Genomic DNA, 110275 nt, shown 5'->3' with positions numbered 1-110275 from the left:
TTGCCCGACGAGGCGCCGGCGCCGAAGGCCGAGGTGGTCCGGGAGCAGATCGACGCCGAGACTCCCGAGGCCGAGCATGTCGAGAAGGCGATCGAGGAAGCCGGAGAGCTTGAGCCGGCGCCCGCGCCTGCACCCGCCCCGAAACCTGCGCCCGCCCCGAAACCTGCGCCCGTCGCCAAATCGGCGCCGCCTGTTGCCAGCCAATCCAGCGGCAAAGTCCTCGCCAGTCCCGCAGTCCGCGCCCGCGCGAAGGAACTCGGCATCGATCTCGCCGAGGTCCGCGCGGCGGAGGACGGCCGCGTGCGCCACGCGGATCTCGACGCGTTCCTCTCCTACAGCGGTGCCAAGGGCTACGCTCCGGCCGGCAAGGCGATGCGCGACGAGCAGGTCAAGGTCATCGGCCTGCGCCGGCGCATCGCCGAGAACATGGCCGCGTCCAAGCGCCACATCCCGCACTTCTCGTATGTCGAGGAATGCGACGTGACCGATCTCGATAAGCTGCGCGCCGATCTCAACGCCAACCGGGGCGAAAAACCGAAGCTCACCTTGCTGCCGCTGCTGATCACCGCGATCTGCCGCGCGCTGCCCGAGTTCCCGATGATCAACGCGCGCTACGACGACGAGGCGAATGTCGTCAGTCGTTCCGGCTCGGTCCACCTCGGCGTGGCGACGATGACCGATGCCGGCCTGATGGTCCCGGTGATCCGCGACGCGCAAGGCAAGAACCTGTGGCAACTGGCTAGCGAGATCGCCCGGCTTGCCGAAGCCGCTCGGGCCGGCACCGCGAAGTCGGACGAACTCTCCGGCTCGACGCTCACGGTTACCTCGCTCGGCCCGCTCGGCGGCATTGCCTCGACGCCGGTAATCAACCGCCCCGAAGTGGCGATCATCGGACCCAATCGGATCGTGGAGCGGCCGATGTTCGTCCCCGACGGTATGGGCGGCGAGCGGATCGAGAAACGCAAGCTGATGAACCTGTCGATCAGCTGCGACCATCGCGTGGTCGACGGCTACGATGCCGCTGCCTTCGTTCAGGCGGTCAAGAAGCTGCTCGAGACACCGGTACTTTTGCTCGCCGGCTGACGTGGTATAGTCGCCCGATGAGCCGCGATCCGCGCATCGACGCCTACATCGACAAGGCGGGCGACTTCGCCAAGCCGATCCTGCGGCATATTCGCGAGCTGGTTCACCAGACCATTCCCGGCGCCGGCGAGGCGGTCAAATGGGGCATGCCGCACTTCACCCACAAGGGGAAGAACATCGCCGGGATGGCAGCGTTCAAGGCGCATTGCGCGGTGATGGTCCATGGCGACGGGCGGCAGGATCAGCGCGACGGCATGGGCAGCTACGGCAAGCTCAATTCGATGAAGGCCCTGCCCAACGATTCCGAGCTGGCGGCCAAGCTGGTCGAGGCGCGCGAGCGGATCGATACCGAGGGCAGCGCGGTGAAGCGGGTCCGGAAGCCGCAGCCCAAGGCCGAGCTGCCCGTGCCGCAGGATTTCGAGGCGGCGCTGCGCGAGAACCTGAAGGCTGGCGCGACGTTCGAGGGATTTCCGCCTTCGCAGCGCCGCGAATACGTCGAATGGGTCAGCGAGGCCAAGCAGGACGCGACCCGGGCCAAGCGCCTCGCAACGTCGATCGAATGGCTCGCCGAAGGCAAGCGCCGCAACTGGAAATACGAGCGCTGAAAAACACCGCCGCACGGGCGTTGACACCCTGCGGCCCCTGCCTTAGTGGCGCGGCTCCCAAGCGGTGCAACGCGAATACGCGGGTGTAGCTCAGTTGGTTAGAGTGCCGGCCTGTCACGCCGGAGGTCGCGGGTTCAAGTCCCGTCACTCGCGCCACTTGGGACCTTCCAGGACCCTGTTTCCATCCAGATCAGGAAGCGCCTGAGCGGCAGCAGCCAGGCGACGCCGAGCACAACGTAGACGATCGTCTGCGCCCAGATCGGCAGTTGCCCGATCCACTGCGAAGCCCACATCACCGCGCCCGCATATACCCCGAGTCCAGCCAGCAGCGCCAGTATGCCGAGCGGGATCCGTAGTGTCGGCTCAGTCCGCATCAGAACGGACCGAGCAGCCGGGTAGGGGTGATTACACCGGTCAGCGGCATGTCGTGCCACTCGTTGGGCAATTCGGGCACCTCCTGCATGTCCCAGGCGAGGCCGAAGCGGATCGTCTGCGGATGGGCGCCAAGCCACTTGTCGTAGAACCCGCCGCCCTGGCCGAGCCGGTGGCCGTCGGCGGTGAAGGCGACGAGGGGCATGAACAACACGTCGGGCACCACCTCGGGCGCCTCGTCGCTGCCCTGCATCAGGTCGAAGTAACCCTTGGCGAGGTCGCTTTCGGCGTAAGGATCGGTGTGCTGGCGGAAGATCATCGGCGTCTGCAGATCGACCAGCCAGGGCAGGGCGATGGTGTGGCCGCGCTCGAAGAAGAACTTCGCGTAGGAATTGGCCGGAGCCTCGCCCGGATCGGCGCGATAGAGGCCGATCACCGCGTCGTCAGGAATTAGTTCGAGCACGGCCGCCGGCGGACGGTGGAACACGAGCGAGCTGATTTCCGGCGGCAAGCCGGCGGCATATTCGACGCGTGCCTTGCGCAAGCGGTTGCGGATCTCTTTCTTTTGCGCGGCGATATCGGGTTCGGACATGGCGTCCCCATGCCGTCGCGGCGGAACGGAGTCGAGAGTTGACGAACTAGATTGCGGTGGCTGAGCGGAAGCGCGCCGCCACCGCCAGCGCGCTGTGCTCGCCGAGCTTTTCGCGCAGCAGAGCGGCATGCGAGCGGACGGTGTTGCGCGAAACGCCAATCGTCGAAGCAATCTCGCCGATCCGCCAGCCGGCCGCGAGATGCGCGCCGATGGTCGCTTCGCGCGGGGTCAGTCCGAATTGTCGCGCAATGCGGTCGACTCCGTCGCGGAGCGGCCGCTGCGGGTCGTCGAGCGCGACGAGCAGCAAGGCTTTGCCGGCCGGCCACCTCGCTCCCCCCTCGAGCGGCTCGGCCTTGATCGTGGCGGGTCGTCCAGGGGAGGGTAGCGCCAGCGGCGAGACCGGCTTTCCGCGGCTAGCGGCACACAGCATGCGACCGAAGCATGGCGCCGCCTCCGGATCGCAGGGCGCCAGGCGCCCTCCGTACATCCCCAGCAGCCGCCGTTCGTCGAGCGCGCGGTGCATCGCGCGGTTGGCGAACACCACCCGGCCGTCGGCGCGAACGATCGCCACCGCATCCGCTATCAGGTCGAGCGCAGCCGCCAGCATTGGGGCGGAAGGCAGCAGGCCGTCGAGATCGGGCGAGGCGTTCATGTCGCGAGCGGCCTAGGCCGGCGACGGAAGGCGAGTCTTTGCCGAGTTCTGAAAAGTTATGAATTTGCCGCCAGGCCTAGTCCGCGACAGGCGCTTGGCCGAACAGCGGCAGCAGCGCGGCGTAGAGCTCGCCGGGCGTTGCCGCGACGCCCTGGCCGCCGTAGTCGGCGAGCAGCTTGCGCTGCGCGTCCGAGGGATAGACGGTGTAGAGAATGAACGGCCGCCCATCGCCCCGCGCGCGCATTCCTTTGAGCAAGTCGATTCCTGCAAGCGGCCGGTCGCCGCGGCCCATGTCCGAGATCACCGCGCCATAGGCGTACATCTGCAGGAGCGAGAGCGCTTCCTCGGTATTGGCGACGCGGTAGAACGCGATCTTGTGCTGTTCGAGGTAGCGCCGTTCGTCGAGATTGTTGTCGGGATGATCGTCCACCCACAGGACGCGGCCGACGGATTCGGCCGATTCGCCGTTGACCACGTGGCGCGCGCGGCTGCCCTGGAATTCGATCGCGCCCCATGCCGCCACGGCGATGATCGCGGTCAGCACGAGGACCGTCAGGCTGCGGGCCGGCTTGCGCAAGTGCGCCGCATGCTGCGGGGTGGTGGCCGCGCCCGTTTCGACGTTTGCGGCCAAGCGATAGCCGTAGCCGTGGACCGTCTCGAGCGCTTCGCCATCCGCGCCCAAGGCCTGGCGCAGGCGACTTATCGCCTTGGCGAGCGAATTTTCATGCACCAGGCGGCCCGGCCAACCGGCTTCGAGAAGTCGGTCCTTGCCGACTTCCCCGGGAGCCTCGCCGACGAGAATCGAGAGAATGGCGGCCGAAGAACGGTCAAGCTCGACTGGACGGCCCTTGACCGTCAACCGGCGCTGCGCCGGGTCGAATTCGACTACCCCGAACCGCTGCACGTCCATCCGCCCCACTCAAGGCCCCACTTGTAGGGCGAAGGCGCGCGGAGCGTCAATTTTCTAGCTGGTGGAAGTGGCGGAACCACCATGGGTCGGAGCCGGAGAAATCCTCTGACGCCTAACGTCAGGTGGGAACCATATGCACCGGCCCTCAGGACGAACCCGTGGACCGGGCAGGGACAGCTCCCAAGGATTGCTTATAGCCTCAGGGATATTCGATCGGCGCGTGCCGGGCAGTCCCGCCGTCCCCTATTTAGGCGCTTCGACGGCCCTCGGCAAGGTTACCAGCCACCGCCACCCCCGCCGCCGCCGCCGCCGCCCGAGGAGCCACCGCCGCCCGACCCGCTGCTGGAGCCGGGCGCGGTCGATGCCGAGGAGATGCTGCTGGCGAGTGACGAACCGACGGTGCCGGCGAACCGGCCCGGATCGGACCAGACGTTGCCGTGCCCCGAATACCAGCCGAACGTGCTCCCCTGCCGGGTGGGATCCGTCTCGGCCGCGGCGAGCACGGCGGCGAACTTGTCGGCCCAGCGGTTCTCGACTCCCAGCGCGATGGCATGGGGAAGGTAGCGTTCGAACAGTTCGGGCGTCTTCTCCGGCGGATGCATTGCCTCGAGCCGGTCCTCCTCGGTGATCGAGAGGTACTGCTCGAACCCGGCGATGCGGTCCATCAGCGCGCGGCCCTCCTTCGTCGGCGCGCTCATCCAGGCGAAAGCCGACAGGACCAGGGGCAGCATCGCCAGCGGGGCCAGCATGCAGGCCCAGGTCCCGGCGGGCTCGATCTGGGTCAGCCGGACGAAGGCGATGCCGAACAGGACAATTCCGCCAAGCATCAACGCGGCAATCGACAAGCCATTCACCCAGCCCTTGCGATGACGGGAGACGAGCCACGCGGCGGCGAGCATCAGCGCCAGCCCCAGCGCCGGCACGAAACGCTCCGCCGAGGTGCTGTAGAAGTCCGAGAAGGCGATGGCGGCGGCGATCAGCAACATCGCGGTGAACACCAAAGCCACGCCCATCCACGCCCAGCCCTGGTTCCTGACGAAGGTCCTATCCTTGTAGATCTCCTCCAGCCCGTCGCTCAGGGCCTTGCGCGCGAGGGCGAAGCGGGCGTGGTTCTTGTTGTCCATCTCGATTGTGTGGCTGCCGGCGAACAGCGAGCTGAGCATGGCGTGTTCGGGCGGTGGAAGGCCGCCCTGTCCGGTAGTCTTCTCCAGGGTGGTCTTCTTGCTGTGGAAGAATCCCTCGTCGCTTTCCACCAGCTTCAGCTCGCGGTGCACGCCGCTCTCGACGATCGCGGCGGCGAAGCAGCGGTCGTCGAAGCCCATGCGCTTGACGTAGCGGACCGCCGCGGCGGACATGGCGTCGGGCGGGGTGAACAGCGGCACCACCGTGCCCGCGCGCGGACCACGGCCGGCGCGCTTCCAGGCGAAGAAGTAATAAACCAGCAGGCCGAGCAAGGCCGCCAGCGCCCCGGCGCGCGGCGCCTGTTCCTGCAACGTCAGTCGTGCGCCCGACGGCTTGGGCGGTTCGGCGACCACGCCCTTGGGCCAGCGCACCGCCACCGTCAGGCCCTCGTAAGGCCCGAGCGGCTCGGTGGTGCGGAAAACGATCTCGCCAGGCCCCTCGGAAACGACCTTGGCGGCGTATCCGGTCGCGCCTTGCGGACCGGTATAGACTGCGCGCTCGGGACCGAACGGCACAGGTTGCGGCAGGCGGATATGCGCTTCGGCCATGTCGATCGGGAAGGCCCAGCCGTTGCCGGTGACGTTCCAGTAGAGCTCGTCGTAGCCCTCGAAGAAGCCGAGCTGGCGCGTCGTCGTGTAATGGATGGTGTAGGAGTGCTCGCCATAGTCGAGGTATTTGTCGCCCGAGCCGATCTGGACGCGCACGCCGTTGCCGCCGCGCTGTGTGTCGTATGGCTCGGGCTGGCCGTCGCGCTCGACGCTGGCGACGTCGAAGCCGACGCGAACGCGCCGTCCGTCCTTGCCGTAAGTGGTCGGGAAATCGCGGAAGATGCCGTGCTGGATCCGGTTGCCTTCGACGTTGACGCGGATGGTCTCGCTCACATCGAGCGCCCCGTCGGCGCGCACGGCGATGTCGCTGCGCCAGGAAAGGATGCGTTCGTCGGCGAGAGCCGCTCCCGGCAGGAGGAACGCCAGCGCCGCGGCGAGCAGCGCCAGCAGCCGCGTCGCGCGGATCATGCAATCAGGCCTGGGCCGCGTCGAACGAGACTTTCGGCGCCTGCTGGATCGAGGCATCGGCATCGGCGTAGAACTCAGCCTCGCTGAAGCCGAGCGGGCGCGCGAACAGCACGTTCGGGAACGACTGGATGCTGCTGTTGAGGTCGCGGACGGTGGCGTTGTAATAGCGCCGTGCGCCCTGGAGCTGCTCCTCGATCTCGCTGAGTTCGCTCTGCAACTGGCGGAAGTTGTCGTCGGCCTTGAGGTCGGGATAGGCCTCGGCGACGGCCATCAGCCGGCCGAGCATTCCGGTAAAGGCATTGTCCGCCTGCGCCGTGGCGGCCACGCTGCCGGCATTGGCGGCCTCGGCGCGGTGCGCGGTGACCTCGTTGAGCACGCTCTTCTCGTGGGCGGCATAACCTTCGACCGTGCTCACGAGGTTGGGCACAAGGTCGGCGCGGCGGCGGAGTTGGACCGTGATGCCGCTGAAGCCCTCCTTCACCAGCGCGCGCAGGCGCACCAGGCGGTTGTAGATGGCGACTCCCCAGAAGATGAGAATCGCGACGATCGCGATCACGATAATGGTCGGCAACATGCGATGTCCCCCTCGCGCTTGCGGTCAGCCGGCACTTTCCAGCTGCGACGCCAGGCCTTCGAGCCGCTCGGCCAGCGCTTCCAGCCCTTCGGCAACCTCAGGTCTGGCCTCGGCCGGCGTCGCGCCGCCGTTCTTCATCTCGTGGTTCTCGTCGGCGAGGAGGAGGGCTGCAAACAGCAGCGCGCGCGCCTCGGACTGGCTGGAGATGTGCGGCATGTCGGCGAGCTTGGCGTCGATCGTCCGCCCGAGCATCGTGATGTGCGCTTCCTCGCCCTCGGCGCACGCGACGGTGAACTTGCGGCCGGCGATGTCGAGCGTGACGTTGCTCATGGCTCGAGCGCTCCCAGCAGTCGGTCGAGTTCGGCCAGCGCGGCACCTGCTTCGCCGCGCAGCGCCTGATATTTCCGTTCGAGATCAGGGTCCCCGCCGGGCGACGACGTCAGCGGACGCTGCGAGGCCGCGCGCTCGATCCGCGCCGCGGCAGCCTCGATCCGGGCCAGCGCCCGCTGAGTGCGTTCCCCGTCCATCGCGGCAGCTTACGAAAATGCCTCCGCAAGGGCAAAGCCTTGGCCGAGAAAGCTGTGAACAGTTCTCGCGCTGCGATGGGCACCCTCTCGGGCGCCGCGCTTGACGGGGGAAGGGTGGTCCGCAAGAGAGGCGGCGCATCGAATCAGCGCTGCTTTCCCACTCGCAGGAGCCTGCCCGAATGAGCCTCGATCCCGCCCGCCTTGCGCCCATGGCCAATGCCATTCGCGCGTTGGCGATGGACGCGGTGCAGGCCGCCAATTCGGGCCATCCCGGTATGCCGATGGGCATGGCCGACGTCGCCACGGTGCTGTGGTCGAAGTACCTCAAGTTCGACCCGGCCGATCCGAAGTGGCCCGACCGCGACCGCTTCGTGCTCAGCGCCGGACATGGCTCGATGCTGCTCTATTCGGTGCTGCACCTGACCGGCTACGCGCGCCCGACGATCGACGACATCCGCAACTTCCGCCAGCTGGCCAGTCCGTGCGCTGGGCATCCCGAGAACTTCCTGCTCGAAGGCGTCGAGGCGACGACCGGGCCACTGGGCCAGGGCCTGGCCATGGCGGTCGGCATGGCGATCGCCGAACGCCACCTCAACGCCGAGTTCGGCGACGAGCTGGTCGATCACCGCACCTGGGTGATCGCCGGCGACGGCTGCCTGATGGAAGGCGTCAACCACGAGGCGATCGGGCTTGCCGGGCACCTGAAGCTCGGACGGATGATCGTGCTGTGGGACGATAACCACATCACGATCGACGGCTCGACCGACCTTTCGACCAGCGAGGACATCCGCGCGCGCTATGCCGCGACCGGTTGGCACGTGGTCAGCTGCAACGGGCATGACGTGAACGACGTCGCCCGGGCGATCGACGAGGCTTTGGCCGATCAGCGCCCCTCGCTGGTCGCGTGCAAGACCGTCATCGGCAAGGGTGCGCCGAACAAGCAGGGCACCAGCGCCACTCACGGCGCGGCGCTCGGCGAGGCGGAGGTTGCCGCCGCGCGCGAGACCTTGGGCTGGACTTCGGAACCGTTCGAGATTCCGGCCGACATCTACGCCGACTGGAACGCAACCGGCGAGCGCGGCAAGGCTGCGCGCGCGGATTGGGAAGGGCGCCTCAAGGCCAGCTCCCGCGCCGCGGAGTTCACCGCGCGCATGAACGGCGACCTGCCGGGTCTCCACGACTGGGCGGCCTACAAGGCCAAGGTCGCCGCCGAAGGCCCGAAGATGGCCACCCGCAAGTCGAGCGAGGCCGCGCTCGGCGTGCTGACGCAGGACCTGCCGGCGCTGATCGGCGGCTCGGCCGACCTCACCGGATCGAACAACACCAAGACGCCCTCGACCGGTCCGCTCACCGCCGAGAACTACGGCGGTCGCTATATCTATTACGGCATTCGCGAGTTCGGCATGGCCGCGGCGATGAACGGGATGGCGCTGCACGGCGGGGTGATCCCCTACGGCGGCACCTTCCTGGTGTTCACCGATTACTGCCGCCCTGCGATCCGCCTCTCGGCGCTGCAGCACGTCCGCGTGGTCTATGTGATGACGCACGATTCGATCGGACTCGGGGAAGACGGCCCGACCCACCAGCCGGTCGAGCATGTGCAGAGCCTGCGGGCGATCCCGAACCTGCTGGTGATGCGCCCCTCAGACACGCTCGAGACGGCCGAGTGCTGGGAGCTGGCGCTGAACGAGACGGCGCGGCCTTCGGTGCTCGCGCTGACCCGACAGAACCTGCCGGCGGTGCGCCACGACGCCAGCGAGAATTTGTGCGCCAAGGGCGCCTATCGGCTGCGGGCGGCTACGGCGGACCGCCGGGTCGTGCTCATCGCGACCGGTTCCGAAGTGGAATTGGCGCTCAACGTCGCCGCCGCGCTCGAAGGGCAGGGGATCGGCGCCGATGTCGTCTCGATGCCGTGCACCGAACTGTTCGACGAGCAGCCCGAAGGCTATCGCGCCGACGTGCTGCCGGCTGATGTCCTGCGGGTCTCGATCGAAGCCGGAACCACCTTCGGATGGGAACGCTACACCGGCCTGGATGGCCTCCGCATCGGTCTCGACCACTTCGGCGCTTCCGCCCCGGCGGAGGAATTGTTCGCCGAGTTCGGCTTCAGCGTCGAGGCGATCGTTCCAAAAATCCTCGCAAAACTAGGTAATTAACAGGAGTTGTTGAGATGACGACGAAGGTAGCGATCAATGGGTTCGGACGCATCGGGCGGCTCGTCGCCCGGGTGATTCTCGAGCGCAAGGATCACGATTTCGAGCTCGTCGCGATCAACGACCTCGCCGATGCCCGCTCCAACGCGCTGCTCTTCCAGTACGACAGCACCCACGGCCGCTTCCCCGGCGAGGTGATCTGCGACGGCGACTCGATCACGGTCAACGGCCATCGCATCGCCGTGACCAAGGAACGCGACCCCGCCAACCTGCCGCACAAGGCGATGGGCGTTGAGCTGGTGCTCGAATGCACTGGTTTCTTCCAGTCGGACGAAGCGAGCCGGCCGCACATCGCCGCGGGGGCGAAGAAGGTGCTGATCTCGGCGCCGGCTACCGGCGTTTCCAAGACCATCGTCTTCGGCGTGAACCAGGATACGCTGACCGCCGAGGACGACATCGTCTCCAACGCCAGCTGCACCACCAACTGCCTCGCGCCGGTCGCCAAGGTGCTCAATGACGCGATCGGCATCGAGCGCGGGTTCATGACCACGATCCACAGCTACACCAACGACCAGCGGATGCTCGACCAGATCCACCTAGACCTGCGCCGCGCGCGCGCGGGAGCGATGAACATGATCCCGACCACCACCGGCGCCGCCCGCGCGGTCGGGCTCGTGCTGCCCGAGCTGAAGGGCAAGCTCGACGGCTCCTCGGTGCGCGTGCCGACGCCCAACGTATCGCTGATCGACCTCGTGTTCACGCCTTCGCGCGACACCACCAAGGAAGAAATCAACGCCGCGCTCAAGGCCGCGGCGGACGGGCCGATGAAGGGCGTGCTCGCCTACACCGACCAGCCGCTCGTCAGCACCGACTTCAACCACCAGCCGCCGAGCTCGACGGTCGACAGCCTCGAAACCGCCGTGCTCGAAGGCAAGCTCGGCCGCGTGGTCAGCTGGTACGATAACGAGTGGGGCTTCTCGAACCGGATGATCGACACCGCCGGGGTGATGGCGAAGTTCCTCTGAGCGAGGGCAGATGACCGGCAGACTGGCAGGAATCGCGCGACATCACGAGCCCAAGGGCCCGATGGAGACGGTCGACGCCGTTTCCGTAACGGCGGCCGAGGGCGTGCACGGCGATTTCCGCGGCGGGATGGCGTCGACGAAGCCGGGTCGGACCCGTCAGGTCTCTTTGCTCGAACGCGATGGCTGGGAGGCCGCGGCCGCTGAATCGCATTGCCCTCACGAGTGGTGGAATTCACGCCGCAACCTGCTGGTCGAAGGCCTGCGCTTTCCTCGCGAAGCTGGCACGAAGGTCCAGATCGGCGCCACCCTGGTGATCGAGATCACCGATGAGTGCGATCCGTGCGAACGGATGGAAGCGCTCCACCCGGGCCTGCGCGCGGCGCTGACGCCCGACTGGCGCGGCGGCTTCCTCGGACGGGTGATCAAGGACGGCGAGATCGCCGTCGGCGACGAGATAAGGATTCTCTGATGGCGTTCCGCACCCTCGACGATCTCGGCGACGTGCGCGGCAAGGTCGCGCTCGTGCGCGTCGACCTCAACGTGCCGATGCAGGACGGACGGGCGACCGACTTGACGCGCATCGAAGCGGTGGCGCCGACGATCCTCGAGCTGGCCGATGCCGGCGCCAAGGTCCTCTTGCTGGCCCATTTCGGCCGGCCCAAGGGTGAGCGCAGCTCGACGCTGTCGCTCAGCCTGGTCCAGGGCGCGGTCGAGGCCGTGCTCGGGCGCGAGACGATGTACATCTCCGAGCTCGCCGGCCCGATCGTTCAGCAGTCGCTCGGCATCATGCGGCCGGGCGATATCGGCATTCTCGAGAACACCCGCTTCTGGGCCGGCGAGGAGAAGAATGATCCGGAACTCGCCAAGGCGATTGCCGCGAACGGCGACTTCTACGTCAACGACGCCTTCTCCGCGGCTCACCGCGCCCACGCCAGCACTGAGGCCATCGCGCACCTGCTGCCGGCCTATGCCGGGCGGGCGATGGAGAAGGAATTGAAGGCGCTCGACGCCGCTCTCGGCAATCCCGAGAAGCCGGTCGCCGCCGTGGTCGGCGGGGCCAAGGTCTCGACCAAGCTCGCCGTGCTCGAGCATCTCGTCGGCAAAGTCCAGCACCTGATCATCGGCGGCGGCATGGCCAATACCTTCCTTGCCGCGCGCGGGGTCGATGTCGGCAAGAGCCTGTGCGAGCACGACCTCGCCAAGACCGCCGAAGCAATCCTCGACACCGCCGACCAGGCCGGCTGCACGGTGCACTTGCCCTATGACGTCGTGGTGGCGAAGGAGTTTGCCGCCAATCCGCCCAGCTTGCGCACCTGCAACGTCCACGAGGTCGCCGCCGACGAGATGATCCTCGACATCGGCCCGCAAGCGACCGAGGCGCTCGCCGATGTCCTCAAGACCTGCCGCACACTGGTCTGGAACGGACCGCTCGGCGCGTTCGAGACGCCGCCGTTCGACACCGCCACGGTGGCGCTGGCGAGGACCGCGGCCGCGCTGACACGCGAAGGCTCGCTGGTCTCTGTCGCCGGCGGCGGCGACACCGTGGCGGCGCTCCACCACGCGGGAGTGGCCGCCGATTTCAGCTACGTTTCAACCGCCGGCGGCGCTTTTCTGGAATGGATGGAAGGCAAGGAATTGCCCGGCGTGGCCGCACTGACTAGTTAGCCAAGGCGACTTGCGGTTCCTTCGGCGGTGGCTCCTTGAGCAGCGGAATGAGAATCTCGTTCAGCCGGTCGAGATTGAACGCCCCGGCCTTGGCGTATCGAATCTTGCCGGCGCGATCGATCACGAAGTTGGTCGGCACGGCATGGTCGATATAGGCGTAGGGGCCCTTGAGCTTGTGAATCGGCTCGATCGTCATCGCGCTGAACAAATCGTGCAGCTTCTTTTCGGGAACCGAACCCTCGGTCGTAATCGCGAAGACCCGCAAGCCGTGGCTCTTCTGCAGCTTGTAGTAGGCGTCAAGTGCCGGAAGCTCCGCGCGGCACGGCACGCACCAGGTCGCCCAGAAGTTGATCACGACGACCTCCCCGCGCAGATCGGCCAGTGTCACCTTTTGACCATTCACCAGGCTCAGCTCGAAGTTGGGAGCGACTTCGCCGACCTTGGGGGTCCGGGCTTGCGCACCAGCGCCCATCGCCAACAGGGCAAGCGGCAGCATGATCAGGCGTCGCGATTTGGGCATCGAATTCCCCCCTTGAATCAAACCTGGCGAACGCCGGGACGCCGGTCAATTCGTTTCCGCGTCTGACCCGTTGCCGCGCCGCGGCGCGGTGGCTAAGTCCCGCGGCAGAGAGAGCCAAGGAGTACGCGATGCCGATGAATACCGAAGACATGACCGCCAAGATGGCTGCCGGGCAGGGCTTCATCGCCGCGCTCGACCAGAGCGGCGGCTCGACGCCCAAGGCGTTGACCGGCTACGGCATCGAGGAAGGCGCCTGGTCGAGCGAGGACGAGATGTTCGAGCTGATCCACCAGATGCGCAGCCGGATCATCAAGAGCCCGTGCTTCGCCAGCGGCAAGGTGATCGGAGCGATCCTGTTCGAAAAGACGATGGACGGGTCGGTCGACGGCAAGCCGGTGCCGCAGGCGCTGATCGACCTCGGCGTGGTGCCGTTCCTCAAGATCGACAAGGGCCTCGAGGCCGAAGCCGACGGCGTTCAGCTGATGAAGCCCATGCCCGGGCTCGACGCGCTGCTCGAGCGGGCCAAGGCGCTCGGCGTGTTCGGCACCAAGGAGCGTTCGGTGATCAACGCCGCGAACGCCACGGGGATTGCCGCGGCGGTTGCCCAGCAGTTCGAAGTCGGCAAGCAAGTGCTGGCCCACGGGATGATGCCGATCCTCGAGCCCGAGTATTCGATCAAGGCCCCCGACCGGGCCGCGGGCGAGGAAATTCTCAAGGCGGAAATCCTCAAGCAACTCGACGCGCTGGCCGACGGGCAGCAAGTCATGCTCAAGCTGTCGATCCCGGTCGTGGCGAACTTCTACCGCGAGCTGATCGGGCATCCCAAAGTGCTCGCCGTCGTCGCACTTTCGGGCGGCTACAGCACCGACGAGGCCTGCGCCAAGCTGGCCGAGAACCAAGGCATGATCGCCAGCTTCAGCCGGGGGCTGCTGCAGGACTTGCGGGTGCACCAGAGCGACGGGGAATTCGATCGCACGCTCGGTGCGGCGATCGACCAGATACACATGGCGAGCATTCGCTAGGGGTCGTATCCGACTGAGGAATTGCCGTTCGCCCGGCGTCACTCTCACAGACCTGGTGACGAAGGGATGGGAGTGTGGATCGAAAGCTTGGAAACGTGCGCCCGTCGCGCGTCGTGACAGCTTTCCTGCTAGCGCTGACGCCTGGCCTCAGCGCGGGCCCGGCCGCGGGTCAGCCGCCTGGTGGCGGTTCCGATTACGGCTCGACGGCGCTCAGTCGCCACCGCGCGGCGAATTCGCTGACGGTGATGTCGTACAATGTCGAGGGGCTCCCGGCACCGGCGCGTTTTGGCCGCGCCGCCTCGCTCGACCGGATCGCGGCGCATCTGGCCGATTTGCGCCAACAAGGACGTGAGCCCGATGTCGTGATGTTGCAGGAAGCGTTCGCCGGGCCGGGCGCGCGTATCGCCGAGGAAGCGGGCTATCGCTATGTCGTCGCGGGGCCTTCGGCGCACGCCGTCAACACGGCCCCGGCGCCGGCGGCTGCAAACCGCTTCGTCGCGGCGACATCGCATCTCAAGGGCGAAGGCGACGGCAAGTGGCTCGACAGTGGCCTTCGCATCTTGTCGGATTACCCGATCACCAAGGTGGACCGGCTCGCCTTTCCCACCTGGGCCTGCGCGGGTTACGATTGCCTGGCCAACAAGGGCGCGCTTATCGCCTGGGTGCGGATACCCGGCAGCGCGCAGCCGGTTGCGTTCATCGATACCCATCTCAATTCGCGGGCCGCTTCAGGCGTGGCGCAAGATCGCGCCGACACCGCCTATGCGTACCAGACCGTCGCATTGCGACAGTTCATTGCGGAAAGGGTGCCCGCTCACGCGGTCGCGTTCCTCGGCGGCGATTTCAATACGGGCCGCGCGAAAGTCCGTTGGCATGATCTCGGGGCCAACCCCCTGACGCAGTCGCGGAACTCGCTGCTCGACGCGTTCGCCAGCGAGCATACGCTTGCGCAAGACGACAGGCGCAACATGGAGGCGATCCTGCGCCGCGCCAAGGACTGGCTCTTCTATCGCGGCAATATGCGTCTGTCGGTCACGCTGACCGGCTTCGAAGTGCCCTTCGGTGTGAGGGCCGACGGTTCAAGCCTGTCGGACCACCTAGGCTACGAGGCCCACTACCGAGTCTGGGGCGTGTAGCGGAGGGTGAAGCTGTAATGGCTGGGCGGAATTTGTGCCGTCGAGCCGCGTTGTGGGCTGACCTGTTCGAGCAGCAGCGTGCCTCCGTCGACTCCAAGGGGTTGCCCAAGCGTTGCGAACACCGCGTGATCGGCACCGGCGGGCTCGACCAGCACCTTCAGGCGCACCTGTCCGGCCCAGATGCATTGCACGGCCGTGGGGCAGCGGCTGTCTTCCTCGACGCTGATCGGAGTCAGGTTGACCGGTCCGAAATTGCCCGTTTGTCCAAGCGCCAGGGTGTGGACCGAGTTCGCGCCCGAGCCGAAAAGTGTCGCGCAACCGGCAAGGGGCAGGGCGGCCAGGGCGAGGGCGGCGGAAGCCTTGATCATCGGCATGTCTCCGGTCTGTCGATTATGCATCAACGCATCAACGGCCCGCTTGGGGCCCCATCTCGTCGAGCATGTCGCCGAGGCGTTCGAGCCGGGCTTCCCATTCGCGGCGGACCTGCCGGGTCCAGGCTTCGATCGAGTCGAGTCCTTCAGGACGAATCCGGCAATAGCGCGTGCGGCCGCGCTTCTCCGAACAGGCCAGCCCGGCCTGTTCGAGCACGCGCAAGTGCTGGCCGACTGCCGTCACGGTGATCCCAAGCGGGTCAGCGAGCGCGGAAACGCTCGCCGGACCTCGCGCCATCAGCGACACCATCGCCCGTCGCGTGGGATCGCCCATCGCGTCGAACAGCGCGGCGGCCTCGGAAGTCACGATGCCAGCGACCGTTCGAGCACGTCGAGCAGCGTTTCCCACCCGCCGCGGCGCATTTGTGGCCCGTCGGCGTTTTCGTAGAACGCCGCCTGGTGCGTCAACGTGAGTTTGCAGCCGTCGCCATTGTCGCTCAGGTCGTAAGTGATCAGCGCGGTCGAGATGCGGTTGCCGGCGAAGTCGGTGCTGCTGCTGACGACGATGCGTTCGCCTTCGCGAATATCTTCGATGCGGCCTTCGTTGACGATCACGGCGCCGGGAAACGGCGTGTCTTCGCCGAGCGTGTAATGCTGGCGTTCGAGGCCACCGGGACGGAAGTCCATTTCAAACTTCATCACGCCCGTGCGCTCGGCCGAGTACCAACGCGCCTTGAGCTCGGGGTCGGACAGCGCGCGGTAGAGGCGATCGCGGCTGTGCGGGAAATGTCGTTCGATCACGAAAGTGTCGTGGACGGTCATGCGAATCTCCATTGGTGAAGTGATGGCTTCACTAAAAAAGAGCAACAAATAGTCAAGTCACACCTTCACTATTGCGAGCACGCTTGGCGGACGGGGCACGGCGCTCTACGGAACCGCGCGATGCCTGCCGATAACCCCCGCTGCCAGCTGTACCTCATCTCGCCGCTCGACGTCGGCGGCGATTTCCCCGCGCGGCTCGAACGCGCACTGGCGGCGGGGCCGGTAGCGGCGTTCCAGTTCCGCGTGAAGGGCGTAGAGCAGCACGAGGCCGCGCGGCTCGCCGAGCCGCTGCAGGAGATCTGCGCGCGCCACGACGTCGCCTTCATCGTCAACGATTCGATCGCGCTGGCCAAGCGGCTCAAGGCTGACGGCGTCCACCTTGGGCAGGACGACGGCGACGTGCGCGACGCGCGTGAAGAACTGGGCCGCGACGCGCAGATCGGCGTCACTTGCCATGCGAGCGTGCATCTGGCGATGGAGGCGGGCGAGGCGGGGGCCGACTACGTCGCTTTCGGCAGCTTCTTTCCGAGCGAAACCAAGGCCAGCGAGCATCGGCCTGACCTCGAATTGCTTAGCCGGTGGCAGGAAGTCTTCGAGATTCCCTGCGTGGCCATAGGAGGGATTACCCCGCAGAACTGCGGACCGCTGGTGACCGCGGGAGCCGATTTCCTCGCCGTTTGCGGGGCGGTGTGGAAGGGCGATGAGGCCGAGGCCGTGCGCGCATTCCATGAGGCGATTGCCAAAGCCCCGGGTTGACGCAAAGATCGTTTCCCTGCGCGCAATAATCGTGCAGACCTTCGTTGAGCCGAGCTGGGGAGAGCCGCTGAGATGACCACCGCCACGACGCCCGTCCGCGAGCTTACGCTGCGCGCGATTCTGCTGGGCGGATCGCTGACCTTCCTGTTCACCGCGGCCAACGTCTATTTCGGGCTGCGCGTCGGCCTGACGTTCTCGACCGCACTGCCCGCGGCGGTGATCTCGATGGCGCTGCTGCGCAACTTCTCCGACAACAGCCTGGTCGAGAACAACATCACGCAGACGATCTGCAGCGCGGCCGGGGCGGTAGCGACGATCATCTTCATCATTCCCGGGCTGATCATGGTCGGCTGGTGGACGAGCTTCCCCTATTGGACGACCGTTGCCCTGTGCTTCATCGGCGGGACGATGGGCGTGATGATGTCGGTGCCGCTGCGCCGCGCGCTGGTCGTCAATTCGCCCCTGCCGTACCCCGAAGGGATCGCCGGTGCCGAAGTGCTCAGGGTGGGCGGCGCGACCGCAGAAGGCGCGGCGGAGAGCCGCTTTGGCCTCAGGACGATGGTCTTCGGCGGGCTTGTCAGCGTGGTGCTGGCGGTGCTCATCGCGTTCGGGTTGGCCGCGGCCGAGATTTCGCGTTTCTTCCGCGTCGGCGCGGGCGCGACCGGAGTTGCCTCCACCACCTCGCTCGGGCTGCTTGCAATCGGCCACCTGATCGGGCTTTCCGCCGGCATCGCGCTCCTCGTCGGCACGGTGATCTCGTGGGGCATCCTGCTGCCGTGGATGACCGCCGCGGCCGGCGTCACGGGCTCGGTCGAGGACTTCGTCGGCACGATCTTCTCAACCCAGGTGCGCTTCATCGGCGCCGGCGCGATTGCCGTCGCGGCGATCTGGACGATGCTCAAGCTCGTCAAACCGATCGCCGAAGGGCTCGCCGGCATCGCGGCCACATCGCGCGCGCGCAAAGGCGGCGAGGTCATAGACATTACCGAGCGCGACCTTCCGGGCTCCATCGTCTACGGCACCCTGCTCATTGCGCTGCTGCCGATCGCCTGGATGCTGTGGACCTTCGTCCAGGGCGGACCGGTCGCGGCCAACTTCGGCGTGGCGATCACCGCAACTTTGGTCTTCGTGCTTGCGATCGGCGCGGTGGTGGCGGCGGTAACCGGCTATATGGCCGGGCTCGTCGGCACGTCGAACAGCCCGGTTTCGGGCGTCGGCATCCTGTCGATCATCGTCGCCTCGATCATGGTCATGCTGCTGTTCCCCGGGCACCATTCGGACGCCGACACTAAGGCGCTGGTCGCCTTCGCCCTGTTCGCCACCTCCTTCGTGTTCGGCATCGCCCTCGTCGCCAACGACAACCTGCAGGACCTCAAGACCGGCTATCTCGTCGGCTCGACGCCGTGGAAGCAGCAGGTGGCGCTAGTGATCGGCATTGCTTGCGGCAGCCTGGTTATCCCGCCGGTGCTCAACCTGCTCAACACGACGATGGGCTTTGCCGGCGCGCCCAATGCCGGCCCTGGCTCGCTCCCGGCGCCGCAAGCTTCGCTGATCTCTTCGCTGGCGCAGGGCGTGCTCGGCGGAACGCTTCGCTGGGACCTGCTCGGTTACGGGGCGGCGATCATCGGCGTGGTCATCGTCATCGACGAATGGCTCGGCGTGCGCGCGAGGACGAACGGCAAGGGCCTGCGCCTGCCGCCGCTCGGCGTGGCGATGGGCATGTACCTGCCGATCTCGCTGATCCTGATTACCGCGATCGGCGCCTTCGTCGGGCACTTCTGGGACAAGCGCGCCGACCGCACCACGCGGCCGGAGTTCATGAAGCGCAGCGGAGTGCTGCTGGCCACGGGTCTGATCGTCGGCGAGAGCCTTGCCGGCCTCGCGACCACGGGTCTGGTAGGCATTTTCGGCGAAAATCCCCTTATCCTCGTAAATGAGAATTTTGCGCCGGCCGCCCAACTGATCGCGCTCGTGGCTCTCGTCGCGTTCGCGTGGTACGCCTATCGCTGGACCCGTATCGAGGCAGAGAAGGTCGCCTGAGGCGGATATTTTGCCGCGCTAACTCGTTGATCCGGTGAACAGGGGGCGGTTCCGCGCCCCGCCACCGGAGATTTCAGACCCATGCGTACCGTTCTCGCCGCCGTCGCGCTGATGGCGCTGGCCGCATGCGGCTCCAACGACCATGACAAGACCAGGCAGCAACCGACGGCGGCCGCCACGGTGGCCGTGGCGCAAAACGGTGCCGACAGCATGGCCTCGCAAGACCCGGCCGCTGGCGAACAAGCCCGGATCGACATCCCCGATTCCCAGTCGCGGCCGATCATGCAGGCGCAAGTGGTGCTCGACCGCCAGGGCTTCGGCCCCGGGGTGATCGACGGCAAGATGGGCATCTCGACCGAGAACGCGCTCCAGGGCTTCCAGGAGGCTCACGGTCTGCAAGTGACCGGCAAGCTCGATCCGGCGACCCAGCAGGCGCTCGGGCAGTGGAACAACATTCCCGCCACGCGCGTGGTGAAGATCCCGGACGACTGGGGCACTCGGCAGTACCAGAAGGTCCCCAAGGAGCCGGAGGACCAGGCGAAGCTGCAGGAGCTCGGCTACGAGAGCCTCGACGAACGTCTCGCCGAGCGGTTTCACACGACCTCGGAAGTGCTCGACCAGCTTAACCCGAACGGGCAACCGGCGGGCATGGCGAGCCCGACGCTTGCCCAAGGCGGCGCGAACACGGCGCAAGGAAATGCCAAGGCGGCCGCAACCGCTGCCGCCTCTCTCACTCCAGCGGCCTCCTCCTCGAACGGACCGGCACAGCCGGGCTTCCATGCCGGCCAGTTGGTTCGCGTTCCCAACGTCGGTGCCGACCGGATCGACCCGGCGGTGGTGGAGGACAAGACCTGGCAGGCGACGCTCGCCTCGCTGGGCGTCGGCACAGATCAGCCGCACGTCAGCAAGATCGTGGTCGACAAGTCGGGCGGGTGGCTCAAGGGTTACGACGAGGCCGGCAAGCTGGTGGCGACGTTCACCGTCACCACCGGTTCGCAGCATGATCCCCTGCCGCTCGGGACCTGGGGCATCACGACTATCAGCCGCAATCCGCACTTCAATTACAATCCGGACCTGTTCTGGGATGCCGGCGCCAACGACACCAAGCAGCGCTTGCCCCCTGGACCGAACGGGCCGGTTGGCGTGGTATGGATCGATCTTACCAAGGAACATTACGGCATCCACGGCACGCCCGAGCCGCAGACCATCGGCCGGACACAAAGTCACGGCTGTGTGCGGCTGACCAACTGGGACGCCGCGCGCCTGGCGCAGATGATCGATACCAAGACCAAGGTCGTCTTCCAGGCCTGACATGCGCTTCGCCGACCGCCTCTCGACGATCGCCGCGACCGCCACGATCACTTCGGCGGCGTGGATCCTGTTCGGCAGCGCGTGGGTTACCCGCACCGTGCCGTCGGGAGCCCCCGCGGCGCAGCTGGCGGCAACGGGTGCGGGCGGCGAGCCGACGGTTGCGGTGCGGTCACCGACGGCCAATTCGAAAGGCCTGCAAATCCCGGTTGCCGGGGTCAAGCCCGAGCAATTGGTCGACACGTTCGAAGATGTACGGGGCGGAGGATCGCGCTTGCACGAGGCGCTCGATATCGTGGCCCCGCGCGGGACGCCGGTGGTCGCGGCAGCGGCGGGCACGGTGGAGAAGCTGTTCCGCTCGGATGCCGGGGGCAACACCCTCTACGTCCGCTCGCCCGACCGCGCGACGATCTTCTACTACGCCCACCTCGATCGCTACGCCGACGGCCTGCACGAAGGACAAAGAGTTGCCCAGGGCCAGACGCTCGGCGCGGTCGGCTCGACGGGCGACGCCAGTCCGGATGCACCACACCTGCACTTCGAGATCATGCAAACGACGCCGAATGCGAAGTGGTACGAGTCAGCCACCTCGATCAACCCGTACCCGCTGCTGACAGGCAAGCAAGGTTAGCCGAACACCTCGTCGAACAGTTCGAACATCGCCGCCCAGCTCTGCCTGTCGGCGCTGGCGTCATAGCCGACAGCCGGATTGAGTGCTGGCCCTGGGTTCGTGAAGCCGTGCATCACGCCGCTGTACGAATGGAAATGCCAGTTGGCGCCGGCCGCGTCCATTTCCTCCCAGAAACTGACCACCTGGCTGCGCGGCACCAGCGGATCGGCGTCGCCATGGCAGACAAGGATGCGCGCGGTGACCTCGCCCGGTTCGGCCGGTAGGTCGGTGCCGAGCAGGCCGTGGAAGCTCACCACGGCCTCGAGCGGTGCGCCCTCGCGAGCCAGCTCGAGGACCGCACCGCCGCCCATGCAGAAACCGATGGCAGCGAAGGGCAGGGCGTCGGCGCCGCGCAGCGAGGCCAGCGAACGAATGGCCTGGCGGATGCGGCGGCGGAAATCCTCCGGCTGCGGGCGAATTTCGGCAGCAAATTCGCGCGATTGTTCGAAGTTTTCCGGGTTCCGCCCGTAGAAATCGGCCACGAACGTGAGGTAGCCATGCTCGGCCAGCGACTGCGCCTTGTCGAGCACCACGCCCTGCTGGTTCATGATCGTCGGGTAGACCAGCACCGCGGCCCGCGGGCTGCTCGCGGTCCGATAGACCAGCCCGGTAAGGACGGTTTCGCCGTCGTTGTAACTAACGCGCTCGGTTTCCATCACTTGTCGATGCGAAGGTGCTGGCTGCCATCTTCGCTGACATATTCGCGGTTATCCTCGCACACGTATTCCTGCAGCTTGTAGTCCTTCATCCGGCGGAAGGTCCACGCCCAGGTCCACGGGTTGGCGAGGTGATCGTCCTCGACCGTGACTTCGTCCTTGAGGTAGTCGGGCGCCAGAAGGCTGATCCGTTCGGTGATCTTCATCGATTCCGAATGCGGCGCCCAGCGGAAGGTAACGTAGTCCTTCACGCCGGTCGTCTCGACCACCAGCGTGTCGCCTTCCCAGTGGCCGACCGACTGGCCGTAGAAGCTGGGATCGACGGTATCCCACTTCGGCAGCGGCTGGTTCATGTAGATGCGCCGGGTCTGGTTGAAGGCTTCCTGGGTGATGTTGATCTGCTCGGCCCGCTGGAACACTTCCATCGGGAACATGCCCATCATCATCGCCGGCATGCCGTCGGGGATGCAATGGACGTAGTTGTCGCCCGCAGGCTGGCCTTCCTCGATGCGCTGCTGCAGCTTCTTCTGGTCACTGTCCCACTTGACCTTGAACTCGGGCTTGAGCGGCGGATCGGGGATCGGCGTCGGCGCATAGCGCGGATCGGCCTTCTCGTTCGGGGGCGGATAGCGCTCCCACGTGCCGCTGAAATCGGGATGGTCGGCGGCCGACGCCGCGGTGGCAAGGCTCAGCGCCGCGAGAAGGATGGCCTCTCTCATGACGTGATCTTGTAGCGCTGGGCGTTGGGCACGCCGGGCAGCATCTTGGTCCCGTTCGGGAGCGTCAGCTCGAGCAGCAGGCCGCCCGATTGTCCGTCGCGGAGCGGGGACATGACGGCTGTGACGACGTCGCCCGGTTTCACCGTGCGCGAGCTCCAGCCGCCGCGATGGAGCATGTTCGGGCTCGTCATCTCCATCGTGTAGTGCTTGGTCCCACCCTTGCCGTCGTCGGCATCGATATCGAGATACGAATGCGGGTTCGTCCACTGGTACGCGGTGACCTTGCCGTGCAGCGTGACGGAGCGTGTGTTGTCGAACATCGCGAACGAATGGTGCGCGAGTGCCGGCAAGGCAGGAACGCCGACCAACAGGAGCGCAGCGCCGCGGACACCGAATTTGAGATTCATGGATTCCTCTCCCCAACGGGCATCCCGCCGTGGCGAGCACCTGTTTGACAGTGGCAAATCTACCCGAGCCGCCAATCTCCGCAAGGGCTTACTGCGCTATTCGGTGGGCAGGAAATCCGGCACCGAGAGATAACGTTCGCCGGTATCGTAGTTGAAGCCTAAAATACGGGCGCCGGTGTCCACTTCCGCCAGTTTCTGCGAGATAGCCGCCAGCGTGGCGCCGCTCGAAATGCCGACGAGCAGGCCTTCCTCGCGGGCGCACCGGCGGGCCATTTCCTTGGCGTCCTCGGCCTCGACTGCGATGGCGCCGTCGATCGATTGGGTGTGCAGGTTGGTCGGGATGAACCCGCCGCCGATGCCCTGGATCGGATGCGGGCCGGGCTGGCCGCCGCCGATCACCGGCGAAAGCGTTGGCTCGACGGCATAAGCCTTGAGGCCCGGCCAGGACTTCTTGAGCACTTCGGCGCAGCCGGTCAGGTGGCCTCCGGTGCCGACGCCGGTGATCAGATAGTCGAACGGCGCATCGGCGAAGTCCCTGAGGATTTCCTGCGCGGTCGTTTGGGCATGGATCGCCACGTTGGCGGGGTTGTCGAACTGCTGCGGCATCCACGAACCGGGGGTCTGCTCGACCAGTTCGGTCGCGCGGGCGATTGCGCCTTTCATCCCGCCTTCCTTGGGCGTCAGGTCGAAGCTCGCGCCGTAGGACAGCATCAACCGTCGCCGCTCGAGGCTCATCGATTCGGGCATGACCAGCACTAGCTTGTAGCCCTTGACCGCGGCGACCATCGCCAGTCCGATGCCGGTGTTGCCGCTGGTCGGCTCGATGATCGTGCCGCCCGGCTTGAGCGCTCCGCGACGCTCGGCATCCTCGACCATGGCCAGCGCGATGCGGTCCTTGATCGAGCCGCCGGGATTGCTGCGCTCGCTCTTCACCCACACCTCATGGTCGGGGAACATCCGCGACAGGCGAATGTGCGGTGTGTTGCCGATGGTGGCGAGGACGCTGTCTGCCTTCATGACGCTGGCTCCTTCGTTGTTTCTTGCTGCGCTTGACCTTCGTGCAGGAATGTAGGGGCAAAGGTCCTCGCCCGGCGAAGCTCGGGGAATATCCACGCCCATATCGCGGTGACCACTATCGCACCGACCCCGCCGAAGACAACCGCCCCGGTGGCGCCGATCAACCCGGCCACCAAGCCCGATTCGAGCTCGCCGAGCTCGTTCGAGGCGGAGATCGCCAGCCCCGAGATCGACGAGACGCGGCCCCTCTTGTTGTCGGGGGTGTTGAGCTGGACCAGCGAATTGCGCACGAACACCGAGATCATGTCCGCGGCGCCGAGACACGCGAGCGCGCCCAGCGAAAGCAGGAAGCTGCGCGAAAGCGCGAAAACGATCGTGGCCGCGCCGAAGGCTACGACAGCCCACAACATCTTTACGCCGACGTTGCGCTCGAGCGGCTGCCACGAAAGGAGCGCGGCCACGAGCGAGGCGCCGACGGCGGGCGCCCCGCGCATTATCCCGAGGCCTTCGGGGCCGACGGCGAGAATGTCGCGAGCATAGACCGGGAGCATCGCCGTGGCGCCGCCGAGCAGCACGGCGAACAAGTCGAGCGTGATGCAGCCGAGCAGGAACCGTTCGCGGCGGACGAACTGAAAGCCTTCGATCATCTGCCTCAGCGGATGAGCCCGCGGTCCGTCATGCTGCGCGCGAACCGGCCTGATCGAGAGAATCAGCAGGCCCGAGGCGAGCAGCAGCGCGGCCGACAGGAAATAGGGCGACGAAGGGCTCCAGGCGAACAACAAGCCGCCGATCGCCGGGCCGATCACCGTGCCGACCTGCCAGGCGATCGAGCTCAGCGCGATCGCCTTGGGGAGCAATTGTTGTGAGACGAGGTTCGGGGCGATCGCCGAGAGCGCGGGCCCGTTGAACACCCGCGCCGAACCGTGCAGCGCGGCGAGCGAGAACAGCAACGGCAAGCTGAGCGCGTCGCGCCAGGTCGCCAGGGCGAGGGCGACTGCGATCAGCGCATCGACTCCATTGGCGCAAAGCACGACGATCCGGCGGTCGAAACGGTCGGCGGCCACTCCCGCCACCGGCGTGAGCAGCATCAGCGGGACGAACTGGGCCGCGCCGAGCAGGCCGAGCATGAAAGCCGCCTGCGAGCGGTCCATGCCGTAGTCGGCGCGAGCGACGTCGTAGGTCTGGTAGCCGATCAGGACCACCATCGAGAGGGTCGAGAACACCGCAAGGAAGCGCGCCAGCCAGAAGCGCCGGTAATCGGCGATCTGCAGCGGCGAGGTCGGTTCAATCACCCGCGCGGAATGGCAGCCGCGGATTGCGCTGCCAAGCGTTCAGAATCTATCCCGGTGTGGAGACCCGCTTTAGCCGCGGCGGCGCAGGCGAGGATTGGGCTGGAGTGCTTCGATCATCGCTTCGAAATCGTCGAGGCGGATGATTCGCTCGAACTGGAAGCCCGCGCGTTCGTCGGCGGTCCAGATGCAGTAGGCCTCGATGCGACCGATCGACGGCAGGCGGACGATCACACGATCGCCGCGGCCGAGAACCGGCGCGCCGCTGACCATGAAGCCATGGGCGGAGATGTTGCTGATGTGCAACGGAACGTCACCGCGCGTGCGGTGCTCTCCGATGACCGGATGGTCGACCGGATGCCGGGTCGCCCGGCGCTGATCGGTGACCGAAAGCTGTGCTCCGCTCATCTGGTAAAGTTCCTTCGTTCCATCCCTTGAGCCTCCTTTTCGCAACAAATGCTGGAAAAAGGGTAAAGGAGGGCCTCAGGATCAGGCGGAGCGGAGGATTCCGTGGCGCTTGCGGCCGAGGCTGAGCTTGCGTTCCTGTCCCGGCGAAACCTGGACGAGAAAGCCGGGATCGGTCACGGGTCGATCGTCGAGACGCACCGCGCCTTCGGCAATCTTGCGCTTGGCTTCACCGTTCGAGGCGGTGAAGCCCAGATCTGTGCAGGCAGCACCCAGACGGATGCCCTCGGGGGGCACGACCAGCACGGGCAGGTCCTCGCCAAGACCGCCGCCAGCAAAAGTGGCCATGGCGGTGGCTTCCGCGGCCCGTGCCGCCTCATCCCCACGGACGAGCCTGGTGACCTCGCTGGCGAGGACGATCTTGGCCTGGTTGATCTCCGCGCCAGCGAGCGCTTCGAGCCGGACAATCTCTTCGAGCGGCAAGTCGGTGAACAGGCGCAGGAACTTGCCGACGTCGCGGTCGTCGGTGTTGCGCCAATACTGCCAGAAATCGTAGCTCGGCAGCATGTCCTCGTTGAGCCACACCGCCCCGGCGGCGGTCTTGCCCATCTTCGCGCCGTCGGCGGTCGTCAACAGCGGCGTGGTCACGCCGTAAAGCTCGGTGCCGTCCATCCGCCGGGCAAGCTCGATGCCGTTGATGATGTTGCCCCACTGATCGCTGCCGCCGAGTTGCAGCCGGCAGCCGACGCGGAGGGCCAGTTCACGAAAGTCATACGCCTGGAGGATCATGTAGTTGAATTCGAGGAAGGTCAGCGGCTGCTCGCGTTCGAGCCGCAGCCTGACCGAATCGAAGGTCAGCATGCGGTTGATCGTGAAGTGCGGGCCGACCTCGCGCAGCAGCTCGACGTAGCCGAGCTGGTCGAGCCATTCGGCGTTGTCGACCATGACCGCGTCGGTCGGGCCGTCGCCGAACACCAGCAGGCGCTCGAACACCGCGCGGATCGAGGCGATGTTGGCGGCGATCGTCTCGCCGGTGAGCAGCTTGCGACTCTCGTCCTTGCCCGAAGGATCGCCGACCTTGGTCGTGCCGCCGCCCATTACCACGATCGGCTTGTGCCCGGCCTGCTGCAGGCGGCGCAGCAACATGATCTGCACCATGCTGCCGACGTGCAGCGAAGACGCCGTCGCGTCGAAGCCGATGTAGCCCGGCACGACCTGCTTGCTCGCCAGCGCATCGAGCGCCGCGGCGTCGGTCACCTGGTGGATGTAGCCGCGCTCGTCGAGCAGGCGCAGGAGGGAGGAGCTGTAGGTCATGGTTCGCGGCGCGCGCTAGCATGCGCCGCCCGGCCCGCAAAGCCCCGCGGGTGGCCCGTTCAGCCGCCGTGCCAAAGCTTGCGCAAGTTCGCTTCGGACCCGTTGAAGCGGTCGCGGTCGCAATGGCCGATGCCCTTGACCGACTTGGGATCGCCGCCGATCGCACCATCGGTGTACTGCCACATGGTCCAGGTCGGCCAGTTTGCCGGCACAACCGCCGTCGGCCCATATTGCGCGAGCCAGAGCCAGCAGTTGGCGAGGAGCGCATCCTTGTTGCTGCCGAGCAGCTCCTTGATCGTGTGCCCGGAGTAGAGGCCCGGCCAGCGGCCGGTCTGATCGTGGATGTGCGTGACGAAGGCATGCGCCTCGATCAGGTTCATCGACGGTCCGGTCGGGTTGGGCTCGAGATCGAGCACCATCAGCACGTCCTGCGGGTCGCCCACGGCGTCGAGAAAGTTGACCGCTTGCTTCACTCCGTCGCTACCGGTTGCGAAGTGATAGGCGCCCCACAGCAGGCCAGCGTCGTGAACCTTCTTGCGGTTGGCCTTGAACATCGGATCGCGGCCGGTCGTGCCTTGCGAAGCCTTGTGGATCACGCCGAGGATGCCGTCGGCCTTGGCCGACTTGAAATTGAGCGACTTGCCGTTGTGGTGCGAAATGTCGATGACCGCGTTCAGCATGGCTTTTCCCCCGTTGTGGCGAAGCTGATTGTGAAGCCGATAATTGGCCGATTCGATGTAGGAAAATGCTTTATGACGATGGCCATATTTTGATGGAAATCGAACGAAGCCTCTTCCCTCATCCGGCCCATCCTCCGCTGAAGGTTACCGCGGTGGCCGCACGAGTTCTCGGCGCGGACGATTTCTGGCTGCGGCTGCGCTGGCGGATCGACGGCGCCCAGGCGCTGGTGGTGCCGCCGTTCGCCGGCAAGGGCAGGGCGGACGGGCTGTGGCAGACGACCTGCTTCGAGCTGTTCCTGATGCACGATCGCGGCCCAGGCTACTGCGAGTTCAATCTCTCGCCGTCCGAACGCTGGGCCGCCTACGACTTTTCCGGCTATCGCGAGGGGATGGCCGAGCGTCCGGTCGAACGCGAGCCGCAAGGGACGATGCGGCTCGGCAGCAGCTTCGCGATCTTTGACGCCGCGATCCCGCTATCGGCGCTGCCCGAGGACGACTGCCGCATGAACCTGACGGCGGTGATCGAGGAACAGGGCGGGGTAAAGAGCTACTGGGCGCTGGCCCACCAGGCGGAAAAGCCCGACTTCCACGACCCCGCTTGCTTCGCCGCGACGCTTCCGGCACCGAAGCGGCCATGAAATTCGGCATCGACCGGCTGCTCACCGAGCCGGAACTCAGGCGGCAACTCGACGGCAGGCGCGTCGCGCTGGTCGCCCATCCGGCCTCGGTGACCGCCGACCTCACGCACTCGCTCGACGCCCTGATCGCGGCGGGCATCAAGGTCACCAGCGCCTTCGGCCCGCAGCACGGGCTCAAAGGCGACAAGCAGGACAACATGGTCGAAACCGCGGACGAGACCGATCCGCACTACGGCATTCCGATCTTCAGCCTCTACGGCGAGGTGCGGCGCCCCTCGGGGCAGATGATGAGCACCGCCGACGTGTTCCTGTTCGACCTGCAGGACCTCGGCTGCCGCATCTATACCTTCTGCACGACGCTGCTCTACCTCCTCGAGGAGGCGGTCAATCACGGCAAGGCGGTGTGGGTGCTCGACCGGCCCAACCCGGCCGGGCGCCCAGTCGAAGGGACGCTGCTGCAACCCGGACAGGAAAGCTTCGTCGGCGCCGCGCCGATGCCGATGCGCCACGGGCTGACGATGGGCGAGATGGGTGCGTGGTTCGTGCGCCGGTTCAACCTCGACGTCGAATACCGGGTGATCGAGATGCACGATTGGTTGCCCGAGGCCGGACCGGGCTTCGGCTGGCCCGAGAGCCGCATCTGGATCAATCCGAGCCCCAACGCCGCCAATCTCAACATGGCGCGCGCCTATGCCGGCACCGTCATGCTCGAGGGCACGACGCTGAGCGAGGGCAGGGGCACGACCCGCCCGCTGGAGATCCTGTTCGGCGCACCCGATCTCGACGCCAAAGCGGTGCTGGCGGAGATGCATCGCCTCGCGCCGGACTGGCTCGCGGGCTGCGCACTGCGCGAATCATGGTTCACGCCGACCTTCCACAAGCATGCAGGTATGCTCTGCAACGCTCTGATGATTCACGCGAAAGGCCCGTTCTATAACCACGAAGCTTTTCGCCCCTGGCGGCTGCAGGCGCTCGCCTTCAAGGCCATCCGCCGGCTCCATCCGGAATACTCGATCTGGCGCGATTTCGCCTACGAGTACGAGTTCGAACGCCTCGCGATCGACGTGATCAACGGCGGGCCTGGCTTGCGCGAATGGGTCGACGATCCGGCGGCGGAGCCGGCCGATCTCGATGCCCTGGCTTCAACCGATGAAGCCACTTGGCGCGAGGAAGTGGCCGACTTGCTGCTTTACTGACCGGCGAGCGGCTTTAGCTGGGCCGGGCCGTTGCGGTATTCCGGCAAAGGCCGGATGTCGCTCAGGTTGTTGCGCATGACCAGCACCGAGCAGCCGCCGATCCGCTTGTCCACCGCGGCAAGCAGAAGCGGTTCGTCGGGCGCGGCGGTATCTCGCTGCAGTTTGGGCAATCCCCGCGAATCGCGGACCTCTTCGATGCGGTCGTGGCAGACGGGAGTGGCCCCAGGATTGGCCAATTCAACGCGGTCGCGCAAAACCGGCCGCGCAGGAATGGGTGAATCCTTCGAGGGAGCTTCGGCGGAGGCGCTCACACTCAAGAGCAGGGCCGGCAGCAAGATCATGATGCGCATGACTTATCTCCTCGGCGGCCGCGTATATCATCGCGGGGGGCGAAGGCCAATCCGTACGAGGCCGTCCCAGTCGTTGACTTCGTCCGGATTTCGCTTGCCCTCGCGATTGCACTCTCGTTAGGTGTGCCGCGCAGGAGAGATGCCATGCTCAAGCTCTACAGTTTCGGCCCCGGGGCCAACTCGCTGAAGCCACTGCTCGCGCTTTACGAGAAGGGCCTGCAGTTCGAGCACAAGCAACTCAATCCCGCGGAGTTCGAGCATCATTCGGACTGGTACAAGGCCATCAACCCGCGAGGACAGGTCCCAGCGCTCGACGATGGCGGCAAGATCGTCACCGAATCCACGGTGATCTGCGAATACCTCGAGGACGAATACCCGACCGAAGTGCGACTACGCCCTGACAATTCCTTCGACCGGGCGCAGATGCGAATCTGGACCAAGTGGGTCGATGAATACTTCTGCTGGTGCGTCTCCACGGTGGGGTGGCACCGCTATGTCGGCGGCATGGTCAAGAACCTCAATGACGCCGAGTTCGAGGACATGGTCGCCAAGGTCCCGGTGCCCGAACAGCAGGTGAAATGGCGGCGAGCCCGCGAGGGTTTCCCCAGGGATGTGCTCGACGAGGAAATGCGCAAGATCGCCGTCTCGGTGCGCAAGCTGGACGATCACCTGGCTGGCAACGAATGGCTTGCCGGCGGGATCTTTTCGCTGGCCGACATCTGCAACTTCGCCATCGCCAACGGCATGGAAATGGGCTTTGCCGAGATGGTCAACGACAGCGACACGCCGCACCTGCTGCGCTGGATCCGCCAGATCAACGAGCGCCCGGCGGTCAAGGACATGTTCGCCCACGTGCCGCGCGAACGCTTCGAGCCGGCGCGCGTGGATTGATACCGAACCGGCTACGGTGAAACCCTTATCCGTCTGTTAACCAAAGTCTCTTAGTTGTGACCGCCACGTGTCCGTGGGGGAGCGGCAAGAGCAATGAAGCACGAAGCGTTCGGCCGGCCGGAAAGCTCGGCCCTGGAGATCATCCCGCAGAGCTGCGGCGAAGTCGCCGTCGGCTGTTCCGACGTGACCGGCATCCTGCAAAAGGTCATCGAATCCTCAGCAAGGCTGCGCGCCGAGCACGCCGCCCTGCAAGGCTCGGTCGCCGAGATGGAAGCCGATCAGCGAATGGTCAGCGAGGCGAGCGAGGAAGCGCGCATGCTCTCGGCCCAGGCCATCGGCCGGCTCGGCGAAGGCACCTCGATGATCCAGTCGTCGCTCGGCGAGATCGGCAGCCTCGTGTCGCTGGTGGACACCCTGATCGAGCACGTCACCGAATTCGCCGCGGCGATGGAACAGGTCAAGCGCTGCTCGGCCGACATCGAGAGCATCGCCGGTACCACCGACATCCTCGCGCTCAATGCCGCGATCGAGGCGATGCGTGCCGGTGAAGCGGGCCGGACCTTTGCGGTCGTCGCCCACGAAGTGAAGATGCTGGCCAACAACACCAAGGCGGCGACCAGCGAGATTTCGCGCACTATCGATGCGCTGGGCGACCGGGCCAACAAGGTCATCGGCCAGATCGAATCCGGCGCCGAGGCGAGCAACAAGGCCAAGAGTTCGATCGCGCGCATCGACGAGACCATTTCCGGGGTGGGCGAGCTGGTCCGCGAAGTCGACGGTCAGAACGACCAGATCGCTCGTTCGACCGGCACCATCAGCAACCACGTCACGCGCGTCCACACCGTGCTCTCCGAGTTCGAGACCGCCGCCGCGGAGAACGAAGGCAAGCTGGTCGAGGCGCAGGAGCGCATGGGTGAGCTCGAGGAAATGGCCAGCGTGATGTTCGACCGCGTCGTCCGCGCCGGCCTCGCACCGCAGGACAGCCTGATGGTCGAGCGCGCGCGCGAAGGTTCGGAGGAAGTCACCGCGCTGGCGCTCGCCGCGCTCGCCGACGGCAGCCTCGACGAGGGCCGGCTGTTCGACGACAACTACGTCGAGGTGCCGGGCACCAACCCGCAACTCTACCGTAACCGCTTCAGTGACTGGGCCGACGCCAACTGGCGCCCGGTGCTCGACCGGATCAAGGCCTCCGACCCGAACATCGTCGCGACGGTGTGCGACGACCGCAACGGCTTCCTGCCGACCCACCTCAGCGACCGGTCGCGGCCGCCGACCGGCGAATACTCGCACGACCTGCAGTATTGCCGGAACGGGCGGATGATCTTCAACGCGATCGACAAGCGGATCAAGAACAGCGACGAGCCTTACTCGATGGCGGTCTACCGCTACGAAGGCGACGGCAAGCAGTACCGGGTGGTCCGTCTGGCCAGCGTGCCGATCGTGATCAATGGCCGCCGCTGGGGCGATTACGAGATTTCCTACATCGCCTGAGGCCCGCTTAAGAGTTCCCTTACGAAGCGCGGCTATCGGTCCGTCCAGCGAAGTTCCGGTCCGTCAGCGAAAGTCCCCCATGAAGCGTGAATTTTTCGAGGCGGAGGCGTCGGGCATCGACGCCATTCCGCGGTATTGCGGTGAAGTCACAGTCGGCTGCTCGGACGTTGCGGGAATTGTCGAAGGGGTTGCCCGCTCGTCGCAGCGGCTGCGCGAAGAGCACGCCGAGCTGGCCGCCACGATCGCGGCGCTCGAGACCGAGCAGCAGCAGGTCACCGACGCCTCCGACGAAGCCCGCATGCTGTCGCAGAAGGCGGTCGACCGGCTGTTTCGCGGCACCGACCTCATACGCTCGTCGCTCGGCCAGGTCGGCCAGTTGCTGGTCACGGTCGACACCCTGACCCAGCACGTCACCGGCTTCGCCGCGGCTATGGAGCAGGTTCGACGGACGAGCCAGGACATCGGCCGTATCGCCGACACCACCAACATCCTCGCCTTCAATGCGATGATCGAGGCGCGCCGCGCGGGCGACGCGGGCAAGACTTTCGCGGTCGTCGCCGACGAGGTGAAGAGCCTCGCCAACGATACCCGCAAGGCGACCGAGGAAATCTCGCGCACGATCGACACGCTGGGCTCGGAGGCCGAACAGGTCGTCACCCGCATCGCCGCGGGCGCTCAGGCGAGCGACGAAGCCCGCAACTCGATCGCCAGCATCGAGGGGACGCTCGGCGAGGTGATCGGCTTCGTCGAGGAAGTCGATCGCCAGAACGCACTGATCGCGCGCACCACCGGAGGGATCGGCGTCCATGTCGGCGAGGTGCGCAAGATCGTCGCCAGCTTCGACGCTGCGACGCTCGACAACGAAGCCAAGCTCGACACCGCGCATTCGCGGATGGAACAGCTCGAGATGACCGCCAACGTGATGTTCGACAACATCGTCGGCGCCGGCCTCTCGCCGGCCGACAGCCTGATGGTCGAGCGCGCCCAGGCCGCCGCGCGCGAGATCGCCGAGCTGACCGAGGCCGCGCTCGACGCGGGAGAACTCGCCGAAAGCGCGCTGTTCGACCGCGATTACCAGCTCATCCCCGGCAGCGACCCGAAGTGCTTTGCCAACAGGCTGATGCCGTGGGCTCACCGCAGCTGGCGCCCGGTCTACGACCGGATCGTCGCCTCGGACCCGCAGATCATGGCGGTCGCCTGCACCGACATGAACGGACACCTGCCGGCGCACCTCAGCGAATTCTCGCGCGAGCCGACCGGGGACAAGGCGCACGACACCAAGCACTGCCGCAACGGCCGCATCATTCTCGACGCGATCGACCGGAAGGCCAAGGAAAGCCGGGCGCCGTACATGATGGCGGTCTATCGCCAAGAAGGCGACGGGCGCAGCTACAAGGTCGTGCGCAACGTCTGCGTCCCGCTCGAAATCGCCGGCCGCCGCTGGGGCGACCTCGAGCTGGCCTACAGCTTCGGCTGAGGCTCCGCCGGCACTGCCGGTATTCCTCTGTTAGCAATTCATGTTGCAGTGCAGCTAGTGCAGTGCAACAAGGCTTGGGTCGCGCCAGTTTTGCCCGGGGGGTGTATGGGGGGTGACCTGTTGAACATCGAGGCGCTGCTGGCCGATCTTGGCGAGCAATCCGGCGCAATTGCCGTGCAATGCAGCGACACCGGCGGCCAGCTCGATCGCCTCAATCGGCAGATGGCGGCGGAGGCCGAGCGGCTGGTGGAACTGTCGGTGGCGATGGACTCGCTCACCACCGCGCAAGTCGAAAGTCGCGCCGCCACGGGCGAACTGCTGCATTCGGCGGAACTTGCGCAAAGAGTTCTTCATCGCGGCAACCGCGTGGCGCAGCAGTCTCTCGACGAGGTTGGACGGCTGGTCGTTGGCGTCACCGGGCTCGACGACGAGTTGCAGTCGTTCCTCGAGCGGCTGGCGACGATCGGCGGCATCTCGCGGGCGCTCAAGCTCATCGCCGAACAGACCGAGATGCTCAGCTTCAACGCCCGCATCGAGGCGGCCCGGGGCGGGGCCGAGATGAAGCCGTTCCAGGTCCTCGCCGACGAGATCCGCCAACTGGCGAACACGACCTCGCAATCGGCCAGCGAGGTCGGAAGCAACATCGCCGCGCTCGACGAGACCGCCGCACATCTCATTTCCGGCCTCAGCGCCAACATCGCCGTGGGCCGGGAGACGACGTTGCACATCGACAGCTTGCGCGAATCGATGAGCGAGATGGCTGCGTTGGTGCTGCAGTTCCAGGATCGCTCGCAAGCGATCGCCGGCTGCAACGAGCGCGCAGCAGTGGCGGTCGAAACGCTTGGCTTCGGGATGGACGAATTCTATTCCGTCGCCGCCGAAAGCGCCAAGCGCGCGGACGAGGCGCGCATGCGGCTCGATCAGCTCGAAAGCCATGCCAACGACATGCTCAATCGGGTGGCGCACGGTGGCGTGAAGACGCGCAACGATCCGTTGATCGCGATGGGTATCGAAGGCGCCAACGAAGTCACCGCCTTGATCGAGAGCCGCCTCGGCACCCCGGAACTCAACGAGACGGCGCTGTTCGATATCGATTACCGGCCGCGGCCGGGCACCGATCCGGTCCAGTACGACAACGGCTTCGCCGACTTCGCCGACTTGCACATCCGCCCGATCCTCGATCGCTGGACACGCCAGAACAAGGCGGTCGTCGGCTGCTGCCTGGTCGACATGAACGGCTACCTGCCGACCCACATCACCGAACGCAGCCAGGCGCCGATTCCCGGCGAGCGCCTGCGCAACCTCGAAGTCAGCCGCAACCGGCAAATCTTCATGGACAACCAGACGCGCCGCGCGCTCGACGGCGACGACGACTACTTTCTGTTCGCTTACCGGCAGGACCTCGGCGAAGGCCGCTTCCGTGCGTTGCGCAGCGTGTTCGTGCCGCTCTATTTCGGTGGCCGGAAGTGGGGGCTTTACGAGGTCGGTTACCTGATCTGAGGCGATCAACGGCGGCGGTGACAAGCGCTCATCCCTCCGCTACCTTTTGACAAACACAAAGGGAGAGGGATCGCGTGACCACAAGCGAACAGGAAGCCGCCGCCGCATCGCGGCTGATGGAAATGACCATCGACCACTGGCGCGGCGAACTGTTGCTCCAGGCGGCGGAGATGAGCCTCGCCGACAAGTTCGACGGCGACAGCCCACGCACCGCGAAGGACCTCGCTGCCGAATACGGCATGCGTCACCGGGAATTGTACCGTTTCCTGCGAGCGCTGACCGGGATCGGCCTGCTGGCGTTTGCCGGCAAGGACAGCTTCCGGTTGACCGATCTGGGCCAGGCGATGAGGACCGGCGCGCCCGGCGCGGCGCGCTCGGCGGTAATCGCGTTGATCGGCGACATGGTGAAGCCGGCGTGGATCGATTTCGACCACGGCCTCGTCACGGGTGACCCCGGCTTCGAGAAGGCGCACGGCCAGAGCCTGTTCGAGTACCTCCAGAAGAACCCCGGCATGGCGACCTTCTTCAGCGAGACGATGGTCGGCTTCCACGGCCGCGAGCCGCCGGCGGTGGCCGAGGCTTACGATTTCTCGGGCATCGGCTCGCTGGTCGACGTCGGCGGGGCCTCGGGCAACATGCTCGGCCACGTGCTGTCGCGCCACCCGAACGTGAAGGGTGTGCTTTACGACCTTCCGCACGTCGTCGCCGACGCACCGGCGTTGCTTGCCAGCCACGGGGTGGCCGACCGGGTGACCATCGAGAGCGGCAGCTTCTTCGAGAGCGTTCCGAAGGGCCACGACGCCTACCTGCTCAGCCACATCATCCACGACTGGGACGACGGCGAGAACGCCACGATCCTGAAGAACGTGCGCGAGGCGATGAATCCCGACGGCAAGCTGCTGATCGTCGAGATGGTCCTGCCCGAAGGCGACGCCCCGCACATGGGCAAGATGCTCGACATGATGATGATGCTGGTTCCGGGCGGCGAGGAACGCACCGCGGCCGAATACGCCGAACTGCTCGAGCCGAACGGGTTCAGGGTGACGCGGGTGGTGCCGACGGATTCGGCGGTCAGCGTGGTGGAGGCGGTGCGGGCTTAGGCATCGACCTCGTCGCCGATGTTGCCCTTGCGTCGCCGATAGAGGGCGGTCAGTAGAGGGCTCGAAGAGGGGCTATAGGGGGTCGGTGTGGCTAGCCAAACATATCTCGATTTTATCGCTGCGGTCTGTGACTATCTTAAGTCGACTGGCAGCAATGGCCCAACCAATGGGAAGAGCAACAAGCAGATTGTTCAGACATCATCGGCGTTGAGAGAGTTGATCTGTTTGGCGCGGTCGAGATTGATATTGCGTCTTGCGAAATAAAGCTCGGTGAGGAAGGCTGGGAGCAAGTCATTTTTGAAGCGATTTCGCACAAGCGTTTCGCGAACCGGTCTTGGTTTTGCTACCGCACCCCGGCTGAAGGTTGGCCACTTCCGAAAGGCATGGAGTATTACGCCGAGCGTTATCGTGTCGGGCTCGTTCAGATCATCCTCAGTGACCAAGAGGTCATCGAACTTAAGTCGGCAGAAAAAGGGCCGTTGGACTTCATCGAACGTGTCGTGGAACGTGTCCCCGCCCTTTATGATCATGTTCCGTTGAGAGAACAAAAGGATGTGGTCGAACGATCTGGCATTACACTGACCATGACTTTCTGATCCAATAATCGTCCGCCGAGGATTGCCTAGGCGTCGATCATCTCGCGATCGATCTCGCCCGCGCGGTTCTGGATGAAGTTGAAGCGGTGCTCGGGGTTGCGGCCCATCAGCTGGTCAACCAGTTCGGCGATGGCGAAGCGCTGCTCGTGCTCGGGGGGCAGGGTGATGCGGATCAGGCTCCGGCTCTTCGGGTCCATCGTGGTTTCGCGCAATTGCCCCGGGTTCATCTCGCCGAGGCCCTTGAAGCGGCTGACTTCGACTTTCTTGCCCTTGAACACCGTCGCTTCGAGCTCGGCGCGGTCGGCTTCGTCGCGGGCGTAGCGGCTCTCCTTGCCGGCGGTCAGGCGGTAGAGCGGCGGCTGGGCGAGGTAGAGATGCCCCTGGCGGACGATCTCGGCCATCTCCTGGAAGAAGAACGTCATCAGCAGGGTGGCGATGTGCGCGCCGTCGACGTCGGCGTCGGTCATGATGACCACCCGGTCGTAGCGCAAGTTGGCCGGGTCGCAGTCCTTGCGCGTGCCGCAACCGAGCGCGAGGACCAAGTCGGCGATTTCGGTGTTGGCGCGAATCTTGTCGGCGGTGGCTGAGGCGACGTTGAGGATCTTGCCGCGGATCGGCAGGATCGCCTGGGTCTTGCGGTCTCGCGCCTGCTTGGCGCTGCCGCCGGCGCTGTCGCCTTCGACGATGAACAGCTCGGTCTCGCCTTTGCCTTCGCCCGAGCAGTCGGTCAGCTTGCCCGGCAGGCGCAGCTTCTTGCCGCTGGTGGCGGTCTTGCGCTTGATCTCGCGCTCGGCCTTGCGCTTCAGCCGTTCGTCCATCCGCTCCAGCACGCTGCCGAGCAGGGCGCGGCCGCGCTCCATGTTGTCGGACAGGAAGTGATCGAAGTGGTCGCGCACCGCGTTCTCGACCAGGCGCGCCGCCTCGGGCGAGGTCAGGCGGTCCTTGGTCTGGCTCTGGAACTGCGGCTCGCGGATGAACACCGAGAGCATGATTTCGCTGCCGGTGATGACATCGTCGGCACTGATGTCCTTCGCCTTCTTCTGCCCGATCAGCTCGCCGAACGCGCGAATGCCCTTGGTCAGCGCAGCGCGCATGCCTTGTTCGTGGGTGCCGCCGTCGGGCGTTGGCACCGTGTTGCAGTACCAGGAATAGGCGCCGTCGGACCACAGCGGCCAGGCCACCGCCCATTCGACGCGGCCCTGCGCTTCGCCGTTCTGCGCCGGGAAGTCCTGGCTCCCGGTGAAGAACTGGCTGGTGACGCACTCGCGCCCCGCGACTTCCTCGGCGAGATGGTCGGCGAGACCGCCGGGGAACTGGAACACCGCTTCCTCGGGCACTTCCTCCGAGGCGAGCGAGGGGGCGCATTTCCAGCGGATCTCGACCCCGGCGTAGAGGTAGGCTTTCGAGCGAGCGAGCTTGAACAGCCGCAGCGGCTTGAACTCGCGGTCGCCGAAGATCTCCGGATCGGGCGTGAAGCTGACCGTGGTTCCACGGCGGTTCGGCGTGCTGCCGAGGTGTTGCAGCGGACCGGTCGGCGCGCCGCGCGAGAACTCCTGCGCGAAGACTTCCTTGTTGCGCGCGACTTCGACGCGGACATGCTCCGAAAGCGCGTTGACCACGCTGACGCCGACGCCGTGGAGGCCGCCGCTGGTGGCATAGGCCTTGCCGGAGAACTTGCCGCCCGAGTGCAGGGTGGTCAGAATCACCTCGAGCGAGGACTTGCCGGGGAACTTGGGATGCTCGTCGACCGGCATCCCGCGGCCGTTGTCGGTGATCGTCAGGCGATTGCCTTCGTCGAGGACGACCTCGATGCGGTTGGCATGTCCGGCGACCGCCTCGTCCATCGCGTTGTCGAGGACTTCGGCGGCGAGGTGGTGCAGCGCTCGCTCGTCGATTCCGCCGATGTACATGCCGGGGCGCCGGCGGACCGGCTCGAGCCCCTCCAGCACCTCGATCGAGGAAGCGTCGTACTCGCCGTCGCCTTGCGGCAGCTTGTCGAACAGGGAACCTGCGTCTTCTGGGGACATGGATCGGCTATAGGGAGCGCTCTCGCGCGGACTCAAGCGGAAGCGGCGGGGTTATCCGCGCTTCAGAACTGTGTCGGCGCCGGCGAGACCACCGTCACCGTGCCGTTGCCGACCTGGCGCACTTCCATCGCCCGCTCGGCCAGGCCGTTGGGCTGGAAGCGGAACGCGCCGTCGATGCCGAGGAACCCGGCGCTGTCGAACAGGTGCGAGGTCGGAAATTCGCGGCCCGGCGTCCAGTCGCGCGCCACCCGCAGGGTCAGCAGCACGGCGTCGTAGCCGAGCGTGGCGACGCGGTAGGGCTGGGCGCCGAAGCGCGACTTGTAGCTCGAGGCGAAGCGGCCGTAGCGGGCATCCGACACGCTCGAGAACCACGCCCCGCGCAGCGCGGTGGCTTTCGCCACGTCCTCTTCGCCGCTCCACAGTTCGGTCCCGAGCAGGTGCGGCAGCGCCGCGCCGGCGGTCTTGAGCGCACCTGCCGCGATCGCCGAGAGACGCGCGCCGTCGGCGATCAGCACGGTGTCGAAACCGCCCTTCGCGCGAAGGCGCTCGGCGGCGCTGATCACCGAGGTGTTGCCGCGGTCGTAAGTTTCGGTGGCGACGAGCACGCCGCCGCCCGCGGCGACCCGCGCCGCCAGCGCCGCCTGCGCATGGCGGCCGTAATCGCCGTTGGGCACGATCGCGGCGAAGCGCTTGGCCCCCTTCGACATCGCGTAGCCGACCGTGCGGTCGATCGATTCCTCGGGCAGCACCCCGAGGATGAAGACATCGCGCGCGGCAACCGTGCGGTCGTTCGAGAAGCTGATCAGCGGCACGTGCGCCGGGCGCGCCTTGGCGGCGACGACCTTGACGTCGTCGCCCAGCAGCGGGCCGAGGATCAACTTGTTGCCGTCGGCGATCGCCCGCGCCGCGGCGCTGTCGGCGCCGGTAGCGGTATCGTAAGTGGTGATCCGCAGGTTCGAGGCATTGGTGTCGAGCAACGCCATCGTCGTGGCGTTGGCGATCGACTGGCCGACCGCGCCGTTGGCGCCCGACATCGGCACCAGCAAGGCCACCCGGTGGCGGCCTTCGTCCTGCGGCAACTGGCCGGGCGTAGCCGTCGGCACCGGCCGCGGCGTCACGACCGGTCCCTGGCCTTTCGGAACGACCTGGCAGGCGGCGAGCGCCACGCTGAGGGCCACCGCCGCAATCAGGCGTTTCCAGTTACCGAACATGCTTGCCGCTCCCGCTGCTGTTGGTTCACAAGGCGCGCCGTGAGCGATCAGCGCGACCTCGAAGCCAAATCCTTGTCTCCCGGCCTCTATATAGTTGCGACGCCGATTGGCAATCTCGGCGACATTACGCTCCGCGCCGCGGACGTGCTCGCGCGGTGCGACGCGATCGCCTGTGAGGACACGCGCGTCACTCGCAAGCTTATTCAACACCTTGGCCTCGCCAAACCGCTGTGGCGTTACGACGACCATGCGTCCGATTCGGACCGCGAGCGCTTGCTCGACGCAATGCGGGACAAGGCCGTGGCCCTGGTGAGCGATGCGGGCACGCCGCTGGTGTCCGACCCCGGTTACAAGCTGGTGCGCGAGGCGCGCGCGGCGGGGATTCCCGTCACCAGCTTGCCGGGGCCGAGCGCTCCTGTGGTGGCGCTGACGTTGTCGGGGCTGCCCAGCGACCGGTTCCTGTTCACCGGGTTCCTGCCGGCCAAGGACAAGGCGCGGGGCGAGACCCTCGCCGAGCTTGCTGGCGTCAAGGCGACGCTGGTGTTCTTCGAGACCGCGCCGCGCCTGGCGAAATCGCTCGCCGCGATCGGCGAGGCGCTGCCCGGCCGCGAGATCGCCGTCGCCCGCGAGCTCACCAAGCTTTACGAGGAATGCCGCAGCGGATCCGCGGAAGAGCTGATCGCGCATTATGAAGCGCACCCGCCGCGCGGCGAGATCGTGCTGCTGGTCGGCCCGCCGGCCGATCGGCTCGCCGACGCGGGCGACGCCGATCGCCTCCTCCTCGAGGCGCTGGTGACCGAAAAGCCCTCACGCGCCGCCGCGCTCGTTGCGAAGGCGACCGGGCTCGAACGGAAGGCGCTCTACGCCCGCGCGCTCGAACTTCAGGCCTCGTGAACCGGTTCGAGGCCGAACGGCGCGGACGCAAGGGGGAGGGCTTCGCCGCGCTCTGGCTGCGGCTCCACGGCTGGCGCATCGTCGCCCGGCGGGTCAAGACCCCGCGCGGCGAGATCGACCTGGTCGCCCGGCGCGGCCGCACGGTCGCCTTCGTCGAAGTGAAGTGGCGCGCGACCGTTATCGAGCGTGACCGTTCAATCGACGACTATCGCCTGCGCCGCGTCGCTGCCGCAGTGGAAGCGATCGCTCACCGCCACTTGCGCGCGGGCGACAATCCGCGGATCGACGTGCTCCTGCTTGCACCGGGCCGCTGGCCGCGCCACATCGTCAACGCCTGGCAGCCATGAGGGAATTCGAATGAGCCTGCGCGTCGCCGTCCAGATGGACCCGATCGAAAGCGTCAACATCGCCGGCGATTCGAGCTTCGCGCTGATGCTTTCGGCGCAGGCGCGCGGGCATTCGCTGTGGCACTACGACGTCGGCTCGCTGACGCTCGACGAGAACGACCGCCTTAGCGCGCTGGCCAGCCCGGTGCGCGTCCAGCGCGTGGCCGGCAGCCATTTCGAGAGGGACGAGGCGCGCAGGCTCGATCTCGGCCGCGACATCGACGTGGTGCTGATGCGGCAGGATCCGCCGTTCGACATGGGTTACATCACCGCGACGCACTTGCTCGAGCGCATCCAGGGCGAAACGCTGGTGGTCAACGACCCGGCGAGCGTGCGCAACGCACCCGAAAAGGTCTTCGTGCTCGATTTCCGCCGCTTCATGCCGCCGACTCTGGTCACCCGCAGCGTCGCCGAAGTGCGCGAGTTCATGGGCCGCCACGGCGCGGTGGTGGTCAAGCCGATCCACGGCAACGGCGGCAAGGCGATCTTCCGCGTGCCCGAGAGCGGCGAAAACCTCTCGGCGCTGATCGACGTCTTCAACCAGACCTGGCCCGAGCCGCACATGGTGCAGCCGTTCCTCCCCGAAGTCGCCGAGGGCGACAAGCGGATCGTGCTGGTCGACGGCGAATACGCCGGGGCGATCAACCGCAAGCCGGGGCAGGGCGAGTTCCGCTCCAATCTGGCCCAGGGCGGCTACGCCGAGAAGACCGACCTCACCGCGCGCGAGGAGGAAATCTGCGCGGCGATGGGCCCGGAGCTCAAGAAGCGCGGGCTGATCTTCGTGGGCATCGACGTGATCGGCGGGAAGTGGCTGACCGAGATCAACGTGACCAGCCCGACCGGGATCGTCAGCATCGACCAGTTCAACGGCACCGACACGCCCGCGCGCATCTGGGATGCGATCGAGGCACGGCTTGGCGCAAACTAGCGCGGTCCACCCGGACCGTTCGCCGCTCGTGCCCGTTTAGCTCGCCATGCAGGACCTGATCATCGAGGCCATCGCCGCCGGCGGTTACTTCGGCGTGTTCGCGCTGATGGTGCTCGAAAACGTCTTCCCGCCGATCCCGTCGGAAGTGATCATGGGCATCGGCGGCGTGCTCATCGCGCGCGGGGAGATGGATTTCTGGCCGCTGCTCGCCGTTGGGACGCTGGGAACGACGGTGGGCAATTACGTCTGGTACTGGATTGGCGACAGGTGGAGCTACCGCCGGCTCGAGCCGTTCATCGACCGCCACGGCCGCTGGCTGACGCTATGCTTCAGCGACGTCGAGAGGGCCGCCCGGTTCTTCCAGAGCCACGGCCAATGGATCGTCTTCGCGATGCGCTTCTCGCCGTTGCTGCGCACGATGATTTCGCTGCCGGCCGGGCTCTCGCACATGAAGGCCTGGCGCTTCCTGCTGTTCACCACCGCGGGTGCGGCGGTGTGGAACGCGCTGCTGATCGAAGGCGGGCGCCGGCTCGCGCCCTACCTGGCCAAGTACGAACATGCCGCCAGCTGGGCGATGGCCGGGCTGATCGTCGCCATCGTGGTGTTCTACTTCTATCGCGTTGCGACCTGGAAGCCGCGCAAGGAGCCCTAGCGCTCGCGCGGGTGCGCCTTGCGATAGGTCTCGAGCAGCACCGCGGCATCGACCTTGGTGTAGATCTGGGTCGAACCGAGGCTGGCGTGGCCGAGCAGTTCCTGCAGGCTTCTGAGGTCGGCTCCCGCGCTTAGCAAGTGGGTGGCGAAGCTGTGGCGCAGGGCATGCGGCGTGGCGGTCGGCGGCAGGCCGAGCGCTACGCGCGCCCTGGCCATCGCCTTCTGCACCATGCCTTGGCCGAGCGGGCCGCCCTTGGCGCCTTTGAACAGCGGTTCCTTGCCGGCGAGCGGCCACGGGCAACGCTGGGCGTAATCGGCCACCGCCGCGCGAACGACCGGCAGCAGCGGCACCACGCGCTGCTTGCCGCCCTTGCCGGTGACCTGCAGCGTTTCGCCGAGCGGCAAGTCGGCGGCGGTCAGCGAGAGGGCCTCGGCGATGCGCAAGCCGGCCCCGTACATCAATAGCAGCACCGCGCGGTCGCGCGCGCCGATCCAGTGATCGCTGGCGAGCGAGGCGACGCCGTCGGCGAGGTTGGCGGCTTCGTCGGGGGTGACGGGGCGGGGCAAGCCCCTCTTGATCCGCGGGCCGCGCAGGCGGGGCGGGGCGGCGTCGCCATGCCCGACCTGCTCGCGGGCGTAGACGACGAAGCTCTTGATCGCGGAGAGCTCGCGCGCGGCGGAGACGTTGCCGATCCCGTCGGCACGGCGGGCGGCGAGCTGGTTGCGCAAGGCAACGGCGTCGAGATTGGCGACATCGCGCCAGTCTTCGGCGCCGACTCGCTCGGCAAGGCGGTTGGCGGCGGCGAGATAGGCGCGCACCGTGTGCGGCGAGCGGCGGCGCGAGCGGGCGAGGTAGTCGCCCCATTGCTCGAGCAGATCGGCCTTGCTCACGCGGCCACCAGCGCCGCCGGGACCAGCTCGCCGAGCAGCGCGTCGAGCAGGGGCATGCCTTGCGGAGTGACGCCGATCCGCTCGCGCTCGCGCCAGGCGAGGCCGAGGCCTTCGTAAAGCGCCAGCTTGGCGGAATCGATCAGTTCGGGCGTCGGAATGCCGAACCGCTGCGACAGGCCGGCAAGGTCCACGCCCTCGGCCAGCCGCAAGCCCATCAGCAGCGCTTCGCTGGCCTGCTCGCTCGGGCCGAGCGGGCGCTCGTCCTTGAGGCCGTGGCCGTGCTCTGCGACCGCGTCGAGCCAGTTCTCGGGCTTCTTGTGCCGCAGCGTCGCCATTCCACCCCGCCGCCCGTGCGCGCCGGGGCCGATCCCGGCGTAGTCGCGATAGCGCCAGTAGGCGAGGTTGTGGCGGCTCGCCTCGCCCGGTCGCGCGTGATTGCTCACTTCGTAGGCCGGCAGTCCGGCCGCCTCGGTCAACGCGCGGGTGAGCGCGAACAGGTCGGCTGCGGGATCGTCGGCGAGCGGCACGAACGCACGCTGGCGGACATCTGTAGCGAAGCGCGTGCCGGGTTCGATCGTCAGCTGGTAAAGCGACAAGTGCCCGGTGCCGAAACCGAGCGCCGTGCGCAGCTCGGCTTCCCATTGCTCCGGGCCCTGGCCGGGCCGGGCGTAGATCAGGTCGAAGCTGACCCGCCCAAACACCGCTTGCGCGGTATCCAGCGCGGCCAATCCCTCCCGAGCATCGTGCAGCCGCCCGAGAAACCGCAGTGTCTTGTCATCCAGCGCCTGCAGCCCGAGCGACACCCGGTTGACGCCCGCGGCCGCAAGATCGGCGAACTTGCTCGCCTCGACCGACGAGGGATTGGCCTCGAGCGTGATCTCGATGCCCGGCGCGAAGCCCCACAGCCTGTCCGCTTGCTCAAGCAAGGCGCCGACCAGCGCCGGCGGCATCAGCGAAGGCGTGCCACCGCCGAAGAAGATCGATTCGAGCGGCTCGCCCCCCGCCAACGCCGCGTCGTGCCGCATGTCGGCGAGCAGCGCCTCGCGCCAGGCATCGGCATCGACTCGCTCGCGCACGTGCGAGTTGAAATCGCAGTACGGGCACTTCGCCAGGCAGAACGGCCAATGGATGTAGAGCGCTTTCGCCACCGGCTCTTTCAGCCGGTGTTAACCGTCGAAAGTCAATATCGGCGGCATGAGGAAGGGGTCGCTACTTGGCGCGGGCCTGGCCTGCGCGCTCGCCATCGCCGGAACCGCTTGCGCCGAAGCGCCGCCGCCGCAAATGCCCGCGGTGGCGCAGCCGAACGCGTTCGCCTTGCGCCTGCTCGCCGACCACAACGGCGAGCGTACCCACAAGGGCGCGCCGCCGCTCGCCTGGAGCCACCAGCTGGCGCAGGAAGCGCAAAGCTGGGCCGACCGCCTGGCCCGCGACGACCGGATGTACCATTCGGACCGCGAGACCCGCCACGGCGCGGGCGAGAACCTGTGGAGCGGCACCGCGGGCTATTACAGCGCGGACGACATGGTCGGCGGGTTCCTCTCCGAGCGGAAGATGTTCAAGCCCGGCAAGTTCCCGGAGGTTTCGACCACCGGGCGGTGGGAGGATGTCGGGCACTACACCCAGGTGATCTGGCCCGGCACGCAGCAAGTCGGCTGTGCGGTGTCGCACAACCGGTCGCACGACTTCCTCGTCTGCCGCTACTGGCCGGCCGGTAACGTGATGGGCAGCGCGATCAACTGAACTGATCGGCCACCATCTTGGCGAAGGCATCGGCGCGGTGGCTGATGCGGTGCTTCTCTTCGGGATCGAGCTCGGCGAAAGTCTGCTCGCGGCCCCTGGGCACGAACACCGGGTCGTAGCCGAACCCCATCGTCCCCCGCGGCGGCCAGGTCAGGGTGCCGTCGGCGCGGCCTTCGTAGATCGCGTGCTCGCCGTCGGGCCAGGCCAGCGCGAGCACGCAGCTGAACCAGGCCTCGCGGGGCGTATCGGAGCCCTTGGCCTGCAGCATCCCCTCGACCTTGCCCATCGCCATGTACCAGTCGCGCCCCGGCTCGCCTTCGAACCACTGCCGCTCGGCCCAGTCGGCGGTGTAGACCCCGGGCCGCCCGTCGAGCGCCGCCACCGAAAGCCCGCTGTCGTCGGCGAGCGAGACCAGCCCGGAAGCTTCCGCCGACGCCCGCGCCTTGATCAGCGCGTTCTCGACGAAGGTGCGGCCGGTTTCGGGCGGCTCGGGAAGGCCGAGCGAGCCCGCCGAGATGCAATCGACCCCATGCGGGGCCAGCAGCGCGGCGATTTCCTTCAGCTTGCCCGCGTTGTGCGTGGCGATCACCAACTTGCCGGAGCCGAGCTTGCGACTCACTGCACCGCCTCGTCCTGCGCCTTGAAGATCTGCGCGCAGCCGATCTGGGCGAGGCGGAGGAGGCGCAAGAGGCCTTCCTCGTCGTAACAGGCGCCCTCGGCGGTGGCCTGCGCCTCGGCAATCTTGCCGCCTTCGAGGAGCACGAAGTTGGCGTCGGCGTCAGCGCCCGAATCCTCGATGTAGTCGAGATCGAGCACCGGCGTGCCCTGGTAGATGCCGCACGAAATCGCCGCGACCTTGCCTTCGATCGGATCGGCCGCGAGCTTGCCCTCGGCCAGGAGCTTGTTGACCGCCAGACGGAGCGCGACCCAGGCGCCCGAGATCGACGCCGTGCGGGTGCCGCCGTCTGCCTGAATGACGTCGCAATCGAGCACGATCTGCCGTTCACCGAGCTTTTCCAGATCTGTCACTGCGCGCAAGGAGCGTCCGATAAGCCGCTGTATTTCCTGCGTTCGTCCACTCTGCTTGCCCTTCGCCGCCTCGCGCTGGCCGCGCGTGTGGGTGGCCCGCGGGAGCATCGAGTATTCGGCCGTGACCCAGCCCGAGTTCTTGCCCCGCAGCCACGGCGGCACCCGGTCCTCGACGCTCGCGGTGACGAGGACGCGGGTGTCTCCAAAGCTGACCAGGACGGAGCCTTCGGCGTGCTTGGTGAAAGCGGTGAGGATTTCGATGTCGCGCATTTCGTCGGGCGCGCGGCCGGATGGACGCATGAGTGTCTCCTTTTCGTGGGCTCGCCTAGCGCCTAGATGGTCGGCTGTCATGCCCACCACGACTGTCACCGAACTGAGCGACCGTGCTCGCGAGATATTTCGTCTGGTGGTCGAGGGCTATCTGTCGAGCGGTCACCCGGTCGGCTCGAAGACCCTCGCCGGCGATCGCGGACTCAACCTCTCGCCAGCCTCGATTCGCTCGGTGCTCGCCGAGCTCGAATCGCTCGGGCTGCTCGCCGCACCGCACACCAGCGCTGGACGCATGCCGACCGAAAGCGGGCTGCGCCTGTTCGTTGACGGGATGATGCAGGTGGCCGAGCCAAATGCCGAGGAGCGCGCGGCGATCGAACGGAGACTCGGGCAGCCAGGACCGATCGAGCAGGCGCTCGAGACCGTCAGTTCGCTGCTGTCCGACCTCTCCGGTGCGGCGGGCATGGTCATGGTCCCGCGCCGCGAACCGCGCCTGAACCAGTTGAGCCTGGTCCCGCTCAGTCCGGAACGCGCGCTGGCAGTGCTCGTCGGGGAGGATGGGCACGTCGAGAACCGGGTGATCGAGCTTCCTGCGCCGCTGCCGCCCAGCGTGCTCGAGCAGGCGAGCAATTTCATCAACGCCCGGCTCGCCGGCCGCACGCTCGCCGAGGCAGCGCAGGCGATGCGCCAGGAAATCGCCGCCGGTCGCTCTCAACTCGACGAGGCCAGCCGCGACCTGGTCGAACGCGGGCTGGCGCTGTGGAGCGAGGATGCCGCCAAGCGCCCGGTGCTGATCGTCCGTGGACAGGCGAACTTGCTCGACGAAACCGCAATCGGCGACATCGAGCGGGTCCGCTCGCTCCTCGACGACCTCGAGAACAAGCAATCGGTCGCCGAGCTCCTCGATTCGGCGCGGCAGGCCGAAGCGATGCGGATTTTCATCGGCAGCGAGAACCGCCTGTTCGCGCTTTCGGGCTCGTCGGTGATCGCTTCGCCATATCGCGATCGCGAGGGCAAGGTGGTCGGAGTCCTCGGCGTGATTGGGCCAACTCGGTTGAATTACGCGCGAGTCGTTCCCATGGTGGATTTCACCGCCCGTTCGCTGGGCAGAATCATCGGATAAGCAGGGTTTCATGATCGATGACGACAAGCCGCGCGACGACGCGGTCGAAAAGGAATTGGCCGGCGTGCCGGAAGAGCTGCTCGACCGCGGGGCGGGTGCCGACGTGGGCGAAGAGAGCGATCACAAGCTCGAGGATTCGCTCGCCAAGCTGCGCGCCGATTTCGAAGTGGCGCAGCAGGACATGCTCTACGCCAAGGCGGAAGTGCAGAACGTGCGCCGGCGGATGGAGAAGGACGTGCAGGACGCGCGCGCCTATGCCGCGACCGGGTTCGCGCGCGACATCCTGACAGTGGCCGACAACCTTACTCGCGCGATCGAGGCCATTCCCGCCGAGCTGCACGAGGATCCGCGGCTCAAGGCGCTGGTCACCGGCATCGAGGCGACCCAGCGCGAGATGGAGAAGGTCTTCGCGCAGCACGGCATCAGCCGCATCGCTGCGGTCGGCCTGCCGCTCGATCCCAACCAGCACCAGGCGATGCTCGAAGTGCCGACCGCGGAGGCCGAACCGGGCACGGTGGTGCAGGAGATGCAGAGCGGGTGGATGATTCGCGACCGCCTGCTGCGGCCGGCGATGGTCGGGGTGGCGAAGAAGCCGGACTAGGCGGCTTCGGCTTTCTCCACCGCCAGCATGGTTTCGAGCTCGCCTACCGAGCGCAAGTCCGCGAAGACCAGCCCGAGGATGTGCAGCGTGGCGGCGTGCTCCTCGTCGCTGAGCGCGGCGTTGGCGTCGGCGGCCATGATCACCCGGTAGTTGTTCTGCATCGCGTCGCGCGCGGTGCTCTCGCAGCAGCAGTTGGTCAGCGTGCCGCTGATGATCACCGTGTCGATGCCGTCGGCCTTGAGCATGGCCGGGAGGTTGCTTGTGCCGGGGGTGAAAGCGCTGAAGCGATGCTTGTCGAGCACCACGTCGCCTTCGGCGACTTCGATTGCCGGCCAAAGTTGCCAGTGATGCGCGCCGGGCGTGAAGGCGCCCTGGTGAGTCGCCGCGCCTTCGGGGCCAAGCCGCTTCCACATCACCGGCCAGGCCGGCACCTCGCCATGCGGCGTGGTGTAGCGCAGGAAGTAGTTGCGACCGCCCGCCGCGCGCACCGCCGCACTGAGCCGGTTGACCTCGTCGACGATTTCGCGCGCCATCGGCACTTCGACCGGCGCGCCTTCCTCCATGAAGCCGTTCTGCATGTCGACGATCAGGTGCGCGGTCCGCTTCGGATCGAGCGTATCGAACACGTTGCGCGTACCCCCGCGCATGGCGGCGAGGCGGTCGAGGATGGCGGTGTGGTCGACGGCGTGCGGCATGGCGGTTCTCCCTACGCCGGCGATGATTCACCGAACCGACCGCGAAAGCAACGCCCTCACTGCGCTTCGGCGAGGACCTGCCGTTCGGCATGGGCGGCCTGGCGCGATTGCGCCCGTACGAACAGGCGAAATACCTCCGGGAATCGCTTCCTGACCTGCTCTTCCATGCCCTCCGTCGCGCTCTCGACGTCGCTGAGGGCGAGCGCATCGTCGAAATCGAGGCTGAGCATGACGACCACCTGCTGCGGGCCGAGATGCACCGTGATGATTTCATTGACCTTGCAGACTCCCGAAGTCTGGTGGGCCACCGATTGGATCGCTTGCTCGAGGGCGGCGCTGGCGCGTTCGCCGATCAGCAGCTTCTTGCATTCGGTGGCGAGCAGAATCGCCACGCCGGCCAGGATCAGCCCGATCACGATCGATCCGGTCCCGTCCCACAGCGGATTGCCTGTGAAGACGGTCAAGCCGATGAAGATCGCCGCGACCACCAGACCCGCGAGCGCCGCAAGGTCCTCCATCATCACCACGAAGACGCTCGGATCCTTGCTCGTGCGCAGGGCTTCCCACCAGCTTTCGGCGGGATCCTTCTGGCGCCTGAACTCGCGCAAGGCGAAAAACAGCGACCCGCTTTCGAACGCGAAGGCAATCGCGAGCACCGCGAAATTGACGATGGGCTTGTCGAGCATCTGCGGCGCGCGGATGTGCTCGATGCCTTCGTAGATCGAGAACCCCGCGCCGCCCGTGAAGATCAGCAGCGCGACCACGAAGCCCCAGAAATACAGCTCGCGCGCATGGCCGAGCGGGTGCAGCTCGTCAGGCGGCTGGCTGGCACGCTTGCGGCCATAGAGCAGCAGCACCTCGTTGAAGGTGTCGACCGTCGAGTGAATCCCCTCGGTCAGCATCGACGAGCTGCCGGCGATCAGCGCGGCGGCGAATTTGGTCACCGCGATGGCGAGATTGCCGCCGAGCGCGGCGAGAACCACGAGCTTGCCGCCGGACGCCATGAGCGACCAATGATTTGGCCGCCCATAGGGTCCGGGCTCAGATCACTTGCGCGCGGTTCTCGTCGCGGTGCTTCTTGAGGTACTTCATGAACGGCGTGCCGCCAGTGCCGACGTCCGGGTCGTTGCCGGGGTTCGAGGCCATCTGCTTGTTGATGTAGCTCGCCGCGTATTCGAGGTGGCGGGTGCGGAAGCGGGCGACCTGCTCGATGCAGGCGTTGAACGCGTCCTTGAGGTTCTGCGAGGCAGAACCCGCGACGAACTCGCGCAAGGTCGATTTCGCCGCCAGGTCCTCGACGAAGCGGCGGTGCGGCACCGGTCGGTAGTGGTGCAGCTCGTCGAGAAAGCGCTTGAGCGGATCGTCGCTGTGGCCGACGCCGAACAGCGCATCCATCGCCGGGACGATGCTCGATTGCGAGCCGGTCTGTCCGCGATAGGCCTGCGGGCGTGCTTCGAAGCGGTCGACGCCCTCGTAGACCAGCCCTTCGCCGAGAGCGGGATTGTTGGCCCAGCCGTGGATATAGGGGCGCACGCGCTGGAAGTAGATGTACGGGTCGCAGCGCTCGGGCATGCGCGCGAAGTGGGCGTAGACGCGCTCCCACGCAGCGTGCATTTCGACCAGCAGGCGTTCGGCTTCGGCGGCATCGCCGGCGTTTGCTGCGGCGACGAGCTGGACCGCGTTGTCGAGCAGAACCCCGGCCTCCGCCTCGATCGCCACGTGGACCATGACGAACCAGTTCTCGTCGGCCCCGCCGAGGAAGTTCTGCACCATGCGGATGTTTTCGAGGGTAATCGGCCCGGCCTTGTCGAGCCGTGACCAGTTGTCGAGCACGTAGGCGGAGTAGGGCAATAGCGGCGCCTGCCCGAGCCGGTCGGCCAAGGCCACGATGGGGCACGCGAGGTTGGTGGGCAGGTGCTTCGGCGGTTCAGGCTCACCCCAGACGTAGGCTTGCACGAGGAAGCTGTAGTGGACCATCGCGGTGCGCACTTGTTCCTCGGCCGTCTCGCGCGCCCAGTCCTCGAGGCCGGGATCGGCGAGCTGCTCGAGCCAGTGGCGCACGCGCCCGCTGGTCAGCAGATCCGAAAGCTCATCCGACGCCTGCTTCACCCCGGCGAATTGCGAGGGCAGGGCGATCTCGTCGATTTCGTAATGCGAAAGGAAGCCGCGGGTCCGCGACAGGCCGTAATCCGAAAGCTGCATGGGTGGCTCATGGCCCGGGCGCGGGTTGGGCCGCCCGGTTACCGGGCAAGTAGTATCAACTGAAACCGATTAGCTCAAGCCGGGATCGCGGAACATGTCCATCTCGCGCACCCCGCGCGCCTTGCGGGCGGCATCGACGAGCCGGCGCAGCTCCTCTCGCCGCGCCTGCGCCCTGGGAACGTTGCGCAGGATCAGTTCGCCGGTGCGGGTGGTCTCGTCGCTTGATACCATGCAGATCGTGCCGATCCCGGCCCACTGGTTGAGCAGGCTGAAATCCATCCGGATGTCCTTGATGCGGTAGAGTTCGACCTCGTCGATGCTCTTCATGACGATCCCGCGCTTGAGGATCAGCCGCTCGGGGGTGATCTCGTACAGGGAGCTCATCACCTGGAGCCATTTGTAGACCAGGATCGCCAGCGCGAGGGCGGTGAGCAGCAGCGGCCACGCGCCCCAGTCGCCGGCCGCGGCGACGGTCAGGACGATCCCGAGCAGCCCGAGCACCAGCGTGCCGAGGCCCGCGGCGGTGCCCCAGAACCAGCCGCCGAGCGACGAACGGAACGTATCCAGCACCTGGTCCATATGGCTCCCTCCGCTTGCCTCGTTCTATCGCGCGCCGGGGAAATCCACCAGCCGGTCGTAAGCCGCCGGGTCGGCTACTCCCGGCAGCGTCGCGCCCTGGCGCAGCAGGAAGGCGTGGCGGACGATCTCGGCCTGCTGCTCGATCCCGTAGCGCGTCAGCCGCCAGCCGGGCTTGAGGCTGTAGTCGTAGCGGCACAGCGGGTGGCGATGGAGCAGCAGGTACCACTCGCCGCGCCGCTGGGTTTGCCAGACATGGGTCATCTCATGGATGAACAGACCGGCACTCGACAGCCCGACGTTTGAGAAATCATCACAATAAGCATCGCCAAGCGGATGAAAATGCAGATGTCCGCGCGGCGCCATCGTGGTGCCACGAGGTTGGAAAGGGAAGAACTTGCGCCGGCGGATGGTCACCTTGGCATAGTCGATCGCGTCACCGAACACGCCGCGTGCCAGCGACACCTCGCCGTCGGTCAGGCGGCGCTCGCCGCCGATCGGGCAGGCGAGCGGCGCTTGGTTCAGCGCGCGTCACCCGCGGCGAGAACTTCGGCCGGGAAGACGGCCTTCTCGCCGCTGCCGAAGGTCAGCGTGACCTCGGTCGTGCCGCCTTTGGCGAGCGTGTCGTCGAGATCCACCGCCATCACGTGGAACCCGCCCGGGGCGAACGCGAGCGTCCCTCTTGCCGGAACGAGGGCATCCGGCATCTCGTGCATTTCCGACATGCCGCCCACCATGGTCGATTGGTGGATCATCGCCTCTTTCGCGCCTTCTACCTCGGCGCCGGTTACGGTCACGTCCTTCGTGGAATCGTTGTGCACGGTGAAATAGACCGCGCCCGGATTGCCCTTGACCGCCGGCAGCACCAGCCGCGCATCGGTGATCGAAATCGGTTTCGCGGCGTTCGCACTCTCATCGGCGGCGGGCGCCTGCCTGCTCTCGCAACCGGCCAGCATCAGCGTGGCCAGTACGAGCGCCAGAGGCGCTAAAATGACGGATTTCATAACGGCGTGGCGACCTCCTGTTCGGGCGATTTCCTAACCGCGCACCTCTCTTGTGCCAAGACAAACCGCTCCTATATCGCCGACAACACGAACTGCTCAACCGAGCCGCCGACCGGCATTCGCCCTTGGACGGGGAACCGACAGCGCGGCGTCCAAAGTAAAGAGGAACTGGGGAAACCATGGCCAAAGTTATCGGTATCGACCTCGGCACGACCAACAGCTGCGTCGCAGTGATGGAGGGGGGCAAGCCCAAGGTCATCGAAAACTCCGAAGGCGCGCGCACGACGCCTTCGATCGTCGCCTTCACCAAGGACGGCGAACGCCTGATCGGCCAGCCGGCCAAGCGCCAGGCGGTCACCAACGGCGACAACACCATTTTCGCGGTCAAGCGCCTGATCGGCCGCCGCTTCGACGATCCAGTGACCAAGAAGGACACCGAGCTGGTCCCGTATCACATCGTCAAGGGCAAGAACGGCGACGCCTGGGTCAAGGCCGGCGGCGAGGAGTATTCGCCGAGCCAGATCAGCGCCTTCATCCTGCAGAAGATGAAGGAAACCGCCGAGAGCTATCTCGGTGAGACAGTTACCCAGGCGGTGATCACCGTTCCGGCGTACTTCAACGACGCCCAGCGCCAGGCGACCAAGGACGCCGGGCAGATCGCCGGGCTCGAAGTGCTGCGCATCATCAACGAGCCGACCGCGGCGGCGCTCGCCTACGGCCTCGAGAAGGCCGAGGGCAAGACGATCGCGGTCTACGACCTCGGCGGCGGCACCTTCGACGTCTCGATCCTCGAGATCGGCGACGGCGTGTTCGAGGTGAAGAGCACCAACGGCGACACCTTCCTCGGCGGTGAGGACTTCGACAGCGCCGTGGTCGAATACCTTGCCGATGCCTTCAAGAAGAAGGAGAACATGGACCTGCGCAGCGACAAGCTGGCCCTCCAGCGGCTCAAGGAAGCCGCCGAAAAGGCCAAGATCGAGCTGTCGAGCGCGCAGACCACCGAAGTGAACCTGCCGTTCATCACCGCCCGCATGGAAGGCGGCAGCACCACGCCGCTGCACCTGGTCGAGACGATCACCCGCTCGGACCTCGAGAAGATGGTCGCCAAGCTGATCGAGCGGACCAAGGCGCCGATGAAGAAGGCACTCGAGGACGCCGGCCTGAAGGCGGCGGACATTGACGAGGTCGTATTGGTCGGCGGCATGACCCGCATGCCCAAGGTGCGCGAAGCGGTGAAGGAGTTCTTCGGCAAGGAGCCTCACACCGGCGTGAACCCGGACGAAGTCGTCGCCATGGGTGCGGCGATCCAGGCCGGCGTGCTGCAGGGCGACGTCAAGGACGTGCTGCTGCTCGACGTGACTCCGCTGTCGCTCGGCATCGAGACGCTCGGCGGCGTGTTCACCCGCATGATCGACCGCAACACCACGATCCCGACCAAGAAGGCGCAGGTCTATTCGACCGCCGAGGACAACCAGCAGGCGGTGACCATCCGCGTGTTCCAGGGCGAGCGCGAGATGGCCGCGGACAACAAGCTGCTCGGCCAGTTCGACCTCGTCGGCATCCCGCCGGCGCCGCGCGGCGTGCCGCAGGTCGAGGTCACCTTCGACATCGACGCCAACGGCATCGTCAACGTCAGCGCCCGCGACAAGGGCACCGGCAAGGAGCAGCAGATCCGCATCCAGGCCTCGGGCGGCCTTTCCGACGCCGACATCGACCAGATGGTCCAGGACGCGGAGAAGTTCGCCGAAGAGGACAAGAAGCGGCGCGAGGCGGCCGAGGCGAAGAACAACGCCGACAGCCTGGTCCACGCGACCGAGAAGCAGCTCGAAGAGCACGGCGACAAGATCGACGCTTCGCTGAAGTCGGAGATCGAGGCCGCGCTGGCCGAAGCCAAGACCGCGCTGGAAGGCGACGACGTCGAGGCGATCAAGGCCAAGGCTTCAGCGCTGACCGACGCCTCCATGAAGATGGGCCAGGCGATCTACCAGCAGGAGCAGGCGGCCACCGAAGCGGCCGCCGGTCCGGACGCCGGCACCTCCGGCCCGGGGACGGGCGGCAGCGACGAGGAAGTCGTCGACGCCGAGTTCTCCGAAGTCGACGAAGACAACAAGGGCTGATCGCCTGATGAAAACTCTCGCCGCCACCGTCGCCAAGCGCGCCGGTGGCGGTTAGGGTTTGGGCGGGGTCATTTGAATGTCTGCGATGGAAACCGATCTTTACGAGGTGCTGGGGGTCGCCCGCGATGCGGATGGCGCGACCATCAAGGCCGCCTATCGCAAGCTGGCGATGGAGTTTCACCCCGACCGCAACGGCGGGTGCAAGGATAACGAGGACAAGTTCAAGGCCGTTAGCGCGGCCTACGAATGCCTCAAGGACCCGCAGAAGCGCGCGGCCTACGACCGCTTCGGCCACGCCGCGTTCCAGAACGGCGGGATGGGTGGCGGCAACCCGGGTGCCGACTTCGCCGATCTCGGCGACATCTTCGAGACCATCTTCGGCAACGCTTTCGGCGGCGGCAACGCGCGCCAGCGCCCGCGCCGCGGGGCCGACTTGCGCTACGACATGCAGATCGGGCTGGAGGAGGCCTTCCACGGCAAGAGCACGCAGATCGAAGTCGAGGTTTCGGTCGCTTGCGAGCCGTGTGAGGGCAGCGGCGCCGCGCCCGGGACCGGCACGCGCACCTGCAACTTGTGCCACGGCCACGGCAAGATCCGCGCGCAACAGGGCTTCTTCGTCATCGAGAAGCCGTGCCACAACTGCAACGGCCGCGGCGAAGTGCTCGAAAGCCCGTGCCGCGAGTGCCGCGGGGAAGGGCGCGTCGACAAGATGCAGTCGCTCGCGGTCGAAATTCCGCCCGGCGTCGACACCGGCACCCGCATCCGCCTGGCCGGCAAGGGCGAAGCGGGCCCGCACGGTGCGCCTGCGGGCGACCTCTACATCTTCATCCACGTCCGCCCGCACGCGGTGTTCGAGCGCGAGGGGACGACGCTGTTCACCCGCGTGCCGATCACCTTCACCACCGCCGCGCTGGGCGGGACGATCGAGATCCCCGGGCTCGACGGCGAAACCCACGGGATCGATATTCCCGCGGGAATCCAGAACGGCAAGCAGCTGCGCAAGCGCGGCGCCGGCATGCCGGTATTGCAGGGCCGCGGGCGCGGCGACCTCGTCACCGAGATAACCGTTGAGACCCCGACCAGGCTCAGCAAGGAGCAGAAGGCGATCCTCGAGCAGTTCCGCGAGACCGAGACGGGCGACGAATGTCCGGAAAGCCGTGGCTTCTTCGACAAGCTTAAGGGCGCGTTCGGGGCCTAGTACCCTGTCAGGGTTGTCCGGCGTATGTAAACTTCGCGGGTGTGGAGGTCTGGACAAGCGTGTCGGATTTGTCCGGTCGGTGTAAACTTCGCAGGCTTGCGTTCCCTTTTCGTTCCGGTTAACCTGTGCGCATGTCGAAGACCAAGCGCCGTTATGTCTGCCAGGCCTGCGGGGCGGTGTCGCACCGCTGGCAGGGGCAATGCGGCGACTGCGCCGAGTGGAACACGCTGGTCGAGGACACGCCGGCGAGCGTCTTTTCGCTGAAGCACGACCTGTCCAACGGCGGCCGGGCCATCGAATTCGTCAAGCTCGACGCTCCCGGCGAACCGCTCAGGCGGCGCTCGACCGGTCTTGCCGAATTCGACCGCGCTCTCGGCGGCGGGCTGGTGCCCGGCGCGGCGATCCTGATGGGCGGCGATCCCGGCATCGGCAAGTCGACCCTGCTGCTGCAGGCCAGCGCCAGACTGGCTGGCGAGGGCGCGGACGTCGTCTACGTCAGCGGCGAGGAGGCCGCGGGGCAAGTGCGCCTGCGCGCCGCCCGGCTCGGCCATGCGGGCGCCGCGATCCGCTTCGCTTCGGCGACGTCGGTGCGCGATATCCTGACGACGCTGGGGCAGGGCAAGGCGCCCGAGCTGCTGGTGATCGATTCGATCCAGACCATGCACTCCGACACCATCGAAGGCGCGCCCGGCACCGTCAGCCAGGTGCGCGGCTGCGCCTTCGAGCTGATCCGCTATGCCAAGGAGAGCGGCTGCGCGCTGGTGCTGGTCGGTCACGTGACCAAGGACGGCACGATCGCCGGTCCGCGCGTGCTCGAGCACATGGTCGACGTGGTGATGAGCTTCGAGGGCGAGCGCAGCCACCAGTACCGCATCCTCCGCGCGCTCAAGAACCGCTTCGGCGCGGTCGACGAGATCGGCGTGTTCGCGATGGCCGGGCAGGGGCTCGACGAAGTGCCCAACCCCTCGTCGCTGTTCCTCACCGGGCGCGAGGAGCCGGTTGCCGGCAGCGCGGTCTTCCCGGCGCTCGAAGGGACGCGGCCCGTCCTGGTCGAGGTCCAGGCGCTGATCGTGCGGCTGCAATCGGGCGCCACGCCGCGACGCGCGGTGGTCGGCTGGGATGGGGGACGGCTGGCGATGCTGCTGGCGGTGCTCGAATCGCGTTGCGGGCTCAACTTCAGCTCGGCCGAAGTCTATCTCAACGTCTCGGGTGGTTATCGCCTGTCCGATCCCGCCGCCGACGTCGCGGTGGCCGCGGCGCTGATCTCGGCGCTCGCCGACAAGGCCTTGCCGCTGCGCAGCGCCTGGTTCGGCGAGGTCTCGCTCGCCGGCGAAGTCCGTCCGGTCGCGCACGCCGGGCTGCGGCTGCGCGAAGCAGCCAAGCTCGGCTTCGAACTCGCCTGCGGGCCGGAGGATATCGGTGATGTCCCGCAAGGCTTGCGCTACCAGGGCATCGATCGCCTGCCGAAGCTCGTTGACCGGATCATGGCGGGCTAATAGGTTCCACGCCCGATGACGGGTTTCGACATTATCGTTCTGCTGGTCGTCGGCGTCGCGGCCGTCGGCGGCTTCATGCGCGGCTTCGTGCAGGAAGTGCTCTCGCTGGCGGCGTGGATCCTGGCGATCTTCGCGATCCGCTACCTCCACACCGATCTGACCGAAGTCCTTGCGAATTACATCGGCACCCCGACCACCGCGGCGCTGCTCGCCTTCGCGCTGCTGCTGCTGATCCCCTATGCGGCGATGAAGCTGATCGCCGGGCGCCTCGGAAAGGCGTCGCGCAATTCGATCATCGGTCCGTTCGACCGCGTCCTCGGCTTCGGCTTCGGCGCGGTAAAAGGGGTAATCATGGTCATTATCGCCTTCTCCTTGCTGGTGCTCGGCTACGACACCGTGTGGGGCACCGAAGGCCGCCCGGCATGGATCAGGAATGCGCGCAGCTATTCGTTCATCAATGCCGGCTCCGAAGCGATGGTGCAGCTGATCGAGGCGCGTCGCGAGCGGATCAAGCAGGAGGACGCAGTCGTCCGCGCGAGGCGCTGATGGCCGGCGCTGACAAGCTCTACACGCCCGAGCTGCTGGCGCTGGCGGTCGCGCTGGCGGATTACCCGGCGGATCGTTCGCTGCCGCTGCACGGGCAAGCCCGCTCGAAGAGCTGCGGCAGCACTCTCACCGTCGATCTGGCGCTCGATTCCGAAGGCCGGATCGAAGCCATTGGCCTGCAGGTTCGTGCCTGCGCCGTCGGCCAGGCGACGGCGGCGATCTTCGCCCGCGCCGCGCAGGGCCGCAGCCGCGACGACGTCGATGCCGCTTTCACGGCGCTGAGCGCATGGCTTGCGGGAAGCGGCGATCCGCCCGACTGGCCCGGCCTCGCGGCGATCGCGCCGGCGCGCGCATTTCCCGCTCGCCACGGGGCGATCATGCTCCCGTGGACGGCCGCGCGCGACGCCCTTTCCACTGCCGGTGCCGACCGCTAATCGAAGCGGCAAGGGAGCGAGAGGAACAAGATGGCCACCGCAGCGTCGCCGGCAATCCACCACGAGCCCAGCGCGGCCGACATCCGCCTGGTGATCGCCGCCTCCTCGATGGGCACGATCTTCGAGTGGTACGACTTCTTCATCTACGGCACGCTCGCCTCGCTGATCGGCGCGGCGTTCGTGCCCTCGGACAACGAACTTGCCCGGCAGCTGACGGTCTGGGCCGGGTTCGCGGTCGGCTTCGGCTTCCGCCCGCTTGGGGCGATCCTGTTTGGCTATCTCGGCGACAAGCTCGGCCGCAAGTATACCTTCCTGGTCACCGTCACGCTGATGGGTATCGCCACCGCCGGAGTCGGCCTTGTCCCCTCGGTTCACACGCTCGGCCTCGCCGCTCCGGCCATCGTCATCCTGCTGCGGATCATGCAAGGCCTCGCGCTCGGCGGCGAGTACGGCGGCGCGGCGATTTTCGTCTCCGAGCATTGCCCGCCGAACAAGCGCGGCTTCTACACCGGCTTCATCCAGGCGAGTGTGGTCGGCGGGTTCGTGCTCAGTCTGATTGTGGTGTTGGCCTGCAAAGCGTTGCTCGGCCCGGCGGTGTGGGCCGACTGGGGCTGGCGCGTGCCGTTCGTCCTCAGCCTGGCGCTGCTGGCGATCAGCCTGTGGATGCGGCTCAAGCTCTCGGAAAGCCCGGTGTTCCAGGCGATGCGAGCCGAAGGGCGGCAGGCCAAGAACCCGTTCACCGAAAGCTTCACCTATCCGGGCAATCCCAAACGCCTGTTCGTCGCGCTGTTCGGCGTCGCCGCGGGGCTGACGGTGATCTGGTACACGGCGATGTTCCGGGGGCTGTCGTTCCTCACCGGGCCGATGCGGGTCGACGAGACGGCGGCCGAAATCATCGTCGGCATCGCCGCCATGGTCGGCATGGGCTTCTTCGTGTTCTTCGGATCGCTTTCCGACAAGGTCGGCCGCAAGGCGCCGATCGTCTGGGGCTATGCGCTCACGCTGGTGCTGCTGTTCCCGTGCTTCTGGGCGATCGGTTGGGCAATGGAGCCTTCGCTGGCCGTCTCCGGACCGGACGTGAAGATTACGCCAGGCGGTGGGCAGCTCATCGTCATCATGGCCGCGCTGCTCGCGCTCTCGGCGTTGTCGGGCGCGACTTACGGCTCGGTCGCCGCATTGCTGGCAGAGATGTTCCCGCCGCAGATCCGCTACAGCTCGGTCTCGATCCCCTATCACTTCGGCACCGGCTACTTCGGCGGCTTCCTGCCGCTGATCGCCACCTGGATCGTCGCCAAGACGCACAATCCCTATTCGGAACTGTGGTATACTTGGGGCGTGGTGCTGGTGGCCTTGGTCGTGGCCGTGTGGGGCCTGCCCGGCGGACCGCCGAAAGACTTCGAAGACTCATGAGCGAACCCCCTCCGCGCTCGCTGCGCCTGCGGCTCGATCGCGAGGCGCTGGCGGGCAACTGGCGAGCGCTCGATCGGCTGTCCGGCAGCGCCCGGGCCGGCGCGGCGGTCAAGGCCGACGCCTACGGGATCGGCGTCGCCAACGCCGTGCCGGTGTTGCGCGAGGCCGGCTGCGAGACGTTCTATGTCGCCCACTGGAGCGAAGTGACCGACCTGCTCGAATATGCGGCGCCCGAGCAGGTTGTCGTGCTGCACGGCCCGATCGGACCGGACGACGTGGCTTTTGCGCGCGAGACCGGCGTGCGGCCGGTGATCAACAGCCTCTATCAGGCGCGGCTCTGGCTCGACGGCGGCGGAGGGCGGTGCGACATGATGGTCGACACCGGGATCAACCGGTTGGGCCTGCCGCCGGGCGACGTCGGCGACGCGCTTGTCGGCCGGCTCGAGATCGAAACGTTGATGTCGCATCTCGCGTCCGCCGACGAGGACAGCGCGCAGAATGAGGCCCAGCGCCGGCTTTTCGAGGACCTGGCGCAGCAAATGCCGCATCGCCGCCGCAGCCTCGCCAACAGCGCCGGCATCGCGCTGGGACGCGGTTATGCTTTCGACATCACGCGCCCCGGCCTGTCGCTGTACGGCGGCGTGCCGCGCCCGGAACTCGCCGGCGACATCCGCCAGGTCGCCCATCCACAGGCGGCCGTCCTGCAACTGCGCGATCTCTCGCCCGGCGACAGCGTCGGCTACAACGCCACCTACACCGCCGAGAGGAAAATGCGCGCGGCCACCGTATCGCTCGGCTACGCCGACGGCTTCCTTCGCTGCTGGTCGGGCAAAGGCGCGCTGCGTTTCGGCGAGGCCGTGCTGCCGCTGCTCGGGCTCGTGTCGATGGACATGGTGGTGGTCGATTGCCGCGCGGCGCCCGATCTGCGCGAAGGCGACTGGCTCGATATTCCTTACGACTTGCCGCAAGCCGCCGATCGCAGCGGATTGTCGCAGTACGAGCTGCTGACGACCCTCGGCCGACGCTTCCAGCGCTCCGCCTGAGTAACCATGTTGCGCCGCGATTGCTGCAAGTGCTAAGCGGGTTTGCTGCGCAGCATGGAGTGGGCACGATGGCGGACCAAGCTACTGGAAATGCCGACGAAACCGTCATCGTCAAGAAGTACGCCAACCGCCGACTCTACAACACCCGCAGCTCGAGCTACATCACGCTCGACGATCTGGCGCGGATGACCCGCGAGGGGATCGACTTTCAGGTGCTCGACGCCAAGACGGGGAGCGACATCACCCACCAGATCCTCACCCAGATCATCATGGAAGAAGAATCGAGCGGCGGCGAGCAGATGCTGCCCGTCGGCTTCCTGCGCCAGCTGATCTCGATGTACGGCAATTCGATGCAGGCGATGATGCCGCAGTACCTCGAAGCCTCGATGGAAAACTTCCGCGCCAACCAGGCGAAGCTGCAGGACGCGTTCAAGGCAAGCGTGGACCCGCAAGCCTTCGCCCGTCTGGCCGAAACCAATATGGCGATGTTCAAGGCGGCGGCGAGTGCGTTCATGCCCAAGGGCGAGGGCGCGCCGCCACCCGCGCCCAAGCCCGCGAGCGACATCGACGCGCTGCGCGAACAGATGGCCGCGATGCAGCGCAAGCTCGACGAGCTTGGCAAATAGCCCGCGGCGGGGCATCGCCCGCCGCCTTTGACATGACAGATTCGGATTTTTCGCAGTGATCGCCATTCGCCACGCATTGACCATCAAGCGCGAGGACGACTTCGCGCAATGGTACCAGGAAGTGATCTCGTCCGCCGACATGGCCGAGGAATCGGGCGTGCGCGGGTGCATGGTGATCAAGCCGTGGGGCTGGGGCATCTGGGAGCGGATGCAGCACCTGATGGACCGGCGGATAAAGGCCGCCGGTGTGCAGAACGCCTATTTCCCGCTGTTCATCCCGCTGAGCAACTTCGTGCGCGAGGCGGCGCACGTCGAAGGCTTCGCCAAGGAAATGGCGGTGGTCACGCATCACCGGCTGATCTCCGACGGCAAGGGCGGGCTGATTCCCGATCCCGAGGCCAAGCTGGAAGAGCCGCTGATCGTCCGGCCGACCTCGGAAACGATCATCGGCGACGCGATGAGCCGCTGGATCCAGAGCTGGCGCGACTTGCCGCTGCTGCTCAACCAGTGGGCCAACGTGGTGCGCTGGGAAATGCGCACGCGGATGTTCCTGCGCACCAGCGAGTTCCTCTGGCAGGAAGGCCACACCGCGCACGCCAGCGCCGAAGACGCGATGGCGGAGACGCTGCGCGCGCTCGAGATGTACCGCGCCTTCGCCGAGGAAGATGCGGCGATCCCGGTGGTCGTCGGCGAGAAGCCGGCCAACGAGCGCTTCCCCGGCGCCGAAGCGACGTTCTCGATCGAGGCGATGATGCAGGACGGCAAGGCGCTCCAGGCCGGCACCAGCCACTACCTCGGCACCAGCTTCGCCGAGGCGGCGGACATCAGGTTCCAGGACCGTGAAGGCACCCAGCAATTCTGCCACACGACCAGCTGGGGCGTGTCGACCCGCATGGTCGGGGCGATGATCATGGTCCACGGCGACGACGACGGGCTGCGCGTGCCGCCGACGCTGGCGCCGTTCCAGGTGGTGATCCTGCCGATGCTGCGCGAGGACGACGGTGATGCGGCATTGCTGGCCTATTGCGAAGAGTTGCGCGGCGCGTTGCTGCAGCAATCGGCGTTCGGCGAGCCGCTGCGCGTGCTGCTCGACGCCAAACCGGGCAAGGCCGCAGCCAAGCGCTGGGACTGGGTCCGCAAGGGCGCGCCGCTGATCGTCGAGGTCGGCCCGCGCGACATGGCCGACGGCAAGGGTGCGGTGCTGCGCCGCGACCGGTTGTGGAACGACGCGGCGAAACCGGACTTTGCCTTCACGCCGCGCGACGAGATCGCCGCCAAGGCCCCCGCGATGCTCGACGAAATCCAGCGCGCGCTGTTCGAACAGGCGGCCGGACGCCGCGAGGCCAACGTGGCGCGCGACATCGACAGTCTCGATGCGCTGAAGGCGTTCTTCGCCGAGAACCAGCGCTTCCCGGGCTGGGCTGAAGTGCAGTGGTCGCGGCCCGAGGGCGCGGCGCTCGACAAGGTCGTCGAGCAGTTGAAGGCGCTCAAGCTGACCTTCCGCAACGTGCCGGCCAACGCCGCGCCAGCGGACGGCAAGTGCCTGTTCACCGGCGAAGCGGCGGTCGAGCGGATTCTGGTCGCGCGCGCCTATTGAGGTTGTGCCGCGCCTCGGCAGTCGCCACATGGCGGCGATGAAGAAGCAACATGGCCTGCCCTCAGCGGAGCAGGTCCTCGAATTCATCCGCACAGCCGACGGCCCCGCCGGCAAGCGCGAGATCGCGCGCGCCTTCGGGCTCAAGGGGCAGGAGAAGATCGCCCTCAAGAAGCTGCTCGGCGACATGGCCGAGGAAGGGCTGATCGACGGCCGCAAGAGCGCCTATCACCGGATGGGCGGGCTGCCCAAGGTCACGGTGCTGCGCGTGGTCGATACCGAAGAAGGCTATCCGCTCGCCGTGCCCGACGCCTGGCAACCCGATGACGGCATGGCGCCGCCGCGGGTGCGGATTGTCGAGAGCAAGAAGGGCGGGGCGCTGCGCAAGGGCGACCGTGTGCTCGCGCGCACCGAAGAAGCCGGCAAGGGCTGGCGCGCTCATCCGATCAAGAAGCTGCCTGCTACCGCCGAGGCGATGCTGGGGGTGATCGAGCTCGACGGCGCGGGCAAACCCTGGCTCGCCCCCGTAGACAAGCGTGTGCGCAATTCCTTCCCGGTGTCGGACGTCGGCGCCGCGGAGAAGGGCATGCTCGTGCTCGCCGAACCGGTCGGCAAGTCGCAGCGCGGCGGGGTTAGGGTGCTCGAAGTGCTCGGCGACCCGCTTGCCCCGCGTTCGTTCAGCCTCATCGCGATTCACAAATACGGCATCCCCGACGTCTTTGCCGAGGCAACGCTGGCCGAAGCGCAACTCGCAGCGAAACTGCCGCTGAGCGAGGACAAGCGCGAGGACTTGCGGCACCTGCCCATCGTGGCGATCGATCCCGCCGACGCGCGCGACCACGACGACGCCATCTGGGCCGAGCCCGACGGCGAGGGCGGTTTCAAGGCGGTGGTCGCCATCGCCGACGTCAGCTTCTACGTCCGCCCCGGCGGGCAGGTCGACCGTGAGGCGCGCAAGCGCGGCAACTCGGTCTATTTCCCCGACCGCGTCGTGCCGATGCTGCCCGAGGTGCTCAGCGCCGACGTCTGCTCGCTCAAGGTAGGCGCCGACCGCGCGGCGATGGCCTGCCACCTGGCGATCGACGCGCAGGGCCGGATCACCTCCTACCGTTTCGCCCGCGCGCTGGTCCGCATCGCCGAGGTCATCGCCTATGAGGACGCGCAGGCGCGCTTCGACGGCGCGGGCGAAGAACCGCAGCTGCGCAACCTGTGGGCCGCGTGGAAGCTGCTGAACGCCGCCCGCGAGGCGCGCGACCCGCTCGAGCTCGAGCTGCCCGAGCGCCGCGTCGTACTCGACGAGCACGGCAAGATCGCCGAAATCGCGTTGCGTGAGCGGCTCGACGCACACCGCGTGGTCGAGGACTTCATGATCGCCGCCAACGTCGCCGCGGCCAAAGCGCTCGAAAGCAAGGCCCATCCGGTCGTCTACCGCATTCACGAGCCGCCGACGCGCGAGAAGCTGGTCGCGCTCAAGGACTACTTCAAATCCATCGGCAAGAACCTCGCACTCGGCCAGGTGATCACGCCGGGGCTGTTCAACCGCATGATCAAGGACATCGCCGACGACGCCGAAAAGGCGCTGGTCATGGAGGCGGTGCTGCGGAGCCAGACGCAAGCCTATTACGGTCCGCAGAACGCCGGGCACTTCGGCCTCGCGCTGGGCAGTTACGCGCACTTCACCAGCCCGATCCGCCGCTATGCCGACTTGCTGGTCCACCGCGCGCTGGTCGATTCGTTCCATCTCGAGCAGCCCAAGCCCGCGACGGACTTGCCGCCTTTGACCGGCCTCGCCGAACAGGATCGCGTCGACCTCGAAAAGGTCACCGAAGCGATCAGCCGGACCGAGCGGCGAGCGATGGAGGCCGAGCGCGACACCATCGACCGCTACGTCGCCGCCTGGCTCTCGGCCCGTGTCGGCGAGGTGTTCGACACCCGCATCACCGGGGTGCAGAGCTTCGGCTTCTTCGCCACCATCGTCGGTCTTGGCGGCGACGGCCTGGTGCCGGTCTCGACGCTCGGCCAGGACTACTTCCGCTACGACGAAGGCGCCCGGGCGCTGGTCGGCGAGAAGACCGGCGAGCGCTTCGGCCTAGGGGACACGCTCAAGCTGCGCCTCGGCGAAGCCAACCCGCTGACGGGAGCGCTCAAGTTCGAGCCGGTCGAAGGCGGCGGCCAGCGAATCGAAAAGCGCGGCGACCGCGTCGCACCCAAGGAGCGAAGCCGCCCGAAACACGCCCAGGGTCCGCGCGGTCGGCCGGGCAACATCCGCCACCAGGGGCGAGGGCGGCGGAAGTAAATCCTCCCCGGGACGACGGGAAGGATCAGCTCACCGCGTCGATCTGCTCTTCGCTCAATCCGCCCGGAACGATGAACAGCGGGCAGGGCAGGCTTCCGGCGATGGCCGAGAAGTGCGTCACCAACGGCCCCGGGCTGCCCTCGGCCGCGGCGCCAAGAACGAGCGCGGCCACCTCGGGATGCTCGGCGAGGTATTCTTTGATCGTCGTCTGTCCGTCACCGACCTTGACGGTGATCTGCGGCATCGTGCCGCTTTCGGAGAACAGGGCGCCGGCGGCACTGGTCGCCATGACCTCGGCACGGTCGCGCGCTTCCTCTTCCATCGTCGCCTGCACACCGCCGAAGGCGTTGAACGCCTGCCGCTGGACCAGCGCGAGAATATGCACCGAGCCGCCGGTGTCGGCAGCGCGCCGGGCGGCGAAGCGCAGCGCCAGGCTCGCTTCCTCGGTCTCGTCGGTCACCACCAGATAGACGCGCATCGTTCGGGTCCCCCGCCCGATGATATCCGATGAAAGCCTCCGGGGCGCAAGAACCTTGCCCCAAAGGCGCTTATTCGTCAGAGACGCGTGGCACATTTCAACGCCTGACAGGACACGCTCGCGCCCATGTCGATCGCCATCAAGATGCCCGCCCTTTCGCCGACGATGGAGGAGGGCACGCTCGCCAAGTGGCTGGTGAAAGTGGGCGACAAGGTTTCGGCGGGCGACATCATGGCCGAGATCGAGACCGACAAGGCGACGATGGAGTTCGAAGCGGTCGACGAAGGTACCATCGCCGACATTTCGGTCGCCGAGGGCACCGAGGGCGTGAAGGTCGGCACCGTGATCGCCACGCTGGCCGAGGAAGGCGAGGACCCGAAGAGCGTGAAGATGGCTAGTGGCGGTGAAGCACCAGCCCCGGCTCCCGCTCCCGCACCGTCCGCACAGGCGCCCGCGCCGACCCCCGCTCCCGCTGCTGCGCCCGCGCCGGCTCCGGCCCCGGCCCCAAGCGCACCGGCCCCCACGGGGGACCGAGTGATCGCCTCACCGCTGGCCAAGCGCATCGCCGCCGAGAGGGGCATCAGCCTCGCCGGCATGCAGGGTAGCGGGCCGCACGGCCGCATCGTCAAGGCCGACGTCGAGGGCGCCAAGCCCGGTGCTGGTGCCGCTCTGGCCGCAGCTCCCGCGGCCGCGCAGCCCGGCGAAATCCCGCACGAGGTCGAGAAGCTCTCGGGGATGCGCAAGACCATCGCCCGCCGGCTCACCGAGTCGAAGCAGACGATTCCGCACATCTACCTCACGGTCGATATCAACCTCGACAAGCTGCTCAAGCTGCGCGCCGAGATAAACGACGCGCTCGCCAGCCAGGGCGTGAAGGTCTCGGTCAACGATCTGCTGATCAAGGCGCTCGCCAAGGCGCTGCTCGCGGTGCCGGTGTGCAATGTCCAGTTCGCCGGCGACAACCTGCTGAAGTTCAGCCGCGCCGACATCTCGGTCGCGGTGTCGATCCCCGGCGGGCTGATCACGCCGATCGTGGTCGATGCCGGCAACAAGACCGTCTCGCAGATCTCCGCCGAGATGAAGGACCTCGCCGAGCGCGCCCGCGACCACAAGCTGCAGCCGCACGAATACCAGGGCGGCACCGCCAGCCTCTCCAACATGGGCATGTTCGGGATCAAGCAGTTCGAAGCGGTGATCAACCCGCCGCAAGCGATGATCATGGCCATCGGCGCGGGCGAGAAACGGCCCTATGTGGTCGACGGCGCGCTCTCGGTCGCCACGGTGATGAGCGCCACCGGCAGCTTCGACCACCGCGCCATCGACGGCGCCGACGGCGCGCAGCTGATGAAGGTGTTCAAGGAGCTGTGCGAGAAGCCGCTCGGACTGGTGGCTTGAGGCCCGCGGCATGAGCGAACGCCGCGATCCCGCCATTCGCGTCACCGCGATGCCTGCCGACGCCAACGCCTATGGCGATATCTTCGGCGGCTGGCTGATGAGCCTGATGGACTCGGGCGCCGGTCTGGTAGCCGCGCGGCGGACAAAAGGCCGGGCCGTCACGGTGGCAATGGACGGGATGCAATTCCACTACCCAGTATCGGTGGGCGACGAGGTTTCCGTCTACTGCGAAATTCTCACCATCGGGCGCACCAGCATGAAGATCGCCGTCGAAGCCTGGCGACGTCATCGGCACGAGGAAGAGGCGGTCAAGGTGACAGAAGCGGTGTTCACGTTTGTCGCGGTTGATGCCGACAAGCGTCCACGCGTGATCGAGCAGTAGGAGCAATTCGTGGCTGAGCAGTACGACGTCATCGTCCTCGGATCGGGCCCCGGCGGATACGTCGCGGCAATCCGCGCGGCGCAGCTGGGGCTGAAGACGGCGATCGTCGAGCGCGAGTTGCTGGGCGGTATCTGCCTCAACTGGGGCTGCATCCCGACCAAGGCCCTCCTGCGCTCGGCCGAGATCTTCCACTACATGCAGCACGCCAAGGATTATGGCCTGGTTGCCAAGGGGATAGAGGCCGATCTTGAGGCTGTCGTGAAGCGCAGCCGGGGCGTAGCGAAGCAATTGAATGCCGGCGTCACGCACCTGATGAAGAAGAACAAGATCGCCGTTCACATGGGCACCGGCACGCTGACCGGGCCGACCAGCCTGACGGTCAAGGGCGACAAGGGCGAGGAGAAGCTCACCGCCAGGCACGTGATCGTCGCCACCGGCGCGCGGGCGCGCGATCTGCCGTTCGCCCCGGCCGACGGCAAGCGCGTATGGACTTATCGCCACGCGATGACCCCGCCGGAAATGCCGACCAAGCTGCTGGTGATCGGCTCGGGCGCGATCGGGATCGAGTTCGCCAGTTTCTACAGTGACATGGGCGCCGAAGTAACCGTGGTCGAGATGCTCGACCGGGTGGTGCCGGTCGAGGATGCCGACGTCTCGGCGTTCCTCGAGAAGGCGCTGGCCAAGCAGGGCATGACCATCAAGACCGGCGCCGGGGTCGAGGAGCTCAAGGTCGGCGCCAGCGGTGTCAGCGCGAAGATCAAGGCCAAGGACGGCAAGGTCGAAAGCGCCGAGTTCAGCCACGTCATCGTCGCCGTCGGCATCGTCCCTAACACCGAGAACATCGGCCTCGAAAAGCTCGGCGTGAAGCTCGACCGCGGGTTCATCCAGATCGATCCCTACGGGCGCACCGGCGTGAAGGGCCTGTGGGCGATCGGCGATTGCGTTCCCGGCCCCTGGCTGGCGCACAAGGCGAGCCACGAGGGGGTCACCACGGTCGAGGCGATCGCTCAGGAACTCGGCAACAAGGATGTTCACCCGCACCCGCTCGACCGCAACAATATCCCGGGCTGCACGTATTGCCGGCCGCAGATAGCCAGCGTCGGGCTGACCGCGGCCAAGGCCAAGGAAGCGGGCTACACGGTCAAGGCCGGCACCTTCCCGTTCATCGGCAACGGCAAGGCGATCGCGCTCGGCGAGGCGGAAGGGTTCGTGAAGACGGTGTTCGACGCCAAGACCGGGGAATTGCTCGGCGCGCACATGATCGGAGCCGAGGTCACCGAGATGATCCAGGGCTTCGTGGTCGGCAAGACGCTCGAGACCACCGAGGCCGAGTTGATGAACTCGATCTTCCCGCACCCGACGATCTCGGAATCGATGCACGAGTCCGTCCTCGGCGCTTACGGGAGGGCGCTGCACATCTAGCGCCAAACCGTTCGCCGCATTCGCTCCCTGCACGGGGAACCCGCCCCTTCCGGCGCCGTTCCGGGGGTGAGGAGCGAGGCGATGGAATACGAAATCGACGACTGCGATGCGCTGTTCGACAAGAGCACGAACCCCAGCCTCGTCCATCGCCGGCGCACCGCGCCCTCGCGCCATTCCCGGCTGTCGAGCTGGAATCGCACGATGCCGTGCCAGAAGGCCGTCGTCATTCCCGAAGAGGAAGAGCAGCTCTCCTAGGGCCGCGCTTCGAGGATCAGGTCGTCCAGATCGGGGCGGCTTTCGAGATTGCGCAACTCGGCGTGCGCGCTCTCGCCGTGGCGCACCCGCTCGATCCGCCTGAAGCCCGCTTCGGCGAGGACGCCGCGCAGCTCGGGCTCGTCATAGAGAAATACGTGACCCCATTCGCGCATCCCCTCGTTGAGCATCTGGCACAGCGTTTGCGGCTGCCAGCCATCCTCGGGCATGTCGGCCAGTATCCCGGCGCGGTAATCCTCCACGAGGGCGGCGAGATCGGGGGTCGAAATGCGCACGACACCCTCGTCCGTCAGCACCCGCCGCACGTTCGCCAGCAGGCGGACGGCATCCTCGCGGCCGATATGTTCGATAAAATGCTCGCTGTAGACCCGGCTGACGCTCGACACCGGCAGCGGCTTGCGCAGATCCCAAACGATTTGGGCTGCGGGGGAGATATCGACGTTGGCCCATCCCTCCAGGTGGCGCGGGCCGCAGCCGAGATGAAGCTTGTCGTACTGCTGCATCTGCCGCGGAGCCGAAAGCCGGCGGAGCCGCGCCTGGGCGCCGCGAAGCAGGTGCCGCAACTTTCGCCCAATGCGCAAGGCGATGGTCGACGGCGTGCGCATGAAGTTGCCCCGCTTCCTCCAAATTACTGGCGGATGGGGTGGGATTCGAACCCACGGTAGACTTGCACCTACGGCGGTTTTCAAGACCGCTGCCTTAAACCACTCGGCCACCCATCCGCGCCGGATAGATCGGCTAGCGGCGAATCGCTCATTTGTCACTGAAACAGCGCGCGCATTTCGCCGCAGCGGGCGTGACTCCGGCGCTCCGATCATTTAGACAAAATCAAAGAGGCCGCCGGAGGGCGGTGGAGAGGGAATTGGGATGATGCAAGGGATCGTGAAAGGCGGCGCGCTGGGCCTTGCCGGGATCGTGGCGGTTGCGCTGGCCGCTCCGGCTTCGGCGCAGGGGCAATGTTCGCGCGAAACGCTGCAGGACGTCGCCAATCGCTACGTCAAGGCGCAGCATGACGGTTCGGTCTTCGCGCTGCCGGTCGGCGAGTGGGTCGATTATCGCGAGAACTATGGCCTGGTCTCGACGACCACCGGGCTGATCGGCCAGGCGGCCGACTTCGCCTGGCATGTCGACCTGGTCGATCCCGGCGCCTGCCGCGTGTTCGTGCAGGGGGTGATCCTGACACCCAAGCCTTACGTAGTGGGAACCGCGCTGGCGTGGAGTTTCAACGGGCTCGGGCAGATCAACAGCGTGGTCACCCAGGCGGGCGATCCCGGGTTCGATGCCCAGGCGGCGGCCGCCGGCGCGGGCAAGGAAGATTGGGGCACGATCCCGGCCGACAAGCGCGACACGCGCGAGGCCCTGATGGCGGCCGCGAACGCCTATCTCGCCGGGCTTCCCGGCCCCAAACTCGCCGAGCCCGAACTGACTGTCGACGAGACCAAGGGTGCGGTCGCGGTGCGTGGCCATGCGGGAACGGCGGAAGGGCCGGCCGTCGGCCATGTGCTGCGCATCGAAGGCGGCAAGGTTCGTTACGACCATGCGCTGACGCCGAAGGCTCAAGGAGGAGAGTGAAGTGACGAAGAGGCTTTTGGCCGGAATGCTCGGCGGCGCAGTGACGCTGGCGATCTCGAGCCCGGCAGCAGCGCAATTCGGTGGCGGCCCGTGCGATCGCGCGACCCTGCAGTCGCTGGCCGACAAGTACGTCCAGGCGCAGCAGGAAGGCCTGCCGCTGCGTATCCCGATGGGCAACTGGGTGGTCTACAACGAGAATGGCGAACTCTCGACGATGTCGCAGGGCGTCCTCTCGACCGAGCTCAAGATTGCCTGGCATCGCGCGCTGCTCGACGAGAAGCAGTGCAAGGTCTTCCTCGAGATGATCGCCCCCGACGGCGACCATCCCCACGTCATCGCCGTCCAGTTCAATGGGTTCGGGGGCAACGGTTCGAATTTCAACGTGATCGATACCGACAAGGACGATTGGCTGTTCGACGCCGCGTATACGCTCAAGTACGCGCAGCATGAGGACTGGTCGGAGATCCCGGCCGACAAGCGCGCCACGCCCGAGCAGCTCCAGGCCGCGGCGGACGCTTACCTGAACTACTTCAAGGACAAGTCGGTCCAGGTGCCATGGGGCACTCCGTGCGCCCGCCTCGAAGGCAGTGCCTACACCGCCAAGGGCACCCCGCAGGACAGCTGCAACGTCGGCGTTCCCGAAAACATCGATATGGCCGAGCGTTCGTACGTGATCGATCCGACTATCGGCGCGGTCGACGTGTTCCTCAAGATGGGCCCGAACAAGCGCGCCGACAGTCACCTGTTCCGCATCGAGAACGGCAAGATCCGCTTCATCCACACCGTCACCAACTGCGGCAAGGACGAGAACTGCGGCTTCGGTTCGTTCGCCGACATGCTCAAGAAGAACCCCGGAATGCACCCGGATATCAAAGGCTAACCGCGACACGGCATCGGCTCGTCGCAAGGCGGCGGGCCAGGCATTCCCAGGTGCGGCGAAGCGTGCAAGGATGGCGACATGCCATTCCGCCTCCGCCTGATCGCTTTCGCGGTCCTCGCCAGCCTGGCGTTCGCGCCTTCGGCGGTAAGTTCTCAGGACCTCTCATTCGACGCCTACATGCAGCTGGTCGCCGCCAAGGCGCGCGCGCAGGGCGTCAGGGAGCCGGCGATCAATACGGTCCTCGCGGGCTTGCAGCCTAACCAGCGGGTGATCGCGCTCGACCGCGACAACACCACTTCGCCCAACGGAGCCGGATTCCCGCCACTCGCGCCGTATCTCTCGAGCCACAACACCTCGGCGCGCGTGGCCGGGGGGCGACGCGTCTACCAGCAGCTCGGCCCGCTCGCTGTGCAAGTCCAGCAGCGCTACGGCGTCCCGGCGCCAATCGTTCTCGCGATCTGGGGCCACGAGACGAGCTACGGCGCGGTGCAGGGCAACTTCGATCTCGCCCAGGCGCTCGCCACGCTCGCCTGGGAAGGCCGCCGCCGCGCGCTGTTCGAGACTGAGCTGATCGACCTTATGAAGATGGTCCAGCAAGGCGTCCCGCGCTCGCGTCTCGTCGGCAGCTGGGCCGGGGCGTTCGGCAACCCGCAGTTCCTGCCAAGCATCTACTTGCGCCTTGCGGTCGATGCCGACGGCGATGGCCTGCGCAACATCTGGGACAGCCGGGCCGACACACTCTACTCGATCGCCAACTACTTCCGCGACGCGGGATGGCGCCAGGGCCAACCGTGGGGCGTGCGCGCCTCCGTTCCGGCAAGCCTCGACCGGGCCGCGTTGCAGAACCCGTTGCGACCGCCGAATTGCCCGCGGGTCCACGTCCGCCACAGCAAGTGGAAGACGGTGCGCGAATGGCGCGCGCTCGGCGTCATCCCGCAAGCGACGATCGGCGACAGCGTGATGGCCTCGCTGTTCGAGCCTGACGGTCCGTCGGCTCCGGCCTATCTTTTAACGCAGAATTATAGGGTTATCCTCGAATACAACTGCTCGAACTACTACGCGATGAGTGTGGGGTTGCTTGCAGATGAGATCGCCCGTTGAGACATTCGCCCGCCGCTACGCGCCGGGCCTGATCCTCGCTGCCGCGCTGGCGGGATGTGGATCGCATGAGGAATTGGCGTCCGCTTCGGGCGCAGGAACGGCGATCGTCGCCAACGGACCGGCGGCTGATTATCCAATGGTAATCGGCGATCCGTACAGGATTGGGGCAAGCCGCTACGCCCCGGCCGATGTCATGAACTATGACGAGGTCGGCTATGCCGTGGCGGACAGCGGCAGCGGCGTGACCGGTTCGCACCACACGCTACCCTTGCCGAGCTACGTCGAGGTGACCTCGCTCACCAGCGGCAAGACGATCCTCGTCCGGTTGACGCGGCGCGGACCAATGGACGGGGATGCCCTCGTCGCGCTCTCACCTACCGCGTTCGTGCAACTTGGCGTTTCGGCCGGTGAGCCAGTTCGTGTTCGCCGCGTCAATCCGCCCGAGGAGGAACGCGCTGCCCTCCGCGCCGGACGCCTTGCACCTCCGCGAATGGACACGCCCGCATCGCTGGTGGCCGTGCTCAAGCGAAAGCTTTCGGGCGCAAGCTCGGTCGCGCTCACACCGAGGTCAGCAGCCCCGGTCACCGTTGCGGCAACAAGCTTACCTGTCGGCACACCAAGCCAGCAGCCGCACCTCCAGACGATTGCCGCTTCGCCGAAGGTGTCGTCTCCCGGTCACAAGGTCCCACCCAGCGTGCCGCCGCTTCCTCCGCTGGCTGTCCACGGGAAGGAGTTCGGTGTCGCGCCAGTTGCCGCGCCGGTCGTGGTCGCTCGCCTTGAAGAGCCGTCGCGTGCCAGCGTCACTGCGGCGCCGGCGTCCAAAGCGCCACCCGTCACCAGCGCCTACGTGGTCCAGGCCGCAACCATGAGCACGCTCGAGCGTGCTCAAAAAGTCGCCGGTACAATCGGGGGCTCCGTCAGCCAAGCGGGGCGGTATTTCCGCGTCCGCACCGGCCCGTTCGCAAGCCGTGCACAGGCCGAAGCCTCGCTCGCAAAGGTGCGGGCGGCGGGTTATAGCGACGCGCGAATCTCGACCAACGGATAACCCGCGCGGCATCTTGCCGCCTCGGCGGCAGGAGCTGGCTTGAAACCGATCTTGACGATTGTAGCGTGCCTCGCGGTGCTGGCCTCGGTCGGCTCGGCCGCCGCGCCGTCGCCTGTCGAAAGCGACGCCGCGGACAGCTCGCCCGTCGACCCGGAAATCCCGGTTGCACTGCTGGTCGATCTTTCGACCGGGCAGACCCTGTTCGCCCGCGAGCCCGACCGGCGCTTCGTCCCGGCCTCGGTCACCAAGGTTATGAGCGTCTATACCGCGTTCGACTTGATCGATCGCGGCAAGCTCTCGCTCGACCGGGTGGTGACGATCGACAAGGAAGTCGCCGACGAATGGGGCGGCGAAGGCTCGACGCTGTTCCTCAAGGAAGGCGACCAGCTGACCGTCGGCGAGCTGCTGCTCGGAGTGACGACCGTTTCGGCCAATGACGGCGCGGTGGCGCTGGCCAAGGCCGCGGCGGGATCGGTGGACAACTGGATCGCGCTGATGAACCAGAACGCCGCCCGGCTCGGCATGCACGACAGCCACTTCGGCCTGCCCAACGGCTACATGGACGAAGGGCGCACTTACACCAGCGCACGCGACCTGATCCGTTTGGCCGAAGTGCTCACCACCCGTTTCCCCGGTCTCTACAAGCGGTTCATCGGGCATCACGGGATGCGGTATCACGGGATTACCCAGAACAATCACGACCCGATCACCGGCATTGTTCCCGGGGCCGACGGCATCAAGACCGGCTACACCGAGCAGGCGGGCTACAACTTCCTCGGCTCGGCCGAACGCGGCGGACGGCGCCTGGCGATGGTGATCGCCGGTGCGCCCTCGCCGGCGATTCGCAACAAATCTTCGCGACAGCTCATCGAATGGGGTTTTGAGCACTTCGCCAGCCGCGAGCTGCTGCCGAAGGGCACCCTGGTCGGCGAGGCGATGGTCCAGGATGGCTCGGCAACGAGCGTGACGCTGTTCACGGAAGCGCCAGTGTTTGCCAACCTGCCCCTCGGGCAGGACGCCGGCGCCCAGCTGCGCTTGCGCTATCGCGGCCCGATCGAAGCGCCGATTCGCCAGGGCGACGAAGTCGCCACCCTGCGCATCGCCATCGCCGGTCAGGAGCCGCACGACGTGCCGCTGATAGCCGGCGCCAATGTCGGCAAGGCCAACGCCTGGCAGCGGCTGCGCAACGGCGTCGCGAGCCTGTTGCGGTGAGCGTGGGGCGATTTATCGCTTTGGAGGGCGGTGAGGGTGCCGGCAAGTCGACCCAGGCGCGCCTGCTAGCCGAGGCGCTGCGCGAGCGCGGGCTGGAAGTGGTCCTGACGCGCGAGCCCGGCGGTACCGCAGGCGGCGAGGCTATCCGTGAGCTGTTGCTCGATCCCAAGGGACCAGGGTGGGACCCCGAGGCCGAGGCGCTGCTGTTCGCGGCGGCCCGCTCCGACCATGTCGCGCGGCTGATCCGCCCCGCGCTCGACCGCGGCGCCTGGGTGATTTGCGACCGTTTCATCGATTCCACCCGCGCTTATCAGGGCGGGGGAGGGGGCTTGCCCGACGATGCCATCCTCGCGCTGCACCGCGTCGGCTCGGGAGGCCTGCTGCCGGACCTGACGATCCTTCTCGAGGCGTCGTCCGACGAGATCGCAGCGCGGCTCTCACGCCGAGACGGCGGCGAAAGCGATCGCATCGGCGGACGAGAAGCCGAGTTCCACGCGCGGGTCGCCCAGGCATTCCGGCGCTTTGCCGATGCCGAGCCGGCCCGCTTCGCCCGGATCGACGGCAGCGGCCCCGCCGAGGCGACTCACCAGGCAATTCTCGAAGCGGTCGCGCCGCTCCTTCCGGGCAAGCCATGAGCTTCGCCGGTCACGAAGAGCCGTGGCGCGAATGGCGCGCGGCGCTCGGCGGCGAGCGGATGCACCATGCGTGGATCCTCACCGGGCGCCGGGGCGTCGGCAAGGCAGCGTTCGCGCTGCAAGCGGCGCGCGAGCTGGTCGGCGGGCCGGCGATGGACGATCATCCCGACGTCATCGTCCTCACACATCCGCCGAAGGACGACAAGGAAGCCGACAAGCGCGCCGAGGGCAAGCCTTACGAGACCAAGCGCAATATCCCGGTCGACGAGATCCGCGCGATGCAGCGGCGGCTGACCACCCGCCCGACACTCGGAGAGCGGCGTGTGGTGATTGTCGATCCGGCGGACGATCTCGAGCCGAGCGCCTCGAACGCCCTGCTCAAGAGCCTCGAGGAGCCGCCGCACGGGACGTTCTTTGTGCTCGTCGCCCACCGTATCGGGCGTTTGTTGCCGACGATCCGCTCGCGTTGCCGGGTGCTGCGTTTCCCGCCGGTACCCGACGAGGAGATCGACGCGATTCTTCGGCGTGAGGCGCCCGAGGCGGACCAGGCGACCCGCGCGGCGGCCATGGCGGCTTCGGCCGGCTCGCCGGGCGTCGCGCTCGAGTTCGTCGGCCTCGGGCTTGGCGAGTTGCACAAGCTGATGCAGCAGCTCGTTCGCTCGGGCGACCCGGATTTCGCGCGGCGCGGCAAGCTCGCCGAGGCGATCGGCGCGCGGCCCGATCGCCAGCGCCAGCTCGCGGCGATAGACCTGGCGCGGTCGGTCGTCACCGAGGAGATGCGCACGGTCGCCAACCGCGACATTCCCGCGCTTGCCGACGCCCACGCAGAGCTCAGCCGCCTCGCGGCGCAGGCGCCGACCTACAATTACGACCCTGGACTTTTGGTGATGGAGATCGGCAGCTTGCTCGCCGCGCTGGCCGCTCCTAGTGAGCGGGTCCATGGCTGACCCCTACTACATCACCACCGCGATCCATTACCCGAACGGCAAGCCGCACATCGGCCATGCCTACGAGACCATCGCCGCCGACGTCGCCGCGCGCTTCCAGCGACTGCGGGGGCGTGAGGTGCGCTTCCAGACCGGGACCGACGAGCACGGGCTCAAGATGGCCCAGAAGGCCCGCGATCTGGGCGTTACGCCGCGGCAATTGGCCGACGAAATGTCGGGCTATTTCCAAGTGTTGTTCGACCGTCTTGATATCTCGTATGACCGCTTCTTCCGCACCACCGAGGACGAGCACCACCGCGCGAGCCAGGCGATTTGGCAAGCGATGGAGGCCAACGGCGATCTCTACCTCGACCGCTACGAAGGCTGGTACTCGGTTCGCGACGAAGCGTATTATGACGAGAGCGAACTGGTGGCGGGGGAGGGGGCCGAGAAGCTCTCGCCCCAGGGCACCCCGGTCGAGTGGACGGTCGAGGAAAGCTGGTTCTTCCGCCTGTCCAAGTACCAGGAGCCGCTGCTCGCGCTCTATCGCGACAACCCCGAGTTCGTCCGCCCGGCGACGCGGATGAATGAGGTGCGCAGCTTCGTCGAAGGCGGATTGCGTGACCTGTCGATCAGCCGGACGAGCTTCGACTGGGGGGTGAAAGTGCCCGGCGCCGAGCGCCATGTGATGTACGTCTGGGTCGATGCGCTGACCAACTACCTCACGGGCGTCGGTTATCCCGACGATACCGCGGACTTCCGCAAGTTCTGGCCAGCTTCGGTGCATCTGATCGGCAAGGACATCGTTCGTTTCCACGCGGTCTACTGGCCAGCCTTCCTGATGAGCGCGGAAATCGCGCTGCCGAAAGAGGTCTTCGCCCACGGCTTCCTGCTCAACCGCGGGCAGAAGGAATCGAAATCGCTCGGCAACGTGACCGATCCCAACGAGCTGGCCGACACCTTCGGCGTCGACGCGCTGCGCTATTTCCTGCTGCGCGAGTTCACCTTCGGCCAGGATGGCAGCTATTCCGCCGAGGCCATTGCCAACCGGTCGAATTCCGAGCTCGCCAACAGCTTCGGCAACCTGGCGCAGCGGACGCTGTCGCTGATCCACAAGAACTGCGACGGGCGCCTCCCGCCGATCTTCGGGCACACCGACGCCGACGACGCACTGTTCGCGTTGCTCGACAAGGTCACGCGGCAGGACATGCCCGCGGCTTACGACAAGCTTGCCTTCGCCCAGGCGCTCGAAAGCTGGATGGGCGCGGTCTACGCCTGCAACGCCTATATCGACGAAGCGGCACCGTGGGCGCTGCGCAAGACCGATCCCGAGCGCATGCAAACGGTCCTGGCGACGCTTTACATCGCCATCGCCCAGCTGGCGGTGGCGGTCTCGCCGGTGATGCCGCGCTCGATGGCCCGGCTGCTCGACGCAATGGGCCTGGCGCCCGACTTGCGCACCATCGAGGGGACTTGGTCGCACTGGTACTCGCCGCTGGCCGAGAGCGGCTTCCGGATCGACAAGCCGCAAGGCCTGTTCCCGCGGGTGGAACTGCCGGAAAGCGAACCGGCGTGAGGCTGATCGACAGTCACTGCCACCTCGAATACGAAGGCCTCGCCGAGGACCAGGCAGGCGTGCTCGAACGCGCGCGGGCAGCGGGAATCCGTGGCTTCCTCAACATATCGACCCGCCGCAGCGAATGGGAGCGCGTGGTCGGAACGGCCGAGCGCGAGCCCGACGTCTGGGCGAGCATCGGAATCCACCCGCACGAGGCCGACCAGCACGCCGATCTCGGGGAAGCCGCGCTGCTCGATGCCTCGACGCACCCTAAGGTGATCGCCCTCGGCGAGACGGGGCTGGATTACTATTACGACAAATCGGACCGTCAGGTGCAGCAAGCGCTGTTCCGCACGCACATCGCGGTTTCGCGGCAGACCCGCCTGCCGCTGGTCATTCATACGCGCGACGCCGAGGACGACACCGTCGCGATCCTCGAGGACGAGTTGGGGAAGGGCGCGTTCCCGGCGCTGATCCACTGTTTCACTGCCACGGCAGCCTTCGGTCGACGCGTGTTGGAACTCGGGCTGACCATCTCGCTTTCCGGTATCGTGACCTTCAAGAACGCCAGGGAACTGCAGGACTTCGCGCCGGAAATTCCGGCCGATCGCCTGCTGGTCGAAACCGACAGCCCGTTCCTCGCCCCGGTTCCGCATCGGGGGCGGCCGTGCGAGCCCGCTTACGTCGCCGACACGGCTCGATTCGTTGCCGGTTTGCGAGGTGAAAGCGTTGAGACACTGGCCGAAAATACCACGCGCAACTTCTTCGGGCTGTTCAAGAAAGCGCGCACGTGAAGTTGATCGTTCTCGGGTCGGGAACGTCGACCGGTGTCCCCCGGATCGGCAACGACTGGGGCGAATGCGATCCGAACGAGCCGAGAAACCGCCGCTCGCGGGTCTCGATCGTCGTCGAGAGCGCCGCCGGAGCGCGGATCCTGGTCGACACCTCGACGGATTTGCGGAGCCAACTGCTGGCCGCGGGTATCGAGGCGGTCGACGCGGTCGTGTGGACCCACGACCACGCCGATCACTGCCACGGGATCGACGACTTGCGCCCGATGCGCTTCGGTCGGGGCGGCGCCATTCCGGGCTTCGCCTCCGAATTCACGGTCCGCCGGCTCAAACAGCGCTTCAGCTACGTCTTCGCTGGGCAATACGGCTATCCCACGATTGTCGACCTGCAGCCGCTGGGCACGGTGAAGATTGCCGCCGGCTTCGGCATCAAGAGCTGCGAAATGCCCCATGGGCCGATATCAAGCACCGGCTTCCGCTTCGATGCCGACGGCAAGAGCGTCGGCTATGCGACCGATTTCAATGAGATTTCTGGCGAGATGATCGAACTTTTCGGCGGAGTCGACGTCCTCGTAACCGACTGCCTGCGCCGTGAATTCCACCCGACGCATGCCAGCCTGGAAATGGCGCTCGACTTCGGTAAGCGCACCGGTGCCGGGCTCACGGTGCTGACGCATCTCGACAAGAGCATGGATTATGCCACCCTGTCGGCCGAGACGCCGGACAACGTGCTGGTCGGCTATGACGGAATGGAGATTGCGCTTTGACGACGCCCAACTGGGTTTCGGTGATCGCGCTACTCGGTTGGCTGGTCCTGTCGTTCTCGGCATTCCGCGTGCGGCAACTGAACGCAGGAAGGACGGTCGTGTACGCGCTGATATGGGGCGCGATCTTCTTGGCGGCCGCGGCGATATTCGGGGCGGTGACCTGATGGTATCCCCGGCGCCACTCTTTTATTTAACATAATATATATTATCATCCCAAGATGTCCGAGCAACTCGACCGCCTCCTCTCGATCATGGCCCGCCTCCGCGGCCCTTCCGGCTGCGACTGGGATCGTGCGCAGACCTTTTCGACGATCGCGCCGTACACCATTGAAGAAGCTTACGAAGTCGCCGATGCGATTGAGCGTGGCGACATGGACGACTTGTGCGGCGAGCTCGGCGATCTTCTGTTCCAGGTCGTGTTCCATGCCCGCATGGCCGAGGAAGCAGGCCACTTCGCTTTCATCGACGTCGCCCGAGCCATCGCCGACAAGATGGAAGCGCGCCATCCGCACATTTTCGGCGAGGCCGAAACGTCACCCGATTGGGAAGCGCTTAAGGCCGCCGAAAGGACCTTGAAGGGCACACAAAGCGCGCTCGACGGCGTCGCGACGACGCTTCCTGCCTTGCTCCGGGCCGAGAAGCTACAACGCCGGGCGACGCGCTCGGGCTTCGATTGGCCCGATCCAGCCGGCCCGGCCGAAAAGATCGTTGAGGAAGTGAACGAATTGGCTGAGGCGCCCGAAGACAAGCGTGCCGAGGAAGCCGGCGACTTGCTGTTCGCGGCAGTCAACCTGGTGCGCGCCTACGGCATTGCTCCGGAGGACGCGCTTCGCGCCGCCAACATCAAGTTCGAGCGTCGCTTTCGGGCCATGGAGGCGCTTGCCGGTGGCCACAAGGCGTTCGCCGCGCTCTCGCTCGATGAGCAGGAAGCGCTCTGGCAGCGCGTCAAGGCCGCCGAGCCCTAGCCTGCCGTGTAGCGCCTGGCCCAGGCGCGCGCGCCCTGCTGCGACTGGCGCTCGATCGGCGGCACCTTGACCGCGGCGGCGGGATCGATCTCGACGCCGAGGTAGCCGGCAACGGCATCGAGCGTCGCCGCCGGGCTCGCGAGAACCTCTTCGTACCATAGCTCGAGCGGGGTGACCTCGAGATCGGTCAACATCGCTTTCCAGGCAGCCTCCTGGCTTTCGATCAGTCTTTCGGCCCGCTCGATGGCGACTCGCGAATATTCGGGCTCGATCCTGCCCCCGCGCTCCTGTTCGGCGCGCCAGATGCCCGAGAGGATCGCACGGGCGTAGGATATCGCATGCGCTGTGCGATCGCGGCGATGGAGCAGGACGACGCGAGCCTGTGCGCGCGAGGAAAACACCGTTCGCATGACTTCAGCGAGCAGCCCCGGATTGGCTTGCTCGAGAGCTTCGAACTGGGCCGGGAAACCCTTGAGCCCGAACACGCCATTGGGCGACGTCCGCCGGCTCAACGCCGCGCGCCACAACCGCTGCTGCTCGACCACTGACTGGCTGGCGTGACCATACGGGCCGGTCGGCTCGAAATTGCAGTATTCGAGCGGCGCGCCGAGGCAGCCCGTTTGCCAGATCAGATGGCTGACGTAAGTGCTGCCCGAGCGCGGCACGCTGGCGAGGAGGTAGGGCCGCGGCGGCGGCGTGAGATGCGGCGGAAAGTCGAACTCCGCCTCGTAGCCCGTTTCGACGCCCAGCAGCATCCCGCGAGCATCGGTCGAGCGCCCGGCGCGGTCAAGCATCGAGCGAGGCGTAGCGGCCGAATTCCTTGTCGGTCAGGCGCACGTCGAGGCGGCGCAATGGGCCGTTCTCCCCTTCCCCGGCCTCCCGCTCATCGAGCACTTCGCCGTGGGCGTGGAGCCAGGCGATCCGCTGGCCGTCGCTGGCCGCCACGGTGATCCGGTGCACCCGGGCGCCTTCGGTCAGCAGGCGGCCGACGCGTTCGAGCATCTCGGCCACCCCGAAGCCGGTCTCCGCCGAGATCGGCAGCACGTCGACGTCCTGGCTTGCAAGCGCGGCCAGCTCCTCGCGCCGCTCGCCGCCGAGCAGGTCCCACTTGTTCCACAGCTCGAGGATCGGGACACGAGATTCGCCTCCGCCCTCCCCTGCGAGAACGTCGAGATCTTCGAGCACCTGCAGCACGTGCCGCTTCTGCGCCGCGCTGTCGGGATTGGCGATGTCGCGCACGTGGAGGATCACGTCGGCCTCGGTCACTTCCTCCAGCGTCGCGCGGAAGGCGGCGACGAGCTGGGTCGGCAGGTCGGAGATGAAGCCTACGGTGTCGGACAGGATCGCCTTCTCGACTCCCGGCACCGAGATTGCCCGCATCGTCGGGTCGAGCGTGGCGAACAGCAGGTCCTCGGCCATCACGTCGGCGCCGGTCAGGCGGTTGAACAGCGTCGACTTGCCGGCGTTGGTGTAACCGACCAGCGCGATCACCGGCCACGGCGCCCGCCCGCGGCGCTTGCGGTGCAAGGCACGGGTGCGGCGGACCTGGTCGAGCTCGCGGCGCAGGCGCGCCATGCGGTCGCGGATCAGTCGCCGGTCGGCCTCGATCTGGGTCTCGCCCGGGCCGCCAAGAAAGCCGAAGCCGCCGCGCTGGCGCTCGAGGTGCGTCCAGCTGCGCACCAGGCGGCTCTGCTGGTAGTCGAGGTGCGCCAGCTCGACCTGCAGCCGCCCTTCGGCGGTCGCCGCGCGCTCGCCGAAGATCTCGAGGATCAGCCCGGTGCGGTCGATGACCTTGCGCTTGAGCTTTTCCTCGAGGTTGCGCTGCTGGATGCCGGTCAGCGAGCCGTCGACGATGACCAGCTCGGCGTCTTCGAGCTCGCACTCGGCGGCGATGCGCTCGATCTGGCCTTCGCCGAACAAGGTCGCCGGGCGGATCTGCCGCAGCGGCAGCACGAAGGCATCGGCGACGACGAGGCCGATCGCCAGGGCAAGCCCCCGCGCCTCCTCGAGCCGCGCTTCCAGGTCGACCCCGGCGCGCGCGCCGCGGATGTCGGGACACACCACCAGGGCGCGCGCACCGCGCGCGACTTCGCCAATGTCTTCGTCGAAGCTCAGATCGATTCGCCTTCCTCGTCCCAGTCGCTCGTCAGGTCGACCGGGGCCGCAGGCTGGATCGTCGACACCGCATGCTTGTAGGCGAGCTGGACGAAGCCGTCGCGCTCGAGCAGCATGCAGAACAGGTCGTAGGCGGCGATCCGGCCTTGCAGCATCACGCCGTTCACGAGGAACATCGTCACCTGGACCTCGGCATCGCGCACCCGGCTGAGGAACACGTCCTGCAACAGACGCTGCTTGCGGCCGTTGTCGCCGCCCGCGCCGAATTGCCCGGCATCGACCGGCTGACCGGGCATGATCGTCGAGATCGCATGCTTGTAGACCAGCTGCGACTGGCCATCGCGCCGGAGCAGGATCGAAAAGTTGTCGAACCAGGTCACGATGCCCTGCAGCTTGACGCCTTTGACGAGGAACATGGTAACCGGCAGCTTCTCTCGCCGCAGGTGATTGAGGAATACATCCTGCAGGTTGGCACCCTTGGGCGAAGCCGCGGGCGCCGGTGCAGGAGAGGGTGGAGATTCCGATTCTTCGCTGGCGGACTTGAGCTTTGCGGTAAGCGTTCCCTTGGCCATTAGCCGCACTCCTTCTTGTTTATTGGCGGCCGCTGGTGCGGTCCGCGTTCTGGCCTGGGCAAACGACCGGGCCGGTTTACAGCGCGGCCATTATGCCCTGCCCGCCAGATTCAGCAAATGACTTTGATCAATTGCAGTTCCATGACGGCATGAGTGGGCTTCCCGGCGTGTCCAGGTTTACTCGACGGCGAAGCTGGGGCACGTTTCGAAGACCGATGGCCCGCTCCAAGTCCTTGCGAACCGCCAGAAAGCAAGATCCCCTCCTCCTGCGCCGGCTCCTTCGCGCCAAGGACAGGATGGATGCCGCCTCGCACGAAGCCTGGCCGGTGGCCCGGCTCGCGCGGGTAAGCGGCGTGTCGCAAGCCCATTTCGCGCGATCGTTCAAGGACGCCTTCGGGGTGCCGCCGCACCGGTACCTGCTTACCCGGCGAATCGAACAGGCGGCCGCCCTGCTCCGCGACAGCGACTTGCCGATTACCGAAATCGCATTGCAGACCGGCTGGTCCAGCCTCGGCACCTTCGGGCGCACTTTCCGCGACGTTACTGGTAAAAGTCCTAGCGAACTGCGCGCCTGGCAACGCCGCACCGCTCACCGGCTCGAGGTCGTGCCGCACTGCTTCGTCAGCGCGGCGCAGCGGCCGAACCTCACAATCGCAGTTTCGGAGAAGCGGCGCCGCGCAACCGGAGATATGGGCGCTCCGGACAACGCGGAAGAAGGAAGTTGCTCATGAGCCAGGGAGTTGGAGTGGCCGGCCTGTACGTCCGAGATCAGGACGAAGCGCTGGAGTTCTACGTCGGCAAGCTGGGCTTCAGGGTCCACACCGACGTGAAGAACGGCGATTATCGCTGGCTGACGGTCCAGCATCCCGATCAGCCGTCGTTCCAGCTCGGCCTGTTCGCACCGCAGCCGCCGACGCTCGACGAGAACACGGCGCAAACGATGCGCGAGGTGGTGGCCAAGGGCGCGATGCCGCCGCTGGTCCTGGCGGTCGACGATTGTCGCGGCGCCTACGAACGGATGAACGGCGCAGGGGTGGAATTCACGCAGGAACCGGTCGAACGGTACGGCAGCGTCGACGCCAGCTTTCGCGATCCGTCCGGGAACGGCTGGAAGATGGTGCAAACAAGGTCCTGAATTGGGAGGAAGCATGATGAACTGGAGCCAGGCCATCCGTCAGACGCATCGGTGGCTGTCGATCGTCTTTACCGTCACCGTCATTGCCAATTTCGTCGCCATGGCGCTGGGGACGCCGCCGATGTGGCTCGTCTATTCGCCCCTCGCGCCGCTGTTCCTGCTGCTGTTCAGCGGATTGTACATGTTCGTGCTGCCCTATACCGCCAACGGGCGCGCGGCGCGTACGCGGAAGGAACCCGCATGAACGCTGAAGCCTCAGAAGGGATCGACGCGAAGATCGCATCGCTGGGCGACTGGCGCGGCACCTGCCTGACGCGCCTGCGCGCACTTATCCGCGAGGCCGATCCCGCGGTCGTCGAGGCGATAAAATGGCGCAAGCCGTCGAACCCGCTGGGAGTGCCGGTTTGGGAAGACGGCGGGATCATCTGCACCGGGGAAACCTACCGCGACAAGGTCAAGCTTACCTTCGCCCGAGGTGCGTCGCTGGCCGACCCGAAGCGGCTGTTCAACGCCAGCCTCGACGCGGGCACGCGGCGGGCGATCGACATCTTCGAGGGCGACGATCCCGATGCGGCCGCGTTCAAGGCGCTGATCCAGGAAGCCGTGGCGGTCAACAAGGCCAAGGCACCGAGGTAGCCTACTCCACCCCGCCCTCGCGCTCGCCCATGCCGAGGAGCTTGAGCTTGCGGTGGAGCGCCGAGCGCTCCATTCCGACGAAGCCGGCCGTCTTCGAGATGTTGCCGGAGAATCGGCGGATCTGGATCCGCAGGTACTCGCGCTCGAAATTCTCGCGCGCCTCGCGCAGCGGCACGCCCATCAACCCCGACATCGCGTTGCCGTTGGCGTTCGTTCCGCCGGTGATCTCCTCGGGCAGCATATCCGGTTCGATCCGCTTGAGCCGTTCGCGCGGGGCGAGAATGACCGTTCGCTCGACCACGTTGCGCAACTGGCGGACGTTGCCGGGCCAGTCGTAGGCCTGCAGCGCGGCCATCGCTTCCGAGCTGACCTCAGGCGCATCGGCGCCCTGCTCGCGGGCGTAGCGGGTGAAGAAATGGTCGGCCAGCGGCGGGATGTCGTCGCGACGGTCGGCAAGCGAGGGGATCGCCACCGGCACCACGTTGAGGCGGTAGAACAAGTCCTCGCGGAAGCGCTTTTCCTCGATCTCCTTTTCGAGCTCGCGCGCGGTCGAGGAGACCACGCGAACGTCGACACCAATCTGCCGCGTGCCGCCGACGCGGACGAAGCTCTGGTCGGTCAGCACGCGCAGGATTCGCGCCTGGGTGCTGATCGGCATGTCGGCAACTTCGTCGACATAGAGCGTGCCGCCGTCGGCCGTCTCGAGCAGGCCGGCGCGAAGCAGCTTGCCGTCGGCCTCCTCGCCGAACAGTTCCTGCTCGAAGCGCTCGGGGGTGATCCGCGCCGAGTTGACGGTGACGAAGGCCTTGTCGGCGCGCGAGCTCCACGCGTGGAGCAGCCGCGCAGCGACTTCCTTGCCCGAACCGGCGGGTCCGGTGATCATAACCCGGCTGCCGGTGCTGGCGACCCGCTTCAGCGTTGCGCGGACCTGGTTGATCGCGGCCGAGTTGCCGGTGAACTCGTCGGTCTGGGCGAAGCCTTCGCGCAGCCGCGCGTTCTCGCGCCGCAGCAGCTCGGTCTCGGTTGCCCGGCCGACCAGGTGCAGCAAGCGTTCGGCCTCGAACGGCTTCTCGATGAAGTCCATCGCTCCGCGGCTGACGGCGGAGACCGCGGTATCGATGTTGCCGTGGCCGGAGAAGATGATCACCGGCAGATTCGGTTCGCGCGCCTTGATCGCGTCGAGCACCTCGAGCCCGTCCATCGGGCTGCCGTGCAGCCAGACGTCGAGCAGCACCAGGCTCGGCCGCCGCTCGTCGATCGCCTGCAGCGCGCGCGTGCTGTCGCCCGCGGTGCGGCATTCGTAACCTTCGTCGGTCAGCACGCCCGCGACCAGTTCGCGGATATCCTGTTCGTCGTCGACCACAAGGATGTCGAGCGCCATCAATTATCTCCAAAATACGTCATTCGGCCGCCTCGACGCCCGCGGCGGCCAGCGGATCGCGCGCGAAGCGCAAAGTCACTCTCGTTCCCCCTCCCTCGTTGCCGGCAAAGCTCATTTCGCCGGCGTGCTCCTCGATGATCTTCTTGACGATGGCGAGGCCCAGGCCGGTGCCCTTCTCGCGGGTCGTCACGTAAGGCTCTAGAATCCGGTCGGCGCTCTGGCTCGGCAGCCCGACACCGTTGTCGCTCACTATGACGGTGAAGAACCGCGCATCGGCGGCGACCTCCACCGCGATCTTTCCGCGGTAGTCGGGCTCGGCATCGTGCCGGCGCGCTTCGATCGCCTCGGCGGCGTTCTTCAGCACATTGGTCATGACCTGGCCGAACTGGTGCCGGTCGCAGGCGATCGGCGGCAACTTGTCGGGCGCCGAGAAGCTGAAGTCGATCTCCGGCCGGGCGACTTCCTGCAGGAACAGCGCCTGGCGGACGAGATCGGCGGGGTCTTCCTGGCGGAACACCGGCTTGGGCAGTCGGGCGAAGGAGGAGAATTCGTCGACCATCTTTCTGAGGTCGCCGACCTGGCGGATGATCGTGCCGGTGAGTTCGTCGAACAGCTCGCCGTCCTGCACGATCTGCTTGCGGTAGCGGCGATTGAGCCGCTCGGTGGCGAGCTGGATCGGGGTCAGTGGGTTCTTGATTTCATGGGCGATGCGGCGGGCGACGTCGGACCAGGCGGCCTGGCGCTGGTCGAGCAGCTGGCGAGTGATGTCCTCGAAGGTGATCACCCAGCCGCTCGCCGCCGGGGCGAGGCGCACCGCCAGCGTCAGCAGGTCGTTGCCGCGCTTCGCCTGAACGATGCCATGGTCGGTGCCGCTCTTGGTGAGGGCTGCCATCTCGGGTGCGATCTTTGCGAGCTTGAGCCCCAGCGGCCCCGGCCCTGCCTTGTCGAGCAGCATGGACTGCGCCGAAGCATTCATCAGCTGGATCTCGCCGCCTCGATCGACCGAGACGATGCCGGCGGTGATCGACTGCAGCACCGTCTCGATGAACGCCCGGCGCTCCGCGAGTTGGCGGTTGGCTCCGATCAGCGCGGCGGTTTGCCGTTCGATCTGGCTGGTCATGCGGTTGAACGCCCGATTGAGCAGGCCGATCTCGTCGGGACCGGTGCGACCCTCGATCCGCATGTCGTAATCGCCGCTGCCGACGCGGCGGGCGGCGGCGACCAGCTCGGTCAGCGGACGTACCTGACGGTCGGCGAAGCGCAGCGCAAACCACACTGCGAGGACGACCAGCGCCAGCGAGACCAGCAGCAGGATGGCGTTGAAGCGCAGCTGCATGGCCCGCGAGCGGGTCTTCAGATCCTGGTAACCGGCCAGAACGCTTTGCGCCCGCTCCCACTGGCTCAGCGCCGGGGCATCGGAGTTGCGCGCGTTGTAAAGGAAGATGCCGCCTTTGAGGTCGATCGCGGTGACCGCCTCGATCCGGTTCTTGCTGGCCGTGACGACGACATTCTGCCCCGCGTGGAGCTTCGGCAGCGCGGCCTGGGTCACGCGCTGGACGAGACTGCCCTCCTCCGGGTCGACGATCGCGACGACGCGCAGGCTGCCGTCCTTCACCTGCTGCAGGATCGCGCTGCGCTGCAGCTCGCGCTGGTAGACCTGGATGCCGTAGACTTCGGAGAACTCCGGGCTCTCGAGCGCATAGCGCTGCAGGTAGAACCGCATGTCCTGCGCCATCGCGGCGGTGTTGGCGGAGACCTCTCTCTGGTTCTGGTCGTAGTACCCGCGCGCCAGCGTTCGGGCATTCTCGACGATCCCGCGCTGGTTGTCGTTGAACCAGAATTCGACGCCCGACTGGAACATCAGGCTGGCAAACACCGCGACGACCAGCGCCGGCACGGCCGCCACCAGCGAGAAGAAGAACACGAACTTGACGTGCAGCCTTGCGCTGGCGTCGCCCGCGCGGCGTATCGCGATCCGGCGCCCGCCGAGCACTATCAGCGCCAGCAGGGGGATCAGCGTGCCGAGCAACAGCGCCGTCATTTGCAGCGACGGCAGCGGTTCGCCCGGTTCGCCGCTCCGCGTCAGCGCGACGTAGGCGCTTGCCAGAACGAGCAGCAAGGTGACGGCGGCGATCGCTTCGAGCCAGCGAAACAGGTTGATCCGACGCGAGGTCAGCAAAGCCCTCCGCCACCAGCGGGGAATTCGCCGCCGATGCAGCGGACTCGGCGCTGTCGTTTCCTGAGCGGGGGGTTCGGCCATCGTTGCAAGGTTACAACGGACCTGTTGCAGATTTGCAAGGGTCTTTCGGTGACCCGACGTCAGTTTGTGGCGGAGAAGCGATCAGGGTCGATAGCGAGCTCGCTGAGGCGCTTGCGCAGCGTGTTGCGGTTGATGCCGAGCAACGCCGCCGCGCGCAGCTGGTTGCCGCCGGTGCGCGCGAGGGCATGCTCGAACAGCGGCTTCTCGAATGCCGCCAGCGCCGCGTGATAGAGCGTCCCCGGCGCCAGCTTGGTATCGGCCAACCAGGTCGCGAGCGCAGCGGGGAGGCTCGCCTGGGCGGCGGTCTCATCGCTCATCGGCCGGTCGGCGAGCAGCTGGCTAACCGTGGCCGTGTCGATCTCGTCCTCGCGCGCCAGCAGGGCCGCGCGGTAGGCGAAATTGCGCAGCTCGCGCACGTTGCCGCGCCACGGCTGGCGTTGCAGCAGCTCGATCGCCTCGTCGCTCAACCGTCGCCGCGGGAGCCCTTCCTGCGCCGCGAGGGTGAGGAAATGACGCGTCAGCGCGGCGATGTCGTCGGGCCTCTCGCGCAGCGGCGGCAGGTGGATGGTCACGACGTTGAGGCGATAATAAAGGTCCTCGCGGAAACGCCCGGCGGCGATCAGCGGGGCGAGATCGCGGTTGGTCGCGGCGACGATGCGCACATCGGTGGCGATCTCCTCGCGCCCGCCGACACGCCGGATACGGCCGGATTGCAGCGCCCGCAGGAGCCGCGTCTGCGCCTCGGGCGGCATGTCGCCGATCTCGTCGAGAAACAGCGTGCCGCCACTCGCCTGCTCGAACTTGCCGATGTGCCGGCCGACCGCGCCGGTGAAGGCGCCCTTCTCATGCCCGAACAGCTCGCTTTCGATCAGCTCGGAGGGGATCGCCGCGGTGTTCACGGCGACGAACGGCCCCGATTTGCGCGCGCCGTGCTGGTGGATCGCCTCGGCGACCAGCTCCTTGCCGGTGCCGGATTCGCCGAGGATCAGCACGGTCAGATCGTTGCGCAGCACGCGCGTGATCATCCGGTAGACTTCCTGCATCGGCTGGCTGCGCCCGATGAGCGGCAGGGCTCCGGCGGTGTCGTCGGCATCGGCGGTGGCGGCCGAGCGCGAATCCGCCGCCTGACGGGTGGTGCGGACGAGCTCGTCAAGATCGAACGGCTTGGGGAAGTACTCGAACGCGCCGGTATCGGTCGCGCGGATCGCGGTATCGAGCGTGTTCTGCGCGGAGAGGATGATCACCGGCATCTGCGGCGCGGCGGCCTGCACCGCCGCGAGCGTCTCGATGCCGTCGCCGTCGCCGAGCATGACGTCGGTCAGCATGACGTCGTAGCGCCGCTCCGCCAGCAGCCGGTCGCGGCCGGCGATCGAATCGCAGCGAGAGACGCTGAAGCCGTCCTCCTCGAGCGCGGCGGTGATCACCGTGGCGATCGCGCCGTCGTCCTCGACCAGCAAGGCCGTCCTGCTCATTTCGCTTTCTCCTGGCGCGCCATCGGCAGGTGGACGCGGAAATGCGTCAGTCCGGCAGCCTCGTCGCGTTCGTGCGATATCCGTCCATTCATGTCGCGCACCAGCTTGTTGACCAGGGCCAGGCCGAGGCCCTGCCCGTTGAGTTTGCTGGTGACGAACGGCTCGAAAATGTGGTCGGCCAGCGCGGGTTCGATGCCCGGGCCGTTATCGGTCACCTGGACCTCGATCGGCAGCTTCACCGGGCGCCCGAGGCGGATGACGTTCAGCACCAGGCCGCTAACGAAGCGGGTGCGGATCGTTACCGTCGGATTGGCCGCGCTGCTGCAGGCGTCGCGGGCGTTGGCGACGAGATTGACCAGGACTTGCACCAGCGCGCCCTCGTTGCCGAGGACCGGCGGCAGCGAAGGATCGAATTCCTCGCGCAGCGCCACCTTCCCCTCGCCCGCCGCGAAAACCGTGTCGCAGGCGCGGCGCACGGCCTGATGCAGATTGACCGGCGTCACCGGCTCGGGCTGCTCCCGGCCGAGGCGTTGCATCCGGTCGATCAGCTGCGCAATCCTGTCCACTTCATCGGCGATCAGCGTCGTGAGCCCCTTTTCACCCTCGCCGACCTTGCGGGCGAGCAATTGCGCCGCGCCGCGGATGGCCGAGAGCGGGTTCTTGATCTCGTGCGCGAGAATCGCCGGGCCGCGCAGCGACGGCGCGCGATCTTCCTCGCCGAAGCGTTCGCCCTGGCCGGTGTCGGAAAAGGTCACTACCCGCCAACCCGGGTGCGAGATCAGCGCTGAAACGGTCATGTTGACCCTTTGCTCGCGCTCGCCGAAGCGGACGGTGAGGCCGCGCGCCGTCACTTGCGCGTCGGGTTCCGCGATCCGTTCGGCGATGCGCTCGTCTTCGAACGTGGCGAGGTCCGTCAGGGGCTGCCCCATCATCCGGCGGATGCTTGCGCCGAGCAGGTCCTCGGCCGACTGGTTGGCCTCGCGAATGGCGAGATCCGGGTCGAGCAGGATGCAGGCGAAGGTGAGGCCGGAGATTTGCTCCACCGCCGTGGGAGCGGCGCTCTCGCTCACGCGGCCTGTCGCCGCAGGAACGGCTCGTAGAAGCGGGCGATCTCGCCGAGCACCTGGTCGGGGTTGTCGACGAAGTTCACGAAGTTACGGAACTCCGCCGAACCGTGCATTCCCTTGGTGTACCAACCGATGTGCTTGCGCGCGACCTTGGTCCCGACGTCGCGCCCGTACAGCTCGAGCATGTCTGAGTAATGCTCGACAAGCACTTCATATTGCTCGTCATAATCAGGAGTTGGCATGACTTGTCCGGTGCGCCACCAGTGCATGACCTGGGCGAGCAGCCACGGCCTGCCGTAGGCGCCGCGGCCGATCATGACCCCGTCGGCGCCCGACTGCTCGAGCGCCTTGGCGGCGTCCTCGATCGTGCAGATGTCGCCATTCGCGATGACCGGAATCACCACCGCTTCCTTGACCTTGCGGATGAACGACCAGTCGGCATCGCCGCGGTACATCTGGTTCCGGGTGCGTCCGTGGACGGTGACCATCTTCACGCCGAGGTCCTGCGCGATCCGCGCCAGCTCGGGCGCGTTGAGGCTGTCGTGGTCCCAGCCCATCCGCATCTTGACCGTAACCGGCACCGAGACCGCCTTGACCGTGGCTTCCATCAACTTGGTCGCCAACGGCACCTCGCGCATCAGCGCGCTGCCGGCGTAGCCGTTGACCACCTTGCGCACCGGGCAGCCGAAGTTGATGTCGATGATCGCCGCGCCGCGATCGGCGTTGAGCTTGGCCGCCTCGGCCATCGAGCGCGGATCGCAGCCCACCAGCTGCATCGACACCGGCTCCTCGATCTGGTGCCACATCGCCTTCTGCACGCTCTGGCGTGTCTCGCGGATCGCCGCCTCGCTGGCGATCATCTCGGTGACGTTGAGCCCCGAACCGAAGCGCCGCACGAGCTTGCGGAACGGCAAGTCGGTCACGCCGGTCATCGGCGCGAGCACGACCGGGCAATCGACATGCACGTCGCCGATGGCGATCGACCGCAGCGGCGGAGGAGGCGGGACTTGGGACATTGGGTAAAGGATGCCTAAAATTTGGGCAGCGCATAGTGGATTGCCCCCGCCCGCGCAAGCGTCTAGCCGCCCCGCCCATGGCCCCGCCGCCTCCATTCGCCGCCGTGATCGTCGCCGCCGGCAAAGGTGTCCGCGCCGGGGGGCCGGTCCCCAAGCAGTTCGCGCCATGGCGCGGCAAGCCGCTGGTGCGGCATTCGGTCGAGACTTTCGCCCGACTGGGGGCAATGCCGATCGTCGTTGCCATCCCCCAGGGTGCAGATGTCCTCGCGCGCGAAGGTTTGGCCGGCATCGACGGCGTGCGCCTCATCACCGGCGGCACCACGCGCCAGCAGTCGGTTCGCGCGGCGCTCGAGGCACTGGATGGAGATTCCCCGGCGCGGGTGCTGATCCACGACGCGGCCCGTCCCGACCTGCCGGCTTCAGTCATCCAACGCCTGTTGGGCGCGCTGAATGATTATCCGGCAGCCATTCCGGTGCTGCCGGTGGTCGACAGCATGGCCGTGGCCTCCGGCAGCCTGATGACCGCGCAAGTCAACCGCGAGGACTTGCGCCGAGTGCAGACGCCGCAGGCGTTCCGTTTCGCGGAAGTGCTCGCCGCCCATCGCGCGTGGACAGGCGGCCCGAGTGCCGGCGACGACGCCCAGGTGGCCGCCGCCGCCGGCCTTGAGGTGGCGTTGGTCGAAGGCGACGAGCGGTTGCGCAAGTTGACCTTTGCCGCCGACTTCCGCACGGGCGCGGCCATGGTCCGCATCGGCATTGGCTACGACGTCCACCGCCTCGCCGCGGGCGAGGAGCTGTGGCTATGCGGGGTGCGGATTCCTCACGGCCAGGGCCTGGCCGGGCACAGCGACGCCGATGTGGGGCTGCACGCGGTGGTCGACGCGATCCTCGGCGCCTGCGCCCAGGGCGACATCGGCGAGCACTTTCCGCCGAGCGATCCGCGTTGGAAGGACGCCCCGTCGAAGGAGTTCATCGCCCATGCAGCCGACCTGGCGGACAAAGCCGGTTACCGGGTCGGTAATGTGGACGTCACGTTGATTTGCGAAGCGCCCAGAATCGCTCCCCATCGCGAGGCGATGCGGCGGAAACTCGCAGGGCTGCTAGGCGTTGACCTGACACAGGTCAGCGTCAAGGCGACGACCACCGAGCGACTCGGCTTCGCCGGCCGCGGTGAGGGCATTGCCGCCCAGGCCGTGGCGACACTGGTATCTCGGGAGGACCACGAGACATGAAGCTAACCATCCCCTTCGCCGCCGCCGCGCTGGCGGCTGCTACCATCTCGACCGCGGCGGTGTCGGCCATGCCGAACATCCCCGACATGTCGGGCGACGAAGCCTCGGCCCTCGCCGTCTATGCCATGCCCGGTTTCATCAGCGCCGCGAGGCAGACTTGCGCCAGCGAGCTGTCGCCAAACGGATTCCTGGCGATGCAGGGGCCGGGGCTGGCCCAACGCTACGCCGTCGAGCAGAACGCGGCGTGGCCCGTCGCGCGTTCGGCCCTGCTCAGGATTGCCCGGGACAAGGCGCCTGACCAGGCGAAGACCTTTGCCTCCCTTCCCGACAACGCGATCCGGCCCCTGGCCGACGCGCTCATCGAGCAGGAGCTGGCGGCGAAGATTCATCCGCGCTCGTGCCGCAACATCGAACGGATGGCCGAGGCCATCTCGCCGCTCGACCCGCGCGACGCGAGCCGCGTCCTGGGCGTGCTGTTCGACATCGCCTCGGCGAGCGACAAGCTGGTCGCCAGCCTCGGCAGGCTGCCAGCACAGCGATGAGCCAGTCCTTGCTCCCGGCCGACATCACCGCCCTCGCCCGCCGCGTGGTGGAGGAAAACCGTGCGGCCGGGCGCAAGATCGCGATTGCCGAGAGCTGCACCGGCGGCCTCGTCGCCGCCGCCATCACCGAAATCCCCGGCTCGTCGGCGGTGCTCGATTGCGCGTTTGTCACTTATTCGAACGAAGCCAAGCAGCAGACGCTGGGCGTGGCGGGCGACGTGATCGATGCCTTCGGCGCGGTTTCGATCGCCTGCGTCTACGCCATGGCACAAGGCGCGCTCGAGCACAGCAACGCCGACGTGGCGGTGGCGATCAGCGGGATTGCGGGTCCCGATGGCGGAACCGAGCAGAAGCCGGTCGGCACCGTCGTGTTCGCCAGGGCAACACGTTACGCCGAGGAGCGCGAGGCGGAATCGAAGCTTTTCGCGACCGGCGATCGCTCCGAAGTGCGCCGTCAGGCGACGCTTTGCGCGCTCGAGCTTCTCTTGCCGTAAAGCTCTTCAGCGCGCGTTTCGAACGCCGCGACCATCTTGCGGAAGGCGCGGTCGAAATATTGCCCGGCGAGCGCTTCGAACATGATGTTCCGGAAGGCGAAGTCGACGCAGAAATGAACTTCGCAGCCGCCGTCGGGCAGCGCAGCGAATTCCCAGATGTTGTCGAGATCCTTGAGCGGCCCGTCGACGTACATCACTTCGATCCGTTTCGGGCGTTCCTTGATCACTTTCGAGGTGAACTTCTCGCGCAAGGCCTTGAAGCCGACGAGCATGTCGGCGACCATTTCCGTCTCGCTGTTCGAACGCACCCGCGTGGCGACCACCCACGGCAGGAATTCGCTGTAGCGGCCGACATCGGCGACGAGGTCGAACATCTCCTCGCAGCTGTAAGGCAGCCTGCGTGTCTCGCGAATGCCGGGCATTAGCCTTGCCGTTTCGCCAGCTTCGCCTCGCGCGCCGCCTTCATTTGCGCGAAATCCTCGCCCGCGTGATAGCTCGAGCGAGTCAGCGGGCTCGAGGCGACCTGCAGGAAGCCCTTGGCCCGGGCGATCGCGCCGTAGGCGTCGAACGCCTGCGGGCTGACGAACTCCTCGACTTTGGCATGCTTCGGAGTCGGCTGCAGGTATTGGCCCATGGTCAGGAAATCGACGTCGGCCGTGCGCATGTCGTCCATCACCTGGTGCACTTCGAGCCGCGCTTCGCCGAGGCCGAGCATGATCCCGCTCTTGGTGAAGATCGCCGGGTCGTGCGCCTTCACTTCCTCGAGCAGCCGCAGCGAGGCGTAGTACCGCGCGCCCGGGCGGATCGTCGGGTAGAGCCGCGGCACCGTCTCCAGGTTGTGGTTGTAGACGTCGGGACCGGCGGCAACGATCGCCTCGACGGCGGGCCGCATCTTGCCGCGGAAATCGGGCGTGAGGATCTCGATCGTGGTGTTCGGCGTCTCGCGCCGCAGCGCCTCGATCACCTTGACGAACTGCCCGGCCCCGCCGTCCGCCAGGTCGTCGCGGTCGACGCTGGTGACGACGATATGCTCGAGGCCGAGCCGCGCGGCGGCGGTGGCGACATGTTCGGGCTCCAGCGGATCGACCAGGCGCGGCATGCCGGTCTTGACGTTGCAGAACGCGCAAGCACGGGTGCACACGTCGCCGAGGATCATCACCGTGGCGTGCTTCTTCGTCCAGCACTCGCCGATGTTCGGGCAGGCAGCTTCCTCGCACACCGTATTGAGGCTCAGTTCGCGCATCAACGCGCGGGTCTGCTGGTAGCCCTTGCTGACCGGCGCCTTGACCCGGATCCAGTCCGGCTTGCGCTGGCGCTCGGGCCGCGGGGCTGACGAGAGATCGTTCATGCGGCGCCACTTAAGCGCGAGCCTTGCCATAGGCAATGGCGCGCGGCATTGGGCCGGGCATGGCCGACGAACCCGTTTCCGCTGAACTCGCCGCGCTCATCGCCGGCTATCGCCGTTTTCGCGAAAAAGGCTGGCATCCGCAGCGCTCGCGCTGGGACAAGCTGCGCGAGGGCCAGGCACCCAAGGTCATGGTAATCGCCTGCGCCGACAGCCGGACGGACCCGGCGACGGTGTTCGACGCCGACCCCGGCGAGATATTCGTCGTGCGCAACATCGCGGCGATGGTCCCGCCGTTCGAGACCACGCCGGGCCGGCACGGTGTCTCGGCGGCGCTCGAGTTCGCCGTCCAGGTGCTCAGGGTGAGCGAGATCGTCGTGATGGGCCACGGCATGTGCGGCGGCTGCCAGGCGGCGCTGACGCAGGAGCTGCACGGCATGGAGCCAGGCCACGGCGGCTTCATCGCCGACTGGATCTCGATGCTCGACGAAGTCCGCGGCCCGATCGTCGAGGAATACGGCACCGAAGGGCGGGCGGCCGAGCGCGCGATGGAACACGCGGCGGTGCGCGTGAGTCTCGCCAACTTGCGAACCTTCCCGTGCGTGCGCGAGCTCGAGGGGCGCGGAAAGCTGCGGCTGCGAGGCGCCTTCTTCGCCATCGCCGACGGCGTATTGCACCTGCTCGACGAGCACACCGGCCGGTTCAATCCCGCCTAGAGACGGACGTGTCTGAATTGCCTGGGCCCGTACCGCCCTTATATAGCACAGCGGAGGCCCAGGCGCGGCGGCGGGGAGGTAAGAGCAAGTGCGTTGTCCCGGATGTTCTGCCGACGTCTCCGCGTTGCGGGAATTTTGTCCGATTTGCGGCACGGCAATGGACCCGGGCGTTCGCGGGAGTTTGCTCGGCGGACGCCGCGATCGCCCGGGCGAGGGCCGGAAAGGATCTCGCAAAGCTCTCCTGGTCGGCGGCGGCGCGGCAGTCCTGCTCGCGTTGGGAGTCGCGGGGCAGCTCACCGGGGCTTGGCCAGACCCGACGGTGACCATCGGCTCCGACGAGCGGAACCAGGCCGGCGGGCCGGTGACGATCGAGGCGGAGCAGTTGTACAAGGCTTACAGCGATGACCCGGGCGCGGCAGCAAGGCGGTTCGGCAACCGCGAGATCGTGGTCAGTGGGGAGTTCCTCCGGATCGTGCCGGACGGCTACGGCAGCCTCGATCTGCGTTTGAAGACTTCCAATCCGAACGTGCAGCTTGGCATCGACGTCGCACAGCTTGCGATCGAGGACGCCAAGCAGCTCCGACCAGGCCAGCGAGTCACGCTCAGTTGCCAGCATATGGGTTCAGGCGGCGACGAGCTCTGGGTGCAGGACTGCGCGATCCAACAGACAGACGACGCCGCGCTGCCCTCTCCGCCGCCTCCTCCGAACCCCCCGTCTCCCGAAGATCAGGACAAGCAGGAACAATAGGTCACGCGCGGCGGCGCTCGGCAAACCCGCCGACAGCACCCATTGCTTGCACTCCCCTCGCCGCGCGGCCACATAGCCGGACATGCCCGAGGAAGCCCTCAAGAACATCGCCCTGCTGATCGACGCGGACAACGCGAGCGCGGCGGGCATCGACCCGGTTCTCACCGTCCTCGCCGAGCTCGGGCAGGTCAACGTCCGCCGCGCTTATGGAAACTGGCAGAAGCAGGCGTTGTCGAAGTGGGACAAGATCACCCACCGCTTTGGATTGCAGCCGGTGCAGCAGTTCGACCTCACGAAGGGCAAGAACGCCACCGACATGGCGATGACGATCGACGCCATCGACCTGCTCTACGGTGGCAAGGTGGACGGCTTCGGGATCATGAGCAGCGACAGCGATTTCACCCCGCTGGTCACCCGGCTGCGGCAGGACGGGCTGCTGGTCTACGGCTTCGGCAGCGCGAAGGCGCCCGAGGCGTTTAAGACGGCTTGTACCCGCTTCATCGACGTCGACCAGCTGATCCGCACTCAGGCGCAGGACGAAGCCCCGAAGGCCAGCGAAAGCAGCCCGATCGATCCCGAGCTGATCGAGCTGCTGGGCGCGGCATGGAAAGCTGCAAGCCGCGACGAGGAGGGTTATGCCAAGCTGCAGGAAGTCGGCCAGATCGCGGGAAACCGTTCGAGCTTCGACGTCCGCAATCACGGTTTCAAACGCCTGTCCGACCTGATGAAAGCGGCGAGCGACAACTTCAAGCTCGAACGGCGCGACAACCAGCTTTACGTCAAACGCGTGCGCTAGGCACCAATGGCCCGCAGCGCCGTTGAACCGCTCGGGTTCATGGAGCGCGAATGGTCGACACATCGGAAAAGTTCAGCTGGCTGGTGCGGCTCGGTTACGCCGCGCGCGGGGTGGTTTACCTGCTGCTCGGCTGGCTGGCGCTGGGGACGCGGGTCAAGGTCGATGCGGGCGGGCAGGCCGTTTTCGACGCGCTGCAGGACATGCCGCTTGGAAAGCCGCTTCTGTTCGTCCTCGCTGCCGGTCTCGCGGGTTACGTAGCCTTCAAATTGCTGTCGGCGGTCTGCGACGTGCAGCATCGTGGCGGCGACGCGAAGGGATGGCTCCACCGGGTTGGCGACATCGCCGCCGCAGCGGGCTATTCCGTCCTCGCATTCGCCGCGCTGCAATTCGCGCTTGGCTTGAGGCACAGCGCGGGCCACGGGCAGACGAGGCACGCGACCCACACCGCGCTGGATTGGAGCCTGGGCAAGATCGGCATCGGCGTGGTCGGCGCGGGTTTCGTCATCGCGGCCCTGTTGCAGGTGAAGGAAGCGGCCACCGGCCATTTCATGCACCGTGTCGGCTCCCGGGCGCCGCGCGGCATCGAGCTGATCGGCCGAGCCGGCTTCGCCGCGCGAGCCGTGGTGTTTGCCATCATCGGCTGGTCGTTGGTGCGTGCCGCCTGGTTCGATGCCTCGGGCGATGCCAAGGGCCTTGGCGAGGCGCTGTTGAGCCTTCGTTCGAGCGGGCTCCTCTACACGCTGGTGGCTACGGGACTGATGCTGTTCGGGGCGTTCAGCCTGGTCGTCGCCCGCTACCGGATCCTCCCGCCGCTGCAAAAGGCCGACCTGAAGCCGGCGCTCGGCTGATCAGCCCGAACCGAAGGCGTCGAGGATCGGGCACGGACCCGCCCCGCCCTTCGCGCAATCGTGGGCCAGCTTGGCGAGCGACTGCCGCGCAGCCTGAAGCTCGGCGATGCGCTCATCGAGCTCGGCGATCCGTTCGCGGGCCATCTCGCGGGCGCGCGGGCGGTCGTCGGTACGGTGGAGGTGGAGCAACTCGGCGATCTCGGCGAGGGTGAAACCGGCGGTCTGCGCCTGCTTGACGTAGCGTAAGCGGCGCAAGTCCTCTTCGTCGTAATGTCGCCCGGCGGGGGCGTCTCCCCGCGGAACGGCCAGCAGCCCCTTGCGCTGGTAGAACCGCACCGTCTCTACGCCGACGCCCCCCGCCCGCGCCAATTCCGAAATGCGCATCATTTTTCCGGTTGACTCCGTACCGTGGTACAGAGGTTATAGGAGTGGACATGACGTCCGACAACACCCCAAAAAGAGCCCGCCTCCACCGCATGGTAATGGACAAGCACGTGTGCCCCTACGGCGTGAAATCGCGCTGGCTGCTGGAGAAGAGCGGCTACATCGTCGATGACCGCTGGCTGACCACGCGCGAGGAGACCGACGCGTTCAAGCGTGAGCACAAGGTCAAGACCACCCCGCAGACCTTCATCGATGACAAGCGGATCGGCGGCTACACCGAACTGCGCAAATACCTCGGCGATCCGTTGCCCGAAGAAAGCGCGACCAGCTACAGGCCGGTGATCGCCGTGTTCGTCATCGCTGCGCTGCTGGCGATGGCGGTCAGCTTCCACGCCTTCGGCTCGCCGTTCACCGTCCGCGCGGCCGAATGGTTCGTCAGCTTCACGATGGCGATCCTGGCGATGCTCAAGCTGCAGGACCTCGAGAAATTCTCGACCATGTTCGTCGGCTACGATCTGCTCGCCCAGCGCTGGGTGCCCTATTCCTACGCCTACCCGTTCCTGGAAGCCGGCGCCGGCGTGCTGATGGCGGCGCATGCGCTGAACTGGCTGTCGATCCCGGTGGCGCTGTTCATCGGCGGCATCGGCGCGGCCAGCGTCTACTACGCGGTCTATGTGCAGAAGCGCGCGATCAAGTGCGCCTGCGTCGGCGGCTCGAGCAGCGTGCCGCTCGGCTTCGTCTCGCTTACCGAAAACCTGTTCATGATCGGCATGGCGATCTGGATGCTGTTCAATGCGTAAAGGACTTTCGACGTGACCAAGCTTCTTCTGACCGCTGCCGCTCTCGCGCTGCTTCCGTCCACGGCCTTCGCGCAGGAACACCAGCACGATGCGCCCGCCGCGCAGGCCGCCCCGGCCGAAACGGCAAGCGGGGATTCGACCTCCGAGCAGTCCGACGCGGATCATGGTTCCATGGGCAACATGGACATGAAAGGCATGAAGGGCATGAAGGGCATGAACATGCCCGGGATGGATCATGCGCAAACCGAGCATGGTACTCGCGAGCATCCCTTGCCGGGTCGAACGCCCGAATGTCCCGATCCGACGTGGGACGACTGCGATTATCCGTGGAACGGGACTATGCGGGCTCTGGCGCCTGCCGGCGAAGGCTCCGGCACCTCGCGCCTGCCGCCGAACGAGAAGATGAACCACGGCGCGATGCTTGGCCTCGGCGGCGATGCGATGCTGATGCTGCACGGCTACGTCTGGCCGATCTACACCAACCAGTCGGGCCCGCGCGGCGACGACAAGCTGTTCGTTGCGTCGATGGCCATGGCGACGCTGACGGCGCCGTTCGAAGGCGGCACGTTCACCTTGCGCTCGATGATGAGCGCCGAGCCGCTGATGAAGCACAGCGGCTATCCGCTGCTCTTCGCCACCGGCGAGGAGGCTTACGGCCAGCCGATCGTCGACCGCCAGCACCCGCACGACTTGTTCATGGAGCTGGCCGGACGAATCGATCTCGATGTCGCCGAAGGCACCAGCGCGTTCCTCTACGGCGGCCCGGTTGGCGAACCGGCGCTTGGCCCGAGCGCGTTCATGCACCGCGCCAGCGCCGCCTATAATCCCGAGGCGCCGATCAGCCATCACTGGTTCGATTCGACCCACATCACTTACGGCGTAGTCACCGCCGGCCTCGCCGCGCCCCGCTGGCAATTCGAGGCCAGCGCCTTCCGCGGCCGTGAGCCCGACGAATTCCGCTGGAATATCGAGAAGCCCAAACTCGACAGCTGGAGCGCACGTGCCAGCTTTGCCCCCTCGCCTTCCTGGTTGCTGCAAGCAAGCTATGGCGAGATCAAATCGCCCGAGGCGAGCCACCCCGGCGAGAACGAGCATCGCACCACCGTCTCGGCTCACTTCAACAACGGCAAGGGCCTGTCGGCGATGGCGGCCTTCGCCGCCAAGGACCGGGTGCCCGGTCCCACCCTCACCGCCTGGCTCGGCGAAGTGAACTGGGACCTGACGCGGCACCACACGCTGTTCGGACGGGTCGAGAACGTCGACAACGACGAGCTCTTTCCCGACCATGCCGACCCGCTGCACGACATGGCCTTCCGGGTGACCAAGTTCCAGGCCGGCTACGCCTATCGCCTGCCGCTCGGGCCGCTCAATCTCGCCCTCGGCGGGACCGCGTCGGCCTTCCTCAAGCCGGAAGCCCTTGATGCGGCCTATGGCCGGTCGCCGATGGGCTACACGGTCTTCGCCAAGCTCAGCCTGGGGAATTAGGGTGACACTTTCGGCAACTGTCACCCAAAGTGTCGCCTTAACAAATCGCGTAAAATCAAGCGATTATTGGCGAAATGGCGACAAAGCGACAGGGTGACACATTGCGCTCCGGCGCAAGGGTCGGCGTTGACGGTGGTCCGCGCCGGCGGGCGCTGCCCGTGATGGGTACGAAGGTGTGCCGAGGTGAGCATGATCGCGGAACATAGACAGAACATCCCCGTGTAGGAAAGCGATTTCTGACCTCAGCGATCACCCGCCGCACTGCACGTCGCCGGCAGTCGAATAGAGCACCCTGCCCTTGCCGTCGCTCAGCTTGACCGACCCCTCGAAACCCAGTTTCCCCGCCGCTTCGCTGCGCGTTTCGCTCTTGATCGCCAGGTCGAGCACGTAGCCGGGCGCGACGTAGCGCGAGCCGGTGCCCTTCTCGAGCTTGTCGCACTGCGGATCGAGCGTGAAGCGCTTGAGCGCGCCGCCGAGCTTCATCACCGCGGCATCGTCCATCGCCATCACCACCGCGCCCATGCTCTTGCCCGCGGCGTAGTTGCAGCTCGGGCCGGCGAGCTTGGCGGCTTCGATGTCCATGTAGGTGATGGGTTGCGCGTCGAGTTGGGAGACGGTGTGCGCTTGGTTAGCCTCGTCGGTTCCGCAAGCCGCGAGGACCGACAACAAGGCGCAGGCGATCCACATGCGATTAAGGAACATGGACAGACTCGATTTCCCAGCGGGCACCATCATGTTCGTTTATTTTCGCGTGCAAAGTGAGGTCGCTTACGAGTTCACCATCGGTGGTCAGGTCAACGAGCACTTGCCAGTAACCGTCCATCCAGCGGCAAACCGAACGTTCCCACGTGATTTCGCTCAACGGAGCCAGATATCCTCCGTAATCGCGAACGTTATCGGCAATGCTTTCTGCGACGGCATCCGGAACGGGTGCGACGCCGTCGATCGAATGGCGGCTAAGCTGGAAGTCTCCTTCGGCAAATGCGCTGGCAATCTGCCGAAACGTCGATCGCCATTCCTGTGGGATAGGATGCTCAGCCTCGTCTTTCGGCATTTTGATCATCAATGCCGCCCAAACAGCTTCTCGACGTCGCCCATCGACAGCTTAACCCACGTTGGTCGCCCGTGGTTGCACTGGCCCGAGCGCGGGGTGCGTTCCATTTCGCGCAGGAGCGCGTTCATCTCGGCGACCGAGAGCGTGCGGCCGGCGCGGACCGAGCCGTGGCAGGCCATCGTCGCGAGGACGTGCTCGATCTTCTCGCCGAGCAGCAACGCCTCGCCGTGCTGGGCGAGGTCGTCGGCGAGGTCGGTGAGGAGCTTTTGCGGGTCGGCGCCCCTCAGCGCGGCGGGCATCGCGCGGACCAGCATCGCCGCGGGGCCGAAGCGTTCGAGGGCGAGGCCGTATTCGGCGAACTTCGCGGCGCTGTCTTCCAGGCGGTCGCAGGCGGGTTCGTCGAGCTCGACCACTTCGGGCAGCAACAACGCCTGGCTCGCCGCGACCGCCTCGCCCGCTCCGGCGGCGCGCAGGCGTTCGAGCACCAGGCGCTCGTGCGCGGCGTGCTGGTCGACGATCACCAGGCCGTCGGCCGCTTCGGCGACGATGTAGGTGTCGGCGATCTGGCCGCGGGCGATGCCGAGCGGGTAGTCCGCGGCTTCCTCGGGCAGCGGCTCGGCCACTTCGGCCCGGCCTTGCGGGGCAGCCATCACGTCGGCTTCGTAAGCGCGCCATTCGCGGCTTGCTTCCCTCACCGAAGCTGACGGCGCAGTCCAATCCCGTCCACGGAAGATCGAACCCAGCGCCGGTGCAATCTCAGGCTCCCGCTGCCAGCGCCCCATCGCTTCGGCGTCGGGCGCCTGCGCGCTGCGCCTGTCGCCGGTTGCGAGCGCTTGCCTCAGGCCCGAGACGATGAACCCGCGCACCGCCGCCGCGTCGCGGAAGCGGACTTCGGTCTTGGCCGGGTGGACGTTGACGTCGACCTCCTCGGCGGGAAGCTCGAGGAACAGCGCCAGCACCGCGTGGCGGTCGCGCGCGAGCATGTCGGCGTAGGCCCCGCGCACCGCGCCGACGAGCAGGCGGTCCTTCACCGGGCGGCCGTTGACGAACAGGTACTGGTGGTCGGCGACGCCGCGGTTGTAGGTCGGCAGGCCGGCGATGCCGGTCAGGCGCATGGCCCCGGTATTCGTTGGGCGTTCGAGGTCGATCAAGACCGCGTTGCCCGCCAGCTCGCGCGCGATCAGCAGCGCCACGCGGGCCGGCAGCCCATCCCCGCCCTGAAGGTCGAACGCCGTCCGCCCGCCGTGCTCGAGGCGGAAGGAGACGTCGGGCCGCGCCATCGCCAGGCGGCGCACCACGTCGAGGCAGGCGGCGTATTCGCTCCGCTCGCTGCGCAGGAACTTGCGCCGCGCGGGCACCTTGGCGAACAGGTGCTCGACCCGCACGCGGGTGCCGGGCGGAAGCGCGGCGGGCCCTTCCTCCGTCAGCACGCCGTGATCGACCACCCGGCGCCAGCCCTGCTCCGTCCCGCGTACCCGGCTTTCCAGCGTCAGCCGCGCGACGCTGGCGATCGACGGCAGCGCCTCACCGCGGAAGCCGAGCGTGGCGACCTGTTCGATCGCCTCATCGGGCAGCTTCGAGGTGGCATGGCGTTCGAGCGCCAGGGCCATCTCCTCGGGCGTCATGCCGCAGCCGTCGTCGGTTACCTCGAGGCGCGACAGGCCCCCGTCCACCAGCGAAACCGCGATCCGTGTGGCGCCGGCGTCGATGGCGTTTTCAACCAGCTCCTTGAGTGCCGAAGCCGGGCGTTCGACCACCTCGCCCGCGGCGATACGGTTGACCAGGCTCTCTGGCAGGCGGCGGATTTGCGGCATGGGGAGGCAGGGTAGCGGCGGGGTGCCGGAAATTCGAGCCGACCGGTGCAAAAACCGGTCGATTGCGGCACAAAAAATTTACCATTGTGCGGTGCATACGGTAAGGCGTCGGCTCACGCCGGGGTTCCCCGGCTTTTGCCATATCAATCATCCGCGGCCCAAACGTCCTCGGCGCTGATTACGAACGGATACTCGATGAGCTCTTTCTTCTCCCGCTTCTTCAAATTCGGCTCGCAGAACATGGCCATCGACCTCGGCACGGCCAACACGCTGGTCTACGTGCAGGACCGCGGGATCGTGCTCAACGAACCGTCGGTGGTGGCGATCGAGACGATCAACGGGATCAAGCGGGTCAAGGCCGTCGGCGACGACGCCAAGCTGATGATGGGCAAGACCCCCGACAGCATCGAGGCGATCCGCCCGCTGCGCGACGGGGTGATCGCCGACATCGAAATCGCCGAGGAGATGATCAAGCACTTCATCCGCAAGGTCCACGGCAAGAAGAGCCTGTTCCGCTATCCCGAGATCGTCATCTGCGTGCCGTCGGGCTCGACCTCGGTCGAGCGCCGCGCGATCCGCGACGCGGCCTCGAACGCCGGCGCCAGCGAAGTATTCCTCATCCTCGAGCCGATGGCCGCCGCGATCGGCGCGGACATGCCGGTGACCGAACCCGTCGGCTCGATGGTCGTCGACATCGGCGGCGGCACCACCGAAGTCGCCGTACTTTCGCTGCGCGGCCTCGCCTACACGACGTCGGTGCGCACCGGCGGCGACAAGATGGACGAGGCGATCGTTTCCTACGTCCGCCGCCATCACAACCTGCTGATCGGCGACGCCACCGCCGAGCGGATCAAGAAGGAATACGGCGTCGCCACCGTGCCCGAGGACGGCGTCGGCGAGACGGTGACGATCAAGGGCCGCGACCTCGTCAACGGCGTGCCCAAGGAAATCACCATCAACCAGGGCCACATCGCCGAAGCGCTAAGCGAGCCGATCGGGGCGATCGTCGAAGGCGTGCGCATCGCCCTCGAGAACACCGCGCCCGAGTTGGCCGCCGACATCGTCGACCAGGGCATCGTCCTCACCGGTGGCGGCGCGCTGATCCAGGGCCTCGACGATCACCTGAAGGAAGAGACCGGTTTGCCGGTCAGCGTCGCCGAGGACCCGCTGTCATGCGTCGCGCTCGGCACCGGACGGGCGATGGAAGACCCGATCTATCGCGGCGTGCTGATGACCGCCTGATCCTTCGGTACGAGTGGGAGAGGCGGGAATGGCGCCGCCTAATGTTCGCGGATCGAGTGCCAACCGGAAGGCGCAGCTGAGCGTCTTCACCGGCTACCTCGTCGCGGCCGCCGGGGCGGCGATCGGCGCCGCGCTACTGATCATCTCGCTGTGGCAGCCGCAGGCGCTCGCCGGACTGCGCAGCATGGCGAGCGATGCGACCTCGTCGGTCGGCCAGGCCGGCGCCTCGGCGCGGACCGGCGGCAAGAGCTTCTTCGACGCCATCGCCGGTTACTACCGCGCCGGCAGCAAGAACGCCGATCTCGAGCAGGAAATGCAGATCGCCCGGGTCAAGGTCGCCGAGGCCGAGGCGCTCAAGCGCGAAAACTTGCGCCTGAAGGCCACGCTCGGGCTGCACGAGAGCGACGCCAGGCCCGTCGCCCTCGCCCGCCTGATCGGCTCGACCTCGTCGAGCGCGCGGCGCTTCGCCTATCTCTCGGCCGGCTCCGCCGACGGGGTGCAGCGCGAGATGCCGGTGGTCTCGCCGATGGGCCTCGTCGGCCGCGTGCTCGAGGCCGGGGCGCACAGCTCGCGAGTGATGCTGCTGACCGACAGCGAGAGCATGGTCCCGGTGCGCCGCGCGAAGGATGATGTGGTCGCGTTCGCCGAAGGCCGCGCCGACGGTTCGCTGCGCCTCCGGCTGATCAACCTCGGCATCAACCCGATCAAGCGCGGCGACGTGTTCGTCACCTCGGGCGCGGGCGGGCTGTTCCGCCCGAACGTGGCCGTCGCCGTGGCCGAGGTCATCACCAAGGACGGCGCGATCGCCCGCGTGCTCAGCAATCCCGCGGCGACCGACTATGTCGCGGTCGAACCGGTCTGGCAGCCGGAAGCGGTTAGGATGCTCAAGGTTCAGCCGGCGAGCGGTAAAGAGCGCGAATGATCGACCCGATCAATCCGCGCGCCCGGCGGGACGCCTTCGGCAGCAAGATCAACCGCGACCACTCGGCGCTGCTGGCCTTCGGCGTGCCGTGGCTGTCGATTCTGCTCGCCTCGCTGACCCCGCTTCTGCCGATCATCGCCTCCGCGCCCATCGTGCCGCCGCTCGCCTACCTGCTGCTGCTCGCCTGGCGCCTGATGCGCCCCGGGCTGCTGCCGCTGTGGGCCGGCTTGCCGCTCGGCGCATTCGACGACTTGTTCTCCGGCCAGCCCTTCGGCAGCGGGATCCTGCTGTTCTCCGTCACGCTGATCGGCATCGAGCTGCTCGACGTGCGCTTCCCGTGGCGCAGTTTCTGGCAGGACTGGATCATCGCCATGGCGGTGACCGCAACCTACCTGGTGGTCGCCGCGCTGGTTTCGGGCGCACATGTCGACCAGGGGATGTTGCCGGCGCTGGTCCCGCAGTTCGGCCTGTCGGTCCTGACGTTCCCCATCATCGCGCGCATCGTCTCGATGCTCGACCGGCTGCGGCTGCTGCGCGTCCGCCGGCTTGCCTGAGCGATGGCGAAGCTGACCACCTCAACGCTCCGCCAGAGTTTCGACCGGCGCACTTTCGTCATCGGCGCCGTGCAGGGCGGCGTCGGCCTGCTGCTCGCCGCGCGAATGGGCTACATCGCGGTGGCCGAGAACGAAAAGTACGAGATGGAATCCGAGAGCAACAGGGTCAACCTGACGCTCATCCCGCCGCGCCGTGGATGGATCCTCGACCGCAAGGGGGCTCCGCTCGCGTCGAATCGGGCCGATTTCCGCGTCGACATCATCCCTGTGCGGCTGAAGGACCCTCCGCGCGAGGTGGCGGCGCTGGGCGAGTTGCTCGCCCTCAAGCCCGATCAGCTGGCCGACCTCAACACGAAGATTGCCGATGCGGCCCGCTTCCAGGCGGTCCCGGTTGCGGACGGGCTCGATTACGACCAGTTCGCCGCGATCAGCGTGCGGCTGCCCGAGCTGCCCGGCGTGGTGCCGCAGCGCGGCTACTCGCGCTATTACCCCACCGGACCGGCGGTGGGCCACTTGCTGGGCTATGTCGGCGCGGCCAACAAGGAGGAATACGACAAGGAACGCATTCCCCTGCTGGTCACCCCCGGCTTCAAGCTCGGCAAGGACGGGCTCGAGAAAGAGTACGAACAGGTGCTGCGCGGCGAACCCGGCGCGCGACGCACCGAAGTCACCGCCTCTGGCCGCATCGTTCGCGACCTCGACACTCGCGAGGACGTTCAGGGCCAATCGATCCAGCTGACGATCGACGGCCAGCTGCAGGACTTCGCCGCGCGCCGCATCGGCCTGCAATCGGCGGCCGTCGTGGTAATCGATTGCCACACGGGCGGCATTCTCACGATGACCTCGATGCCCTGCTTCGATCCCAATACGTTCGCCAACGGCATCGGGCGGATCGAGTGGAAGATGCTCAACGAGGACGACCACATCCCGTTGCTGAACAAGGCGGTGCGCGGCCTTTATCCGCCGGGTTCGACGGTCAAGCCGATGGCCAGCCTGGCTTTGCAGTTGCAGGGCGTATCGCCCGAGGAGCACGTCAACTGTCCGGGCGGCTATCAGCTCGGCAACCGCTTCTTCCGCTGCGACGCGGTCCACGGCTCGCTCGACATGCGCGGAGCCATCGAGCACAGCTGCAACACCTATTTCTGGAGCATGGTCCACCGCGTCGGCTACGAGAATGTCGCGCCGGTCGCCCGCAAGCTCGGCCTGGGGCAGGAATTCGATCTGCCGGGGGTCAACCAGCGCTACGGCACGGTGCCCGATCCCGAGTGGAAGAAGCGCCGCTACAAGCAGGAATGGACCGCGGCGGACGGCCTCAACGCGGCGATCGGCCAGGGATACGTGCTGGTTTCCCCGCTGCAGCTGGCGGTGATGACCTCGCGGATCGCCAGCGGCCGCGACCTGGTGCCCTCGCTGATGTTCGGACACCCGAAGCCGCCCGGCCCCGCCCTGCCGTTCACCCCCGAACAGCTCGCCGTCACCCGCGACGGCATGTTCCGCGTGGTCAACGGCTCGGGCACCGGTGCCGGCAGCCGGCTGCAGGTCCCCGGCGTTACCATGTCGGGCAAGACCGGCACGGCCCAGGTCCGCAAGTTGCTCAGCCGCGGAGGCGGCGGCGCATGGAAGACGCGCGATCACTCGTGGTTCATATGCTTCGCGCCCTCGGAAGCCCCACGCTACGCGATGGCCGTCGTGGTCGAGCACGGCGGGTTCGGGGCGAGCGCGGCGGCGCCGATCGCCAAGGACGTCATGACCTGCCTGTTCGATCCGGCCAAGGCATGGTCTGCGCTCCTCGAGATGGAGAAGACCTGGGGGGGCACACCGGCCGAACGCATGGCGGCCAAGTACAGCGCCTATGCCGCCCAGTACGGAGCCGCCGTGCCGAAGGCGGCGAGCGACGCGGCCGTCCAGGCCGCCATGACCCAGTCCGAAGGGGGCGAGACGCCTCCCCTAACGAACGGGGTCGTCACCAACGTCGAGAGCGGCGAAGCCAAGGCGGCCGCTTCTGGCGGCGGGCAACCTTCCGATGAGCCGCGCGCGCCCAGTACCGGCCCGGCCGAACGCGGAGATCGCCGGTAATGGCCCGCGGTCTGCTCCCGCAACCGATCGCGACCCTGCCGTGGCGCGCCCTGCTGCCGCTCGCCCTGCTGACCGGCTTCGGCGCCGCGGTGCTGTACTCGGCTGCGGGCGGATCGTTGTACCCGTACGCCGCGCCGCACCTCATGCGTTTCGGCCTGTTCGTCCTGCTCGCCATTGCCATTTCCTATGCGCCTGCCGACCTGGTCCGCTGGGCGGTCTATCCGGTCTACGGCGCGGTCTGCCTGATGCTGGTCCTGGTCGAGGCGCTGGGACACATCAGCGGCGGCAGCCAGCGCTGGCTGACGCTCGGCCCGCTGGTGCTGCAGCCTTCCGAGCTGATGAAGCCGACGATCGTGCTGGTGCTGGCGAATTTCTACAACACCCTGCCCGCCGGAATGGTCGCGAACTGGCGGTCGCTGGTGCCGCCGGCGGTCCTCATCGGCGTGCCGATG

120 protein-coding genes and 2 tRNA genes (2 of these 122 running past the window's edge) are annotated in these 110275 nt (G+C 66.8%); 72 read left to right on the top strand and 50 right to left on the bottom strand.

From position 1 onward, the window contains the following. The 3 genes from G7B69_RS05095 to G7B69_RS05085 form a co-directional block, all read left to right on the top strand. Positions 1 to 1083, top strand: partial view of a dihydrolipoamide acetyltransferase family protein gene (locus tag G7B69_RS05095; RefSeq protein WP_166176752.1) — the 3' portion only. It extends 246 nt beyond the left edge of the window; the window shows 1083 of its 1329 coding nt (coding positions 247-1329); the start codon falls outside the window, past its left edge; its stop codon occupies positions 1081 to 1083. 17 nt (positions 1084 to 1100) lie between these two features. Next, positions 1101 to 1688, top strand: coding sequence for a YdeI/OmpD-associated family protein (locus G7B69_RS05090; RefSeq protein ID WP_166176750.1), 588 nt, complete (start codon positions 1101 to 1103; stop codon positions 1686 to 1688). A 79-nt stretch (positions 1689 to 1767) separates the two neighbouring features. Beyond that, positions 1768 to 1844, top strand: a tRNA-Asp gene (locus tag G7B69_RS05085). Here G7B69_RS05085 and G7B69_RS05080 read toward each other — a convergent pair. The 8 genes from G7B69_RS05080 to G7B69_RS05045 form a co-directional block, all read right to left on the bottom strand. Next, positions 1823 to 2062 carry a DUF2842 domain-containing protein gene (locus tag G7B69_RS05080; RefSeq protein WP_166176748.1) on the bottom strand — a complete coding sequence of 80 codons (240 nt, stop codon included), beginning with the start codon at positions 2060 to 2062 and terminating at the stop codon, positions 1823 to 1825. The two genes, G7B69_RS05085 and G7B69_RS05080, sit on opposite strands and share 22 nt — an antisense overlap. Further along, a complete protein-coding gene (locus G7B69_RS05075; protein WP_166176746.1) occupies positions 2062 to 2652 on the bottom strand; it encodes a 5-formyltetrahydrofolate cyclo-ligase in 591 nt (196 codons plus the stop codon). The genes G7B69_RS05080 and G7B69_RS05075 overlap by 1 nt, the downstream gene beginning before the upstream one ends. A 46-nt stretch (positions 2653 to 2698) precedes the next feature. Continuing rightward, the gene (locus tag G7B69_RS05070) at positions 2699 to 3304 is read right to left on the bottom strand and encodes a helix-turn-helix transcriptional regulator (RefSeq protein WP_166176744.1); all 606 of its coding nucleotides are present in this window, start codon (positions 3302 to 3304) and stop codon (positions 2699 to 2701) included. Between the two features lie 76 nt (positions 3305 to 3380). Next, a complete protein-coding gene (locus tag G7B69_RS05065; RefSeq protein ID WP_166176742.1) occupies positions 3381 to 4214 on the bottom strand; it encodes a winged helix-turn-helix domain-containing protein in 834 nt (277 codons plus the stop codon). 275 nt (positions 4215 to 4489) lie between these two features. Beyond that, complete coding sequence (locus G7B69_RS05060) at positions 4490 to 6412, bottom strand: DUF2207 domain-containing protein (RefSeq protein ID WP_166176740.1); 1923 nt, start codon at positions 6410 to 6412, stop codon at positions 4490 to 4492. 4 nt (positions 6413 to 6416) lie between these two features. Next, positions 6417 to 6986 carry a LemA family protein gene (locus G7B69_RS05055; protein WP_166176738.1) on the bottom strand — a complete coding sequence of 190 codons (570 nt, stop codon included), beginning with the start codon at positions 6984 to 6986 and terminating at the stop codon, positions 6417 to 6419. Positions 6987 to 7010: 24 nt separating this feature from the next. Beyond that, positions 7011 to 7316, bottom strand: a complete 306-nt coding sequence (locus G7B69_RS05050) for a cell division protein ZapA (protein WP_166176736.1) — start codon at positions 7314 to 7316, stop codon at positions 7011 to 7013. Then, positions 7313 to 7513, bottom strand: coding sequence for a hypothetical protein (locus tag G7B69_RS05045; RefSeq protein ID WP_166176734.1), 201 nt, complete (start codon positions 7511 to 7513; stop codon positions 7313 to 7315). The genes G7B69_RS05050 and G7B69_RS05045 overlap by 4 nt, the downstream gene beginning before the upstream one ends. Before the next feature lie 179 nt (positions 7514 to 7692). Here G7B69_RS05045 and tkt point away from each other — a divergent pair, with 179 nt between their 5' ends. From tkt to G7B69_RS05025, 4 genes are read left to right on the top strand one after another with little or no spacing between them, the layout of a single operon-like run. Further along, positions 7693 to 9669 (top strand): transketolase, encoded by a 1977-nt coding sequence (gene tkt, locus G7B69_RS05040; RefSeq protein ID WP_166176732.1) that lies wholly within the window; start codon positions 7693 to 7695, stop codon positions 9667 to 9669. Positions 9670 to 9683: 14 nt separating this feature from the next. Then, entirely contained in the window at positions 9684 to 10691 is a 1008-nt protein-coding gene (gene gap, locus G7B69_RS05035) for a type I glyceraldehyde-3-phosphate dehydrogenase (protein WP_166176730.1), read from the top strand. Positions 10692 to 10701: 10 nt separating this feature from the next. Further along, on the top strand, positions 10702 to 11160 hold the full coding sequence (locus tag G7B69_RS05030; protein WP_166176728.1) for an MOSC domain-containing protein: 459 nt from the start codon (positions 10702 to 10704) through the stop codon (positions 11158 to 11160). Then, positions 11157 to 12356 (top strand): phosphoglycerate kinase, encoded by a 1200-nt coding sequence (locus G7B69_RS05025; protein ID WP_166176921.1) that lies wholly within the window; start codon positions 11157 to 11159, stop codon positions 12354 to 12356. The genes G7B69_RS05030 and G7B69_RS05025 overlap by 4 nt, the downstream gene beginning before the upstream one ends. Here the strand turns inward: G7B69_RS05025 and G7B69_RS05020 are convergent. Then, positions 12349 to 12876 carry a TlpA family protein disulfide reductase gene (locus tag G7B69_RS05020; protein WP_166176726.1) on the bottom strand — a complete coding sequence of 176 codons (528 nt, stop codon included), beginning with the start codon at positions 12874 to 12876 and terminating at the stop codon, positions 12349 to 12351. The genes G7B69_RS05025 and G7B69_RS05020 overlap by 8 nt on opposite strands. 134 nt (positions 12877 to 13010) lie before the next feature. Here G7B69_RS05020 and G7B69_RS05015 point away from each other — a divergent pair, with 134 nt between their 5' ends. Then, entirely contained in the window at positions 13011 to 13898 is an 888-nt protein-coding gene (locus tag G7B69_RS05015) for a fructose bisphosphate aldolase (RefSeq protein WP_166176919.1), read from the top strand. 74 nt (positions 13899 to 13972) lie between these two features. After that, a complete protein-coding gene (locus G7B69_RS05010; protein ID WP_166176724.1) occupies positions 13973 to 15034 on the top strand; it encodes an endonuclease/exonuclease/phosphatase family protein in 1062 nt (353 codons plus the stop codon). Here the strand turns inward: G7B69_RS05010 and G7B69_RS05005 are convergent. From G7B69_RS05005 to G7B69_RS04995, 3 genes are read right to left on the bottom strand one after another with little or no spacing between them, the layout of a single operon-like run. Beyond that, positions 15013 to 15408 (bottom strand): hypothetical protein, encoded by a 396-nt coding sequence (locus tag G7B69_RS05005; protein ID WP_166176722.1) that lies wholly within the window; start codon positions 15406 to 15408, stop codon positions 15013 to 15015. The two genes, G7B69_RS05010 and G7B69_RS05005, sit on opposite strands and share 22 nt — an antisense overlap. Before the next feature lie 31 nt (positions 15409 to 15439). Next, on the bottom strand, positions 15440 to 15772 hold the full coding sequence (locus tag G7B69_RS05000; protein ID WP_243415030.1) for an ArsR/SmtB family transcription factor: 333 nt from the start codon (positions 15770 to 15772) through the stop codon (positions 15440 to 15442). Beyond that, the gene (locus G7B69_RS04995) at positions 15769 to 16227 is read right to left on the bottom strand and encodes an SRPBCC domain-containing protein (RefSeq protein ID WP_166176720.1); all 459 of its coding nucleotides are present in this window, start codon (positions 16225 to 16227) and stop codon (positions 15769 to 15771) included. Before G7B69_RS04995 ends, G7B69_RS05000 begins: the two co-directional genes overlap by 4 nt. Positions 16228 to 16347: 120 nt before the next feature. Here G7B69_RS04995 and thiE point away from each other — a divergent pair, with 120 nt between their 5' ends. The 4 genes from thiE to G7B69_RS04975 all read left to right on the top strand — a co-directional run bounded on the left by thiE (position 16348) and on the right by G7B69_RS04975 (position 20962). Continuing rightward, on the top strand, positions 16348 to 16983 hold the full coding sequence (gene thiE / locus G7B69_RS04990) for a thiamine phosphate synthase (protein ID WP_166176718.1): 636 nt from the start codon (positions 16348 to 16350) through the stop codon (positions 16981 to 16983). A 72-nt stretch (positions 16984 to 17055) separates the two neighbouring features. After that, a complete protein-coding gene (locus G7B69_RS04985; protein WP_166176716.1) occupies positions 17056 to 19023 on the top strand; it encodes an OPT family oligopeptide transporter in 1968 nt (655 codons plus the stop codon). A gap of 81 nt (positions 19024 to 19104) precedes the next feature. Beyond that, positions 19105 to 20334 (top strand): L,D-transpeptidase family protein, encoded by a 1230-nt coding sequence (locus tag G7B69_RS04980; protein ID WP_166176714.1) that lies wholly within the window; start codon positions 19105 to 19107, stop codon positions 20332 to 20334. Between the two features lies 1 nt (position 20335). Next, positions 20336 to 20962, top strand: coding sequence for a M23 family metallopeptidase (locus G7B69_RS04975; protein WP_166176712.1), 627 nt, complete (start codon positions 20336 to 20338; stop codon positions 20960 to 20962). On the opposite strand, the gene G7B69_RS04970 is transcribed toward G7B69_RS04975, so the two are convergent. The 8 genes from G7B69_RS04970 to G7B69_RS04935 form a co-directional block, all read right to left on the bottom strand. Next, on the bottom strand, positions 20959 to 21657 hold the full coding sequence (locus tag G7B69_RS04970; RefSeq protein WP_207785953.1) for a dienelactone hydrolase family protein: 699 nt from the start codon (positions 21655 to 21657) through the stop codon (positions 20959 to 20961). The genes G7B69_RS04975 and G7B69_RS04970 overlap by 4 nt on opposite strands. Next, positions 21657 to 22376 (bottom strand): hypothetical protein, encoded by a 720-nt coding sequence (locus G7B69_RS04965; protein ID WP_166176708.1) that lies wholly within the window; start codon positions 22374 to 22376, stop codon positions 21657 to 21659. Before G7B69_RS04965 ends, G7B69_RS04970 begins: the two co-directional genes overlap by 1 nt. Further along, on the bottom strand, positions 22373 to 22783 hold the full coding sequence (locus tag G7B69_RS04960) for a DUF6152 family protein (protein ID WP_166176706.1): 411 nt from the start codon (positions 22781 to 22783) through the stop codon (positions 22373 to 22375). Before G7B69_RS04960 ends, G7B69_RS04965 begins: the two co-directional genes overlap by 4 nt. A 96-nt stretch (positions 22784 to 22879) precedes the next feature. Beyond that, positions 22880 to 23800: a cysteine synthase A gene (gene cysK, locus G7B69_RS04955; protein ID WP_166176704.1), complete on the bottom strand. Its 921-nt coding sequence runs from the start codon at positions 23798 to 23800 to the stop codon at positions 22880 to 22882. Then, complete coding sequence (locus G7B69_RS04950; RefSeq protein ID WP_243415036.1) at positions 23797 to 25089, bottom strand: MFS transporter; 1293 nt, start codon at positions 25087 to 25089, stop codon at positions 23797 to 23799. The genes cysK and G7B69_RS04950 overlap by 4 nt, the downstream gene beginning before the upstream one ends. Positions 25090 to 25161: 72 nt before the next feature. Next, positions 25162 to 25497 carry a PilZ domain-containing protein gene (locus G7B69_RS04945; protein WP_166176700.1) on the bottom strand — a complete coding sequence of 112 codons (336 nt, stop codon included), beginning with the start codon at positions 25495 to 25497 and terminating at the stop codon, positions 25162 to 25164. Between the two features lie 81 nt (positions 25498 to 25578). After that, positions 25579 to 26808, bottom strand: a complete 1230-nt coding sequence (gene tyrS, locus G7B69_RS04940; protein WP_166176698.1) for a tyrosine--tRNA ligase — start codon at positions 26806 to 26808, stop codon at positions 25579 to 25581. 59 nt (positions 26809 to 26867) lie between these two features. Further along, positions 26868 to 27488 (bottom strand): glycoside hydrolase family 25 protein, encoded by a 621-nt coding sequence (locus tag G7B69_RS04935; protein ID WP_166176696.1) that lies wholly within the window; start codon positions 27486 to 27488, stop codon positions 26868 to 26870. A gap of 92 nt (positions 27489 to 27580) precedes the next feature. Here G7B69_RS04935 and G7B69_RS04930 point away from each other — a divergent pair, with 92 nt between their 5' ends. Both G7B69_RS04930 and G7B69_RS04925 read left to right on the top strand, forming a co-directional pair. Beyond that, positions 27581 to 28126 (top strand): DOMON-like domain-containing protein, encoded by a 546-nt coding sequence (locus G7B69_RS04930; RefSeq protein WP_166176694.1) that lies wholly within the window; start codon positions 27581 to 27583, stop codon positions 28124 to 28126. Next, positions 28123 to 29322: an exo-beta-N-acetylmuramidase NamZ family protein gene (locus G7B69_RS04925; protein ID WP_166176692.1), complete on the top strand. Its 1200-nt coding sequence runs from the start codon at positions 28123 to 28125 to the stop codon at positions 29320 to 29322. Before G7B69_RS04930 ends, G7B69_RS04925 begins: the two co-directional genes overlap by 4 nt. On the opposite strand, the gene G7B69_RS04920 is transcribed toward G7B69_RS04925, so the two are convergent. Beyond that, positions 29316 to 29672 carry a hypothetical protein gene (locus G7B69_RS04920; protein WP_166176690.1) on the bottom strand — a complete coding sequence of 119 codons (357 nt, stop codon included), beginning with the start codon at positions 29670 to 29672 and terminating at the stop codon, positions 29316 to 29318. The two genes, G7B69_RS04925 and G7B69_RS04920, sit on opposite strands and share 7 nt — an antisense overlap. Before the next feature lie 144 nt (positions 29673 to 29816). Here G7B69_RS04920 and G7B69_RS04915 point away from each other — a divergent pair, with 144 nt between their 5' ends. The 6 genes from G7B69_RS04915 (at position 29817) to G7B69_RS04890 (ending at position 36727) form a co-directional block, all read left to right on the top strand. Next, entirely contained in the window at positions 29817 to 30563 is a 747-nt protein-coding gene (locus tag G7B69_RS04915; protein ID WP_166176688.1) for a glutathione S-transferase family protein, read from the top strand. 93 nt (positions 30564 to 30656) lie between these two features. Further along, positions 30657 to 32054: a methyl-accepting chemotaxis protein gene (locus G7B69_RS04910; protein WP_166176686.1), complete on the top strand. Its 1398-nt coding sequence runs from the start codon at positions 30657 to 30659 to the stop codon at positions 32052 to 32054. 79 nt (positions 32055 to 32133) lie between these two features. Continuing rightward, a complete protein-coding gene (locus G7B69_RS04905; RefSeq protein ID WP_166176684.1) occupies positions 32134 to 33531 on the top strand; it encodes a methyl-accepting chemotaxis protein in 1398 nt (465 codons plus the stop codon). 105 nt (positions 33532 to 33636) lie between these two features. Beyond that, positions 33637 to 35031 carry a methyl-accepting chemotaxis protein gene (locus G7B69_RS04900; protein ID WP_207785952.1) on the top strand — a complete coding sequence of 465 codons (1395 nt, stop codon included), beginning with the start codon at positions 33637 to 33639 and terminating at the stop codon, positions 35029 to 35031. A gap of 74 nt (positions 35032 to 35105) precedes the next feature. Then, on the top strand, positions 35106 to 36131 hold the full coding sequence (locus G7B69_RS04895) for a methyltransferase (RefSeq protein ID WP_207785951.1): 1026 nt from the start codon (positions 35106 to 35108) through the stop codon (positions 36129 to 36131). A gap of 383 nt (positions 36132 to 36514) precedes the next feature. After that, positions 36515 to 36727 (top strand): hypothetical protein, encoded by a 213-nt coding sequence (locus G7B69_RS04890; protein ID WP_166176682.1) that lies wholly within the window; start codon positions 36515 to 36517, stop codon positions 36725 to 36727. A 26-nt stretch (positions 36728 to 36753) separates the two neighbouring features. Here G7B69_RS04890 and parE read toward each other — a convergent pair whose 3' ends face one another. After that, the gene (gene parE, locus G7B69_RS04885; protein WP_166176680.1) at positions 36754 to 38754 is read right to left on the bottom strand and encodes a DNA topoisomerase IV subunit B; all 2001 of its coding nucleotides are present in this window, start codon (positions 38752 to 38754) and stop codon (positions 36754 to 36756) included. Between the two features lie 62 nt (positions 38755 to 38816). Continuing rightward, positions 38817 to 39965, bottom strand: coding sequence for a penicillin-binding protein activator (locus G7B69_RS04880; protein ID WP_166176678.1), 1149 nt, complete (start codon positions 39963 to 39965; stop codon positions 38817 to 38819). 39 nt (positions 39966 to 40004) lie between these two features. On the opposite strand from G7B69_RS04880, the gene rsmI reads away from it, so the two are divergent. The 4 genes from rsmI to G7B69_RS04860 are packed head-to-tail and all read left to right on the top strand — an operon-like array spanning position 40005 to position 42825. Continuing rightward, positions 40005 to 40859, top strand: coding sequence for a 16S rRNA (cytidine(1402)-2'-O)-methyltransferase (gene rsmI / locus G7B69_RS04875; RefSeq protein ID WP_166176676.1), 855 nt, complete (start codon positions 40005 to 40007; stop codon positions 40857 to 40859). Next, a complete protein-coding gene (locus G7B69_RS04870; RefSeq protein WP_166176674.1) occupies positions 40856 to 41206 on the top strand; it encodes a YraN family protein in 351 nt (116 codons plus the stop codon). Before rsmI ends, G7B69_RS04870 begins: the two co-directional genes overlap by 4 nt. 10 nt (positions 41207 to 41216) lie before the next feature. Then, on the top strand, positions 41217 to 42173 hold the full coding sequence (gene gshB / locus G7B69_RS04865) for a glutathione synthase (protein ID WP_166176672.1): 957 nt from the start codon (positions 41217 to 41219) through the stop codon (positions 42171 to 42173). A 46-nt stretch (positions 42174 to 42219) separates the two neighbouring features. After that, a complete protein-coding gene (locus tag G7B69_RS04860) occupies positions 42220 to 42825 on the top strand; it encodes a DedA family protein (protein WP_166176670.1) in 606 nt (201 codons plus the stop codon). Here the strand turns inward: G7B69_RS04860 and G7B69_RS04855 are convergent. After that, positions 42822 to 43715: a tyrosine recombinase XerC gene (locus G7B69_RS04855; RefSeq protein ID WP_166176668.1), complete on the bottom strand. Its 894-nt coding sequence runs from the start codon at positions 43713 to 43715 to the stop codon at positions 42822 to 42824. The two genes, G7B69_RS04860 and G7B69_RS04855, sit on opposite strands and share 4 nt — an antisense overlap. After that, a complete protein-coding gene (gene hemW, locus G7B69_RS04850) occupies positions 43712 to 44863 on the bottom strand; it encodes a radical SAM family heme chaperone HemW (protein ID WP_166176666.1) in 1152 nt (383 codons plus the stop codon). The genes G7B69_RS04855 and hemW overlap by 4 nt, the downstream gene beginning before the upstream one ends. A 46-nt stretch (positions 44864 to 44909) precedes the next feature. On the opposite strand from hemW, the gene G7B69_RS04845 reads away from it, so the two are divergent. Beyond that, the gene (locus G7B69_RS04845) at positions 44910 to 45455 is read left to right on the top strand and encodes a CAP domain-containing protein (RefSeq protein ID WP_207785950.1); all 546 of its coding nucleotides are present in this window, start codon (positions 44910 to 44912) and stop codon (positions 45453 to 45455) included. Here G7B69_RS04845 and rdgB read toward each other — a convergent pair. Together rdgB and rph are read right to left on the bottom strand one after the other, a co-directional pair. Beyond that, a complete protein-coding gene (gene rdgB, locus G7B69_RS04840) occupies positions 45448 to 46074 on the bottom strand; it encodes an RdgB/HAM1 family non-canonical purine NTP pyrophosphatase (protein ID WP_166176664.1) in 627 nt (208 codons plus the stop codon). The two genes, G7B69_RS04845 and rdgB, sit on opposite strands and share 8 nt — an antisense overlap. Further along, positions 46071 to 46784, bottom strand: a complete 714-nt coding sequence (rph, locus tag G7B69_RS04835; protein ID WP_166176662.1) for a ribonuclease PH — start codon at positions 46782 to 46784, stop codon at positions 46071 to 46073. The genes rdgB and rph overlap by 4 nt, the downstream gene beginning before the upstream one ends. A 49-nt stretch (positions 46785 to 46833) precedes the next feature. On the opposite strand from rph, the gene hrcA reads away from it, so the two are divergent. Both hrcA and grpE read left to right on the top strand, forming a co-directional pair. Further along, positions 46834 to 47877, top strand: a complete 1044-nt coding sequence (hrcA, locus tag G7B69_RS04830) for a heat-inducible transcriptional repressor HrcA (RefSeq protein WP_166176660.1) — start codon at positions 46834 to 46836, stop codon at positions 47875 to 47877. Positions 47878 to 47887: 10 nt separating this feature from the next. Further along, entirely contained in the window at positions 47888 to 48478 is a 591-nt protein-coding gene (gene grpE, locus G7B69_RS04825) for a nucleotide exchange factor GrpE (RefSeq protein WP_166176658.1), read from the top strand. Here grpE and G7B69_RS04820 read toward each other — a convergent pair. From G7B69_RS04820 to G7B69_RS04795, 6 genes are all read right to left on the bottom strand, one after another. Further along, entirely contained in the window at positions 48475 to 49173 is a 699-nt protein-coding gene (locus tag G7B69_RS04820) for a cysteine hydrolase family protein (protein ID WP_166176656.1), read from the bottom strand. The two genes, grpE and G7B69_RS04820, sit on opposite strands and share 4 nt — an antisense overlap. Before the next feature lie 56 nt (positions 49174 to 49229). After that, the gene (locus G7B69_RS04815; RefSeq protein WP_166176654.1) at positions 49230 to 50177 is read right to left on the bottom strand and encodes a cation diffusion facilitator family transporter; all 948 of its coding nucleotides are present in this window, start codon (positions 50175 to 50177) and stop codon (positions 49230 to 49232) included. Between the two features lie 37 nt (positions 50178 to 50214). Beyond that, on the bottom strand, positions 50215 to 51375 hold the full coding sequence (locus G7B69_RS04810; RefSeq protein WP_166176652.1) for a PrnB family protein: 1161 nt from the start codon (positions 51373 to 51375) through the stop codon (positions 50215 to 50217). Between the two features lie 69 nt (positions 51376 to 51444). Then, a complete protein-coding gene (locus G7B69_RS04805) occupies positions 51445 to 51954 on the bottom strand; it encodes a PH domain-containing protein (protein ID WP_166176650.1) in 510 nt (169 codons plus the stop codon). A gap of 24 nt (positions 51955 to 51978) precedes the next feature. Continuing rightward, positions 51979 to 52449 carry a vgr related protein gene (locus G7B69_RS04800; protein WP_166176908.1) on the bottom strand — a complete coding sequence of 157 codons (471 nt, stop codon included), beginning with the start codon at positions 52447 to 52449 and terminating at the stop codon, positions 51979 to 51981. Between the two features lie 23 nt (positions 52450 to 52472). Continuing rightward, on the bottom strand, positions 52473 to 52955 hold the full coding sequence (locus G7B69_RS04795; RefSeq protein WP_166176648.1) for a copper chaperone PCu(A)C: 483 nt from the start codon (positions 52953 to 52955) through the stop codon (positions 52473 to 52475). Between the two features lie 179 nt (positions 52956 to 53134). Here G7B69_RS04795 and dnaK point away from each other — a divergent pair, with 179 nt between their 5' ends. From dnaK to rnr, 10 genes are all read left to right on the top strand, one after another. Beyond that, positions 53135 to 55072, top strand: a complete 1938-nt coding sequence (gene dnaK / locus G7B69_RS04790; protein WP_166176646.1) for a molecular chaperone DnaK — start codon at positions 53135 to 53137, stop codon at positions 55070 to 55072. A gap of 76 nt (positions 55073 to 55148) precedes the next feature. Then, positions 55149 to 56270, top strand: a complete 1122-nt coding sequence (gene dnaJ, locus G7B69_RS04785) for a molecular chaperone DnaJ (RefSeq protein WP_166176644.1) — start codon at positions 55149 to 55151, stop codon at positions 56268 to 56270. A 131-nt stretch (positions 56271 to 56401) separates the two neighbouring features. Beyond that, positions 56402 to 57766, top strand: coding sequence for a DNA repair protein RadA (gene radA, locus G7B69_RS04780; RefSeq protein WP_166176642.1), 1365 nt, complete (start codon positions 56402 to 56404; stop codon positions 57764 to 57766). A 15-nt stretch (positions 57767 to 57781) separates the two neighbouring features. Then, positions 57782 to 58312: a CvpA family protein gene (locus G7B69_RS04775; protein WP_166176640.1), complete on the top strand. Its 531-nt coding sequence runs from the start codon at positions 57782 to 57784 to the stop codon at positions 58310 to 58312. Beyond that, positions 58312 to 58746 (top strand): iron-sulfur cluster assembly scaffold protein, encoded by a 435-nt coding sequence (locus tag G7B69_RS04770; RefSeq protein ID WP_166176638.1) that lies wholly within the window; start codon positions 58312 to 58314, stop codon positions 58744 to 58746. The genes G7B69_RS04775 and G7B69_RS04770 overlap by 1 nt, the downstream gene beginning before the upstream one ends. 30 nt (positions 58747 to 58776) lie before the next feature. Beyond that, a complete protein-coding gene (locus G7B69_RS04765) occupies positions 58777 to 60156 on the top strand; it encodes an MFS transporter (RefSeq protein WP_166176636.1) in 1380 nt (459 codons plus the stop codon). Continuing rightward, entirely contained in the window at positions 60153 to 61199 is a 1047-nt protein-coding gene (locus G7B69_RS04760; RefSeq protein WP_166176634.1) for an alanine racemase, read from the top strand. Before G7B69_RS04765 ends, G7B69_RS04760 begins: the two co-directional genes overlap by 4 nt. A 68-nt stretch (positions 61200 to 61267) precedes the next feature. Then, positions 61268 to 61825 carry a polyhydroxyalkanoate synthesis repressor PhaR gene (gene phaR, locus G7B69_RS04755; RefSeq protein WP_166176632.1) on the top strand — a complete coding sequence of 186 codons (558 nt, stop codon included), beginning with the start codon at positions 61268 to 61270 and terminating at the stop codon, positions 61823 to 61825. Between the two features lie 55 nt (positions 61826 to 61880). Further along, positions 61881 to 63422 carry an aminoacyl--tRNA ligase-related protein gene (locus G7B69_RS04750; RefSeq protein WP_166176630.1) on the top strand — a complete coding sequence of 514 codons (1542 nt, stop codon included), beginning with the start codon at positions 61881 to 61883 and terminating at the stop codon, positions 63420 to 63422. A 28-nt stretch (positions 63423 to 63450) separates the two neighbouring features. Then, positions 63451 to 65715, top strand: coding sequence for a ribonuclease R (rnr, locus tag G7B69_RS04745; RefSeq protein ID WP_166176628.1), 2265 nt, complete (start codon positions 63451 to 63453; stop codon positions 65713 to 65715). Positions 65716 to 65740: 25 nt separating this feature from the next. Here rnr and G7B69_RS04740 read toward each other — a convergent pair whose 3' ends face one another. After that, positions 65741 to 66193, bottom strand: a complete 453-nt coding sequence (locus G7B69_RS04740; RefSeq protein ID WP_166176626.1) for a universal stress protein — start codon at positions 66191 to 66193, stop codon at positions 65741 to 65743. Positions 66194 to 66319: 126 nt separating this feature from the next. Here G7B69_RS04740 and G7B69_RS04735 point away from each other — a divergent pair, with 126 nt between their 5' ends. The 4 genes from G7B69_RS04735 (at position 66320) to G7B69_RS04720 (ending at position 69647) form a co-directional block, all read left to right on the top strand. Further along, entirely contained in the window at positions 66320 to 67588 is a 1269-nt protein-coding gene (locus G7B69_RS04735; RefSeq protein ID WP_166176624.1) for a pyruvate dehydrogenase complex dihydrolipoamide acetyltransferase, read from the top strand. Between the two features lie 10 nt (positions 67589 to 67598). Next, on the top strand, positions 67599 to 67970 hold the full coding sequence (locus G7B69_RS04730; RefSeq protein ID WP_166176622.1) for an acyl-CoA thioesterase: 372 nt from the start codon (positions 67599 to 67601) through the stop codon (positions 67968 to 67970). A gap of 9 nt (positions 67971 to 67979) precedes the next feature. Next, on the top strand, positions 67980 to 69392 hold the full coding sequence (lpdA, locus tag G7B69_RS04725) for a dihydrolipoyl dehydrogenase (RefSeq protein ID WP_166176620.1): 1413 nt from the start codon (positions 67980 to 67982) through the stop codon (positions 69390 to 69392). A gap of 81 nt (positions 69393 to 69473) precedes the next feature. After that, a complete protein-coding gene (locus G7B69_RS04720; RefSeq protein WP_166176618.1) occupies positions 69474 to 69647 on the top strand; it encodes a hypothetical protein in 174 nt (57 codons plus the stop codon). On the opposite strand, the gene G7B69_RS04715 is transcribed toward G7B69_RS04720, so the two are convergent. Together G7B69_RS04715 and G7B69_RS04710 are read right to left on the bottom strand one after the other, a co-directional pair. Next, positions 69644 to 70270 (bottom strand): class I SAM-dependent methyltransferase, encoded by a 627-nt coding sequence (locus G7B69_RS04715; RefSeq protein WP_166176616.1) that lies wholly within the window; start codon positions 70268 to 70270, stop codon positions 69644 to 69646. The two genes, G7B69_RS04720 and G7B69_RS04715, sit on opposite strands and share 4 nt — an antisense overlap. 27 nt (positions 70271 to 70297) lie before the next feature. Continuing rightward, a tRNA-Ser gene (locus G7B69_RS04710) sits at positions 70298 to 70387 on the bottom strand. A 145-nt stretch (positions 70388 to 70532) separates the two neighbouring features. Between G7B69_RS04710 and G7B69_RS04705 the strand changes: the two genes are divergently transcribed. From G7B69_RS04705 to mazG, 12 genes are all read left to right on the top strand, one after another. Further along, entirely contained in the window at positions 70533 to 71237 is a 705-nt protein-coding gene (locus tag G7B69_RS04705; RefSeq protein WP_166176614.1) for a hypothetical protein, read from the top strand. 1 nt (position 71238) lies between these two features. Beyond that, positions 71239 to 72117: a DUF8021 domain-containing protein gene (locus G7B69_RS04700; RefSeq protein ID WP_166176612.1), complete on the top strand. Its 879-nt coding sequence runs from the start codon at positions 71239 to 71241 to the stop codon at positions 72115 to 72117. A gap of 78 nt (positions 72118 to 72195) precedes the next feature. Further along, positions 72196 to 73218 (top strand): lytic murein transglycosylase, encoded by a 1023-nt coding sequence (locus tag G7B69_RS04695; RefSeq protein ID WP_166176610.1) that lies wholly within the window; start codon positions 72196 to 72198, stop codon positions 73216 to 73218. After that, positions 73202 to 74263, top strand: coding sequence for an SPOR domain-containing protein (locus G7B69_RS04690; protein WP_166176608.1), 1062 nt, complete (start codon positions 73202 to 73204; stop codon positions 74261 to 74263). Before G7B69_RS04695 ends, G7B69_RS04690 begins: the two co-directional genes overlap by 17 nt. Positions 74264 to 74314: 51 nt before the next feature. After that, complete coding sequence (locus G7B69_RS04685; protein WP_243415028.1) at positions 74315 to 75475, top strand: D-alanyl-D-alanine carboxypeptidase family protein; 1161 nt, start codon at positions 74315 to 74317, stop codon at positions 75473 to 75475. Further along, a complete protein-coding gene (gene tmk, locus G7B69_RS04680; protein WP_166176606.1) occupies positions 75472 to 76110 on the top strand; it encodes a dTMP kinase in 639 nt (212 codons plus the stop codon). The genes G7B69_RS04685 and tmk overlap by 4 nt, the downstream gene beginning before the upstream one ends. Next, positions 76107 to 77057 (top strand): DNA polymerase III subunit delta', encoded by a 951-nt coding sequence (locus G7B69_RS04675; protein ID WP_166176604.1) that lies wholly within the window; start codon positions 76107 to 76109, stop codon positions 77055 to 77057. Before tmk ends, G7B69_RS04675 begins: the two co-directional genes overlap by 4 nt. Further along, positions 77050 to 78612 (top strand): methionine--tRNA ligase, encoded by a 1563-nt coding sequence (gene metG / locus G7B69_RS04670; RefSeq protein WP_166176602.1) that lies wholly within the window; start codon positions 77050 to 77052, stop codon positions 78610 to 78612. The genes G7B69_RS04675 and metG overlap by 8 nt, the downstream gene beginning before the upstream one ends. Continuing rightward, a complete protein-coding gene (locus G7B69_RS04665) occupies positions 78609 to 79388 on the top strand; it encodes a TatD family hydrolase (protein WP_166176600.1) in 780 nt (259 codons plus the stop codon). The genes metG and G7B69_RS04665 overlap by 4 nt, the downstream gene beginning before the upstream one ends. After that, a complete protein-coding gene (locus G7B69_RS04660) occupies positions 79385 to 80152 on the top strand; it encodes an MBL fold metallo-hydrolase (protein ID WP_166176598.1) in 768 nt (255 codons plus the stop codon). The genes G7B69_RS04665 and G7B69_RS04660 overlap by 4 nt, the downstream gene beginning before the upstream one ends. Continuing rightward, entirely contained in the window at positions 80149 to 80316 is a 168-nt protein-coding gene (locus G7B69_RS04655; RefSeq protein WP_166176596.1) for a hypothetical protein, read from the top strand. The genes G7B69_RS04660 and G7B69_RS04655 overlap by 4 nt, the downstream gene beginning before the upstream one ends. A 54-nt stretch (positions 80317 to 80370) precedes the next feature. Next, the gene (gene mazG, locus G7B69_RS04650) at positions 80371 to 81117 is read left to right on the top strand and encodes a nucleoside triphosphate pyrophosphohydrolase (RefSeq protein ID WP_166176594.1); all 747 of its coding nucleotides are present in this window, start codon (positions 80371 to 80373) and stop codon (positions 81115 to 81117) included. Here the strand turns inward: mazG and G7B69_RS04645 are convergent. From G7B69_RS04645 to hfq, 3 genes are read right to left on the bottom strand one after another with little or no spacing between them, the layout of a single operon-like run. Beyond that, positions 81114 to 81911, bottom strand: coding sequence for a Stf0 family sulfotransferase (locus G7B69_RS04645; protein ID WP_166176592.1), 798 nt, complete (start codon positions 81909 to 81911; stop codon positions 81114 to 81116). The two genes, mazG and G7B69_RS04645, sit on opposite strands and share 4 nt — an antisense overlap. After that, positions 81904 to 83178 (bottom strand): GTPase HflX, encoded by a 1275-nt coding sequence (gene hflX / locus G7B69_RS04640; protein ID WP_479928796.1) that lies wholly within the window; start codon positions 83176 to 83178, stop codon positions 81904 to 81906. Before hflX ends, G7B69_RS04645 begins: the two co-directional genes overlap by 8 nt. Positions 83179 to 83228: 50 nt before the next feature. Then, positions 83229 to 83804, bottom strand: coding sequence for an RNA chaperone Hfq (gene hfq, locus G7B69_RS04635; RefSeq protein WP_166176590.1), 576 nt, complete (start codon positions 83802 to 83804; stop codon positions 83229 to 83231). A gap of 215 nt (positions 83805 to 84019) precedes the next feature. Between hfq and G7B69_RS04630 the strand changes: the two genes are divergently transcribed. The 4 genes from G7B69_RS04630 to G7B69_RS04615 are packed head-to-tail and all read left to right on the top strand — an operon-like array spanning position 84020 to position 85575. Then, positions 84020 to 84535 carry a helix-turn-helix transcriptional regulator gene (locus tag G7B69_RS04630; RefSeq protein ID WP_166176588.1) on the top strand — a complete coding sequence of 172 codons (516 nt, stop codon included), beginning with the start codon at positions 84020 to 84022 and terminating at the stop codon, positions 84533 to 84535. Continuing rightward, positions 84532 to 84939, top strand: coding sequence for a VOC family protein (locus G7B69_RS04625; RefSeq protein ID WP_166176586.1), 408 nt, complete (start codon positions 84532 to 84534; stop codon positions 84937 to 84939). The genes G7B69_RS04630 and G7B69_RS04625 overlap by 4 nt, the downstream gene beginning before the upstream one ends. Positions 84940 to 84952: 13 nt before the next feature. After that, positions 84953 to 85183, top strand: coding sequence for a hypothetical protein (locus G7B69_RS04620; RefSeq protein WP_243415027.1), 231 nt, complete (start codon positions 84953 to 84955; stop codon positions 85181 to 85183). Next, positions 85180 to 85575 (top strand): DUF1801 domain-containing protein, encoded by a 396-nt coding sequence (locus G7B69_RS04615; protein WP_166176584.1) that lies wholly within the window; start codon positions 85180 to 85182, stop codon positions 85573 to 85575. The genes G7B69_RS04620 and G7B69_RS04615 overlap by 4 nt, the downstream gene beginning before the upstream one ends. Position 85576: 1 nt before the next feature. On the opposite strand, the gene ntrX is transcribed toward G7B69_RS04615, so the two are convergent. The 5 genes from ntrX to dusB are packed head-to-tail and all read right to left on the bottom strand — an operon-like array spanning position 85577 to position 92771. Then, positions 85577 to 86956 (bottom strand): nitrogen assimilation response regulator NtrX, encoded by a 1380-nt coding sequence (gene ntrX, locus G7B69_RS04610; RefSeq protein WP_166176582.1) that lies wholly within the window; start codon positions 86954 to 86956, stop codon positions 85577 to 85579. Positions 86957 to 86975: 19 nt separating this feature from the next. Next, positions 86976 to 89216, bottom strand: coding sequence for a sensor histidine kinase (locus G7B69_RS04605; protein WP_166176580.1), 2241 nt, complete (start codon positions 89214 to 89216; stop codon positions 86976 to 86978). A 59-nt stretch (positions 89217 to 89275) separates the two neighbouring features. After that, complete coding sequence (locus G7B69_RS04600; protein WP_166176578.1) at positions 89276 to 90688, bottom strand: sigma-54-dependent transcriptional regulator; 1413 nt, start codon at positions 90686 to 90688, stop codon at positions 89276 to 89278. Then, positions 90685 to 91758 (bottom strand): two-component system sensor histidine kinase NtrB, encoded by a 1074-nt coding sequence (locus tag G7B69_RS04595; protein ID WP_166176576.1) that lies wholly within the window; start codon positions 91756 to 91758, stop codon positions 90685 to 90687. The genes G7B69_RS04600 and G7B69_RS04595 overlap by 4 nt, the downstream gene beginning before the upstream one ends. Then, positions 91755 to 92771, bottom strand: a complete 1017-nt coding sequence (gene dusB, locus G7B69_RS04590; protein WP_166176574.1) for a tRNA dihydrouridine synthase DusB — start codon at positions 92769 to 92771, stop codon at positions 91755 to 91757. The genes G7B69_RS04595 and dusB overlap by 4 nt, the downstream gene beginning before the upstream one ends. Before the next feature lie 77 nt (positions 92772 to 92848). On the opposite strand from dusB, the gene G7B69_RS04585 reads away from it, so the two are divergent. The 3 genes from G7B69_RS04585 to G7B69_RS04575 are packed head-to-tail and all read left to right on the top strand — an operon-like array spanning position 92849 to position 95039. Beyond that, entirely contained in the window at positions 92849 to 94003 is a 1155-nt protein-coding gene (locus G7B69_RS04585) for a bifunctional 2-C-methyl-D-erythritol 4-phosphate cytidylyltransferase/2-C-methyl-D-erythritol 2,4-cyclodiphosphate synthase (protein ID WP_166176572.1), read from the top strand. Further along, positions 94000 to 94545: a hypothetical protein gene (locus tag G7B69_RS04580; RefSeq protein ID WP_166176570.1), complete on the top strand. Its 546-nt coding sequence runs from the start codon at positions 94000 to 94002 to the stop codon at positions 94543 to 94545. Before G7B69_RS04585 ends, G7B69_RS04580 begins: the two co-directional genes overlap by 4 nt. Beyond that, the gene (locus tag G7B69_RS04575; RefSeq protein WP_166176568.1) at positions 94542 to 95039 is read left to right on the top strand and encodes a CinA family protein; all 498 of its coding nucleotides are present in this window, start codon (positions 94542 to 94544) and stop codon (positions 95037 to 95039) included. Before G7B69_RS04580 ends, G7B69_RS04575 begins: the two co-directional genes overlap by 4 nt. Here G7B69_RS04575 and G7B69_RS04570 read toward each other — a convergent pair. Further along, positions 95000 to 95461, bottom strand: a complete 462-nt coding sequence (locus tag G7B69_RS04570; protein ID WP_166176566.1) for a type II toxin-antitoxin system RatA family toxin — start codon at positions 95459 to 95461, stop codon at positions 95000 to 95002. The genes G7B69_RS04575 and G7B69_RS04570 overlap by 40 nt on opposite strands. After that, positions 95461 to 96387, bottom strand: a complete 927-nt coding sequence (gene lipA, locus G7B69_RS04565) for a lipoyl synthase (protein ID WP_166176564.1) — start codon at positions 96385 to 96387, stop codon at positions 95461 to 95463. The genes G7B69_RS04570 and lipA overlap by 1 nt, the downstream gene beginning before the upstream one ends. Before the next feature lie 59 nt (positions 96388 to 96446). On the opposite strand from lipA, the gene G7B69_RS04560 reads away from it, so the two are divergent. The 4 genes from G7B69_RS04560 (at position 96447) to G7B69_RS04545 (ending at position 99492) form a co-directional block, all read left to right on the top strand. After that, complete coding sequence (locus G7B69_RS04560; RefSeq protein ID WP_166176563.1) at positions 96447 to 97100, top strand: carbonic anhydrase; 654 nt, start codon at positions 96447 to 96449, stop codon at positions 97098 to 97100. 157 nt (positions 97101 to 97257) lie between these two features. Further along, a complete protein-coding gene (locus G7B69_RS04555; protein ID WP_166176561.1) occupies positions 97258 to 97848 on the top strand; it encodes an OB-fold protein in 591 nt (196 codons plus the stop codon). Between the two features lie 82 nt (positions 97849 to 97930). Continuing rightward, positions 97931 to 98644, top strand: a complete 714-nt coding sequence (locus G7B69_RS04550; protein ID WP_166176559.1) for an NYN domain-containing protein — start codon at positions 97931 to 97933, stop codon at positions 98642 to 98644. Positions 98645 to 98694: 50 nt separating this feature from the next. Further along, positions 98695 to 99492 (top strand): DUF1206 domain-containing protein, encoded by a 798-nt coding sequence (locus tag G7B69_RS04545; protein WP_166176557.1) that lies wholly within the window; start codon positions 98695 to 98697, stop codon positions 99490 to 99492. On the opposite strand, the gene G7B69_RS04540 is transcribed toward G7B69_RS04545, so the two are convergent. Then, positions 99493 to 99879 carry a MerR family transcriptional regulator gene (locus G7B69_RS04540; protein ID WP_243415026.1) on the bottom strand — a complete coding sequence of 129 codons (387 nt, stop codon included), beginning with the start codon at positions 99877 to 99879 and terminating at the stop codon, positions 99493 to 99495. Between the two features lie 47 nt (positions 99880 to 99926). Between G7B69_RS04540 and G7B69_RS04535 the strand changes: the two genes are divergently transcribed. Together G7B69_RS04535 and G7B69_RS04530 are read left to right on the top strand one after the other, a co-directional pair. Further along, a complete protein-coding gene (locus G7B69_RS04535; protein WP_166176555.1) occupies positions 99927 to 100676 on the top strand; it encodes a MauE/DoxX family redox-associated membrane protein in 750 nt (249 codons plus the stop codon). Between the two features lie 12 nt (positions 100677 to 100688). Further along, positions 100689 to 102161: a hypothetical protein gene (locus tag G7B69_RS04530; RefSeq protein WP_166176553.1), complete on the top strand. Its 1473-nt coding sequence runs from the start codon at positions 100689 to 100691 to the stop codon at positions 102159 to 102161. 249 nt (positions 102162 to 102410) lie between these two features. Here the strand turns inward: G7B69_RS04530 and G7B69_RS04525 are convergent, their stop codons facing one another. Genes G7B69_RS04525 through mutL form a run of 3 tightly spaced genes read right to left on the bottom strand, consistent with a single transcriptional unit; the run spans position 102411 to position 105029 of the window. Then, entirely contained in the window at positions 102411 to 102863 is a 453-nt protein-coding gene (locus G7B69_RS04525) for a hypothetical protein (RefSeq protein WP_166176551.1), read from the bottom strand. Further along, entirely contained in the window at positions 102853 to 103224 is a 372-nt protein-coding gene (locus G7B69_RS04520; protein WP_166176549.1) for a DUF7668 domain-containing protein, read from the bottom strand. Before G7B69_RS04520 ends, G7B69_RS04525 begins: the two co-directional genes overlap by 11 nt. Beyond that, a complete protein-coding gene (gene mutL / locus G7B69_RS04515; protein ID WP_166176547.1) occupies positions 103224 to 105029 on the bottom strand; it encodes a DNA mismatch repair endonuclease MutL in 1806 nt (601 codons plus the stop codon). The genes G7B69_RS04520 and mutL overlap by 1 nt, the downstream gene beginning before the upstream one ends. Positions 105030 to 105224: 195 nt before the next feature. Between mutL and G7B69_RS04510 the strand changes: the two genes are divergently transcribed. The 5 genes in view from G7B69_RS04510 to rodA are tightly spaced (at most 28 nt apart) and all read left to right on the top strand, a layout consistent with a single transcriptional unit that may run on beyond the window. After that, positions 105225 to 106271 carry a rod shape-determining protein gene (locus G7B69_RS04510; RefSeq protein ID WP_166176545.1) on the top strand — a complete coding sequence of 349 codons (1047 nt, stop codon included), beginning with the start codon at positions 105225 to 105227 and terminating at the stop codon, positions 106269 to 106271. A 28-nt stretch (positions 106272 to 106299) separates the two neighbouring features. Further along, entirely contained in the window at positions 106300 to 107193 is an 894-nt protein-coding gene (locus G7B69_RS04505) for a rod shape-determining protein MreC (protein ID WP_166176543.1), read from the top strand. Continuing rightward, positions 107190 to 107747 carry a rod shape-determining protein MreD gene (locus G7B69_RS04500; RefSeq protein WP_166176541.1) on the top strand — a complete coding sequence of 186 codons (558 nt, stop codon included), beginning with the start codon at positions 107190 to 107192 and terminating at the stop codon, positions 107745 to 107747. Before G7B69_RS04505 ends, G7B69_RS04500 begins: the two co-directional genes overlap by 4 nt. 3 nt (positions 107748 to 107750) lie before the next feature. Then, a complete protein-coding gene (gene mrdA / locus G7B69_RS04495) occupies positions 107751 to 109823 on the top strand; it encodes a penicillin-binding protein 2 (protein ID WP_166176539.1) in 2073 nt (690 codons plus the stop codon). After that, positions 109823 to 110275 carry the 5' portion of a rod shape-determining protein RodA gene (rodA, locus tag G7B69_RS04490; protein ID WP_166176537.1) on the top strand. The gene runs 666 nt beyond the window's last position, so 453 of the gene's 1119 nt are visible here — the first part of the coding sequence; the start codon lies at positions 109823 to 109825; the stop codon falls past the right edge of the window. Before mrdA ends, rodA begins: the two co-directional genes overlap by 1 nt.

The sequence above is a fragment of the Croceibacterium segetis genome (assembly GCF_011320115.1).
GTDB classification, from domain to species: Bacteria; Pseudomonadota; Alphaproteobacteria; order Sphingomonadales; family Sphingomonadaceae; genus Croceibacterium_B; species Croceibacterium_B segetis.
The sequence above is the reverse complement of the archived record's forward strand: the minus strand, read 5'-3'. Positions and strand labels throughout refer to the sequence as shown.

Coding starts and splice junctions, on each gene's coding strand:
- G7B69_RS05090 (WP_166176750.1), top strand. CDS start 1,101: ATGAGCCGCGATCCGCGCATCGACGCCTACATCGACAAGGCGGGCGAC.
- G7B69_RS05080 (WP_166176748.1), bottom strand. CDS start 2,062: ATGCGGACTGAGCCGACACTACGGATCCCGCTCGGCATACTGGCGCTG.
- G7B69_RS05075 (WP_166176746.1), bottom strand. CDS start 2,652: ATGTCCGAACCCGATATCGCCGCGCAAAAGAAAGAGATCCGCAACCGC.
- G7B69_RS05070 (WP_166176744.1), bottom strand. CDS start 3,304: ATGAACGCCTCGCCCGATCTCGACGGCCTGCTGCCTTCCGCCCCAATG.
- G7B69_RS05065 (WP_166176742.1), bottom strand. CDS start 4,214: ATGGACGTGCAGCGGTTCGGGGTAGTCGAATTCGACCCGGCGCAGCGC.
- G7B69_RS05060 (WP_166176740.1), bottom strand. CDS start 6,412: ATGATCCGCGCGACGCGGCTGCTGGCGCTGCTCGCCGCGGCGCTGGCG.
- G7B69_RS05055 (WP_166176738.1), bottom strand. CDS start 6,986: ATGTTGCCGACCATTATCGTGATCGCGATCGTCGCGATTCTCATCTTC.
- G7B69_RS05050 (WP_166176736.1), bottom strand. CDS start 7,316: ATGAGCAACGTCACGCTCGACATCGCCGGCCGCAAGTTCACCGTCGCG.
- G7B69_RS05045 (WP_166176734.1), bottom strand. CDS start 7,513: ATGGACGGGGAACGCACTCAGCGGGCGCTGGCCCGGATCGAGGCTGCC.
- tkt (WP_166176732.1), top strand. CDS start 7,693: ATGAGCCTCGATCCCGCCCGCCTTGCGCCCATGGCCAATGCCATTCGC.
- gap (WP_166176730.1), top strand. CDS start 9,684: ATGACGACGAAGGTAGCGATCAATGGGTTCGGACGCATCGGGCGGCTC.
- G7B69_RS05030 (WP_166176728.1), top strand. CDS start 10,702: ATGACCGGCAGACTGGCAGGAATCGCGCGACATCACGAGCCCAAGGGC.
- G7B69_RS05020 (WP_166176726.1), bottom strand. CDS start 12,876: ATGCCCAAATCGCGACGCCTGATCATGCTGCCGCTTGCCCTGTTGGCG.
- G7B69_RS05015 (WP_166176919.1), top strand. CDS start 13,011: ATGAATACCGAAGACATGACCGCCAAGATGGCTGCCGGGCAGGGCTTC.
- G7B69_RS05005 (WP_166176722.1), bottom strand. CDS start 15,408: ATGCCGATGATCAAGGCTTCCGCCGCCCTCGCCCTGGCCGCCCTGCCC.
- G7B69_RS04995 (WP_166176720.1), bottom strand. CDS start 16,227: ATGACCGTCCACGACACTTTCGTGATCGAACGACATTTCCCGCACAGC.
- thiE (WP_166176718.1), top strand. CDS start 16,348: ATGCCTGCCGATAACCCCCGCTGCCAGCTGTACCTCATCTCGCCGCTC.
- G7B69_RS04985 (WP_166176716.1), top strand. CDS start 17,056: ATGACCACCGCCACGACGCCCGTCCGCGAGCTTACGCTGCGCGCGATT.
- G7B69_RS04980 (WP_166176714.1), top strand. CDS start 19,105: ATGCGTACCGTTCTCGCCGCCGTCGCGCTGATGGCGCTGGCCGCATGC.
- G7B69_RS04975 (WP_166176712.1), top strand. CDS start 20,336: ATGCGCTTCGCCGACCGCCTCTCGACGATCGCCGCGACCGCCACGATC.
- G7B69_RS04970 (WP_207785953.1), bottom strand. CDS start 21,657: ATGGAAACCGAGCGCGTTAGTTACAACGACGGCGAAACCGTCCTTACC.
- G7B69_RS04965 (WP_166176708.1), bottom strand. CDS start 22,376: ATGAGAGAGGCCATCCTTCTCGCGGCGCTGAGCCTTGCCACCGCGGCG.
- G7B69_RS04960 (WP_166176706.1), bottom strand. CDS start 22,783: ATGAATCTCAAATTCGGTGTCCGCGGCGCTGCGCTCCTGTTGGTCGGC.
- cysK (WP_166176704.1), bottom strand. CDS start 23,800: ATGAAGGCAGACAGCGTCCTCGCCACCATCGGCAACACACCGCACATT.
- G7B69_RS04945 (WP_166176700.1), bottom strand. CDS start 25,497: ATGAGCGGAGCACAGCTTTCGGTCACCGATCAGCGCCGGGCGACCCGG.
- tyrS (WP_166176698.1), bottom strand. CDS start 26,808: ATGACCTACAGCTCCTCCCTCCTGCGCCTGCTCGACGAGCGCGGCTAC.
- G7B69_RS04935 (WP_166176696.1), bottom strand. CDS start 27,488: ATGCTGAACGCGGTCATCGACATTTCGCACCACAACGGCAAGTCGCTC.
- G7B69_RS04930 (WP_166176694.1), top strand. CDS start 27,581: ATGGAAATCGAACGAAGCCTCTTCCCTCATCCGGCCCATCCTCCGCTG.
- G7B69_RS04925 (WP_166176692.1), top strand. CDS start 28,123: ATGAAATTCGGCATCGACCGGCTGCTCACCGAGCCGGAACTCAGGCGG.
- G7B69_RS04920 (WP_166176690.1), bottom strand. CDS start 29,672: ATGCGCATCATGATCTTGCTGCCGGCCCTGCTCTTGAGTGTGAGCGCC.
- G7B69_RS04915 (WP_166176688.1), top strand. CDS start 29,817: ATGCTCAAGCTCTACAGTTTCGGCCCCGGGGCCAACTCGCTGAAGCCA.
- G7B69_RS04910 (WP_166176686.1), top strand. CDS start 30,657: ATGAAGCACGAAGCGTTCGGCCGGCCGGAAAGCTCGGCCCTGGAGATC.
- G7B69_RS04905 (WP_166176684.1), top strand. CDS start 32,134: ATGAAGCGTGAATTTTTCGAGGCGGAGGCGTCGGGCATCGACGCCATT.
- G7B69_RS04900 (WP_207785952.1), top strand. CDS start 33,637: ATGGGGGGTGACCTGTTGAACATCGAGGCGCTGCTGGCCGATCTTGGC.
- G7B69_RS04890 (WP_166176682.1), top strand. CDS start 36,515: ATGGAGTATTACGCCGAGCGTTATCGTGTCGGGCTCGTTCAGATCATC.
- parE (WP_166176680.1), bottom strand. CDS start 38,754: ATGTCCCCAGAAGACGCAGGTTCCCTGTTCGACAAGCTGCCGCAAGGC.
- G7B69_RS04880 (WP_166176678.1), bottom strand. CDS start 39,965: ATGTTCGGTAACTGGAAACGCCTGATTGCGGCGGTGGCCCTCAGCGTG.
- gshB (WP_166176672.1), top strand. CDS start 41,217: ATGAGCCTGCGCGTCGCCGTCCAGATGGACCCGATCGAAAGCGTCAAC.
- G7B69_RS04860 (WP_166176670.1), top strand. CDS start 42,220: ATGCAGGACCTGATCATCGAGGCCATCGCCGCCGGCGGTTACTTCGGC.
- G7B69_RS04845 (WP_207785950.1), top strand. CDS start 44,910: ATGAGGAAGGGGTCGCTACTTGGCGCGGGCCTGGCCTGCGCGCTCGCC.
- rph (WP_166176662.1), bottom strand. CDS start 46,784: ATGCGTCCATCCGGCCGCGCGCCCGACGAAATGCGCGACATCGAAATC.
- hrcA (WP_166176660.1), top strand. CDS start 46,834: ATGCCCACCACGACTGTCACCGAACTGAGCGACCGTGCTCGCGAGATA.
- grpE (WP_166176658.1), top strand. CDS start 47,888: ATGATCGATGACGACAAGCCGCGCGACGACGCGGTCGAAAAGGAATTG.
- G7B69_RS04820 (WP_166176656.1), bottom strand. CDS start 49,173: ATGCCGCACGCCGTCGACCACACCGCCATCCTCGACCGCCTCGCCGCC.
- G7B69_RS04815 (WP_166176654.1), bottom strand. CDS start 50,177: ATGGCGTCCGGCGGCAAGCTCGTGGTTCTCGCCGCGCTCGGCGGCAAT.
- G7B69_RS04810 (WP_166176652.1), bottom strand. CDS start 51,375: ATGCAGCTTTCGGATTACGGCCTGTCGCGGACCCGCGGCTTCCTTTCG.
- G7B69_RS04805 (WP_166176650.1), bottom strand. CDS start 51,954: ATGGACCAGGTGCTGGATACGTTCCGTTCGTCGCTCGGCGGCTGGTTC.
- G7B69_RS04795 (WP_166176648.1), bottom strand. CDS start 52,955: ATGAAATCCGTCATTTTAGCGCCTCTGGCGCTCGTACTGGCCACGCTG.
- dnaK (WP_166176646.1), top strand. CDS start 53,135: ATGGCCAAAGTTATCGGTATCGACCTCGGCACGACCAACAGCTGCGTC.
- dnaJ (WP_166176644.1), top strand. CDS start 55,149: ATGTCTGCGATGGAAACCGATCTTTACGAGGTGCTGGGGGTCGCCCGC.
- radA (WP_166176642.1), top strand. CDS start 56,402: ATGTCGAAGACCAAGCGCCGTTATGTCTGCCAGGCCTGCGGGGCGGTG.
- G7B69_RS04775 (WP_166176640.1), top strand. CDS start 57,782: ATGACGGGTTTCGACATTATCGTTCTGCTGGTCGTCGGCGTCGCGGCC.
- G7B69_RS04770 (WP_166176638.1), top strand. CDS start 58,312: ATGGCCGGCGCTGACAAGCTCTACACGCCCGAGCTGCTGGCGCTGGCG.
- G7B69_RS04765 (WP_166176636.1), top strand. CDS start 58,777: ATGGCCACCGCAGCGTCGCCGGCAATCCACCACGAGCCCAGCGCGGCC.
- G7B69_RS04760 (WP_166176634.1), top strand. CDS start 60,153: ATGAGCGAACCCCCTCCGCGCTCGCTGCGCCTGCGGCTCGATCGCGAG.
- phaR (WP_166176632.1), top strand. CDS start 61,268: ATGGCGGACCAAGCTACTGGAAATGCCGACGAAACCGTCATCGTCAAG.
- rnr (WP_166176628.1), top strand. CDS start 63,451: ATGGCGGCGATGAAGAAGCAACATGGCCTGCCCTCAGCGGAGCAGGTC.
- G7B69_RS04740 (WP_166176626.1), bottom strand. CDS start 66,193: ATGCGCGTCTATCTGGTGGTGACCGACGAGACCGAGGAAGCGAGCCTG.
- G7B69_RS04735 (WP_166176624.1), top strand. CDS start 66,320: ATGTCGATCGCCATCAAGATGCCCGCCCTTTCGCCGACGATGGAGGAG.
- G7B69_RS04730 (WP_166176622.1), top strand. CDS start 67,599: ATGAGCGAACGCCGCGATCCCGCCATTCGCGTCACCGCGATGCCTGCC.
- G7B69_RS04720 (WP_166176618.1), top strand. CDS start 69,474: ATGGAATACGAAATCGACGACTGCGATGCGCTGTTCGACAAGAGCACG.
- G7B69_RS04715 (WP_166176616.1), bottom strand. CDS start 70,270: ATGCGCACGCCGTCGACCATCGCCTTGCGCATTGGGCGAAAGTTGCGG.
- G7B69_RS04705 (WP_166176614.1), top strand. CDS start 70,533: ATGATGCAAGGGATCGTGAAAGGCGGCGCGCTGGGCCTTGCCGGGATC.
- G7B69_RS04695 (WP_166176610.1), top strand. CDS start 72,196: ATGCCATTCCGCCTCCGCCTGATCGCTTTCGCGGTCCTCGCCAGCCTG.
- G7B69_RS04690 (WP_166176608.1), top strand. CDS start 73,202: ATGAGATCGCCCGTTGAGACATTCGCCCGCCGCTACGCGCCGGGCCTG.
- G7B69_RS04675 (WP_166176604.1), top strand. CDS start 76,107: ATGAGCTTCGCCGGTCACGAAGAGCCGTGGCGCGAATGGCGCGCGGCG.
- metG (WP_166176602.1), top strand. CDS start 77,050: ATGGCTGACCCCTACTACATCACCACCGCGATCCATTACCCGAACGGC.
- mazG (WP_166176594.1), top strand. CDS start 80,371: ATGTCCGAGCAACTCGACCGCCTCCTCTCGATCATGGCCCGCCTCCGC.
- G7B69_RS04645 (WP_166176592.1), bottom strand. CDS start 81,911: ATGCTTGACCGCGCCGGGCGCTCGACCGATGCTCGCGGGATGCTGCTG.
- hfq (WP_166176590.1), bottom strand. CDS start 83,804: ATGGCCAAGGGAACGCTTACCGCAAAGCTCAAGTCCGCCAGCGAAGAA.
- G7B69_RS04630 (WP_166176588.1), top strand. CDS start 84,020: ATGGCCCGCTCCAAGTCCTTGCGAACCGCCAGAAAGCAAGATCCCCTC.
- G7B69_RS04625 (WP_166176586.1), top strand. CDS start 84,532: ATGAGCCAGGGAGTTGGAGTGGCCGGCCTGTACGTCCGAGATCAGGAC.
- G7B69_RS04620 (WP_243415027.1), top strand. CDS start 84,953: ATGATGAACTGGAGCCAGGCCATCCGTCAGACGCATCGGTGGCTGTCG.
- G7B69_RS04615 (WP_166176584.1), top strand. CDS start 85,180: ATGAACGCTGAAGCCTCAGAAGGGATCGACGCGAAGATCGCATCGCTG.
- ntrX (WP_166176582.1), bottom strand. CDS start 86,956: ATGGCGCTCGACATCCTTGTGGTCGACGACGAACAGGATATCCGCGAA.
- G7B69_RS04605 (WP_166176580.1), bottom strand. CDS start 89,216: ATGGCCGAACCCCCCGCTCAGGAAACGACAGCGCCGAGTCCGCTGCAT.
- G7B69_RS04600 (WP_166176578.1), bottom strand. CDS start 90,688: ATGAGCAGGACGGCCTTGCTGGTCGAGGACGACGGCGCGATCGCCACG.
- dusB (WP_166176574.1), bottom strand. CDS start 92,771: ATGTCCCAAGTCCCGCCTCCTCCGCCGCTGCGGTCGATCGCCATCGGC.
- G7B69_RS04585 (WP_166176572.1), top strand. CDS start 92,849: ATGGCCCCGCCGCCTCCATTCGCCGCCGTGATCGTCGCCGCCGGCAAA.
- G7B69_RS04580 (WP_166176570.1), top strand. CDS start 94,000: ATGAAGCTAACCATCCCCTTCGCCGCCGCCGCGCTGGCGGCTGCTACC.
- G7B69_RS04575 (WP_166176568.1), top strand. CDS start 94,542: ATGAGCCAGTCCTTGCTCCCGGCCGACATCACCGCCCTCGCCCGCCGC.
- G7B69_RS04570 (WP_166176566.1), bottom strand. CDS start 95,461: ATGCCCGGCATTCGCGAGACACGCAGGCTGCCTTACAGCTGCGAGGAG.
- lipA (WP_166176564.1), bottom strand. CDS start 96,387: ATGAACGATCTCTCGTCAGCCCCGCGGCCCGAGCGCCAGCGCAAGCCG.
- G7B69_RS04560 (WP_166176563.1), top strand. CDS start 96,447: ATGGCCGACGAACCCGTTTCCGCTGAACTCGCCGCGCTCATCGCCGGC.
- G7B69_RS04555 (WP_166176561.1), top strand. CDS start 97,258: ATGGACCCGGGCGTTCGCGGGAGTTTGCTCGGCGGACGCCGCGATCGC.
- G7B69_RS04550 (WP_166176559.1), top strand. CDS start 97,931: ATGCCCGAGGAAGCCCTCAAGAACATCGCCCTGCTGATCGACGCGGAC.
- G7B69_RS04545 (WP_166176557.1), top strand. CDS start 98,695: ATGGTCGACACATCGGAAAAGTTCAGCTGGCTGGTGCGGCTCGGTTAC.
- G7B69_RS04540 (WP_243415026.1), bottom strand. CDS start 99,879: ATGATGCGCATTTCGGAATTGGCGCGGGCGGGGGGCGTCGGCGTAGAG.
- G7B69_RS04535 (WP_166176555.1), top strand. CDS start 99,927: ATGACGTCCGACAACACCCCAAAAAGAGCCCGCCTCCACCGCATGGTA.
- G7B69_RS04525 (WP_166176551.1), bottom strand. CDS start 102,863: ATGTTCCTTAATCGCATGTGGATCGCCTGCGCCTTGTTGTCGGTCCTC.
- G7B69_RS04520 (WP_166176549.1), bottom strand. CDS start 103,224: ATGATCAAAATGCCGAAAGACGAGGCTGAGCATCCTATCCCACAGGAA.
- mutL (WP_166176547.1), bottom strand. CDS start 105,029: ATGCCGCAAATCCGCCGCCTGCCAGAGAGCCTGGTCAACCGTATCGCC.
- G7B69_RS04510 (WP_166176545.1), top strand. CDS start 105,225: ATGAGCTCTTTCTTCTCCCGCTTCTTCAAATTCGGCTCGCAGAACATG.
- G7B69_RS04505 (WP_166176543.1), top strand. CDS start 106,300: ATGGCGCCGCCTAATGTTCGCGGATCGAGTGCCAACCGGAAGGCGCAG.
- G7B69_RS04500 (WP_166176541.1), top strand. CDS start 107,190: ATGATCGACCCGATCAATCCGCGCGCCCGGCGGGACGCCTTCGGCAGC.
- mrdA (WP_166176539.1), top strand. CDS start 107,751: ATGGCGAAGCTGACCACCTCAACGCTCCGCCAGAGTTTCGACCGGCGC.